The organism is Actinomycetota bacterium (genome assembly GCA_014360645.1).
In the GTDB taxonomy this organism is placed as follows: domain Bacteria; phylum Actinomycetota; class Geothermincolia; order Geothermincolales; family RBG-13-55-18; genus Solincola_B.
On the sequence record JACIXD010000007.1, the window covers coordinates 1 to 115,343 of the forward strand.

Genomic DNA, 115,343 nt, shown 5'->3' on the forward strand with positions numbered 1-115,343 from the left:
GCGTGCGCAGATGAACACGTGCCAGGCCTGGACCTCCCTGCGCTCGCCTCCGGCTCGCTCCGCCTCCGTCCAGGCACAGGCACCGTTGCGCCTCCCTTCGGTCGGCGCAATCGCTTTCGCGATGCATTCTTCCATGCCTATTCTTTTAATACGTGGGAGCTGAGGAGGTTGTCCAGGCTGCGGAAGATGCCGAGGCCGATGTAGCGCATCCAGTCGCTGGTCCTGGTGGCGCGGGGACGGCGGAAGACGTCGATGCGCCTCGCCTTGGCCTTCGGCCGCCACTCCGGTGCGTAGTCGATCTCCTCCCGGGCTCTGTCCGCCCACTCCATGCGCAGGGCGTCCCCCAGCCACACCGGCACGTACTGCTCGCGGCAGGGATTTCCCGGCGTCATGTAGATGGTGCAGCGCGCGGGGTCCATGAGGAAGTTGTTGAGGGTCCTGGCCACGTTGAACTCCACCAGCGCCTCCACCAGCTCCAGCCGCCGCAGGTGGCGGAAGAAGTTCCAGGGGTGGCAGCATATGGTGGCGTCGTCCACGCGCTCGTCGTAGAGGCTGCGCTCCATCCCGAACTCCGCCAAGGTGGAGTAGTTGAGGCCGTGGTCCCGGGTGATCATCCTCGCCGTGAGGTGGTCGATATCGCCCCGGAAAAGGTCCAGCAGCTCCCACATGCGCGCCAGGCGGGCGAAGGAGCCGGCGATGAGGGGCTCGATGGAGGGGTCCGCTCCTCCGGAGAGGGAGCGGTCCAGGAACTGGTGGTGGTTGGCCGAGGCCAGCACGCCTCCGTGGTCAGAAGCCCTCTCCACCGCCATGTGGTGGTGGGAATGCTCGATGACCACCGCCTCCCCGTTCATGTCCGCGAAGATGTCGTTTGCGTTCATGATGATGGAGATCGCCAGGCCGGGCACCACCTCGCGGGGGTTGTCCCTCCAAACGCTCACCGCGCCGTCCACCGTGGACTGGGTCTCCATGGCCAGGTTGTTGAGCTCGAAGAAGGTCAGGCCTTCCCCCCCGTCCATGGATCCCACGGAATTCACGCAGGAGCAGAGCCCGTCCCCGTTCATCACCCCGATCCCGAAGAGGACGGGGAGCCCCATGCATACGTAAGGCTTGTAGCCCGCGATGTCCCGCACGTAGAGGGGCATCCTGCCCACGATCAGCCGTATCCAGGGCGGCAGGTCGAAGTTCCAGGACACGTAGACCCTGCCGTCGGAGGTCGCCGGGGGCACGGCGGCGAAGTTGGTGCAGCCCGTGGCCGCGGTGGAGGCCAGGGCCAGCCCCCCCGCCATGACCTCGCGCGGCTCCTCGCCCAGGGCGCGCGCCAGCCCGCTCACCCGCTCCAGATAAGCGGGGTAACGCTCCGCGAGCAGGGCCATGTGCCTCCGCGCGCGCGCCGCCTCGGCCGCCGCATCCGCTCCCCGTCTTCTCAAGGCCGACATGGCATACCGCAGCACCCCGCGGTACAGGCGCTCTCTCTTCTTCCCCGCCGCGTACCCGTAGGCGAAATCGTCCTCGGCCATGATCACCTCGAGCATTTCCCCTCCTTTGATGTTTCTGCTCACGCGGAAAAGCCTCCCGTGTTCCCGCCTTATGATCGGCTGCCTTCAGTCATACGGGTCAGGCCTGTCGCCACAGATCCGGCAACCATCGTCATCCACAGCAACCCGGTCGGTTCGTCCGTTCAGGCGCCGCCGACGGCTCAAGAAAGCCTTATTCTTTCTTTATGAAAGGGAGCGGCTTGAGCCTGCCCTCCGGTTCCAGTTTCTTCCATCCCTCGGGGAGCAGCTCCATGACCCGATCGCGGATATACTCGTTGTCCTCCTCCTCGGCGAGGCGGAAAAAGAGATCGAAGGAGACGTCCTGTCGCTCCACGAAATCGGTGACTATCTTCACCATCCTGGCGATGAGCTTCATGCCCTTCCTATCCCGCGGCACGGTGTCCGCCCACTGCCGCAGCGTCTCCACCTGCTGGATGAAGCGGCCCTCCGCCTTCTCCTCCAGGTCCCCCAGCACCTCGTACATCCTCTTCTTGGGCGGGAGGGTGAAAAGCTTCCCGATGTTCACCTGGATGCCCCCGTCCTCGCGCCTGTAGGTGGCCACGGGGAGGATAGGAGCCGGCGCGGCGCGGGCAAGGTTGGCCACCCCGAACTGGAAGGGCTTGACTTCTCCCGGCTTGCTCCTGGTCCCCTCGGGGAACACGAAGACCAGCTCTCCCCGCCGCAGGTATTTCAGGCTGAGCCTGATGGCCTCGGTGTTGTCCTTCTTTTCACGGTCGATGGGGATGACCCCGAAGATCTTCCAGAGGGCCCAACCCATGGGGCCTTCTTTGCCCCGCGCGATCTCCGTCTTCGCCCACGGCCACATGTGACGGTGGACGAGCGCCGGCTTTAAGGCCAGGGCCACGGCCACGATATCCAGGCTGCTCTGGTGATTCGAGACCACGATGAAGGGACCGTAGCGGGGCACGTTCTCCACCCCGGATACCCGGAGATCGTATTTAGGAGAGCGCGCGGCCAGCGCGAAGAAGGGCCTTATGAGCACGTACCTCCACCACATGCCTGGCCACCTTTCCCTCGTCCCGTAGCCGCCGAATCTCTACCTCGGCCCGCCTGCCCCCGATATCTACCACAAATAGATTAAGTCAAGCGCCGCCATCCGTCCACGGCGCGCGTGGGGGTCGCGGAGAAAGGGTGTCCGCGCACGCCGGGCGAAAACCAACTCGTGTCACTGTCCATGCGCGCATGGGGGTCGCGGAGAAAGGGTGTCCGCGCTTCAGCATCACGAATCCGTCCATGGCGCGCGTGGGACTCGCGATAGGCGCGGTCATGCGGGCACCATCTCCGGGTTGTGGGTCGCGTACAACAGCCTGCCCTCCTTGAACACGGCGGCGGGGAAGAGCACGTTCTCCATGTTCTCCAGGGGATTGCCGTGCAGCAGCACCAGGTCGGCCAACTTCCCTTTCGCCACCGTCCCCAGGTCATCCTCCATGCCCAGGATGCGCGCGTTGTTGATGGTCGCCGCCTGCAGGACATGCAGCGGCGTCATGTCCGTGGCGAACTCCATGAGCACCATCTCCACGCCCAAGCCTCCCGGGAACCCCTGGGGAGTGCCCCCGTCGTTCCCGCAGCCGATGAGGGCCCCGGCATGGTAGAGCCGGTTGAGATTCTCCTGTCCGTTGACCAGGGCCTCGGTGAAGATCTTGGGGTCCAGGGTGAACAAGAGGTGCTTTCTCTCGGTGTATCCGGGATCGCGGTAACGCTTCTCGAAGCGCAGGAGCTCGCGGTGGATGGCCGGCTCGCACATAGCGGGATACAGGGTCCTCACCACCTCCAGCCGGTGTGCCAGAGCCTGCCTCACCAGGGGATGGTCCAGATAGGGGTCGGCATGGCTCGCCCCGCAGAGCGCCCATCCCACCTGTACCGTGGGCACGATGAAGCGTTCTCCAGCCGTGAACTCCTCCACCTCGCGGGCCTCCAGGAGCTGGTCGGAGGGGAGATGCTCGAGTCCGTCAACCCCGAACTCAAGGGCGCGCTGGAACCCCCTGCGGAAGCGGTGGTGCACGGAGACCTTCATCCCCCGCGCGTGCGCCGCCTCCACCAGCGCGCGCAGGGAGGCGTCGTCCAGGATGTTCAGCGGCTTCTGGCCCACGAAGAGGGAACGGTCGTCGAAGGCGGTCTTGATAAAGGAGGCACCGAGCTCCGCGTTCCTCTCCACCGCCTCCACCGCCTCGGCGGGAGTCCTCACGGCGAACCCGAACTCCCCCACCTTCCGCGCCACCGGTCCCGGCAACGGGGGAAGGAAGTCCGGATAGCCGCCGGGAGCGTTGATGAACGAACCCGCGTGCACAACCCTCGGGCCCAGAAGCCTGCCCCCCTCCACCGCCTCCATGAACCTCCGCATCTGCAGTGGCAGGGTGCCCACGTCCCTGACCGTGGTCACGCCATGGGTGATGCATTCCTCGAAGTTGCGCTCGAACTGCCTCACCGCCGCCGAGACCACCTGGGGGCCGAAACGCAGCGTGGAGGTGAGGATCATGTGGCAGTGGGCGTTGATGAGGCCCGGGATGACGAAACGCCCGCCCGCGTCCAGAGAGGTCATGCCGCCGATCTCCGCGGCCTTTTTCTCGGTAAGGATATCCTCTATGCGGCCGTCCCTCACCAGGATCCCGCGCCTGTGGAGCACCGCGCCGGTGAGCACGTCCACGATCTCCGCGTTCCGGATGAGGTATCCTTCCCCCCGGGGCGGCGACCACACCTCCGCAGGGCGCCTGTCGCTGCGCATGCGGCGTTCCGCCAGAAACGGTTCGATGGCCGCCATGAGCGCCCCCGCGGCCGCGAGCTTCGCCATCCTTGCCGGTGAGAAACGCATATGTATCACCCCTTCTTTTCCTCTTGCTTTCCTTTATTCTATCACTGCGGCTCTCTCCGGCCTCCACCCTGGAGATGCGACCGCCGGCGAAGGGGCCGCGTTGCCCACCGCGGCAGCGGCCCCATGATGGACGCCGCGTCAAGGGGGGCGGCCACTCCAAGACCGCTCGGAACGGAGTTTAAGCACAGGCCTCACGGTCCATAATCATCCTGGGTGACGGTTCCCGAGGGCTTCCAGGCCGTGAGATCTCCGGATCTCCTGGCCCTTCGTTGCGGGTCAGGGAGAGAAAGCGAGGAGGGCGATTTGGGCGGCAGGCTCGACGCCGTGATCATAGGAGCGGGACTGGGAGGGCTTACCGCCGCCGCCCGCCTGTTACACGAGGGGCTTTCGGTACTGGTCCTGGAGGCGGAAGCACACCCCGGAGGCACCGCCTACCTCTACCGGCGCCGGGGATTCCTCTTCCCCATGGGTCCCCTGGGTTTCAGCTCTCCCCAACTGGTGAAGGACGCCCTGAACGACGCAGGTATCACGAGAGAGCTTGAGACACGGCGCGTCCACTACCAGCTCACGGCCTTCGGGATGCGCGTCCCCCTCTCCCTGCCCTACCGGGAGATGATAACCAGGCTGAGCGAACTCTTTCCAGACGAGGAAGCCGGGATAAGCAGGTTCTTCGGCCACATGCGCAATCTCTCCCGCCTCCAGGAACGCCTGGCCGGGGAGGGGGCGTCCCGCACCAGGCGGGGCGAAGCGGTTGATGCCGCCGCCTATCTTTCCGGCCTCATCAAGGACTGGAGACTGCGGCGCATACTTGGAGGTATGGGCAGCCGTGAGCCATACTCAGACCTGGCTCTCCTCTCCTCCATGTGGTCTCTATTGTGCGAGAGAGGTATCCACTACCCTCTCATGGGCATGCACGGTCTGTGCGACCTCCTTGCCGGGCGCCTGGGTTGGAACCCTAGCCAGGCGCACGCGGAGGGAAGCGGCGGGCGCTGCGATCCCCTTCCCATCCGCACCGCGGAAAAACCGGCGACTTTCGCATCGGGAGGATCGCCGGCAGGCCGCTTGTCGCTCAACACCCGCGTCGCCGGGATCACGGTGGACAGAGGAAAGGCCAGCGGCGTCCTGCTGGAGGACGGGACGAGGATCGAGGCGGGGGCGGTGATCAGCAACGCCGACTTCAAGACCACCTTCCTCCATCTCCTCCCCCGCGAGGCGGTGCCGGAAGGACTGCGCCGCGACGTCTTCTCCGCGCGCTTGACTCCCTCAAATCTCCAGGTCTGCCTGGGGCTGGACGAGTCACGCGTAGACCTGTCCGCCTACGGCGAGGCGAGCCGCATCATCCACCGCCGCCAGGAGGGAGAGGGACCTCCCGCGGGCGGTCCGGACTGGGGGGCCCCAGAGATCGACCCCCGTTCCCTTGCGGGCGAGGAGATGGAGATCGCCCTGCTCTCCCGGGACGACCCCTCCCTCGCCCCGCCCGGCCACTCCGTCATGGTCATCAGGACGTCCGCGCCCCACCGGCACTTCGCAAGGCTCCGGCCGAGGCGCGGAAGGCGCTCGCGGGGCTACTTCGCCTACAAGACGGCTCTGGCCGGTGTCCTCATCGAGGAGGCGTCAAACATCGCTCCCGGGCTGGCGGACGCCGTGGTGTACATGGACGTGGCCACCCCCCTCACCTTCGAGGAAAGGGGAGGGCGCAGCGAGGGCGCGGTGGCCGGCTGGTCCTGGGAGAGGAAGGCGGGTAAGGGACGGGAGGAGAAGGAGCTGGTGCGCACCCCCATCGCGGGGCTCTACATGGCTGGGCACCAGGCCTTCTCCCTGCTCGCCCTGGGCGGCGTCCCCTCCGCCATGCTCTCCGGGCTCAAGGCCGCCGCGTATCTCCTCGCCGGCGCCGGCCCCGTTGACGAGATGCGCATCCCGGTGTAGAACCGGTCTCTTGTTCGATTGCGTGGGTTCTGATCCTAATGTGGTAATATATCCCATTCACGTCACGCCGTCCGAGCGGCACGGGAAGACCTCTGTGCCATCCCGGTCAGACACCATCCTAAACAACGCTTCGTGGAAATCATCGTGAGCACGCCTCGTAAAGACTATTAAAGACTATAATTACATTATGGATCCGATCGTTCATGAGGAACGGTCGTGTTTGCGGGCAACGGTGGGATCAGCGCCGCGTCGCGGCTCGCGGCAGCTGGAGGATGTCGGGCAGGGTGATGGAAGAGGAGGGTGCAGGTTGTCTTTGAGGAGAAAGACCGCCCTTATCCTGCTGGGGATATTCCTGGTCCTTCTAGCCGTGCTGTGTTTCTCCTCCTGGCTGTTCATCATGGGGAGCTTCGGACGCCTGGAGCATGACGACGCCGTCGACGAGGTGCTCCGCGCCAGGAACGTCTTCGAAGACGACCTCCGGAACATCGACACCGTGCTCCGCGACTGGGCCGTGTGGGACGACGCCTATGCCTTCATGGCCGACCGCAACCAGTACTTCATATCCTCCAACCTCACCCCTGGGGTATTCGAGAACCTGCGCCTCGACGTCATCGCTTTTTTGGACACGCGGGGCGAGCTGGTCTTCGGCAAACGCTACGACGCCGCAAGCCGCGGCCTCCTGCCCCTCTACCCGGACCTCCTCCCCGCCCTCGAGCCCGTGCTGGGCGCGACGCAGGACACGGGGGAGGGCAGGCGGGCGGCGGGAGTGCTTTCGCTCTCGGAAGGGCCACTGCTCCTCGCGGCGGAGCCCATCCTCACCAGCGCCGGAGAGGGTCCGCCCAGGGGCACCCTGGTCATGGGACGCCTGCTGGACGAGGAGGAGGTGCTGCGTCTGGCCGAGATAAGCCACCAGGACCTGGACATCGTGCCCGTGGCGGGCGAGGGGATGCCGCTGGATCTCGAACGTGCGCGGGCGAGGCTGCTGGAGGGGGAGGATACCGTGACCCTCTCCCCCGCCGCCGGGCGCATCGCCGGCTACATGCTGATAGAGGACCTGCGTGGGGAACCAGCGCTGGTGATCAAGGCCGAGCTCCCGCGCAACATCCACCGGCAGGGGATCAACACCCTCCTCTGGTACGCACTCTTCCTCCTCGCCTCCTTCCTCCTCTTCGGCGCGGCGATGTTCCTGGTCATGGAGAGGATGGTGCTCTCGCGGCTTGCCCTTCTCAACTCGGAGGTGGCCGCGATAGGAAGATCGGCGGACGCCGGCGCGCGCGTGGGAGCGGAGGGAAAGGACGAGATCTCCCATCTCGCCTCATCCATCAACGCCATGCTCGACCGCCTGGAGCGCAGCGAGGAGCGTTTCCAGTCCCTGATCGAGAACGCGCTGGACATAGTGGTCATCATCGACCGCGAGGGCACCGTCACCTACGAGAGCCCCGCGGTGCAGAGGATCCTCGGCTACGAGCGCGGCTATTTCCTCGCGCGTAACGCCTTCGAGCTGGTGCATCCCGATGACCTGGAGAAGGTGATGCAGACTTTCGCTCGCCTGCTGCTGACACCGGCTGGGATAGAGCGCGTCGCTTTCCGTTACCGCGACAGCGCCGGAAGATGGCGGCACTTCGAGGTGCTCGCCTACAACATGCTTGAAGACCCCGGGGTCGAGGGCATAGTCATCAACGCCCGGGACGTGAGCGACCAGGCCAGGGCACGGGAGAGGGTCTCCCGCCTCAACCGCCTCTTTATGGGTCAGGTGGCGGACAGCAACCGGAACATGAAGAACGTCGTGCTCGCGGCAAGGGAGCTGCTGGAGGTGGACCTGGCGGGATACATGCGCGCCGGGCGCGGCGGCTATCTCCTCTTCACCAGCGAGGATGCCTCCGCCACCCCGCGTCCCGTCGAGGACGCGGACCGCTACCTCGCCTTCGACATCATCGCCAAGGGCCTCCGGGGGCCCGTGGTGATAGGGGATATCGCCTCCGAGGGGTTCGTGGACACCTCGCCTCTGGCGGTGAGGCACCGGCCCAGGTTCTTCGCCGGCCATCCCGTAACCGCAGGAGGCAGGAGCAGGGGCTGCCTGTTCCTCATGGATAAAGCAAGGGGGGCCCTGGACGAGGATGACCTCTCTCTCCTGGGGACCCTCGCGCACGTCCTCTCCGTCGAGGAGGAGCGCCTGGCTTATGAGCAGGGGATCAAGGACTTCCTGGACGTGGCCAGCCACGAGCTGAGACACCCCATAACCCTCATGAAGGGTTACGCCCTGACCCTGAGAGACTACGGAGACCGCCTTGAGGAGGGACAGCGCCGCGAGTTCCTGGACATCGTCAACCAGGGCGCGGACCGCATGGATGCGTTGATCAAGGAGCTCCTGGACGTCTCGCGCATCGAGAGGGGCCGGTTGGAGCTGAAAAAGCACCTCGTGGCGCCCGCGGAGGTGGTGGCCGCGGCGGTGGGCGAGATGCGGGAGAAATGGCCCGCCTACCGCTTCGAGCTGAGGGTGGAGGACTCTCCGGCGCCGCGCGATCTGGACCCCGAGAAGATCGACCGCTTAATGGTCATACTCATGGACAACGCCTGCGAGCATTCTCCGCCTGGCTCCACCATCGACGTGACGGTGGAGGAACGGGACGAGGGCTTGCTGGTCTCGGTTATGGACCACGGGGTGGGTGTCCCGGAGGGCGAGCGCGAGCTCATCTTCGAGCGCTTCCACCAGGTGGAGGACACCCTGCGCCGCTCATCCCAGGGCATGGGGCTGGGCCTGTACATCGCCCGCGAGATCGTGCAGGGGCACGGAGGCCGCATCTGGCACGAGCACCGCGAGGGCGGGGGGTCCATCTTCCGCTTCACCATCCCCTGAGCCGATGGGAAGCCCAGGCCGCCTGCGGCGCCCCTGCGCGCGCTGGGTGACCGCTATGTTCACCACCGCCGGGCTCACCCTCTCGGCCGCCCCGGACACCGCGCGCAAATAGGCGTCCAGGGGGTCAGGCCCGGATTTTGGATCATGGACCGCCCTCAGTCAGGATAGCTGTTTGTCAGAGGGGTCAGTCGTTCATGTCTTGCGGACGAGACGCCACCGAGAATGAGAACAGCTCTTCGCCACCAAGACACCACATATCGCTTATCTAAGGTTTTTTCGGAGCGGCCCCTAATTATCAACTTCTTGTGCTTGATTCCTTCGATCAATGGGTCTCGATCCAAATTCCGGGCCTGACCCCTTGGGTTTGACCCCTTGGATTTTGCCCTTCACCGGTCGATCTCGAACACGCACGCCTCGGCGCCCGCGGCCGCGCAGGCCACCTCCCTGGCCTCCAGCCTCTCGCCGGTGATGGCGCTGACATGGCCGGCCACCAGCCCCGCGAAGATGTGGCACACCGGCTCGCCCGAGGGCGGCAGCCACGCCGCCTCCTGGGAGTTGAGCAGGGTCACCCGGATGGGGCGGGAGCGGTAGTCGAATTCCGCGATGCGGCCCCATCCTCCCTCGTTGAGGATCAGCCGCGCCACCATGGTCTCCACGTGATCCAGGAAGCGGGCCATCCTGGGGTCGGAGCGCACCCTGTCGATGAGCCCGGCGCTGGTGACCAGGGGGACCAGGATCTTCGGGGCCCAGCGTCCCTGCTCCAGGGCGTAGGTCGCCTCCTTGAAGCCGGCCTGGTAGCCGATCTCGTAGAGGTAGCGCTCCTTCTCCGCTCCCGCCGCCTCCCCCAACACGTGGTGGAGGATCTCGACGATCTCCGAACCGAAGAGCACCTCGTCCACGCCGCCGATACCGATGCGTCCCTTCTCCGCGTCCACGTCGTGGATCTCGAAGGCGGTAGACCCCATATAGGCGCGGGGCAGGACCGGGAGCAGCCCAGAGAGCAGCGGCGCGTTGGCCACGGGTCGCAGGAAATACCTGACAAACCGCGGATGTCTGTCCGCGAACTCCAGCGCGGCCAAGGCCATGCGCAGCTTGATCCCCACGAACATCCTTCTCCTCCTCCCTCGCCCGGCGGCGGATCTGCTCCCGCTGGGATCGTTCCCTCACTCGTATTCCACGCTCACCGCGTCCAAGCGCACCGCCTGGTTTCCGTCGCCGACCAGGAAGACCCTGACGTGCAGGGTGCCGCTCCCGGCCTGGGCCGCGAAATCGCCGATGTGGCTCTCCACCTCCGAAGCGAGGTTGGCCTCCCTGCTGGTCGCGGCCTCGCTCCAGCGCTCCCCGTCGTGGTAATACCAGGTCTCGCCATCCGGTGAGAGCTGGTAGAGCACCGCGCCCTCGCTGCCCTCGCCCAGGGTCTCAGCGAACCCGGTGAGCCTCGTATAGGCGACGCCCTCCCGGGTGACCAGGGAGGGTCCGGCGGCGGCGTAGGCGCCGGGCGGATACTTGACGATGAAGGTGGTGTGCCCGACATCCTCGTTGCCCGCCAGGTAGGAGAAACCCAGGGTATAGATGTTGCCCTCCCCGTCGACAAGGCAGGAACGCGTGCCCACCAGGTAGCCTTCCCTGGCCACCGTCCTGGGGAAGCCGCCGGCGAGGGAACCGTCCTGCCCGTAACGCAAGGTCAGGACCACGGGGGGCGCGGCGGCGGCGATGAAGGCGGCGGCGATGGCGCCCGCGCCGTCCACGCCCCCACGCCAGGCGTCGGGAGGGCTGCAGTTGCGCACGCCGTCCTGCCCGTAGATCTGCGGCCAGCCCGGCAGGAGCTGCCCGTCCGCGCCGTACTTGGCGACCATCAACTGGCCGGTGATCGGCCTCTGCGGCATGTCGGTGTTGGAGCCGACGACCACCAGGTTGCCCGCGGGGTCGAAAGCCCCCTGGTGGTACTCGGGCGCCTGCTCCGGAAGGGGGTGCTCGTAAGTGGCGGTCCAGAAGGCGTCGTCGGGCAGCCTTTTCAGCTCGGCCAGGGAATCGCCGCCGTCGTTCACGCTGATCAGGCCGGCGTCGAACGCGAAGGCGGAGGGGTCGTCAAACTCCCAGACCTGCCGCTTCACCTCTTGCCCGCCCCCACATCCGGCCAGCAGCCCCGCGAGCACGAGCGCCGCCGCGCAGAACCGGAAAGCTCTCATGGCCATCCCCCCTCTTCACGCACCGCCGCCAAGATGCCGCGTATATATTACTACGACGGGGGGGACAGAGCTCTCCGGCCCGGCACGGTGCCCGCGTCAGCCGCATGCTCTAGACGCCGGCCGCGAAACCCGGGACGGGCGTGTATCGGGGGCTTATCGGGCTTGTCGCATCCCGTAAAGGCAGCGCTCGATGTGGCGGCGGCAGGCCAGCAGGACCTGGTCGGAGAGGGCGTTCCCCTTGAGCGCCCGGGCCAGGGTGAGGCCTCCGACCATGGTCGAGAGCACGGCCAGCGCCTCGTCCCGCGGGTTATCCGCTCCCGCCTCGCGCAGGCGCGAAGCCATCTCCTCCACGCTCTCCCCGATCTCCTCCGCCAGCGCCTCCCGCAACTCGGCATCCTCCCGCGCCACCTCGCCCAGTGTGGCGGGCAGGGGGCATCCCAGGTGCGGGTTGTCACGGTGCTGCCGCGACAGGTAGCTCCTGGCCACGGCGTTGACCCACTCGCTCCCCTTCCTCTCCCCGGCGCTCGCCGCGAGGAGGGCGCGGGACCTGCGGAAGGCATCCCGCAGGGCCTCCGCCATCAGGGACCGCTTGGAGGCGAAGTGGGCGTAGAAGCCGCCCACGGTCATGCCGGCGCCCTCCATCACCTCCGCTACGCTGGCGCCGGAGATGCCTTTCTCCCGCATGAGGGTTCCCGCCGACGTGAGTATCCTCTCCCGGCTTCTCTCCTTCCTCTCCGCCTTCGCGTTGCTCAAGGCGAACCTCCTCTTTCGCACCGGCTCCCCGTCCGGGACTCAACCCTTCATACGCGCGGCCAGGAAGGACTGCAGGTCCGGGGGCGGGCTGGCCTCCTCGCGCGGCCTGAGCCTGATGGCCTCGTCGCCCTCGCAGGTCGGCGCGCATACGCCGCAGCCGATGCACAGCTCCGCGTCCACCACCGCGACGTCGTCGACCAGGGATACGGCCCTGACCGGGCACCTGTCCACGCAGGTGCCGCAGCCGACACAGTCGTCGCTCTCCACGCACGCCACGTAATTGGAGCGCGCGTAGGTCAGGAGTCCCCGCTCCGACCGCACGCGGAAGAACCCGCAGCAGCAGGGGCAGCAGTTGCAGATGGTGCGCAGGCTGCCCTCAAGGTTGTCGCAGACGTGGACCAGGCCTTCCTCGGTGGCGGCCCTGAGCATGGCCAGCGCCTCGTCCGCGGTCAGCTCGCGCGCCTTGCCCATCTCCACCATGTAGCGACCCAGGCTGCCGAAGTGCATGCAGCGCTCGGTGGGCCGGTCGCATCCCTCGCCGGTGTATTTGCCGATCTGGCGGCAGGGGCAGTGGCCCACGGCGATGAAGGAGGCTTCCCTCACCTTCTCGGCCAGGGCGTCATATGGAAGGACCTGGGAGGCGTCCTCGAGGGTCTCCGCGATGGGCACCACCCGGATGAGGGGGATGCCCCGGGCCATCTCCTCGCCGAAGCCCTCGTCTATGTATTCCTTCCACAGGCGCGAGAGCTCGCGTTTGACGGGCGTGTCCAGCCCGTCCAGGAAGGGCACCTCCACGAAGCCGACGATGCTGGGGAGCAGGCGGTAGATTCTCTCCTTTCCCGGCTTCTGCTCCGTGAACACGGTGCCGCGGTGGGCCATGGCGTCCAGGATCTCCTCCAGCCTTCCGGCCTTTTCCGGCAGCGCCGCCTCCACGTCGGCCAGGGTGCGGTTCTCGTAGATGGCCAGCTTCAGGGCCACCTCCGCCTCCTCACCGGGATAGAGTATCTTGAGTATCTCCAGTAGCGTGGGGGACATGGGCACGCCCGCCACCGCCTTGTCCAGGTGACGCGCCAGTTCCTCGTAGACCTGTCCGCTCATCTCTTCCTCCCTTTCCGCGGGCCTTTCCGGCCCTCACTAATATTATGTTTATAATATTATACTAATAATATTAGTCACCTGCGAGAGGGCAATGTACGGCGGCGGACATGCTTGGGCTCACGATTCCATAGGCCACATGTCGCTTGTGCCGTAAGGCCGCGCTTGCACGCTTAAGAACGGAGGGCTCCGGGGAACTGGGGCTCCCCTCTTTTGACGCCTCCGGCAGCCAGGAAGGGGATGCGTCACCCGCCTTCTTCCGCGCGGCGCTTGTGGGCGCGGTTCATGGCCTCGAAAGGTTTCCTCGATGAGCGCAACATCGCTTTGCCGAGCAGGGGAGCCGCCAAGCCGAAGGCGGAGGCGCCGTGCCTCAGACGGGTCTTTCCGTCGGGCGTCTCCTCCATGGTCCAGTAATGGTCGAAGCCGAAAAGCCCCGGCAGGCGCGGCCATCCCAGCCAGCGCAGCTCCCGTCCCGGGTCCACCACCGTGAGCCTGGACCGGAAATTGTAGCCCCGGCTTCCCTCCGGCTCGAAGCACACCTTGAGCATGGACCCCACGCGCAACTCGCCTGAGGCCCGCCTGATCATGGGGTTCCACTGCGGATATGAAGCGAGGTCGGTAAGCACTTCCCAGACGCGTTCCGCCGCCGCGTCGATCTCGATCTCCGTTTCCATATTTTCCTTATTAAACATGGCGCCTTCCTTTCCCTCTCCCGCCTCAATCGAGAGGCCTGCCGAACAGGGCGCGGTATTCGAACTGGTCGTGGGAGGCGACGGCGCGCACCTCCTCGCCGTGCTCCCGCAGGAGCCGCCGGATGCGCCCGACGGTCTCCATGGCCCGGGCATGGTCGCGGTGGGCGACGCGCCTGAAAGCCCTCACGCCGATGGGGGCCTTGCCCACCTCCCGCAGCTCCTCCTTGACGTAGTAGGCGTCCCCGCAGTGCAGGATCCAGCCCTCCCCCGTGTCCACCGCCACCCCGCAATGGCCGCGCGTGTGCCCGGGAAACGGCACCAGCAGGATCTCGCGCGGCAGCCCGGGCAGTTCCCGCACGCACTCCAGACCGAACCAGTCCTGCGCGGAGACGGTGTCGTAGGTCACCCACTCCGGACCGTGGGCGAAGTGGCACTCGCGGTAGCGGTCCCTCTCCATGGCGCCCGCGGGGTTCCGCGCCGCTTCAAGCTCCGCCGCCAGCACGTGCACCCGCGCACGGGGGAGATCGGGAAGCCCCCCGGCGTGGTCCCGGTCCAGGTGGGTGCAGATGACGTCGGTGACCCGCGCGGGATCGAGTCCCAGGCGCGCGATCTGCTCTACCGCCGGCAGCGAGGGATCGGTACGGACGTTGAGGAGCAGGTTGGCGCGGGACCCCAGGCGGCCGGGATCCCGCATATCGGCGGTCCCGAAGCCCGTGTCCACCAGCACCAGGCCGTTCCCCGTCTCGATGAGCATGCATATGCAGCAGCTGCGGTCCTGCATGGCCGAGAGCAGCGGCGCGATGCGCGGGTACATGGTCCCGCAGTTGAGAAAGCGCACCTTCATCAAGCCTTCCTCCTGTTTATCCCTTCGCCGCGGGGCGAAAGTTCCGGCATTAGCGTGAGAACTGCGCCTGCAGCCACGCGAAGGTGAGGTCCAGCCACTCGCGGTAATGACCCATGGCGCAGTGGTCGTCGTCCTCGTAGAGCTTGAGCAGGCCGTGCGGCGCCCGGGTGGCGAGCAGGATGGAGTCCTTCGTCCCCAGCAGGGTGTCGCGGTCCCCGTTGATGACCAGGAGGGGGATCTCGATACGCCGCCAGAGGCCGTTCCTCTCGAAAGAGAGCTCGTCCAGCCGCGCGGCCATCTCCCTGAGACTCGCGGCTCCGGTGACCTTCTTGAGCGCCGAGACGATGATCTCCGGGGTGCCCAGGGAATTGCCCGGCCCGAAGGCGTGGTGCAGGGGAGCCCCGCAGGCCACGGCGCAGCACAACCTGCCGCTCACCGCCGCCATGCGCGCCGACCAGTATCCCCCGAAGCTCGTGCCCACCATGGCCACGCGCTCGGAGTCGACCCTGGGGTGGGAGGAGAAGTGATCGATGACCCGGTGGTAGATCTCCTCCGATTCCCCGGACATGGGCTGCCGGTAAGCGTAGGTCCCGGGCATCTCCATGAGGAAGACGCCGATCTCGGCGTCACGGTAGACGAGCAACGGCAGGGCGAGCTCCTGCACCGTGCCCTCGAGACCGTTGGTGACGATGACCATGGGGACCTTTCCCTCCCCTTCCGGGAAGCGCGCGTATCCCTCCACCGTCTCCCCCGCCGCCTCGATCACCACCTTCTCCATGCGGTCGTCCAACATGGGGGTGCCGCGCTCGAACAGCTCCCTGGCCTTGCGGTAGGCCTGCATCCTCAGGGGCGTGTCGCCGGGGAAGGCGCTCACGGTGTAATAGGTCATCGCCTGGATCAGAAGCCTGATAGCCTCCTGCCCGCCTTCCTCGCCTCCCCGCGACAGCAGCTTCTCCGCTTTCTCTTCACACTCCGCCGCGATGGCGTTCCAGTAACCGCACCAGGCTGTCTCCTCGAAGGACCTCAGGCCGTCGAGCTGCCCGGCGAAAAGGTCGGGGTCGATGCCCCCCATGTTGGCGTAGCGCAGGCGGAAGAGCTGCGGCAGGAAGAAGCGCACCCCCAGCCGCTGCGCCGCCCGCTCCGTCTGCCCGGAGACGAGGCAGAGGGTGGTGAAGAGGTCCTTCGCGACCGACGCCGGATGCACCTCTCATCCCTCCATCATCTTCGCGAGCCAGGCCGCTATGGGCGGGACGATCTCGTCCACGTAGTCCGTCATCACCAGGTGTGGCTTGTCCTCCAGGTAGAGGAACTCCTTCTCGCAGGTCAGACGGTCGTACACCCGGCGCACGTAGTCCTCGGGGAAGATGTTGTCTCGCCCGGCGTGTACCACCATCACCGGGACGGCGATGTCCTCCACCCTGCGGGCCATGGGGGTGGTGGGGAGGGAATGGAGGGCGCGCAGGCTCACCGCGGTCAACGCCAGCGGGTCTTCCTTGAGGAAGCGCAAGACGTCCGGGATGATGCGGCTGGGCTCGGCCTTGAGGTCGAGGTAGAGGGTCACCGGGATCATCAGCTCCCCCAGCGGCGAGTCCATCAGCGGCTTGAAGGCGGGCAGGAGGGGCATCAGGGGCTTGAACATCCCGGGCCGGCGGGTCATCCTCTCGTTGTCCGGCTCGTCGGGGGCGATGACGTTGTGGCAGACGGCGGCCTTGAGGCGGGGTTCCGCCGCCGCGCAGTAGAAGGCGACCATGCCTCCCTGGCTGGAGCCGGAGACCGCCACCCGGTCCCCGTAGGTCCCGATGGCGTGGTCGATGACCGCCAGGGCGTCCTCGGCCAGCTGGCCCAGGGTGTACACCCCCCGCTTGCCGCTGCTCATGCCGTGGCCGCGGGGGTCGAAGCCCACCACGTTGAAGCCCTGCCGGCTCAGCTTGTGCATGAACTCGGTGTAGAGCAGGGCGTAAACGCTGGTCCCGGGCACGAAGACCATCGCCGGGTCCCCCGGCTGGCTGCGGAAGTGATAGAGGGCCAGCCTGCGGTCCCCCAGCTCGAGCCATTCCTCCTCCCAGGTGCCGTAGAGGTCTCCCATGCCCACCCTGATGAGGAGGGACGCGGCATAGGCCCTAGCCTCCTCTTCCGAGGGCACCTTCCTGTTCATCATGGCGTAGCTGTAGGCCGCCCATCCCGCGAGTCCCGCCGCCGCCGCGCCCGCGGCCTTCTTCACCTTGCTCACCTCGACCTCCCTTCGCCAATCCCGGTCCTGGACTCGAGTCGCCGCGTGCATGCCGATCTCGTCTCTTCTTCCGTTCAGGCTTCCCTTCGCCGTTCTCACGCTCGAGCAGCACAGGCGGTTCCGATCATGCCGACCTCATCCCCCTCTTCGTCTCGACCCGTCTTTGCGAGGGCGGTTTCCTCCCCGCGACGGACGGGGGCGAGACATCCCGTGGGGTAAGGTCGGAGCGAGTCATCGTCCCACGCGTTTAAGGCCCTGTTTATGAGTGATGACTCATTCACTTCCAGCAGGCTATGATTATCACACCACCCCGGCCGTGTCAAGGCGGCTTAAAGCCAGGATGAACCTGGTTCACTTGGGAGAATACTGCGTTATGGGGGAAGTTGTCGACCTGCGCCTATGCGCGATGGCTCTTTCTTCTATTATTCTATGAACTATAATATTATGATTTCATAGAATAGAATCTTGCGGGAGGTGGAGGAATGGAGAAGGAAGAGCGTCCCATGAAGATCGGCGAGCTGGAAAGGCTTTCGGGCGTGCCTCGCCACACCATCCACCTCTACCTGCGCCATGGCCTCCTGCCTCCACCCGTCAGGACGGGCCGGACCATGGCCTACTACCATCGGTCACACCTCGACCGCCTGGCCGAGATCGCGCGCGTCAAGGGCTCCGCGCGCGTCCCCCTCGCCTTCCTCAAGAGGATGCTGGGGGAGATCGAGAGCGCGGAGAAAGGGGAGGGGAAAGGCGAGGACGCCGGGGCCGAAAAGGCGCCGGGGGAGGAGCGCAGGCGGCAGATACGGGAAGCGGCCGTCGGGGTCTTCCTGGAAAAAGGCTACCAGCGGGCTAGGATCCAGGACATCACCGCCGCGGCCGGGATATCCACCGGCACCTTCTACCTCTATTACCGCGACAAGCGTGACCTCTTCATGGACGCCATCGACGAGCTCATCCGGGGCACGGTGGCTGGCCTCGAGGAGGTCGCGGCGAGGGAAGGCGATCCGGTCAGGGCGGCGGCGGCGATCGCCGGCTTCTATATCGACAGCTACGGCTACTTCTCGGGCATCATCAACCAGCTGCGCGGGCTGATGGCCTCCGCGGAGCCCTCCGCCCGGGAAAAGTTCGTCTCCCTCCACAACCGCATGGCCGATCCCATCGTGCGCGAGCTCCGCGCCGCCATGGCGAGGGGGGAGATACGCGAAGTCGACCCCGAGCTGCTCGCTCGAGCCCTCATGGGCATGGTGGAGTTCCTGGCCATCCGCCTTTCCTTCGATGGCCGCTACACCACGGACCAGGCGGTCTCGTTCCTGGTGGACCTGCTCATGAAGGGCGTGGGCAGGGGTTGAGCGGCGCGGCGGCCACGGTCCCTTCGCCTAAAGCTCCCAGGCGGCGTCGAACCCGTCCCTCACCGCGTTGTGGATGCGCCCGGGCTGGCGGGCGTCGCCCACCACGCGCACGCGCGCAAAGCGGGGCTCAAGCTCCCGCGCCAGGCGGTCGTCGCTCTCCACCCCTTCCTCCAGCTCGATGCCCTTGCCGGGCGGTTCCATGTACTGGCAGAACTCGTCCACGGTGAGCCTGAAATAGGCGGCGATCTGTTCCGAGGGGGTGCCGTCGAAATTGGCCATCCCCACCCCCATGGGGGCCATCACCACGCGGTTCCTGATGGCGAGCTTTCCTATCCTTCCCTCGCTGAAGAGATACGGGTACTGCATCTGCCGCCTCCTCTTCCGGGCCTCACGTCGCCGGACCGATGATCACGATATTATGCCCTCGCCGAACAGTCCACCCTCACGCCGCCGGCGGTGCCGGGCACGAGACGGGTTTGGTTAGAGAGGACCTGCCGTGGGTAGAATATCGACAGCTAAGAGGGTCCATCGCATTGGGGAAGGTGGAGCGGTCCAGGCCGTGGAGGAGATCCTTAAAGAAGCGAAGGGAGAGGGCGCGAAGTTCTCGCGGAGGATCCTGCGCCTCCTCTACCAGCCCTACAAGTGGCTTGTGTTCCTGCCCCTCTTCGTCCTTTCCACCTGCTTCTTCGTGGGGCTGGGGGTGGTCTTCATCTTCCTCTTCGACGACAGGGTCGCCAACCGCACCACCGGAGTATGGTGGGCGCGCTTCAACGCCTTCATAACCCCCATGCGGGTCAAGGTCATCGGGAAGGAGAACGTCCAGAAAGGACAGTCCTATATCGTCTGCTCCAACCACCAGAGCTCCTACGACATCTTCGTCCTCTTCGGGTGGCTGGGCATCGACCTCAAATGGGTGATCAAGAAGGAGCTGCGCGCCTACCCCGTCTTCGGCTACGCGGTGGAAAAGGGCGGGAACATCGTCATCGACCGCTCCAACCCCAGGGAGGCCTACAAGTCGCTGGAGAAAGCGCGCCAGAAGATCGCCGGCGGAACGTCCATCATCATGCTCCCGGAGGGGACGCGCAGCCGCACCGGCGAGCTGGGGGAGTTCAAGAAGGGGGCCTTCGTGCTGGCGCGCGACCTCGACCTTCCCATCCTGCCGGTGAGCATCATCGGCACCAGGAAGATCCTTCCTCCCAAGACCCTGGACCTCTTCCCGGGGCGGGCTATCATGAAGATCCATCCCCCGGTAGACGTAAACCTCTACGCGAACGAGCCCCTGGAAAAACTGATCCACGACGTGAGGGAGATAATACGCGCCGGAATGGAGGAGGGGTGAGCCGTACCCGCGCGCGAGAGGCCAGGCGCACCGCCCTCCCGCGGCAGGAAGGTCGACGGGTGGGAAGACAAACGCGATGTATATGGAAGGTGATGGCAGATGGGAACAGGACAGCCTGTAAACACGACGTCTCAGCCCGGCGCTGAAACACGCACGAAGGGGGAGAGGGGATGAACATCCCGCAGACCCTGCTCATCGCGGCGATCACCGCCTTTGCCTACTTCACCATCCTCTTCTTCGTAGCCCTTCTCCTCAAGGACAACAGCATCCTGGACATCGCCTGGGGCCCCAGTTTCATCGTCACCACCTGGGTTGCCCTGGCCGTGAACATGGCCCGTAGCCCGGAAGGCCTCATCCTCGGAGCGCGCCAGTACCTGGTGGCGGGGCTGGTGACGGTATGGGGCCTGCGCCTGGGCATACGCATCTACCGCCGCAACCGCGGGCGGGGCGAGGACCCGCGCTACGTCAGGTTCCGCGAGGAGTGGGGCAGGTATTTCCTCCTGCGCAGCTATTTCCAGCTCTTCCTCTTCCAGGGCGTGATCCTCATGCTCAACATCACGCCGGTGCTGCTGATCTTGGCTGGGATCAGAGGCGGCCCGGCCTGGTCGGACTTCCTGGGCGCGGCCGTCTGGGTGACGGGCTTTCTCTTCGAGGCCATAGGCGACTACCAGCTTGACGCCTTCCTCAAGGTGCCGGAGAACCGAGGCACCATCATCGACCGCGGGCTGTGGAGGTACACTCGCCATCCCAACTACTTCGGCGAGGCCACCATGTGGTGGGGCATCTTCATCATCGCCCTCAACCAGCCCTGGGGATGGGCCGGCGTCATCGGTCCCCTCACCATAACCGGTATGCTCCTCTTCGTATCCGGCGTCCCCATGACCGAGCGGATGATGGAGAAGACCCCGGGGTGGGAGGAATATAAGCGCACCACGAGCATGTTCATCCCCTGGTTCAAGAGGCGGGCCGGGCAGTGAGATTCCGCAGGATGGGCATGACACACATGGCCCGGTACCTTCGAGTCCCGGGATTTAGAGCCAGAGGTAAGGAGGTTGGTTGATGAAAGAGTACGTCATCGGTTATTTCGCCTTTCTCGTCCCCATGCTGGCCATCGACTCGGTGTGGCTCTTCACCATGTCCCGGCGCTTCTACTCCACGCACATCGGGTCCCTGCTCGCCGACAAGCCCAGGCTGCTTCCGGCGGCCGCCTTCTACCTCCTCTACGCCTTCGGGGCGGCGGTGCTGGTGGTGGTGCGAGCGGTGAGCAACGAGACGGGCTACCTCAAGACCTTCTTCCTCGGGGCTATCCTGGGCCTCATGGCCTACGCCACCTACGACCTCACCAACCAAGCCACCCTCAAGGAATGGCCGGTGCTGGTTACCGCCGTGGACCTGGCGTGGGGGGCCCTGCTCACGGGCGGCGTGAGCATCATCGCCGTATCCATAACCCGCGCCCTCATCTGACGCGGCGGCCCGAGGCCCCGCAGCCGTGGGGTCCATGGCCTCCCGGGGCGGGTCGCTCTCCCTTGACGGCCGGGGCCGAGCCGTCTCCGCTCAAAGGCCTCTTCCGGCGCTTTCGCCCGCGGAGTCACCCGGCATGCGGCACAAGCCAAGGGCCGGTTCATACCGTTCCGTGAACGACGGCATATGGCTCCCTGCCGGGTCCGGGATCTCCCGCACGGCGGCCCGTGCCCGCCACGCGCGGAAACACGCGCCAGGGGGCCGGGTGCCGCTCCGCTCCCTCACGCAAAGCGGGTGAGGTCGATGACCGCGGTGGCGGCACTGCCCCGGGCGCGGTCAAGGGCTACCGCCAGCTCCGCCGGTCCCGCGGCCTCGTATCCCGCCAGGCCGAAGCCCTCTGCCACCCCCTTCCAGTCGAACGGCTCGCCGACCACGCACACCGTCACCGCTATGCGCTCGCGCCGGGCCGTTTCCAACTCCTGGATGTGCTGCAGGAGGGAGGCGGTGTCGCAGAGCGCCAGCACATGCTCACGCGGACGCGCCAACTTGATCCCCAACGCCATGGGAAGTCCGTATCCCGTGCCCCTCATGCCGTGGGCATGAAAACGCGTGTCGGCAGATCCGGCGGGGCAGAGCAGCGACCCCCAGAAATACGCCTCCCGGCCGTCCAGCACCAGCAGGTCCGACCTCTCCAGCGCCTCCCCGAGGGCACTCGCCGCCGCCCCCGCTCCTCCGCCGCGCGCATCGCCCTTCAGGCTCTCCAGGGCGTACTCGAATCCTTTCCTGCACTCCCCCCGCCAGCGATCCCTCTCCGTGGACTCGCCCTCCATGCCCTTCGAAAGCGCCCGGCAGATGGAGGCCGAATCGCCCGCCAGGGCCGCGTCCACCGGACCCAGCGATCCCAATATCTCAGGCTCCGGGGAGGTCTGGATGACGCGCGCGCGCGAGCGGTCAAGCATCTCCAGCGCCTCCTCCTGTTCGCTCAGGACCATTCCCGCCATGAGCACGAGGTCCGCCTCACCCATGACCCGGGGAAGGTCCGCCAAAGCCGGGTGTCCCAGCACGCCGATGTACCCCGGGTCGTCCGCGGCCACCGCCGAGAGGGCGGACGGGGTCAGCGCCAAGGGTGCCTGCAGGCGCACGGCCAGGGAAACGACGCCCTCCCAGGCTCCTTCCCGGAGCACGCTCAAGCCCGCCAGCACCAGCGGCCTTCGCGATCCTTCCAGCAGACCCAGCGCCTCCCTGACCGCCTCCGCGTCAGGCAGGAACGGGCCCGAGAAACGGGTGATGCCCGGAGGGGGGATGAGTTTCCGCAGCCTCTTTTCGCTGACCGCATGGTACTCGAAGAAGACGTCCACGGGGACGTCCATGTGCACCGGACCCCTCTCGCCGGAGAGGGCCTCCCGCAGCGCCCTCTGAACCAGTCGCGGCAGGCGTTTCCAGTTGTAGCCCGTGCAGTTGAAGCGCGTGACCCCGGAGAGCATGTCCGCCTGGTAGCATCCCTGCAGGGATTCCTGCGCCGGGTACATCTTCCAGCTCTGCACCTGCGGCGAGATGGAGAATATGGGTACGTGGTCGCCCCAGGCGTAGGCGGTCCCGGCCGCGGAATACACGGCGCCCGCCCCCACGGTGGAGATGACCACCGCCGGCTTTCCCGCGGCGCGCGCGTACCCGTCGGCCATCATGGCCCCCGCCGCCTCGTTGCGCGGCACCACCAACCGGAGCCGTGGGTCTCTGCCTATGGCGTCGAAGAGGGGGGTGATCTGCCCGCCGAGGATGCCGATGAAGTGGTCCACGCCCTCCCGGGCGAGGGTCTCGGCCACCAGGTCTCCTCCGGTCATGAAGCGCATCCCGGTCACCCCCTATCTCAGGTCCCGGTCAAGCAGGATGTTGACGCCGTATTTGGCCCGGCTCAACAGCCTGCGGTCGACCTTTATCCTCGGCACCCCAAGGGCCCGCAGGGGGTTGAAGCGCACCCCCTCGAACTCCCCCAGGGCGAAGCTCAGCAGGGGCTCCGGGAAGGTGTCGGGGTCCACCAGCACGTCCAGGACGGCGGGGAGGCCCGATTCCCTCGCCTCCCTGAAGGCGGGCTCTATCTCCGCCGCCTTCTCCACCCGCCGGCCGTAGCACCCGAAGCCGCGCGCGATGGCGGCGTAGTCGATGTCGCCCAGGATGGCCCCCACGTAGCGGGCCCCGAAAAAGAGGTCCTGGCATCCCTTGATCATGTTCCAGCAGCCGTCGTTGAAGACCACCACCACGAAGTCCATGCCCAGGCGGCGTGCGGTGTCCAGTTCCTGCACGTTGTAGAGGAAGGAGCCGTCTCCCTGGATGAGCACCAGGGGACGGCCGGGGTCGGCCGCCTTGATGCCCATGGAGAAGGGTATGCCGCACCCCAGGGTGCCCATGCCCGCGGGAAAGAAGGCGCTCTGCGGAAGGTGGGGCATGCAGAACATCCCCGCCCACAGCGCCGTGTTCCCGCCGTCGATGGCCACGAAGGTCTCCGGTTCCGCGAGTCTCCTTATGGTGCGGGCCAGGTATCCGGGATGGATGACCGGCCATGAGGCGTGGGCCTCGCCCTCCACCCTCTCCCGCCACCGGCGCCTCACCTCCTGCAGGTGCTCCAGCCAGCCGCGGTGGGCGGGGTTTGGCTTTACCGTCCCGGAGCGCGCTATTTCCAGCATCTGCCTGAGCACCACGCCGGCGTCCCCCAGCACGGAGAGGTGGGCTGGTATGTTCAGGCACATGTTCACGGGGTCGATGTCCACCTGGATGAAGCGGATGTCCGCGCCCCAGAAGGGCGGCTGGCCGAAGCCCTCCAGGCCTCCCATGGCGCTTCCCACCACCAGCACGCAGTCGGCCCGCCGGATGGCGCGGTGGAAAGCCTCGCCGCCCACGTAGCTGGGCCCCCCGATGTAATAGGGGTTGTCGCCTCTGACGGTGCCCTCCCCCGCCATGGAGGTGGTGGCGGGGACCTCCAGCTCGCGCACCAGGGCGTCCATCTCTTCCCAGGCCGCGGCGTGCACCACGCCGCCACCGGAGAAGATGAGCGGCCTCTCGGCGGCCAGCAGGGTACGGAGGGCTTTTTCCACCAGTTCAGGGTCGCCGGCTATGGCGGGCCCGGGGCGAAGGTCGATCTCCCGCCGGAGCATGCCTTCCAGCTCCTCCTCCGGCATCTCCCACTCCTCCGCCAGCAGAGGGGAGTGGATGTCGATGTGCACCGGGCCGTGGCACCCGCTCATGGCCTCGCGCACCGCCTGTCCGACCACCCGCGGTATCTCCACGGCATGCCGGACGACGGCTCCCCACTTGCAGAAGGGCGCGAAGAACTCCCGCTGGGTGCGTCCGGGCGACTTTGCCGCCACCCCATCCCCGGGACGGGCCGATATCACCATCACCGGGATCTTATCTCCCCATGCCGTTCCCACACCGGTCAGGGCGTTCACGGCGTCCGCGGGCGACGAGGCCAGCACCAGCGCCGGGAAACGCCGGTAATAGGTGTGCGCGGAGGCCATGAAGGCGCCGGCGATGTCGCCGCGCGGGGTGATCGCCGTCACCCCCTTCGTTTTCCCGAGATCCGCGAACACGGGTCCCAGAGCTCCCTCATCCTTCCCCGCGACGAAGGAGATGCCGGCGCGGGCCAGGCAGCGGGAGAGCAGATCACAACCGGAGATCCTCATCTCCTTCCACCTCCTCGCATGCGCATCCGAAAGCCGTTCCGAGCAGGCCGTAAGACCGCGTGGCGGTCATGTTACCCGCATGTAAATCACGCAAGGCGATTATACTATCCCCGGACGAAGCGAGCGGACGCCGGGGCGAGGATGTTCATGAATGCCGGTACGGCGTATATCGCGCCCGTGAAAGCGAGCTTGTTCTTCATGCTCTTCATGCCCAGCATGGCGTTGATGGCCGCAAACCAGTGGAAATAGCCCAGGATGAAAATGAGCCGCACACCACCGAAGGAGCGGTACCACCAAGGATATTCCTCAAGCCCGTTGGTCCTAGAGGCCGTATTCCTGACGGACGAAATCCACCCAGGGTTTGAAGGCTTCGATCTCTTCTGGATCCATCTCGTCGAGGTAGATGGTGGGGGTGGCGGCCACCAGGTCCACCAGGCGTATCGCGGCCTTGTTGTAACGCACGATGGTGGGCAGGTGCCCCTTGAGTTTTATCTTGCCCTGCATAAGCCCTTTCACCACGTCGAGTTCCTTGGTCATCACCTGCTTCCAGCGCTCGTAACTGGCGGTGAGGACGTAGTCGCCCGCCTCCCCCACCTCGGCGGGCACCAGCCGCACCGCCCGGCAATCACCGTGCCACAGGTCGATGAGCAGGTACATGTCCTGCTCCAGCCCCACCGCGGGCTCCGCGGTGATGTGGATGACCACCGTTCCCTCCCAACCCTGCGCCAGCTTGCGGTATTCCTCATCGTTGCGGACCATGGACTCGTAGGTGGCTATCCAAGATGGGGTCCCCATGATATAGGGTTCCCGCTCCACCTCCAGGAGGTCCGCCATCAAGGCGGTGAAGGATTCCTCCCACTCCTTGGTGCCGTAGGTGTAAGCCAATGTCCACCTCCCTCTGACCGGGGGCGCGTCAGCGCCCTTCCTTCACGCAGCATCTTCCCGATCGAGGAATGATAGCACCCCTGAAGAGACCTTGATGACATTCCCGCTCCCGGTAACTGACGGCGGCGCATCACGCTCAGGTGACGACACAGGATAATATGGCAGATCCTGCTGGTCGCTCAGGTGAAAGCAAAGTCATACGCGCTCCCTGTTCATCCCGCGAGTGGTTATATCCATACTATGGTATTTAATACCATTGATTTTCAACTGACAGCTTCGCTCTCCCAAACTGACAGCAGCGGTTCCACACCTCAACGTCGAACGCCAGTATGCATGTCAGCCCGCTCCCCTCCGGGTGAAAACGCCTGGGAGGCCATGGAAGCCCGGCGGGATATCGCCCCGCGGGCGGCACGGCGGAGATCGCCGCTTTCGTCTGCCGGCCGAAGTATGCTCGCGTCGAGGTTCGCTCCCTCTTAAGGTATGCAGCCGGGGAGGTTTCCTTTACCCCCTGTCAGGGGCTCCTTCTCCCGCACCCGTTTTTGCAGCGATGCGGCACGCGAGCCGGTCCCCTGACGCCTCACAGGGGCCGGAAAGCGCCCATCTCCTCCAGGTGGTCCAGCATCTCCAGGTAGAGGCGGTCGCGCCTGGCGAGGATCTCCGCCTCGGAACGACCGCCGTAGTCGTAGATGCCCCGGGAGGTCTTGGCCCCCAGATGACCGGCCTCCACCTTCTCCGCGATGAAGGGGTTGGAGAACCCGTAGCTCCTCATCACGTCCAGCACCAGGTCCAGACCGGTGAGGTCCATGGTCTGCACCACGCCCACCACCGGGAGGCGTATGCCCAGGCTGTTCTTCACCGCGCGGTCGATATCCTCCGGGGTCACCAGCCCGCTGCCCAGGAGCTCGAAGACCGCCAGGGACATCATGTTCTGGATCTTGTTGACGATGAAGGCGCGGGTGAAGCCCTTGAGTGCCACCGGCTCCTTGCCCAGACGCGCGAGCAGGGACACCGTGGCGGCGACCGCTTCCGGAGCGGTGTTCGCCCCGGGTACCACCTCCACGAGAGGGATGATGTGGGGAGGGAGGAACCAGTGGGCGATGAGGAGACGCTGTGGCCATGCGACCTCCGCAAACTCGAAGATGTCCAGCCCGGAGGTATTACTGGCGATGATCACCTCCTCGGGACACACCGCGTCCAGGCGGGAGAAGACCTCCTTCTTGACCTCCGGCACCTCGAGGACCGCCTCCACCACGAAATCCGCGTCACTTGCCCCCGCCTCCAGGTCGGTGGTGGTTTGGATTCGCGCGGTGATCTCGGGGATCTTATCCCGCGCCAGCTTCCCGCAGTCGGCGAGTACCTCCAGGCTGGACGCTATGAGAGCACCGGCTCTATGCAGGGCGTCCTCCCGCACGTCGATGAGCCGAACCTGCATGCCCGCGCGGGCGAAGACGAGGGCGATGCCATGCCCCATCTGCCCCGCTCCCACCACCGCCGCGGTCCTCACGTCCCTTTCGTACATGCCGGGTCACCTCCAAGATCATCGTGCCTTTTATCGAGGTCGGTCATGAAAGAGAACCCCCACCACCGGATGATGCAGCCACAGATCATTTGCTGCCGCGCTAAAGCCAGTTGGACGGCGCGGACCTCCCGGGTAACCTTACGTGTGTAACCTTACGTGTGTATTGTACATAAGGGAAAACCCGGTGAAAAAGGAGGTCGCAGCTACACAGACACCCAAACACCGCGGTCGAGCCCGGCGGGATCCGGCCATGATCACGGTCGCTCCGCCCAGTGATCGAGGAAGCCGCGCATCACCGACCAGTACCAATCCTCGTCGAAGCCCATGAAGGCGCAGTGTGAGCCGGTGGGCAGCACCCAGATGTCCACGTTGGGATTGCCGCGCTTAGCCCGGTTCAATTCCTCCATCTCCTCCACCGGGCAGACGGGGTCGTCCTCGGCGTGCACCAGCAACACCGGATGCTCGATGCGGTCCACGAAGTTGCAAGGGCTCGAGAGGGCGTAGATGGCCTCCTCGCTCTTCCCGTAATGGGGCGCCACCACCTCGCGCACATACCGCCTGAAGTCCGGTGAAAGGGGCCTGTCGCCAAGGGAGCCGATGACATCTTCGCCTTTTCTCTGACGGCGCATCTCCAGGCGTCGTATCTCGGTCAGGAGGATAAAGGCGGTATAGTAGGGGAAGAAGGGATCGCCGACGGGAGGGCGCCTGCTGAAGCGGGACATTATCTTCTCCATGGAGGCGAAGCCGCTCCAGGCCATGACCCCACCGGTGAGATAGGGATATACGTCGCTCTGGTGCGCGGCGTTCAATACCGCGCTGGCGCCGAGACTGTAGCCCACCGCCCCTACCGTGGTAACTCCTTCCATCCCTCCCAGGAAGCGGCAGGCGCCAAGGATGTCCTGGCCCTCCTTCCATCCTCCCGTGGAGGGCGCGTGCGACAGGTCCCGGCTCTCTCCGAAGTCGCGGAGGTCGAGGGCCAGGACGTTGTAGTCCCATTCCGAGAAGGCTTTCAGGGCCGCCTCCATGATGTAGTTCTTGTTCTTGGAGCCGTGGAACCCGTGACAGAACACCACCCCGGGACGTTTCCCGCCGTCCCGGTGCAACCCCATGACTCCCACCAGCGGGGTGTCGTCAAGACTGGGGAATACCACTTTCTCGAAAGTGTCCGGGTAGGGGGAAGGGCCCTCGGGCCTGGCACCCAGTATATCCATGCTTATACGGGAGAGATCGGGAGTGTACGCGTCCGCGAGGGCTAGAAGGTAAGGCCTGCGCGGCGAGAAGGGTATCTCCCGCAACCTCTCCTTCAACTCCCGGAACCCTGCTTCCGCCTCCATCTCGCTCCGTCCCGCGAACCGCCTTCCGTTCAACGTCCCCTGTCCCTCTCAAGCTGATGCATGGGCCTACCTTTCAGCCGCCGTGCCAGGGTTCGGCTATTGTGCATACATCCCCTGGCTCTTCCCGGGGACACCGACCACGACTTCGTGGCTCGATGGACCACATGCTATCCCGGCCTTTTGGGCAGCGCCCATCCTTTCACTCTCTCCCTTCGTCGCCATCGCATACGGCCTCCGGCATGCTCCCGGCCGCCACCTCAAGGACTACGTCTCTCCGATGCCCTCGCTCAGCTTCCCCAGGGCTCCCAGCAAGGCGGCGGCCTCCGATTCGGTAAGCCTGCCCATGATCCTCTCCCCCAGGCTGGTTATTTCCGGCAGCACCTTCTCCTTGAGCTCCTGGGCCAACTCCTTTCCCCTGTCGGTGAGCATCACATACACCTGACGCCGGTCCTCGCGGCTCCGCTTGCGCTTAACCAAGCCCTTGGCCTCCAGCCTGTCCACCAGCCCGGTGACCGTGCAGCGCGCGCGGGAAAGACCCTCGCTCAACTGGCCGAGGGTTTGCGAACCCCCTTTGCTCAAAAGGAGTATCGCCTTGAACTGGGCAAAGGTGATCTGGTTCTCCCGCAGCCACCTGCCTGTCCGCTCGTTCCAGGCCTCGGCTATACCCATGGCCGCGTCCAGCACCCTGTCGAACCCGTTCCGGGGGCCTTCCGCATTTCCCGCCACGCTCTCCTCCTTATCTCTCTGCATCAATATTATTTATATATAAACTATTTACATCAAAATCGCATCTTCCTGCCCGGATGTCAAGGCGGGGAACTTGCCGCGCGGACCTCGCATAGCGCTCATCACGGGATAACGTCTTCATGGATTCCAATATGCCCGGCGAATCGGGCTAGGTTTCCCCACATAGCGCTCATCACGGGGTACGCCTTCGTGTATTCTGCCTAACCGGGCCAGTGGCCTGCCCGCCTGCCTGCGGCGAAACGGCGCTCTGAGGACAGGGCACCCCTCATATCGACCCGCCACGCGGTTGGTGGGGAAGGCTCCGGGGCCATCTTCTTTTCCCGGCCTGTTCCTCTGTGGATCCCCCCTGTAAGGGATGCCCTTGCTCCGCCTCGCAGACTCTCGCGCATGGCGGTCAGGGCTAGCGGCGACAACCGGCCCGGGCCCGTCCTTTTCCCGCGCCCTCGCGCGGCGGAGGGGGCCCGCCCTGGGCGGCAGGGACGGCGTGACGACGGGCCAATGGTTTACCCCACCCATGGTCGCATGTAAGATGGAATCGACCTATTAAACCAGGAACGGAGTCCACACCCAAGGGCGGCGAAAGCCGAAGAGAATGGCGGCTGGAGGCCATGACCAGAAAGATTAACATACCCGATCCCCAGGAACTGCTCCGCCACATTGCGGGGATGTACCAGAGCGCCCTGCGCGTGATCATGGAATACATAGACAACTCCCTGGACGACGCCGAGTACTTCTACGAGGAAAAGGGTTGCTATCCCCGGATAATCGAGATAACCACGACCATCGATCCCCTCAAGCGCGAGGTCACCATCACCGACAACTGCCGGGGCATGACACGGGAAAAACTGGTGCGCATCGTGGAATCCGTGGGGAGCTCGGACAAGAAGGCACAGCCCTGGACCAACGGACAGTTCGGTTTCGGGGTACACGCCTTTCGCGCCTGCTGCAAGAGGCTGGAGGTCATCTCCAAAGACGAAAGCGACGTCCCCTGGAGGATGGTCATCGACCGCGACAGCAACGAAATTCCCGACGAGGAGGAACTGCCCTCTACCGCCTTCCCCTTCCCCTCCGGAACCATCGTCAAGCTGAGCAGGTTCGAGACCTCGTGGTGGAAGGAGATCAGCGCCCAGGAGCTGGTGAACGAGGTCGAGCTCCACTTCAGCCACCTCCTGCGCCGGGAACGCCTGTACATCCAGGTGGTGGAGGGGGAGCGTACCATTATCTGCAAGCCTTTCGACATCGGTATCTTCGAGGGCGAGGAATTCGCCCGCTACATCGCCAAGGTGAAGGATGACCGCCAGGGGATGGAGATCACCCTCCCCCACCCCATCGAGGTGTGCCTCAAGGTCTGCAATAGTCCTCTGCCGGACAAGCCTCCACTCTTCCTCAACCTGGGCAGGCGCATCGAGGAAGTGGCGAGGACGAAATCCTATTATAACCTCTCGCCCTACAAGGGCAGGGTCTGGGCCCATCCCCACCTCATCGGCTACATCGAGATGAACGGAAACCTCGAGCCCACCCTGGACCGGGCCGACTTCAAGCAATCGCGCAAGCGCAGGTGTATCTACGAGGAGATCGCCAAGGTGGAGGAGGAAGTGCACGCCTCGCTGTCAAGGATCGTGCAGTCAACCAACGTGAAGAGCCTGGGTCGCCTGGGAAGCCTGCTCACCCGCCTCCTGGAACAGATCGCCCGGGAGGACCGCATGAGCCTGCGGGAAGTCTTCGCCGCGGGCGGCGATGTCTCCCTGGCCGAGGTTCCCCTCTCGGACGCCGACCTCCTGAGCCCCGGCGAGGGAAACGGTCAGGCGGGAGAGGAGGGAGCGGAGCCTGGCGGCGAGAAGGCCTCCGTCGCCGAGGGCGAGGGCGGGCTCTCCGGGAGGCGACGCCGCGGCAGCGGCTTCGTGGTGCGCTTCGACGACACCGCCCTGGATGCGCTCATACAGGAGGACGGCACCATCCCCAGGTCCAGCCTGGTGGAGGATACCATCAACATCTACGTCAACCACCCTGATTTCAACGACCGCGCGCAGCGGGCGAGGCACGGCAGGCTCAAGCTCTCCGACCGCCTCGCCTCCTACGTCGCCGCCATCATCGCCTCCTATTACAAAGACGCCTACTACAGCAAGTACAAGCTGCAGCCGGAGATCAAGCGCGTGGTGGGAAGCCGCACCGCGATGTTCGACGACTTCCTGGCCTTCACCTGCCGCCTGGAACACATGCTCCAGGAATACGTGGGCACGGACCTGGAAGAGATGGTGGAGGTCTAGTCCTCATGTCCGGGGCCTTCTCCGAGGAGCGTATCCAGGACCTCATTGACGATCTGGCGCCCCACAACAACCTCTACCGGCAGTCGGTGCGGGAACGGCGCCCCGTCCACGAGGCCCTTGGCCACCTCTGGGACATGGGGGAGGTGCTGCGGGAAGGGGGCGTGGAGAACATATCCGCTGTGGCTGCCGCCATCCATGAGCGAAGCTACATCACCTACGACCTGGTGAGCCTGGCCTTCCGCATCAGGAGATACTTCCCGGACCGCCGCACCATCAAGCGCCGCTTCGGGAAGGTGACCTCCTACGGGGCCTTCCGCGAGGCCTTTCCTCTGCTCGAGAACGAACGCTACCGCCTGCCCCGTGCCCGGGAGCGGGAGCTGGTCAGGCTGCTCAACTCAGGGAGGCGGGGTTGCGAGCTGAGGCCCCTGATCAAGGCCATGAAGCGGGAGCCGTCTCCCACCAAGGCCAGGGGCGGTGAGAGCCGGGCGGAGGTGGAGGCTTTCGCCGATCTTTTCCAGATGCTCTTCAAGGAGGTCGAAACCCTGCTGTGGGAGGGATCCAAGAAGGAGATCATTCGCTACGCCAGCCGCCTCGGACCCGAGGTGCTGCTCCACCTCAACCGGCAGTTCCTCTCCCTGGCCGACGAATCCTTCGCCCCGCCGCGGCATGCGCCTCCGCTGGACGACGTGGACCCCCGCTGGAGATCCCTTGTCGAGTCCCTGCTCGCCGTGAACGCCGGGGGAAAGGCCTTTCGCAACCGGATCCGCCGCGCCGTCAACCCAATGCTCTTCGTGTCCATGGGCAACCATATGGACACCTTTCGGGACGAGGCCAAGATCGACGATCACCTGGCGAAACGCGCCGCGCGAACCTGATCCTAGGGTCCGCCAACAAGCCCGATCGGGGTCGTAGCTTCGATCTCCGATGCGAGTCCATATAAGGCATGCAATCCAGGTGTACACGTGTCAAACAGGCCACCTGCCAAGGGGGTCAAATGTCAGAGGGGTTACGTCAAAGAGGCCTTACCTCAAGTTTTGACAAAGCAAATCTCTTACAAACGGGCCAGGACAAAGATAAGTTACCGGGATCGAAGATCGAAGCTACGACCCCGTTATTCCTCGCGCCTATTCCTCGCCGAAGCGGAAGATGGCGAGACCCAGGGCGGCCACCGCCACCAGCCACACCAGCATGATGGCCAGGCGCGGCATCTGCGCGGATACGGGATCCCCCTCCAGGCACACCGAGCGCATGGCCTGGATCATTGGAGCCAGTGGCAGAAAACGGAATACCTGGTAAATAGGTCCTGGCAATATCTCCAAGGGGAAGAACACTCCCCCCAGGAACATGAGGGGGATGGCGATGCCGTTGGCCATGCCCGCGGCCGCGTTGGCGGTCCTGGCGAAGGCGGCCACAAAGAATCCCAGGGACAGGAAAAGGAGCGCCCCTAGGAAGACCAGTAGTACCAGGAACCACCATCCCGCGTAGATCCTGGCGCCGAACATCCCCACGCCCACCGCCAGCATCACCCCAAGCTGGGCGAAAGCGAGCACCATGAAGGCCAACAGCTCGCCCAGCATGAAACGGCGGATGGGCAGGGGGGTGGTGAGCAGGCGCTTGAGTATCTTCTGCTCGCGCAGGGTGGCCAGGTTGATGGCGAACCCGGTGACGGCGTAGTTCATGATCCCCATGCACACCAGGCCTACGAAGACCATGTCGAAATAGGTCACCGGGTTCTTGCCTCCCTCCTGGTGCCTGACCGGCTGTCCCGCTTCCTCGAGCGATCGCTTCAGATCGGCGTAGAACTGCCTGGCTCGTGGGTCGATGTCCATCCCGAGGACGTAGTCTATGCTGGCGACCATGGCGGCGGAATAGAACTGCTGCTTGAGGTGGTCGAAGAAGCTGATGGCGGCGGCGTTTATGTTCTGGTTCTTGACGTCGGTGAACAGGGTCATATCCGGGAACGCCGCCTGACCATCCCCGGCGTCCTGGGGTCTCTCCACCACCAGGACGAAGTTTATCTTGTTGTTGCGCATGGCCCCCTTGGCTTCCTCCGGTTCAGTGTAGTCAGTGGTCAGGGTAAAGACTTCCGACTCGGAGACCGCTTGCCTGAGCTGCTCCGAGATGGAGGTCCCGGCGCGGTCTATGTATGCCAGTTTTCCGAGGTTGTTGCCGGTCATGCCCATGCTGAAGAGACCGAAGAGGGCCACGAACATGAGGGGAAAGGCCAGAGCCCAGAAGAGGGCGATGCGGTCGCGGTAGATCATCTTCAGGCTGGCCACGAAGATCTTATTCAGCTTCATCGCACCGCCCTCCCCGACGGGACTTCCTCTTCCTCCTCTTTAATACGCCCGCCGGTGAGCCGCACGAATACGTCCTCCAGGTTGGCGGTGGACACCGCCATGCGCTCGAGCTCCAGCGGCTCCAGCACGCGCAGAGCGGCCTTGAGGGCCTCCATGTCCTTGAGGAAGAGGGTGAACTCGCCCGCCCTTCCCTGGGATTCGCACAGCACGCCCATGCCCGCAAGCCTTGTCCTGACCTCCTCCGCCAGGCCTCCGCGGGGCAGGAAATCCACGCGTACGGGGTTCTCCTGCTGTAGCATGAGGCTGGCCACGGTGTCCAAGGCCAGGATCTCCCCCTCCTTGATGATGGCCACCCTCTCGCACAGCGCCTCCACCTCTTCCAGATAATGGCTGGTGAGGACGACCGTCTTTCCCTGCTCCTTGATGCGACGCACCAGGTCCCAGAGGTTGCGGCGGGCCACGGGGTCCAGCCCGGTGGTGGGCTCGTCCAGGAAGACCACCTCCGGATCGTTGACCAGAGCGGCGACGATGGAGAAGCGCTGCCTCAGGCCACCGGAGAGCTGGCCCACCCGCATCCTGCCCCGGTCCTCCATCCCCACCATGGATAGCAGCTCGCGCGGATCCAGGCCCCTCGCGTAGAAGCTGCGGAAGAGGTCCAGGATCTCCATGAGAGTGAGCTGCTCGAAGTACGCGGAGGCCTGGAGCTGCACCCCGATACGCTCCTTGATGCGCAGGAGGTCCTGGCGGCTGTCCATACCCAGGACACGGGCGGTGCCGGAGGTGGCCTTGCGGAGCCCCTCGATTATCTCCAGGGTGGTGGTCTTGCCGGCTCCGTTCTCCCCCAGCAGTCCGAAGACCTCGTTGCGGTACACGTCAAAGCTGATGCCCTTGAGGACGCGCCGGTCTCCGTAGACCTTCACGAGGCCTATGGCCTCGATGACCTTTTCCTTATCCACAATTCCTCCCTTTCCGCGAGGACCTCCGCTGCTCGAAGCGCCGACGACCCGTTTATGCAGGGACACCGCTTGTTTCCCGGGAGCTTCCTGCCTTATCCGTCGCTCCTCTCCGCCAACCTCATATTCGGCCTGCGACCTGGTTTCTTTAAACCCCGAACATGCCTTGTATTCAGCCTCCATGCCCGGCTACACCCGCGGCAGACCCCTCGCCATCCGCCACTCATGTCACGCAGCGCGGCGCGAGGGATCAGGGTGACCGGAGCAGGCACGAGACGCGCTGTCCTCGGGGAGGGTCTCGACAGGGCGAGCGATGATCATGAACCCATGACCATGCCTAGAGGAAGCGCCCGGTCACGGCCTCCGGTGCGCGTCTTCATGCCCGGCATATCCGAGCAGGTCGGGAGGGCAGTAGGAGAGGGAGTGGCCGGCGCGGGGCACCAGCCTGACGGCACCGTTGGGACAGTATGCCTGGCACTGCGCGCACCCGTGGCACCTGTCTTCATCGGCCTCCAGCCGCGAAACCATGTTCACCACCTCGTCCGGATTGAGCACCTCGCCGTGGATCAGGGGGAGTACCGCGCGGTTGGCCAGCGTGTCGACCAGGCTCCTGGTGATGCGGTGGCGGTATATCCAGTCCATGTCGGTGAGCTTTCCCAGGACTTTCATGAGCACGTACTCGTACTTGCTCCCCACGATGTTGAACGGGAAAGGTATGCGTGCATGCAGCCTCGTGCCGTGATCCAGGTGCGCTATCATCGACCTCTCCCTCCCTGCGCGTTGAAGCCGAGCCTGCTGGACTCTCTGACCGGTCACCTATTATATCAATCCGGCGTCTTTCGCGGATCCCGATGCCGGCCTCGCTCCAGCCCGGCGGCGCACCCCTTACCTGGAGCCCGATACGGGGAGTCTCTCCCGCATCCTGCGCAGGGCGCCGACAAGCCTGGTGGTCTTCAGCAACGCCTTGAAGAGGGGGCTGTCGTCGCGGGGAAGGATGCCGGCGCACTGCGTGGCCTCGAAGATGTCGTAGGCGGTGTCTCCTTTGTACATCAGGCCCTCCCGATTGAAATAATAGCGGTCGACGCCGTGACACTGGATGAAGGCGCCGGTGCCGTAGATGGTGGGGGCCTTCTCGTCGTAGGGATAGAGCCGCAGGGGGCCGTCCCAGTGCCCGCTGCCAAGGTAGCGGACAACGATGCGCACCTCCCCTTCCGGGGTTAGGTCGACGTATATCTCTCCGGGGAGGGGGTCGTAGCGCCAGTCGGGAATGGCGTCGAAGAAGGCGAAATTGTACCTCACGAACTCGTCCAGGCCGACGATGGTGCGGCCGAAGGAGGAGACGTCCGTGTACTGCAGGTCCGGCGTGTAGAGCTCGTCGTTCAGGGACATATCGCGCATCAGCCAGCTCCACCAGTACTTCTTGGCCCACTCCAGGGTCCAGCCGATGTCGATGCCGTGCTCCTCGTAGTACTGTATCTTCCTCTCGTAGTCCACGAACCACTGCCTGGTCATGGCGTTGAGCTCAGGCTCGGTGAGGACGCGGACCTTGCCGCCGCCGCGGTTGCCGGGCAGGTACTCCGGCAGCGGCTGCCGCAACCTCGGCGTGGCCAGTGCCTTCTCGAACTCGGCTTCATCGAACATGGAAACTCCTCCCTCCCTGCTCTCGGTGGTGGATGGTCGCCGCCCCTACATTATTGACCATATCCAGATCGAGGAAACCTGAAAGCCCAGGGTCGCACGCTTATGCGTCCAGCCCGAATCCCATGATCTGACCGCGGCTTTGGCGGCGACATCCTCGATCATGAACCCGACGAGCGGGCCGGAACGTATGGTCGAGAGAAAGGAGAGAGATGTGCGGACCCTCAATTTGCCTGGCTTCCCCGTTTCTGATAGTTTCTTGGAGGCTTGATTCCGGTAAACATTGACGGAAGCCGATAAGGATAAGGGGATGGTGCCGAACCGGAGAAGCACCGTTCGCTCATGCGACCTTTCCCCGGGACGCGATGAATACTGGACCATCCGGACGTAGAGGACAGATCGGAGGGGTTGCAGGCATGAAAAGGGAGGGATTTTGATGAGCCCCGCTTTCCCGCGCATGCTCAGGTTCGGCGTTACCACGCTATTTGTGGCCGTCATGATACTGCCGCTGTCCTCCTGCGGCAGCCCGTCCATGCCGGCGGACCTGAAGGTCAGGCTCGAGCAAGCCGTCGATGATGCCATGTCGGAGTACGGGATACCCGGCGCCATCGTAGGGGTGTGGAGCCCCAAGAGCGGCGACGTGGTCATATTGAAGGGGAAAGCCGACATCGAGGCCGGAGCGGACATGGACAGTGCCGACAGGGTGCGCATCTGCAGCATAACCAAGACTTTCACGGTAACCGTCGTGCTCGAGCTGGTCGACGAGGGGAAGCTTCGCCTGGACGACCGGCTGGCCGAGTTCTTCCCGCATATCCCCAATGCCGACCGCATCACTATCCGGCAGCTCTGCGATATGACCGCCGGGGTATTCAATTACTCCGACGACGAGACGTTCTTTAAGACATACATCGAGGACCCGGACAAGGTGTGGGATCCCGAGGAGCTGGTGGCCCTCGCCACCGCCCATCCACCCGACTTCCCGCCGGGTGAAGGCTGGAAGTACTCCAACACCAACGCGATAATCCTGGCCATGATCGTCGAGAAGATAACGGGCGAGGATATCGCCTCGGAGATCCAATCGAGGCTGGTTGACGGCTTGCATCTGGCCGACACCTACTACCCGCGGGGAACCGCCATCGAGGGCGCCCACGCGCATGGATACGTCGCGGGAGACGGGGGGGAGCTTATCGATGCCACCTACCTCTTCAACCCCTCGGGGATGGGCGCTTCCGGAGCGATGATATCCAGTCTCTATGATTTGAAGACCTGGGTGACCGCGCTCGCCGGCGGCGACCTCCTCAGCCGGGACACGCAGGCACAGCGGACCGCCTTCGTCCCGGGTGATTACGATTACTTCGGTATTCCGGTCAAGTATGGCCTCGGGATACTGTCCTGCGAAGGGTTCCTCGGACACCCCGGTGACGGATTCGGCTATACCAACGCGGCCTTCCACTCACCCGAGACCGGCACGACCATCATCGTGCTTTTGAACAGGTCCCCCAACGAGGACGGGTTCATGGCGCTTACCCTCTTCACCCGGCTCGCGAGGATAATGAACGCCGAGGACTCCAGATAAAAGAGCAGGTCGGGCAGGACGAGGTCCACAGCGCCAGGATGCGAGCCGGGAAATCCCTTCGCTGCCCCGGCTTTTCCCGGTCGGGGAGATGGCGGGATAGGCATTATCATCACCGTTAGCCATAGCCTTCCTCCTTGTTTGGTTGCTTTCCCTACAAGAGGAAGGCCATCTATTGCTCCTCTAGCAACCCAGACATAAGATTTTTATATGCTATCCAGGGAAAAAATTGTCGCTGATCAAAGTACTTCAATTGGGCCGCGGATAATCATCCGCGGAAACGTTTCTGGCGGAAGCCCTCCGATTGAGCAATTACTGGCTTCAATTGGGCCGCGGATAATCATCCGCGGAAACCTCCTCCCCCGCTTCCTCGATCTCGGCGCGGTTAAGGTGCTTCAATTGGGCCGCGGATAATCATCCGCGGAAACCTGATAATAACCGGGTGACGCTGTATAAGAGCTCTGCGCTTCAATTGGGCCGCGGATAATCATCCGCGGAAACCTCCTCCCCCGCTTCCTCGATCTCGGCGCGGTTAAGGTGCTTCAATTGGGCCGCGGATAATCATCCGCGGAAACATACAGCAAAATGGTCGGGGCATTGTAGGCTTCATTAGGCTTCAATTGGGCCGCGGATAATCATCCGCGGAAACGAGTCCAATATCCGTCGAACTTATCCCGAATCGTGTGCTTCAATTGGGCCGCGGATAATCATCCGCGGAAACGGACGATAGAGAGTGATGATTTTTGGACAGGGTATAGCTTCAATTGGGCCGCGGATAATCATCCGCGGAAACGAGTCCAATATCCGTCGAACTTATCCCGAATCGTGTGCTTCAATTGGGCCGCGGATAATCATCCGCGGAAACGGACGATAGAGAGTGATGATTTTTGGACAGGGTATAGCTTCAATTGGGCCGCGGATAATCATCCGCGGAAACGTGGTCCACAATCTCGCAGGCGAGATTGTAGGCTCCGCTTCAATTGGGCCGCGGATAATCATCCGCGGAAACTTATGGACGAACTCGGCGTGTTTAATTCGTCGCCCAAGCTTCAATTGGGCCGCGGATAATCATCCGCGGAAACTTGCGCTCACTCATTCTTCCCACCTCCATAAATCCTCGCTTCAATTGGGCCGCGGATAATCATCCGCGGAAACCCATACAAAAATTTTCCGGAATCTGGTCGAGCGTGTGGCTTCAATTGGGCCGCGGATAATCATCCGCGGAAACACCTCAACATCCTGCTGTATGGAGACAGCGGGGTCGGGCTTCAATTGGGCCGCGGATAATCATCCGCGGAAACAAGTAGGAGTAGGAGTACCTACTACGATATACCAAGGAGAGCTTCAATTGGGCCGCGGATAATCATCCGCGGAAACATATATATCGGAACGTCACCCCGGTGACGATACCAGGGCTTCAATTGGGCCGCGGATAATCATCCGCGGAAACACAAAATCGCGAAAAAGCTTGAGAAATTCAACCGGGGGGCTTCAATTGGGCCGCGGATAATCATCCGCGGAAACCTCCCTCTCGAGGATTTCATTGGCCCGCACCCACTCCGCTTCAATTGGGCCGCGGATAATCATCCGCGGAAACAGGCCAGATGGGCTCCGTCCCCCGTTACGGCGGACAGCTTCAATTGGGCCGCGGATAATCATCCGCGGAAACTATTAAAAGAATATGAAAAGAAGTGTATTGATTTTGCGCTTCAATTGGGCCGCGGATAATCATCCGCGGAAACAGGGCAGGGATGAACCCCGCCCTCCTACAAAATCTCGGCTTCAATTGGGCCGCGGATAATCATCCGCGGAAACTATTAAAAGAATATGAAAAGAAGTGTATTGATTTTGCGCTTCAATTGGGCCGCGGATAATCATCCGCGGAAACAGGGCAGGGATGAACCCCGCCCTCCTACAAAATCTCGGCTTCAATTGGGCCGCGGATAATCATCCGCGGAAACTGCCAGGGGGGCGGCATGAGTGCATTGGCGGTCCTTCGGCTTCAATTGGGCCGCGGATAATCATCCGCGGAAACCTCAAAATAGCCTGTGTGCCTACCACCAAATCGCCGTCAGCTTCAATTGGGCCGCGGATAATCATCCGCGGAAACTTGGTCCCCACGGCGAACCTTCCTGCCTGGGAGAAGGCTTCAATTGGGCCGCGGATAATCATCCGCGGAAACTCTCTTCTTCGTCCCCGATATAAATGGCCGTATCCCCAAGCTTCAATTGGGCCGCGGATAATCATCCGCGGAAACCAGTTATACTGCCTTGCTTGTTGGGCCGCGGAAGAAGCTTCAATTGGGCCGCGGATAATCATCCGCGGAAACGTTACCCCCCGGGGCTGGCCGGAACCGGTGCCGACAAAACTTCAATTGGGCCGCGGATAATCATCCGCGGAAACACAGGAGCAGGGCGCCGTCGTGGCGGATGGTGACGCGGCTTCAATTGGGCCGCGGATAATCATCCGCGGAAACCCGTCGATCTCATCCTTAAGGTCCTGTGCCAGGGCGGTGGCTTCAATTGGGCCGCGGATAATCATCCGCGGAAACTATAGCGTGTCTCCTGCTGCACCCACTCGTTCAGGTGGCTTCAATTGGGCCGCGGATAATCATCCGCGGAAACATTCGACCTCTTGTGGGCACCGCCCCAGCGGCAACCGCTTCAATTGGGCCGCGGATAATCATCCGCGGAAACTCCCGAGCTGGCAGCGTGGTATTTCCGGAACCGGCTGCTTCAATTGGGCCGCGGATAATCATCCGCGGAAACTCAGGCGCGAAGTGCGGGACATACGCCGGGCGGCAGAGCTTCAATTGGGCCGCGGATAATCATCCGCGGAAACCAACCTTGTATTATAATAATTGGTTGTAAAATACATGCTTCAATTGGGCCGCGGATAATCATCCGCGGAAACGTAAGGGTGGCCACCCATACCTCTTCGTCGTCAGGGTCGCTTCAATTGGGCCGCGGATAATCATCCGCGGAAACGGGGAATGAACAGCATGGAGCTAATGGTGGCTATTAGGCTTCAATTGGGCCGCGGATAATCATCCGCGGAAACAACTTCGCCCTGGGGACCCTCAAGGCCTTGCGCAACGGCGCTTCAATTGGGCCGCGGATAATCATCCGCGGAAACTTCAGTTGGGTGTCCAGTTGGGGGTTCAGTTGGGGGTGCTTCAATTGGGCCGCGGATAATCATCCGCGGAAACTGCAGGTAGTCGACGGCCGCCCCTGGGGTGGTGCGGATGCTTCAATTGGGCCGCGGATAATCATCCGCGGAAACGCTCGTTATGCGCGTGGCGTTACTGGCCAGAGCAGAAGCTTCAATTGGGCCGCGGATAATCATCCGCGGAAACTGGCCCGATTTACCGGCGCACCGCCTTCGCGGTAAGGGCTTCAATTGGGCCGCGGATAATCATCCGCGGAAACCTGGTTACCCTAACTCCATTGTCGGCTATCTCGCGCGCTTCAATTGGGCCGCGGATAATCATCCGCGGAAACTAAGGACCTGCATCAATGTTTTCCCGTATCTGATTGGCTTCAATTGGGCCGCGGATAATCATCCGCGGAAACAACTCGACCTCCTGCGGACATCGTCCCAATGGCAACCGCTTCAATTGGGCCGCGGATAATCATCCGCGGAAACCGCTCGGCCTATGTCGAGGTGCCACGAAAGAATGGCAGCTTCAATTGGGCCGCGGATAATCATCCGCGGAAACTTATCTCTATGCCATCAAGCCCGTCCACCAATCCATCCGCTTCAATTGGGCCGCGGATAATCATCCGCGGAAACTTGTTTTGGCAAATGCACCCGGTCGGATTTTCTCCCTGCTTCAATTGGGCCGCGGATAATCATCCGCGGAAACTCCTACGTCGGCACCCAGCCCGCCATGTCCGGGTTGGCTTCAATTGGGCCGCGGATAATCATCCGCGGAAACAGTCCCTATATTCTTGCAGCATAAACGCTATTTATTTCGCTATTTGCGAGAGGTTGTCCCCACGCATTGTTTTCAAGGTACAGGGAGTTCTTTTCAAATGTATCGCAGGCCCCTGACCTGCGGATACTCGCATAATGATAATCACAATCAGGCGTCATCACCGAACCTCTCGAAATCAAAGAACAAAACACTCCTCATCCCTCAGCTTCTCCTGTATTCCAAAATACTCGATCGCTGCCCTGGTGCGCTTTGAATCGGGCCCTATGTCAACAACCAGCACTCTGTCCTCTCTGCTGTTTATCTCATCATTCAGCTTAGACAACATAACAACCTTTTCCACTTTTGAAAGAAAGCATATAAACACCGAGTACTGCAGAGGATCCCCAAACCCCCTCATGAGCTTATGGGTCCTCCTCAAGCGTTTTGCATCAGAGACATCGTAGCAAACAAGATAGTATTTTCTCATCTCTACCTCGTACAGAATGCCGGGTATTCACTGATCTCCCCCATCAAGAACCTGCTAAATAAACGAGCCTGCACTTCCAGCACTCTTCGGTAGCTTATCGTGTATCCGAACTTCGGATGCTTTATAAGTGTACTCATTCTCCTTTCATAAGCCCTTATTGCCCTTTTTCTCAATCCATCGCTCATGTGCACGCTTCCCATCCCCTTGATGAAATCCTTACCCGCAGCCTCTCCGTTGTTGATCATGGTAAGTACCACCGAATCTACGATGATGGGCCTCATCTCTTCCATTAAGTCAAGGGCAAGGGCCGGCTTCCCGTGTCGAGGTCTATGCATCAAGCCGAGATAGGGATCGAGACCGACCGCATATGCAGTCACGGTGATTTCCTTTACCAGAATCGCATACAGGAATGAGAGCATGGCATTGACCGGGTCCAGGGGTGGCCTTCGGTTTCTTCCCTCGAAGTTGAATTCGAGCTCGTCTGTACCCCTGGGCTTTATAAGCCGAGGTAATACCGCAAAATAGATATGCGCAGCGTTTCCCTCAATTCCGAGGAGTTCCTCCATGGAGTTAGCCCTCACAGCATACTTTCCGCATGCCGCAAGCGCCTTCAGCGTCGTGGTCTCGTCCTCTGTCGAATTTCTCCTTATGATGGTTCGGCAGTTCTTGATCTTTCCCTGTATTATCTTCCGTGCGAACTCCAGCGATCTCTCCCCGTCTCTGAAAGCATCATATTGAGCTATTCGCAAATGGACGTTCTTGCTGGTATGACCATGGGTTATGCCGTAAAACCAGCCTCCCGTGGAAAAGTAACTCACGGGTATGGATCTTTCACAGAACTCTCTCAAGGCTTGCGTCGTAATTTGGACATTACCATATACGTTCAATTGAGAGACATCGATCAGCCTTATGGTCTCCCGCTCTTGTTCGGGAGGTGGGCTGGTCACGGTTATGCAATCGCCGTCCAGGCGCACATAGGAGCCTTGTCCTATGATATAGACGGGAACCGCGTCGTCCCGCGCCGGCACCAACCTCCTGTAACGGTCCTCTTCGTCTTTCTCCACGGCTTCTGACAGCAGGCGCACCTCATCGGGCATGCAGATTTTTGCGAGTGAGCAGCCAATGCATTTCACGCTGTTGTTGAGCGGGGCAGGAATCTCTCCTTTGTTTACCAATTCCCTGAACGATTCGAGAAGTGAAAGGGTCCTTGAAACAAGGGCCTCATCTATATCGACCTCGATCCTGGTCTTAGAATCTATGAAATAGATGATACCCCTATCGCAGGAATAACCGCTTTCGCGCAGCAGCAATGCCTGGGCGCAGACCTGCACCAACTCCGGCTCATAAGCTCTCTCCGGCGTATCGGGCACCTTACCGCGCTTATATTCTACGGGAGTAGCCCTCTCGCCCTCGTGCTCCACCAGGTCTATCCTGCCGGTGAGCCCTAGCTTTTTGGATGAAAGATATACCGATCGGCGGTGCGCCTTATCCCCCTCACCCTCCTCAGTCACCTTATCGGATTGTGCATCCACCCTCTTATGCTTGAACCTGCCATCGAGGGTGTAGTAATTGTCGACGAACTCCGATTCCACCCATTCGAGATAACCCAGTCGCGGGCAGTAAGCATACTCATTGAGGTAGCGAACGGGTATCAGGTCTGAGTCGTTCATTGCTCATCCGACCCACCAAATTATTCATGATATTGTACATTACTTATGCGCAATATCCTAAGTTGATTTGCTTAATAATCGAACCAAAGTGGTATGCCGAAAGTCATGTTTTTATATTTCCCTTCTGCAACTTTTCTCGACTGGATAACTGAAAAAATCCCCATCTCGACAAGGCGGCCTCTTTCAGTCAAATCGCCCTCCTTCCATATTGCAGGCAAGCAGAGAATCGATTTCACCACCTCGACTCCAATGGGATAACGCCACAGAGGCCAGCGTACTGATCTTAATTCATCATCCCACCCTACAGCCCCAAGGCTTCCCTCTCTTTTTTCTGCGCTATCAGCAGAGTAAGTTGGAAACAAGCGCAATGCCTCAAAAGCAAGGCGATTGGCGCCCCATAGAGTTTTAACCCTTCTCTTGCTATCACTAGGGTCTCCGTCCATTAAGGCATACCTGCGGTCCTCTGCAGGCTCAAGCCTCAATGAGTATTTCTCCCTATCTCCTTCCCATGGGCCGAACAAAGCCCTGTGGTAATCATCTTCTTCACAACATAGCATCAAGTCGTTTACCGTCTTTAAAAATTCCTGATGTCCCGATCCACTCAAAAGGGCCCAAGGCGTCGGTGCCATTTTCCCCTCTTTTTTAGGCCCCATTATCCCAAAAGAGGAGATGAGATCCAGCAATCGCCTTTCAGGAAATCGGCACTCATCAAAAGACATTTCTGCGAAATCCAGAAACTCTTTATTGCTGAAAGTCAAATTCTTTTTCTTAAGATCATTCAGGCTGGAATCCTCGGCAACATCAGTCCCTCTTTTCTTTGCTCTTTTCAGTCTGCTATGAATAATCCTTACTAATTCTCTTTCTCTTCCCTCATGGCTTTTTTCAGCCATATCAGGCATATCCACCCTCAAGATTGGGGTTAGTCCTTTCCACGATAACTTCGATTCAATTCCTTCATCCTTTAATGTAACCATTACGCCAAGGGTGGCGAGGAATCCAAGAGGATTGTCGCCTCTCGGGCCAGTAAGAGTGAACCTACACCACATCCTCATCCCCCGTCCTCTCCCGCTCCGAGCTCCTGTGGTCTGCCAAACGGAGCACCGCTTCAAGATACGCAAGTCCCCACCAACCATACCTGCGAACCAGCTTCCAGTACCTTTCAGCAATACCCCGATTAAGAGAAAAAAGCCGATGGTCGCTACTTCCCCAAAAAACCTTGCCGTTGAACTCGAATTTGAGAACTGCCGGTTCGGACTCACTAAACACGGGCAAGAACGGCCTTGAGTAACCGTGATGACTTGCGATGAGATGGAGGGCTAAGTCTCCGTCTTGAAGCCCCTTGAGGATATCCTTTCTTGCCTCCAGCAGCGCCACTGATTGCGCCTCGTGCCTTGCGCCTTTCGGATATCCCGAGCGCATTTCGGCAAACCTATCCGCTTTCGCGTCTCTAGCTGAGGTGGTAGACTTTGCCAGGAGCTTTCCCGATGTAACAGCAGCAATCTCATTTCCTCTATGGAGCTTTATCTGAAAGCGCGGATCTGCTTTGCCAATATCATGATACAATGCCGCTAAACACATGGCCTCCCTGATGTCCGCGGGAAGGCCGTCGCTAAACCTCTCGACGATACTCCGTACACCGCAACTGTGTTCTTCCAGCCCCACCTCTAGATCAGCATAATCCTCATTCCAGGTAGTGCTTGAATCTTCTCCGCGACCCCTAGATCCCACCAGAGCACAAACCGGTCCATCGGCTATGAGCCTCACACGTTTGTCATCCAACAGACGGCCTGCTGTTTTTCTAATCCAGCTCATGAAAGCCGTATCTTCTCCAGATGAGCTCACATCAATGATCCGTTTCAAGCACTCTTCAAGCTGGGGAGCATCTTCTTCTCCATATGCAAGCATCCTAAGGCCCTTCAATGCTTCCAGCATTTCCTCCAGCACATGTTGATCTTCCGGCCTCTTTAATTTCTCCTTTACCAATTCCTCTACAGCATACAAACGAAGAACAGGTTTTCTGTACTCTGCAGCTACCATATCTCCTATATCAGTAACCGGAACCTTTGAAAGTGGGTTCCAACCGAATTCATCGCATCCTCCATAAAAGGATGGAACAACCACCATGTCACCCGGCTTCACTTCTCTCGCCTTCGCAATAGTCGAATCTTTCAGGCCTCTCCAGCAGAGAACCGGCCTATCCGGCATCCCCACATCTTCGGTAGGCGCAATGCCTTCGATGTCCCCTGCATCAAGATTATGTCCTTCTGATGTCAAGCCTGCCATCCATCTCTTGAACTCCCATATGGGCACCTGACATCCTTCACCGAGAGCCGGAGGCTGCACGGCGACTATGTCTACCCAGTGGTCCTTGTTCTCTTCTTTCAAATCGTATCTCCAAACAACTGTTATGTCTGGAGAGGCAGCAGCGTCTCCATGCAGGAAAGCGGATATGTTCGGGCCACGCACCGGCGGAGGGCTCGTCTGAGCAAGCAAGTCGAGATGAGAAGGAAAGAGCGGCTGAGCGTGATCTGATTCCTTCCAAAGCTCGGAAACTTCCGTATCGCCAATTTCTTTCTCAAAAGAACTAAAACCAAAATCAACATATTCGTTTTCGCCATTCTTCTTTGCCAATTCTTTGAGCTTTGACCAGGTTCTGAAGATGGCTTCTCCGTAAATCGGGTCTGGTTTTGCAGCCTTACCGCTATTCTCTCCGACCTGGTTTCTCCTCAGCTCCTTCGACTGCGTTTTCTCTTCGTTTGTTTGCCGCCTCATCTTTTTTTCTTTGACCTGATCTTCTGAAGCTATGATATAAGCCGAAGAATTTTTCATTATTCCAAGGCGATTGAGCCTTCCAAATCTCTGCTGCAGGGAATCCAGTGGGGCAATCTCTGTTACAAGCGCGTCGAAATCTATATTCGCTCCCACCTCAATACATTGAGTAGAAACCACCACTCTTGGAGGTGAGGGCTTTTCTCTCGAACCAGCGCGAATGAGAGGCATCCAGCTTTCAAGCAGTCTATCACGTTCCCAGCTGCGCGCCCGCCCCGTAAGAAGGATCTTCCGCTCATGAGACAAAGAAAGCCTTTCAAACGCCGAGCGCGCGTCAGCAACACGATTCAACACAACACCGACTATGCCTTCTTCGAGTTCAGAAGCAAGCCATTCGGCTCTCTCTACGACCTCTTGCACGATCTTCTTGCGATAATCATCGCCATCTGAGGTGATTAATACTAACTCTGCTTTTTTTGACGCATTGAGCCTTCTTGCCATCTCCTCGTCTTCAAGATCACGTTCATCTAACTTGAAAGCCGCCCCCGATCTTCCTGGAAGCGTAGCAGACATATTTATCACCGTTATGGGTTTTCCTACCTCAAACTCGGAAAAGCCCTGCAATTTTTCTATCGCTCTAAGCGTTTCACAAAACGGTTCGGAGCAATGAGCTTCGTCGACAATAAAGAGCGAATCCCTTCCCAGCAATCCCGCGTATATTGGCCAGGCTTTCGGGTTGTTTTTCGCGTAAGACCTGAACAGCAAGCTTGAGCCCACCTGATCGACCGTAGAAAGGATCACCAGTGGCTGGAGTGGCGAATGAGCCCATTCTTCGTCAATCGCAATCCCTCCCCGCAGTGTCGCTGTCAGAAGTGGCTTACTTCCCCCCAAAGACATCAGCGAATCCGCAACCTCTTTGAGAGGATGAGAGCCTTCATTCAAGGCTTCCGCAAGGAGCTTCTCCAGCCTTAATGCGCGTTCCCGGGCCTCATCTACCACCACACGGCGATCTACAACAAAAACAGTCCTTCGGCGTGCGCATTCGGCACCTGCCGCTAGAGCGAACACCGAGAGCTCGATGAGAGAGGTCTTGCCGCTCGCAGTGGGAAGAGAAATGTTCTCAGGCCACCTTGAGCTCTCGGCCCCATCAGCGCAAAGCCTTTCTCTGAAAAGCCTTTCCTGCCAGGGAAAGGGATCGTGATTATTTAACGCTCTAAACCAACAGGCGAATTTATCAGGATTAAGTCTCATGGCTTTCCTCCGGCAACTGGCGAAAAATCCCATAACCCCGATGCCTGCCCGCTCCCACAAGAACCGGTCCAGATACTGGCTCAGCAAAAGCCAGCCTCACATGAGCAAAGCAACGTCGTGCTCTCCCCTTTTTTGTCGGAAGCGGAGGGAAACGAAAAGAAGGGGGCGACCCCAGAATCCAACTGATTGGAGCAGTGGCAACCTCAACAGGCTCGGGAAGTCCCGCTAACAAGCATGCTTCCCTTACCATCTGAACCGCTTCCTCACCCCATAGATCTTTAGGATATCTTCCGAACACAAAGGGCGTTACGCTGGCCCAAACCTTAGCCTGCTTTCGCCATGTATCTTCATGCAGTGCCACGGCTTTCTCAGTTACATCACAGGGAATTAGCGACCATTTGCCCAGGCGGCCCATATTCAATTCCCTCACCCTTCCCAGTGCTATCAAGCATTCCTCGCGTTGTTCCCGTGAAATTCCCTCCGGAAGAGCAGCCGCCAATCCCATGATATGTGACCTCGCATACCTGTGCCCCACATCAGGAAGGGGAAACAAGGCCATGAATGGGCCTTTCATGGGCTTCGGGTCATTGAAATCGCTGTCTGGAGCGTGACCCGTTATGACGCAATTCGGGGGCTGGTCTGCCTCAGCCACAAGCGCACTACGCCATCGCTCAATCAACGCCGCAGTGCATTCGAGAGGCAAGGGGGGGCGCTCACCTATAAGGCGAAATACATAGACCTTGTCGTGCTGGCCTCGAAAAGACCTCTTTTCCATAGCAGGCCTGCCATATGTAGCCCAAAGTTTGCTCTGCGGCGGACGACGCCTGGGATCAGACCTGTATGCTTTACATAACTCTTCTAACCTTCCTTTATAAGGCACGCGCAACGCCACCGTACCCGAGGGGTGTTTAACCCAGGATGGCTCGAGAGCCAAATCTTCATCGATGACTTCGATAAACACGAGAGAGGACGAATGGCCCAGGCTGGCCACAGCTCCCACAAGTCTTTCCATCACCCCACGGAAAGCTTTCGGGATTACTACATCAGGCCACCAGAAGAACACTTCGTCTTGCTCGAGAGGCGCACTTGGTATGTGTCGCTTTTGCCTTACTCTAAGGAGAGCGGTTCCTTGAATAGGCACCGCTTTTATTTTTGATTTACTAACGTCATTCGCTGATTCCTCGCCCCCATTCTTTTCCGTTTTCTTTTTATTTTCCCTTTTTTCCCCTAGTCCAATCGTGTCATTCACCGGTACATATAGACGAAGAACGCTTGGGCACAAAATTTCACCGCAAGTCACATTGGGGGGCTGCAACTCCTCAAGCCAACGCAGTGCTTTTTCTCCATCCTCCGGCTCTCCAAGGTCTCCCCATGCCTGCACCAAAGCACAGAACAACCTGTCCGGATGAGGCGGCCATTCTACTTCTTCCTTCCCCTGCCCCCCTCTGACATCCGCAGCAGTGACGGAACCGCGAAGATATACGACTCTCAGACCGAACATTCTCTTAGGCTTCCTCCCCCTTCTGCTCGGATGCCAGCTCTCGGCTGCGAGCAACCACTTTGACTAGATTTTCATTTGGCTTGAGTGTGAGGATGCCTTTGTTCCAAGGCTCATCGTCATCTCCTGTGGGCCAGGGTAGCCCTTTTTCCTTAGCATCCCTAACCGCCTGTCGCAAGATTTCATCAGCTCTCCCAAAAGTAAGATGAAAATCCTCTTCTCCACCGGGATATATCAACGTCAGCTTCGGCTCCTCCTTAGGCACAAGGTCACAGCGAGAACGAAGGCTGAATCCGTCCTCCCATTGCTTGGAAAGGGCGGCTAGAGCAAGCGCCGCAAGGGTGGTTCTCGCCGCAACCTCTGCCCCATCAGTTGAGGTGGGAAACCTTAATCTTCTGAGCGCAGGTAACGAAAGGACCGCGATCTGCCTTGCGAATCTTATGGAAACCCCTCCGTGATTATACGCCCCTGTATCCTTATCAATCAGAGAAGGAGTCACATTCCCCAATCCCACTTTGGACAATTTTTGCGAATTGCGTCCGGTTGTACCTTCAGCCAGTGCCCACGTCTTATCCTCATTGATATTTATAGGCAGGCTCTCTCCGGCAACCCTTATTAAAGGGTCAATACGACTAGTCGGTCTCTTATTGTCATCGGTAGCGCTTACGCCGATTATCTCGGATGTCAAAACCCGCTGGAACTTTTCTCCTAATCCACCCCGGGCTCCGTGGGAATCCCACATGCCGAAGATGAGGGCGGTAGGGCAAAGCCCAAAAAGACCGGTCGCGTCGGCCAAGCTAGCCTCATCCACCAGCCTGCCGATCTTGCTGCTCTTTTTCTTGTCTCTGGGATGCCTGAATGGCACTCTTTTCCCATCCTCTTCAATCTCAGATGCGAAAAAAATGGCGTCGGCGATTCGATGTGGGGCTTCCAGTACCGTAAAAACGCCCACTTCGTCTACCTCTGTTCCAGTGAAATCGATCTGCACCAAGGGGAAGGGACGCTCTCCACTGGTGACACTGCGATGCCAATCAAGAAGAGCCAGTTCCAGGCGATTGGCCTGCGACTGAACCGAATCGAGCAAGACGCAATTTACCTCTTCCCCGTCTACAATCCTCTTCTCTCGGGCATAAACGCTCCCCTGATATGTCGGAGGAAACACCTTATCCCCGCTTCCACCCGCCGGCAAAAGATCTACCACGGCCCTGAAGGCATAGGCCTTGCCCTCCATTGCCTTTCTCAACCCTTCATAAGTCAGTTCCTGTACGCCCATGACTTACCTCCTCGATTCATCTCTTCCTATCGCCTATTTTGTCGTTCTGCTTAGCATTTTATCCCCACCAAGTGACAGTAATCCCATCCCCTCACACTTGGGAATCCGCGGGGGCTGTCATCGTGCCGGGAGCGCCCGAACGCACCGCGCCGTTTACCATCACCCCCTGCGGGGCCCTTTCGGGCCCCGCGCCGCCGCCGTCCGCTCCCACTATGCCCATGCTTCCTCCCGCGCTCTCCAAAAAAGCCAGCCCGTTTCCGTCACTCCTGAAGTACGCCGCCGCTCCCCTCGGCTGCATATGCCAGGTGCCTCTGATACGCGTAGGTGTTGCGCTCCCTCACCATGGACGGTATGCGGAAGAGGTCGGCTAACCACATGATTCCTGCATATCCCAGCGTAATGACGTACAACAACGATATCTTCCCCAAGTACCAGCGATGCCCGATAAAGGTGGGCCACAGCAAATACGCAAGCCAGACCTTCCTCTCTCCCTTGATGCTCATCGCTCCTCTCCCTTTCCATATGCACTAGAGCGCATAATTCACATTATGTAATCGGTTGAAGCGACCCGCCTTCCGAAGACCCCTAAGAACGAAAGTGATAAGGGCCGCTATGGCGTGACGGTCATACCTTAATGGTTATATTGGTACCGCTGGCCTGACAGCTGTACGGCAGTTTTTATCGGGTTATTCGCGGAATTCCAAGGATATGCTGCCAACAGTATGGCAGTCTTTGACGGTATTTTGGATTTATCCGCCTGGAATTCAGGAGGTGAGGCCGTAGCGCCCCAACACGCCGCGGGCGCGCTCTATGACCATGTCGCGGAGTTCGGGAGGAGCCAACACCTCGACCTCGCCCCCGAAGGCCACTACCCAGGAGCAGATCTCGGAAAGGCCTCCCACCCTGAAGGAGAACACCGCGCTGCCGTCGGGCCGGTCCTCGCAGCGCTGGGAGGGATGCCACAGGCATTCCTTTACGAAAGGAGCCGCCTGCGGGCTGAAGAGTACCCGCACCTCCCGGGGCTCGCCCCGCATCACCTGCCAGGCCCCGCCCATGTAATCGCTGATGCTGAAGTCCTCGGGGGGCGTAAAGGTCTCCTCAAGAAGGCGCGCCTCCCTGATGCGGTCCACCTTGAATATCTTCACCTCGCCCCGCAGGCGGCAGAAACCCACCAGATACCAGGCGTTGGAGCGGAAGAGGAAGCCGTATGGGTCGACCCGCCTGTGGGTTACCTCGTCGCGCGACAGCGCATAGTAGGTCATCTCCACTGAGCGGTTTCCCTCCACCGCCTCCTCCAAAACCTCCAGGATGGGCTGATGGTCCGCGTAATCGACGGTGGGCTCCCAGGCCGGGCTGAAATGCGCAGCCTCGCTGGATGCGGCATCGCGTATCGCCTCGGGCAGAGCGGCGAATATCTTCTCCATGGCGCTCTGCGCGCCCCGCTGAAAGGGGGTGCCCTTCTGGCGCGCGAGGATTTCGGCGCCCATGGCCAGGGACAGCGTCTCGTTGAGGTCGAACTGCATGGGCGGGAGGAAGAAGCCCTCGCTCAGCCGGTATCCCCTTTCGGTGTAGAGGGGAATGCCCGCCATCTTCATCAGGGCGATGTCGCGGTAGATGGTGCGTAGGGAGACCTCGCAGCGCTCGGCCAGCTCCGCGGCCCCTATGCCCGGCTTCCCCTCGATGAGGGTCAGCATCTTGATCACCCGCCAGAGGCGGCTCACCTTCTCCATTTACCCTCCTCGCGCCTTGCCGCAGGAACATGATATATGGGGTCGCTCACTACCCACCTTCCAGGAGGGAGGGTCGGCCCCAATGCAACATTTGCGTTTCCGACCGCCTTGCCGTCAGCACCATAGAGCGTGTAGAGGCTGAGCCCATAAACTTGTGTAAATAGGATACGGCATTTGTTCTTTGACAACAAAAGCCATCACTCTCCAAGATAAGGGAAATTTCCCAAAAACCTTTATCTAAAAGAAGAACGTCCTCATACAAGCAAAGTGCACCCGATTTCCTTGGGCACCGAATGGAGAACGAGCTGCTGCGCAAGAGCTGCGAGGCCAAGGAGTCCTTACGGCAAAGGAGGCCGCGGAGATGAGCGTCCGTACGTCCCCCTCGACCGAAAAGCCGTACGGCATTCTGCGCACCTGCATCGCCTGAGGTATACCGCGTTCCACCTTCTACGCCCGCACATGCCCCAGCCCGTGTTCCTCGAGGGTGATTCCACGCCGGAGAGGAGAAAGCCCGGCCCCAAGACGGAGCTATCCGACGCCGAGCCTCTCTCCCGCATCCATGACGACCTGGCCTTCTCTCTTTTTTGTGGCGAGGGCCACCGCAAGGTGTGGGCAAGCCTGCGCTACGTGAGCGGCTTGAAGGGGTAGAGCTTGGAGGATCTCTCCCTTTCCCTGGGCCGGGGCAGCTCCTCTGCCTCACAGAGCTTCTTTGCCGTTCGCCAGACCATACCCAGGGCAAAGCCGATGTCCTTGTAGCTCATATCCTGTTTCCGTAAGGCCCTTGCGTTCACTCGCCACTCCTTTCGGTACATAGAATCCATCCTTTATCCTTTATGGTCGAGTATGAAATCAATGGATTCGCGGCTATTTATTGCAACAAAAGAGAGCTCATAAACCAGCCCGGCGATCATGTGTAATATATACAGCGCTGTTTCGAGATTCGAGTTTTCCTCGGTTTACCTCGCTTGCGCCACAGCGTTATTGAATATTTGTTGATGGAGATCGGCATATTATGGTCGCAGCGTCACCGTGGACTCCGAGGGCACGCGGAGCGCCCTATATCGGCCATCGCGATTGTGCGCGGTACGACGTGGACTCCTGGGGCACGCGGGGTGCCCCGGCGCACCCGGGGATTACCTGTGATCCGGGCATTTATCGAAGAACGACCTGTCCTTGCCCGTCCTGCTCACGATCCAGTCCACCTGGGCCTGCGGGATGTAGGGGGTGCCGCAGACGCTGCACCTCACCATCTGGAAGTCCCGGTGCCATATGCGCCGTACCCCGTCCTTCTCCTTCATGGTGATGGCCCCGGTGGGGCAGGCATAGGCGCAGGCGCCGCAGCCGATGCATACCTCCGACGGTTTGTCATAGGGGGTTGCAGGCTTCTTGTCCGCTCCGCGCTCGGTCATGGCTATGGCGTGAACGCCCACCACCTCGGCGCAGACGTTGGTGCACAGCGCGCAGGCGATGCACTTGTAGCGCTCGTTCTCTCCCTCGTCCTTGCGGAAGCGCACCTCGGCGATCCCTTCCGAGGCGGCCATCTCCCGGATCACCTCCGAATCCGGCACGCGAGCGAGCAGCAACTCCAGGACTCCCCGGCGGATCCTGTGCACCAGGGGGGTATCCGTCTTCACCTCCAGGCCCTTGCGCACCGGGTAGTTGCAGGCGGTGACCAGCCTCATCCTGCCGCCCTGGTGGGCCTCCACCAGGCAGACGCGGCAGGAGCCTCCGCTCGACGGCACCTCGCTGTTGTAGCACAGGGAAGGTATGTAGATGCCGTTTTCGTGCGCCACCTCCAGCACACATCGGTCCTTTACGGCCTCGAAGGTCCTTCCGTCGATGACTACGCTTACCTTTTCCATGCTAGGAGATCCTCACCGCGTCGAAGGTGCACACGTCCTTGCAGACGCCGCACTTGATACACTTGTCCGCGTCTATGGTATGGGGCTCCTTGCGCTTCCCCGTGATGCACTCCTGCGGGCAGTTCTTTGCGCACAGGCGGCACCCGGTACACGCTTCCGGGTCTATATGATAGGTGATGAGCGCCTTGCACACCCCGGCCGGACACCTCTTGTCCCGGATGTGGGCCTCGTATTCGTCGCGGAAGTACTTGATGGTGGAGAGCACCGGGTTGGCGGCCGAGGTCCCCAGGCCGCACAGCGCCCCCCAGGTCAGGAGGTCGCACAGCCCCTCAAGCATCGCCAGGTGCTCCTCTCCGCCGCAGCCCTCGGTGATCTCGGTGAGCAGATCGAGCATGCGCGGCAGGCCGTCCCGGCAGGGGGTGCACTTCCCGCAGGATTCCTCCACCAGGAAGCCGGTGAAGTACCTGGCCACGTCCACCATGCAGGTGTCCTCGTCCATGACGATGATGCCGCCCGACCCCATCATGGACCCTGCTTCCGTAAGGCTGTCGAAATCGATGGGCAGGTCGGCCAGGCGCTCCGGTATGCACCCGCCGGAGGGGCCGCCGGTCTGGACCGCCTTGAACTCCTTGCCGCCCAGGATCCCGCCTCCTATGTTCTCCACCAGCTCGCGGATGGAGATGCCCATGGGCACCTCCACCAGGCCGGTGTTGTTGACCTTGCCCACCAGGGAGAAGACCTTGGTGCCTTTGGAGCCCTCGGTCCCGATGCTCGCATACCAGTCGGCGCCCTTGAGGATGATCTCGGGCACGTTGGCCCAGGTCTCGACGTTGTTGAGGACCGTGGGCTTATCGTAGAGTCCCCTCTCCACCGAGCGGATGTACTTGGCGCGCGGCTCTCCCACCTCGCCCGCCACGGAACGCATCAAGGCCGACGATTCGCCGCACACGAAGGCCCCGCCCCCACGGCTGATCTTGATGTCGAAGGAGAAGCCGCTCCCCAGGATGTCCTCGCCCAGCAGCCCTTTCTCCCGCGCCGCCTCCAGGGCGGCGGTCAGGTTCCGTATGGCCAGGGGATACTCGTCGCGGACGTAGATGTAACCCTGGTGCGAGCCCAGGGCGTAGGCGCCTATGATCATGCCCTCGATGACCGAGTGGGGGTCGCCCTCCATGATGGAGCGGTCCATGAAGGCACCCGGGTCGCCCTCGTCGCCGTTGCACAGCACGTAGCGCACGTCGCTCTCCACGGCTACACAGGAACGCCACTTGGTCCCGGCCGGGAAGCCGCCGCCGCCGCGGCCGCGCAGGCCCGAGCGTTCCACCTCGGAGATGATGTCGTCGGGCTTCATGGCCAGCGCCTTGGTCAGCCCGGCATAGCCCCCCGCCAGGATGTAGTCGTCGATGCTGGCCGGGTCTATGGTGCCGATGTGCCTCAGGGCGATGCGCTGCTGGTGCCTGTAGAAGGGGATCTCGCTGTAACGCGCCACGGCCTCTCCGGTGGCCTTGTCCCGGTACACCAGCCGCTCCACCACGCGGCCGCCCTTGACGGTCTCCTCCACTATCTCCGGCACGTCCTCCGGTTTCACCTTGAGGTAGAGGATGTCCTGCGGCCTGAGAGCCACCAGCGGACCGTTCTCGCAGTACCCGTGGCAGCCCGTGGTCTTGATGCCGACATTCACGTCGATCTCGAGCCCCTGCTCCTTGATGACGTCCATGAAAGCCTCCGCCACCGGCCTGGCCCCGTTGGCCTGGCAGCCGGTGCCGAAGCACACCAGGACCGTGGGAAGTTCGGGTCTGGCGGCGGCCGCCAGCTCCCGCCGGTATGCTTCGAGCTGCTCCACTGACTTGATGGCGCCCATGTCCCTAGCTCCCAACCTGCTTCTTGACCACGTCCATGATCTTGGAGGGGCGGGTCTGACCGTGGTACACATCGTCCACCAGGGTCACCGGAGCCATGGCGCAGGCCCCCACGCAGTTGACGCATTCCAGCGTGAACTCCCCGTCCTCCGTGGTGCCGTTGCGCTTCACCTTGAGCTCCCGCTCCAGGGCCTCCAGGATCTGCGGTGCGCCCTTGAGGTGGCAGGCGGTGCCCGTGCAGACCTTGATGGTGTGCCTGCCGCGAGGGGTGAGGGAAAGGGCTTTGTAGAAGGTGCCCATGGCGTAGATCTTGCTCGCCGGGACCCCTATGACCTCGCTCAGGCGGCGAATGCCCTCCTCGGGGACGTAGTGGAACTCGCGCTGGAAATCCTGGAGGATGGCCAGCAGCGACTCCTCCGTTTTCTCGTAACGGTCTATGATGCGATCGAATTGTGCCAGGTCGCGTGTCACTTCCGTCATGCGATCAACCCTCTTCGCTGAGCTTCACCAGCTTCTCGTACTCCGCCGTGGTGTGTTCCTGGATGGCCTCGATGTCCTCGTCGGTGAGGTGCCGGAAGCGCCCCTGCCCCGCGATATATTCCCGCACGGGGAGGATGGGCTCCGGCCGGTAGGTGAGGCGGTACTTCCCGTACTCGCATTCGTAGAGCGGGAACACGCAGGTGTTCACGGCCAGGCGCCCGTACCTGATGGCCTCCTCGGAGGGGATGCGCCAGCCCGTGGGACATACCGAGAGGATGTGCAGATACGCAGGCCCCTTGATGGAGGCGGCCTTCTCCACCTTCTCCATGAGGTCGAAGGGAAAGCTGGGACAGGCGGTGGCCACGTAGGGGATGTTGTGGGCGATGGCGATCTTCGGCAGGTCCTTTTTCTGGGTATGCTGGCCCTTGGAGAGCTTGCCCGCCGGGCTGGTGGTGGTGCTTGCTCCCCAGGGGGTGGCGCTGGAGCGCTGGATGCCGGTGTTCATGTAGGCCTCGTTGTCGTAGCACACGTAGATGAAGTCGTGGCCGCGCTCCAGGGCCCCGGAGAGCTGGCCCATGCCGATATCGGCGGTGGCGCCGTCGCCGCCCATGGCCACGAAGTTGATCTTCTTGGGAGGGAGCTTCCCCTTGCGCATCATGGCCTTCATGCCGGACTCGCAGCCGGTGATGACCGCGGAGGCGTTCTCGAAGGCCACGTGGATCCAGGGCACCTCCCAGGCGGTGGTGGGCAGCGGCGAGGAGACGATCTCCATGCAGCCCGTGGCCATGGCCACGATGGTGTTGCGCCCCAGGGCCTTCATGACCAGACGCACCGCCAGCGCCTCGGCGCAGCCCTGGCAGGCGCGATGCCCGGAGGCGAAGAATTCGCCCTTCTCGACCAGTCTCGCCGCATATACCGAGTACTTGTCCATACCTCGCTCCTCACCCGCGCAGGCCGTAAAGCGTGAAACCGGCGATATCTCCCCGCTCGGCCTTTTCCTTTCCCTCGAGGATGATGGCCTTGAAATCCTCCACCGTAACGTCCCTTGAAGCCAGCCCCGCCACGTAATCCACGATCGCCGGCGCCTGCGGCCTACGGTACATGGCGCTCCTCAGCTCCAGGGCCACCGGGCCGCCCGGGCCGCCGAAGCTGATAGCGCGGTCCAGCACGATGAGGGCCTTTTTCCCCTCCGTCACCCGGTACAGTTCGTCGAAGGGGAACGGCCGCCACAGGCGGAGCTTGATGACCCCCGCCTTCTCTCCCTGCTCCCTCAGCTCGTCCACGGCCGCCATGGCCGTCTCGCCGAGCGATCCCATGGTGACTATGCAATATTCGGCGTCGTCGGCCCGGTAGGTCTCCACGGGGTGATAGCGCCGTCCGGTAAGGCCTTCCCACTCCTCCCACGCTTTGATGCAGGTGGCATAGGATCCCACCAGAGCTTTCTCGCGGGCCATCTGCGCCTCGGTGTAGATCTCGGGCATGGCGAAGCAGCCCATGGAGACCGGGCTGTCGGGGTGGAGCGCTTCCTCCATCCTGAACTCCGGGATGTAGCGCCGGACCAGCTCGTCGTCCTCGAATTCGATGGGCTCGATCATGTGGGTCATGATGAAACCGTCGATGTTGATGGCCACCGGCAGCCGCACCGCGGGGTCCTCGGCCACCCGGAAGGCCCAGAACACGTGGTCGTAGGCCTCCTGGCCGTTCTCGACGAAGACGTGTATCCAGCCGCCGTCGCGCACCATCATGGTGTCGGTGTGGTCGTTCCAGATGGAGAGCGGCGCGGACAGGGAGCGGTTGGCAAGGGCCATGACCACCGGCAGCCGCATGGCCGAGGCGATGAAGAAGATCTCCGCCATCAGCGCCAGGCCCTGCGCGCTGGTGGAGGTGAAGGTGCGCGCCCCCACCGCCGCCGCGCCGCAGCATACGCTCATGGCCGAATGCTCGCTCTCCACGGGCACGAACTCCGCGTCCAGGTGCCCGTCGGCCACCATCTCGGAGAGGTGCTCCACGATGTGGGTCTGGGGGGTGATGGGGTAGGCCGCTATCAAGTCGCAGTCCGCCTGCCCCACCGCCTCCGCTATGGCGAGCGATACCTCGATGCCCCTGCGTTCCCTGGCCATGTCAGCCTTCCTCGATCTCCATGGTTATACAGCCCACCGGACACTCCCTGGCACAGATGCCGCATCCCTTGCAGTACTCCAGGTCGGCCCGGAAGTGGTCGTCCTCCGTCCTGTGGATGGCCGCGTCCGGGCAGTACAGCCAGCACAGGCCGCAGCGGATGCACTGCTCCTCGTCCACCACCGGCCGCAGCGAACGCCAGCTCCCGGTCTTGTACTCCCGGGAGCAACCGGGCTCGCTGACCGCGGCACCTATCTCCAGATCCTGCCACTTTATCTCGTCAATAGGTCTGGCCACGTCCGCTTACTCCTTCAATACCAGTTCGTCGTAAGCCCGTTCCAAGGCCCTCATGTTCTTCTCCCCCAGCTTGGGCCCGAAGCGGTCCAGCATGGGCCCGCGCATGTCCTCCACCTCCAGCAACCCGGTGGCCTTGATCACCGCCCCCAGCATGGTGGTGTTCACGATCACCCGCCCCAGCTCCTCCCGGGCGATCTGGTCGGCGTTGACGGTGCCGACGCGGCAGGAGAAACGGCACTCGTTCATTATCTCCTCGTATGATTTCTTGGTATTGATTATCAATATGCCGTCGGGCTTCAGGCCCTCCACCGGATCGATGAGGGTCAGAAGCCCCGAGTCGAGGATGACCACCACGTCGGGCTCGTAGACCTTGGCACGGACGCGGATCCTCTTGTCGTCCACCCGGCAAAAGGCCACCACCGGGGCGCCCCTGCGCTCGGGACCGAAACTGGGGAAGGCCTGGGCGTACATGCCCTTGTTTATGGCCGCCACCGCGATCAGCTCCGCCGAGGTGACCGCTCCCTGCCCGCCTCTGCCGTGAAACCTTATCTCCAGCATGTAAGCTCCCGTTAGGCCTAGTTACATTATGTCTTTTCGGTCTCGTCTCCTTCGCAGATTTAAACTATTATATCCGAATCTCCCACCGGTTCAAGCGCACGGGGTCAGATCTTCGATCTTCGACGCTAGATAGCGGGGTCGTATCTTCGATCTTCGACGCGGGTTTACTTGGATCTGCAAAGATGATGGACAACAGCGGTTTCTCAGAACCGTAAGTTACCGACATCGAAGATCGAAGATACGACCCCGCTCGGGGGAATAATATCTTCGGCGGCACGGGCCATAAGCCCTGACGGCTAAAGGAGGAGGGTATAACATGAACGGAGAGAGCAAGTGCCCGGTGACGGGCAGGGGCAACCCGCAGGCATCGGGCAGGGGCATGACCTACCGCGACTGGTGGCCGGATCAGCTGAACCTGAGGATCCTGCACCAGCATTCCGGCAAGAGCAATCCCATGGGAGAGGACTTCGACTACGCCGAGGAGTTCAAGAAGCTCGACCTGCAGGCGGTGAAGAACGACCTCTACGCCTTGATGACCGACTCGCAGGAGTGGTGGCCGGCAGACTACGGCCACTACGGGGGGCTCTTCATCCGCATGGCCTGGCACAGCGCTGGCACCTACCGCATCGGCGACGGCCGCGGGGGCGCGGGCACCGGCAACCAGCGCCTGGCACCCGTCAACAGCTGGCCAGACAACGCCAACCTGGACAAGGCCCGCCGGCTGCTCTGGCCCATCAAGAAGAAATACGGCCGCAGGATCTCCTGGGCCGACCTCATGATCCTCGCCGGCAACTGCGCCCTGGAGTCCATGGGGTTCAAGACCTTCGGCTTCGGCGGGGGGCGCGTGGACGTCTGGGAACCCGAGGAGGACATTTACTGGGGCTCCGAATCCGAGTGGCTCGGGGACCAGCGCCACGGCGAAGGGGAGGAGCTGGAGAATCCCCTCGCCGCCGTGCAGATGGGCCTCATCTACGTGAACCCGGAGGGTCCGGGCGGCAAGCCCGACCCGGTGGCCTCGGGCCGCGACGTGCGCGAGACCTTCGCGCGCATGGGTATGAACGACGAGGAGACGGTGGCGCTCAAAGCCGGTGGCCATACCTTCGGCAAGTGCCACGGCGCCGGCCCCGCCTCCCATGTCGGCCCCGAGCCCGAGGCCGCCCCCGTCGAGGAGCAGGGCCTGGGCTGGAAGAGTACCTACGGCAGCGGAAAAGGCGGAGACACCATCACCAGCGGCATCGAGGGCGCCTGGACGCCCAACCCCACCCGCTGGGACATGGGTTACTTCAACGTCCTCTTCAAATACGAATGGGAGCTGGTGAAGAGCCCCGCGGGCGCCTGGCAGTGGGTGGCAAAGGACGTCGACGAGGAGGATATGGTGCCGGACGCGCACGACCCTTCGAAAAAGCATGCCCCCATCATGACCACCGCGGACCTCTCGCTGCGCTTCGACCCCGTCTACGAGCCCATCGCGCGCCGCTACCAGCAGAACCCGGAGGAGTTCGCGGACGCCTTCGCCCGCGCCTGGTTCAAGCTCACCCACCGTGACATGGGGCCCCGCTCCCGCTACCTCGGACCGGAGGTCCCGGAGGAGGAGCTGATCTGGCAGGACCCGGTGCCCGCGGTGGACCACGAGCTCATCGACGAGGGCGACATCGCGGAGCTCAAGGCGCGGATCCTCGCCTCGGGCCTCTCCATCTCGGACCTGGTCTACGTGGCCTGGTCCGCTGCCTCCACCTTCCGGGGCTCTGACAAGCGGGGCGGCGCCAACGGAGCGCGCATCCGCCTCGCGCCCCAGAAGGACTGGGAGGTCAACCAGCCGGAGCGGCTGGCCGGGGTGTTGAGCGCGCTGGAGGGCATCCAGGCTGAGTTCAACGCCGCGCAGGCGGGCGGCAAGCGGGTCTCCCTCGCCGACCTCATCGTCCTGGGCGGCTGCGCCGCCGTGGAGCAGGCGGCGAAGAACGCCGGCTTCGAGGTCGCCGTCCCCTTCGCTCCGGGACGCACGGACGCCTCCCAGGAGCAGACCGACGTGCAGTCCTTCGCCGTCCTCGAGCCCTGCGCGGACGGATTCCGCAACTACCAGAAGAAGAAGTACGCGGTGAAGCCGGAGCACCTGCTGGTGGACCGCGCGCAACTGCTTACGCTCACCGCCCCCGAGATGACGGTGCTGGTGGGGGGCATGCGCGTCCTGGGCGCCAACTACGGCGGGTCCGGGCACGGGGTCTTCACCGCGCGGCCCGGAACGCTCACCAACGACTTCTTCGTGAACCTCCTGGACATGGGCACGGTCTGGACGCCCACCGCGGAGGACGAGGACATCTTCGAGGGACGTGACCGCGCCACGGGCGAGCTAAAGTGGACCGCCACCCGCGTGGACCTAATCTTCGGCTCCAACTCCCAGCTGCGCGCCATCGCCGAGGTCTACGCCTGCGACGACGCCGGGGAAAAGTTCGTGCGCGACTTCATCTCGGCATGGAACAAGGTGATGAACGCGGACCGCTTCGACCTCGCCTGACACCTAGCGGTCCATGACCTGATTGCGTTGAGGGGCGCCCGTCCTGCCGGGCGCCTCTTTCTTCTGCGCATGATCCCCATCAACTGCTGGAAACCGATTGACCATACGCCTCCGCTCGGATCCGGATTCGAGGGAGATCGTCCGCAGCAGGAACGCATCCTCGAGATAGCCCAGGTAAGCGTGCAGGGTGTCTTTCGCGACCGGTATTCCCTGCGTCTTCAGATCATTATCGAACTTGTTGATGCTGAATGAACCGGCAGGATTACCCAGAAGCTGTCTGACAAAATAGCGCAGCGCCAGGGTGTTTGAACCGCCTTCATAGCCCTCTCCTTTCATCCGCCGCGTTCGCAATACACGGTCGGTTTATCCATCAAGGCCTCAACCATGAGACGAGGCTCCATGCCTGTTCCTGTTCACGTCATTGCGAGAGGGCGCCTCTTTTAACGTCATTGCGAAGCGGCCTCTTCGCCGCCGAAGCGATCTGGTGGCGCCCGGCCCTCTCTATAAATCCTGTCGTCGAAGCCGCCTCAAGCACGGGGCAAGGCTTGATCCCAATGCCTGGGGTTATTCCTCGGGGTTGACGGCATAACCCAACACGTCGTGGCCTCCGGTCCAGCCGGAAGGGCCGTAGGAGAAGTACATGGGCCTCTCCACGATCACCGGCTGGGTGGAGGAGACCCTGGCCGAGGTGGGGATGCCGGGCCCGGCGTGGTCGTTCACCATCACGGTGGAGCGGGAGTTGGCCTTCACTGTGAAGGGCTCCCTGGTGATGGCGCCCCCTCCCTCCGGGTAGTAGGTGATGGTCACCACCGCGTCCGTCTCCCAGGGGTTCTGGATGCACAGCCACTCCTCGAAGCCGTACCCGGTATAGCCCTCGGCGAAGAACCAGTCGAGCGCCGGGTAGGGGGTGCCGATGACGCAGTGCCCCCGGTCCAGCCCCATCCCGCCGTGCCGGGGTAGGCAAAGTACATGGGCCGCTCGGCGAGAAAGGGCGCGCCTGAACTGAGGCGCACCGAGACGTCCTGCTCGGGCCCCACCCCCACTACGGCGTCGTTCACCAGCACCGTCTCGCGCTTTCCCGCGGGCACGGGATAGTCCCTCTCCACGGTCTCGCCCGTCCCCAGCATGTAGGTGGCGTGCACGTTGATATCTGCCGTCCCGGGGTTCTGCAGGGTGAGCCACTCCTCGAAGCCCCTCCGCGTCGTGCCCTCGGCGAAGAAATAGCCGTTCCTCAGCGAGGTGGCCCCCATCACGCAGTGCCCCCCGGTCCAGCCCCACAAAGCGGTCCCCTGGTAGTTGAAGTACATCGGCCTCTCCGCCACCACCGGCAGGGAGGAGGTCAGCTTGAGGGAGGTCTGGTACGACCCGCCGCCGAGGAGCTGGTTGACCAGGATGCTCGAGCGGCCGTGGGCGGGCACCGAGAGGCCGCCCACCACCTTCTCCCCCTCCTCCTGGGTCTGGAAGCGGAAGGTGAGCTCGGCCGGGGATTCCCAGGGGTTCATGACGCAGACCCACTCCTCGAAGCCGGGGCCGGTGTAGCCCTCGGCGAAGTACCAGGTGGTCGAGGGAGCCTCCGCCCCAACCGCGTCGTGGCCCCCCGTCCAGGCACCGCGGTAGTCGAAGTACATGGGCCTCTCGGCGATGAAGGGGGCTTCAGCCTCGCAGACGAGCGAGACCGCCCTGTCCGCCCCCGCCAGGGCGTTGACGTCCCTGGTCACCCGGCTGCGGCCGGGCACGTTGTGGATTTCTGTCCTGGGCGGACCGTCCCCGAAGAGGTAGGTCACCCTGACATCTACGGGGACGTTCGAGGGGTTGCCCAGGCACAGGTACTCCTGAAAACCCGCCCCGGTGTAACCCTCGGCGAAGAAGAAGCGGTAGGGGGCGGCCAGCTCCTTGCGGAATACCTGCTCCGTCGTGGTGGGCGTGGGGATGAGGTTGGTGGCACTTGAATGAAAGGCGACGTACCTGCCGTCGCCGGAGATGACCGGGTACTCGGAGTGGTCGTCGCCCTGCACCCCCGCCGCGCTCGCGGAGACCAGCTCCATCTTCCAGGTCACCAGGTCCTTGCGGAAGATGTCCAGCTTGCCGTTGGCGTCCCCGTCAACCAGGTTGGTGGCGTTGGACTGCAGGGCCACATATCGACCGTCTTCCGAGATGGAGGAATACTGGGAGCCGAGGTCTGCCGGGTTCCCCACGGCATCCGAGGAGACGAGCACGATGGCCCCACTCACCATGTCCTTGCGATAGACCTGACCGGCGGGCACGCCCGGGATGAGGTTGTCGGCGTTGGAGGTGAAGGACACGAACCTGCCGTCGCCAGAGCAGGAGGGAAATCCGTTGCTCATATTGGACTCCGCCCCCGCCGCGTTCGCGGAGACCAGCGCGACCTCCCCCGTCTCCATGTCCTTGCGGAAGATCTCCCGCCCGGAGGTGGCCGGCGCGACCAGGTCGGTGGAGTCGGAGGTGAAGCACACGAACCTGCCGTCGAGGGAGATATCCGGCTCGAAAGGATGGACGACACCGTTCCCCTGCGCCCCCGCCGCATTCGCCGAGACCAGCCTCACCTCCCCCGTCTCCGTGTCCTTGCGGAACACCTGCAGCCCCGAGGTGGCCGGAGTCACCAGGTTGGTGGCACGGGAATTGAAGGCCACGTAGCGCCCATCCGCCGAGATGGAGGATAAGCTGGAGGGGTGGTTCCCCTGCGTCCCCGCCGCGTTCGCCGAGACCAGCCTCACCTCCCCCGTCACCATGTCCTTGCGGAACACCTGCTGCTCCGAAGTGCCCGGCGTCACCAGGTTGGTGGAGTCGGAATAGAAGGCGACGTAGCGCCCGTCCGCAGAGATGGCGGTGGTGGTGGAGAAGCCGTTTCCCTGCTCGCCCGCCGCGTTCGCCGAGACCAGCCTCACCTCCCCCGTCTCCGTGTCCTTGCGGAACACCTGCAGCCCCGAGGTGGCCGGAGTCACCAGGTTGGTGGCCCTGGACCTGAAGGCGACGTACCTTCCGTCCGAGGATATGACGGGGCAGCTGCTCGCCGAATTCCCCAATGTGCCCGCGGCTTCCGAGGATACCACCGCGATGTCCCCCGGCGCGGCCTGTGCGCTCCCCGCCGGCAGCGCCAGGAGCAGAAGCGCCAGCAGCAGAGGCATCGTCGACTCGAGCAAGGCCGCATAACGCCTTTTACGGGGCGGGCCGCTGCTCACCCGGCCCCGCTTACAGCCGACTTTCCCACGCGTGCTCATCTCCCGAACCTCCTCGAAGAAACGAAATAAATATCCGTCTGGCGGCGTTGGGATATCCCTGGTGAAGCGGGCGCATAGCGTGGCCTGTTGTTCATAGGGTTCCGCGGATACCGCGGATAATATCCCCGCACATCCCTGTTTCATGCCTGATCGTTTTTACCCCTAAACGGGTTCTCGTAAACCGCCGCGCGCCGGCCTTTGTCTGACCGCTCCCAGGCACGAGGCGAGGCTTGGAATGATGAAGATCTGACGCCTCCGAAATAAAGCGCACCCGATTTCCTTGGACATCAAGTCATCCATATTCCGTGTCCGAGTAAATCGAGTGCGCTATAACATCATGATCTTGGCATCATGCAGCGACTTCGGCACTTGACTCTGATCCCTAAGGAGAACAAGCGCCACAGCGCTTGATCGATACGCCTTTGCACATCATCGATCCGCTGCGTCGAACTCTGCCCTGGTTAGCCATGCGTCGAATAATGTCGGGTTAGCGCGTCGGGTTTCGCTAGCAATAGAGACGGCGGTTGTACGGCATCCAGCGTTCCTGCCCGCGCTCAGGAGCCCAGCCACCACCATGGGACCGCGACGACCTTGCGGTGGAGCCTGCGGATGGCGCTCCCAGCATGTACCAGCACGCCCCGTATCGCCCTGGGGTGTTCTTCAAGGAAAGCGAGGAGGTTCTTGATGTCGTTGTATGAAGGCCGGGTGGTCAACTTGACCTCGACCGCCACCAGGTCCCTGCCCTGCTCCAGGACGAAATCCACCTCCCTGCCTCCGGTGGTCCGCCAGAAATAGATCCCCGTGCGCGGGACCTGCAGCTCCGCGTCCGCGCGCAGTTGCAGATAAACCAGGCATTCGAAGAGGCCGCCCAGCTCGCGCCCTTCACGCAGGGAATCGAGGTCGTGATAACCGGCAAGAAAGGCGTTCAGCCCCGGATCGACAATATATCCATATCGCTATCTTGTCAGATACAGTCTTTAGCATCCGGCAAAGCCTCCGTGAAACCCTTTGTAGCGCCGCTTTGGCATAAAAAGGATTCTATGTCATCATGACCGGCTCTTGAGACGGGATTTCTGGTTGTCGCCGAGGGAAAATCTAGTCGACGTCAAACAACCTGGGAGTTCATCGACCTTCTCGAGTACCAGGAGGATGTTTTAGGGCTGAACGTCGACCAGGCAACGCCCGATGCGCTGAGGCCGCAATCCAAAGAAAGGACCCTGAGAGAGGTAGCCTATATATATATATATATGAGACTGACCTTACCTGCTTTTCCTTGAATGCATACTGAGCTCCACCCAGAAGATAGAGGATTATGTCGGCGGCATGTCGTTCGAGGATTTCCCGGGCGACAACAGGACGGTGGACGCCGTGCTCAGAAACCTGGAGATAATCGGCGAAGCTTCGAAGAATATCCCGCCCGAGATCCGAGAAGGACATCCCGATAACCCTGGGGGAGAATGACGGCCTCAGGAATATCGTATCCTACGAGTATTTCGGCATCGACCTCTCCATAATATGGCGGATCATCACCGTCAACCTACTGCCGTATCCAACTGTCTTGACTATTTGTTGATCAGCAGCATTCGCAGGCTTTCATATTGATTTGGCCATTTGTCTGGAAATCCCCCGTTCTTCTTGCTTCTCGGTTGCTCTTGGTCTTGCTCGCTTGAGCACAGCTATATCGACTATCTGTTGACCGAAGCCGCGCTATTGCGGGTCCAGTTCCTCGATGAATTCCTTGAATATCTCGAATGCATACCGGCGGAACTGCCGATCATCCCATCCCGGAAAAGCGTTTGGTGGTCTCTGGCGGAATACCATCCAGATCCCCTTGGCATTGGGATTCCCGAAATAATCGGCCATATTCGTCAGGAAAGACTTGAACCACTTTGCATGGGTGGCGCTCGAACGCCTGAGAGTACTGAGTTCCTCCAATATCTCTGGCTTTAATTCGGGACATCGCGCCAGTATATCGAAGATGTAGTAGAGATCTTTTTCCTTCTTGGCCGCTACCTGGCGCCTGGGGAACGTCAGTCCCTTGTTGAAGATGAAGGCCCCCGGTGAAGGTACCAGTAGTGCGGCTGGTGCAGTTACACTGTGAAGCGGATGGTCGTCTATCACGACTTCCATGGCGTTGGAAACGATGATGTCGGCATATCTTAATGGGAGAGCAAGCAGGTTATCCTGAACCTCGATGGCCCTATCCCCTCCCCTTCCGGTCTTGGAGGTGAAGAACTCCAACTCGAGGTGGTTGCCCTCGATCTCTCCCGAGTAGATGTATGCCGGTCGTGGCGAGGAGTCGCGTGGCTCGGGGTGCAATCCCGCATCCAAGAGTAGCTCGTTGAGGTTCTTGCCTTTGTTTGCGATCCGCCTTGCAACCATCAAATCGAATTCCTTGGTCAGTAACGGGGTCCTGGCCTTATCTCCCAAAAGATAGTGATAGTAGATAAGAGGCGCCCAACCACCCGCGAAGACGACCTCGGAGAGATACTCGCCAAGGATTTCAACGACTTTGAACAGGCTGTGCTTGAAGGTCTCCTCCACCGTGTATCATCCCTCGATGAGTCTTTTCAACCGGTGCTTGTAAAGATATTCAGCCTGTTCCAGTCCCCGCAAAGGATACTTATAGAGGTCGAGATATAGTTGTAGATCCGATACGACCCAGAGACCGTCTACCTGATGCATCCCATGGAAGGCTGAGTGCTTGTAGTACGGGTAGCATAAAATGACGTTTGCCCCTCTTTCTACTTCTCTCAACTTAAGCCGTTGCTCAAGGGATTTCCGTCCGCTCTCATCCCTCAGATATATATGCACCTCGTTATAGATGGAATGAGGAGCCACCAGGTTGGCTCCGGCCTGGAAGGACAGGGCGTATGATATGCCTTTATACCTCCCCACATCGCGCAATCTGTCGAGTATCTCCCCGGGATTCCCAGCCAGGCAGAAATAGCCGTGTTCCTCGTTCTTGCGGTAGTCATATACGCTCGCCCAGTCCTCGAGAAGGCTTTTCGCATCCAACAACTTGTACTTGTTGCCCTCTTTTCCAAAATAGCCCCTCATCTCAAGCTCCCTCATAATGCGGGAGACAAATCCCGGGTCTAGATCAGCTGCTTGGGCCACCTCTCTGACGCCCCATGGCCTGCCCCTCTCTTCAAGAGCCGCCCTGAGTATCAGTGATGCTTTATCGGAGAAAGGCCCGCGCCCCAGCCTTCTTTCCGGATACCTGTCAGGAAAGCCCTCACGTTCTATATATATTCCTTCGTGCACGATATAGGCGTTCCCTGAAAGGTCGATGAAAGAGATCCCGGCGTCCTTGCACTCCTCCCTCTTCTCCTTGCTGAGGTAATCCGACAGGATCAGCGGGACAAAGCCACCATCCCGATGGGCATAGGACACAAGTCTTGCCAGTTTGCCCCGCAATATCGCCGAACTCCTTGATGGAAGCACATCAATGGCTGCCCTGAATCCCTTGCCGTTTATTGATATCGAAGCGACATAATCGGGTGACAGGGCTTCTCTTTTCCTGGCAGGGGATATCCCGAACTTCAACCCAGGAACGGGAAGGATCTCCCCGATGCCATTCTTTAATCCGTCGACGATTTCCGCCTCTTTCATTGTTGCTCCTATATATAATGTTGTCCTTATGGGCATCATAATATATTATGGCAACATTCGCGTCAAGGCTTGGGCGTTCCCCCGAGCAGTCCATCAGTTGGAGTGTCGGGTTAGGTCGTGAAGGGCAGAGATTCCTTCCCATAATGAATGACAGTTTCCTGAAAAAACGACCAGGTCAGAGGAATATCCCTCTGACCTGCGCTTTTATCCCTGGTGGGGGAGGATGGATTCGAACCATCGAAGGCTGCGCCAACGGATTTACAGTCCGTCCCCTTTGGCCACTCGGGTACTCCCCCGCATAAGCTCTTCTTGACTATCCGCCCCGTCTCGGACGCGCTTCCTCTCGTAGTTGCGTATTGATATTAATAGATCTTGTTCCCGGATCCTCTAACGCTCGACCGAGGTCCTCTCGCCTCAATCCTCGAGGCACCGTTGCAAATTATCGTAAATGGGAAAGACTTTGTCCAGACCGGTTACCGTGAACACTTTGCGGATATTCCGCTTGCTGCATATCAGCTTTATGCTCCCGCCCTCCATGCTCGTCTTTTTCAACGCCGCGACCACCACCCCCAACCCGGTGGAATCCATGAACTCCAGGCCGTTCAGGTCGATGACGATGTCCTTCCGCCCGGACTCGATGACCTCGTACACCACCTCTTTGAACCTGGTGGAGGTGGAGAGGTCTATCTCACCCTCCAGAGTGATCACGGGAACGCCGTTCAGCTCCTCGACCTGAGTGCGCAGGAAAACTCCCCCTGGCTCGTTCAATTCATCTCCTTCCCTGTGGTATCCCTGAACCTCGGTGCTACTTTACAAGTTTATCATGCCCGGGCAATCATCCTACAGGCTGCCGTCGGTCCTGCCGTGTTGCCCGCTATCCCCACTGCAAGAAATGCGGAGTCCCCCGGAAGGTTACCCGCCCCGATACGGCGCCTCACCGGCGGAACCCCGCTCGCCCGAGCTGCTCTACCCCTTTTCCCTCAGGCACGCAAGGCCCTCCTCCCCGACGCCCCTCAATCGCCATATCCCGTCCAGATATCCCGTCCGAACCACCGCCCGATGGGGCGGCACGCCGCTAAGAGACCGTCTTCTCCGCACCCTCTTTCGCTCTCCCCCGCTGCCGGCTACCGGCGATCAGGCAGGAAAGCCCTCTCCTCGGCGCAAGCCCGCCTTATCTATTGCTGCGAAAAAATGCTCCCCGCCTCCGCGGCTGGGACCGGGGAAGCGCAGCTCAGTCCAAGGTAATCGTTCGAGACAGGTTGCGTTATCAATGCCGTTGTCGATGATCAATGTCCCTGTTTCGGCGGTTTCAGAAGCCTCCGAGAAGGGAAAATAGATTGTGTTCCGGCAGGTGAGAACACGGAGGCAGGCAAGCGCGGCGCCGTGACCCGTATCTCTCAGGCCTCCGCTCCGCCACCGGGCTGCATCTCGAGAGATAGGCGGGCGGGTCCGGCGGTAGACGGCGTGATGGGAGAAGGCGGGACCGAGGGCGGCCATTAAAAAAGGGCCGCCAGGGGGAGAGTGAGGTGCTTTGGGTGACAACGGGGAAGTTATCCGTCTGAGGGTGCCCGCGGAGCAGTTCTCGCGGCAGCTCATCAGGCTGGCTGTCTACCTCGTGGCCAGCCGCATGGATTTCAACCTCGCGCAGCTCGAGGACCTGCGCATCGCCATCGACGAGGCCAGCAATTACGCTCTGGTGCATTCCGCCGAACGGTCCAACCTCGAAGTTGAAATACAACCGGGCAAGGAGTACCTTGAAATCGTGGTGACTTCGCGGTTGTCCGAGAACGGCGAAGCGCGCGCGGTGGTGCCGGAGTCCTTCAGCCGAATGATCATGGAGTCCGTAGTGGACGCCGTGGACCTGGAACGGGGGGAATCAGTCTGCCGCATCTCCCTGCGTAAGAAACGGGAGCAGTAGCCGGGCTTGCCGCAGCGCGACGCCGCCGGGAGGAGTTGCGTCCTTGCGGGAAGACGAGGATAAACGCCAGGAAAGACGACGCCGGGTAAGGGAGCTCTTCGAGGCCTTGAGGAGAACCGGCGACCCTTCCATCCGCGACGAGCTCATCTCCCTCAACATACACCTCGTGGAATACCTGGCACGCAAGTTCGCCAACCGGGGCGAGCCACTTGAAGACCTCCTTCAGGTGGGGTACATCGGCCTCATCAAGGCCATAGACCGCTATGACCTGGACCGCGGCGTGGAGTTCAGCACCTACGCCACCCCCACCATCGTGGGCGAGCTGAAAAGGTACTTCCGGGACAAGGGTTGGGCCATCCGCATCCCACGCCGCCTGCAGATGCGCGACCAGGAGCTGAACCAAGCCATAGACGCCCTGACGCAGGAGCTGCGGCGCTCCCCCACCTTAAAGGAGATCGCGGATTACCTGGAGACCAGCCTCGAGGAGGTGGTGGAGATACTGGAAAGCGCACACGCCACTAACTACCTCAGCCTGGACAGCATATACGGCGAGGGCTCCGAGGACCGCGGCTTCTGTCTCCTGGATTACCTGGGCGGAGACGACGACGAGTTCTCCCTTGCCGAGGACCGCGATACCCTGGAAAAGCTCATCGCCTGCCTTTCGGAAAGAGAGCAAAGGGTCGTCTATATGCGTTTCTTCCGCGGCATGACCCAGATCGAGATCGCCAGGGAACTCAACATCTCCCAGATGCACGTCTCCCGCCTCCTGCGCAAGATACTGGATAAGCTGCGCGGCGAGCTCTCGCTGGATAGGGAGGAGCTCAGGTAAGGGGGCCTATCCAACTTTTGAGTTGGACTTACTCCGCTACGGCTCGCTGGTGAGGGAGGAGCTCCAGTAAAGGGAACCCGCAACCTGGAAAAGGGAAGGCATGCGGCGCTTTGCTCGCTTTGGGGGTTGGGAGCTCGAGGGACGGGCTTCCGCATGTGGATTCTCGGTCATGCCGGTGGGTGGACGTGAGGCGCTTTGCTCGCTTTGGGGGTTGGGAGTTCGAGGGACGGGCTTCCGCATGAGGATTCTCGGTCATGCCGGCGGGTGGACGTGAGGCGCTTTGCTCGCTTTGGGAGGGGGTTCCTATATAAGATTTCGGGAACGCCAACTGGTCATCGTGCAGCGCGTTGCTTGCCCTGCGGTGAGGGCCTCCAAGAGCAACGCCCGCTGCATGGGTCTATTCATCCTCGAAGAGCGGCGCCTGGACGTCTCCCCCGCCCAGGGGTGACACCCGCTCCGAGGGCAGCATGCCCGCGAGCATCACCGCGTTGCGGGGCGCCTTACCTCGGTAATGGTTGTTGAAGATGGCGTAGGTCCTCTCGGCCCCGTCATCCAGCTCCAGAAGGCCCGGCACCCACTCCGCCAGCTCCTCCTCGCTGTAGAGATAATCGTACCTCTCCCATGACTCCCGTTTGCGGTCCCACCAGGTCTCGTAGTTGCGCCCGTGGAAGCGCACGTACCCTATATCCCCGGTGAGGATGACGTGGGGCTTCACCAGCCCCTTCAGGCGGGGTTCGTCCACGCAGCAGAAGCCCAGGCGGAGTTCCCTCAGCAGCTCCAAGGTCTGGTCGGTGACCCACCCCTCGTTGCGGAACTCCACCACCACCTCCTGCGCGGGAAGGCGCTCGCGCAGGAGGCGCAGGTATTCCCGGTTGGCCTCGTTGTTCTTGAATCCCCAGGGGAACTGCGCCAGTACGCAGGCCAGCTTGCCGTTGTCCTCCAGAGGCCTGAGGACCTCGCGGAAACGCTCGAAGTCCCCGGCGTTGTCCTCGTAGGCATGGGTCAAGCCCTTGTAGGCCTTGACGATGAAGCGGAAATGTGGGGAGGTGCGCCTGGCCATGGAGAGCATGCTCTTCGGGGACGGGAGGGCGTGCCAGGTGCTGTTGATCTCCACCACGGGAAAGCGAGCGGAATAGTACTCCAGCATGTACTTCCTGTCCATACCCTCGGGATAGAACGCCCCTTTCCAGTCCTGGTAGCTGAACCCCGCCGTACCGATAAAGATCATCCCGCCTCGCCCCCTGCCTCGCCGTCCTGCACCGACCGGCCTCTCTCCGGTATCGCGCCCTCTGAGAGGCACCCCCGGAGCCGCCGTGCAGGCTCCCGCCGCACGTCACCCTAACGGTTTTGCGCCCTTTCCCGCAGTATAATCGAAATCCCCGCCACCGGTGAGGCGGCGGGGATGGTCGGATGTCCCGGGGCTACTAGTTCTCAAGGATCTTGACGTCGTCTATGGCGACGTCCACGTAGCTGTAGGCGACCCTCTCGTCCACGTTGCGGCGGTTCTTGAAACGGAAGAGAAAGACGGTGGGGTAGACGCCCTCGACGATGCCCTCCTTCTCCTCCCAGTGGGTTTTGGGCTTGGACTCCTTAACGGAGATGCGCACTACCTTTCCCACCAGGCCCTTCATGGTCTCCATGATGTCCGTGATGTTGGTGGTCTCGATTCCCGTCGGCTTCATCCTGTCTATCACCTCTGCTCTTCCCGGATATACAGAAAAAACATTTTACCACCGTTTTTCCTGTACCGCCAGCATTTATCATATTATATGGACGGAAAATACGGCGATTATGTTCCGCCAATTTTCCTCAACCCGGACAATTCTTCGCCGGGCTGAGCCCGGTTTCCTCTATTTTCCCCGCGTGCCCGCGAAAAACCGACGCGGTCGGAAAAACAGGTTACTTATTAAGTTTAGCATCTTTTCCTGAAAACCGCATCATACGGCGGTGAAGGCCCTTCCCGCGTGCCCGCGAAAAACCGACGCGGTCGGAAAAACAGGGTTCTTATTAAGTATAGCATTTTCCTGAAAACCTGAAAACCGCATCATAAGGCGGTCTCTCAAACTTTTTCAACCCAAAGCGCCTACTGAAGTTACAGCATCATAAGGCGGTGAAGACTCCCATCAGGGGCGCTGGTGCGCTACCGACCGCCCCATCCGGAGGGCTGCACCGCGAGGTCCCCGGGCGCAGGCACTTGACGAGCAAAGAATACGGCCTCCAGCTCTCGGCCCGGCCTGGGTCGAGCGCACGGGAGTACAGGTGCGCGACGGGGTAGAGTATGCGGCTCCGTTCGACTCCCCAAGTGCGGCCTTACCGTGAGGCCAGGGAGCGCAGGTATTCGACCGCCTCCCTCAGGGTGGATACCCCGTGGAGCTCCATGTCCGTGGATATCCCGGCCAGATCATCCTGGTTTCCCAGGGGGTATATGAAGACCTCCGCTCCTTCGCTTTCCGCGGCGCGGATCTTCATGGGCAGGCCACCGATGGGCCCCACCCCGCCGTCCAGGGTTATCTCCCCCGTTCCGGCCACCTTTTTGCCCGCCGTGAGATCCAGGGGAGTGAGGGCATTGACCAGGGAGAGGGTCATCATCAACCCCGCGGAGGGGCCCCTGACCGTTTCCAGGTCCCAGTTCACCCTGACTCCGGTAGAGTAGGTGAAATAGTCCCTGATGGAGACGCCGATCACCCTGCGCTCCAGCGCAGGTTCGTATACCGGCACCATCTCCACCACCCGCTCCTCCTCCTGCAGGAGCGAAGCCAGGTCGGGCCTCTTCTCGCTGCCGTCGGTGGGCGCCTGCGCCGCCTCCTTTACCCTCTGCCCGTCAAGGGCCCTAAGGGTGAGGGCGACATTTTCCCCCTCCGGTGCCGCGTTGATGAGGGAATTGAGGCTTCCTCCGTCCGTGACCGGCTCGCCGTTCACAGCCACGATCACCTCTCCCGCCCGCACCAAGCCCTGGGCGGGATAGCCTCCGGCCACCGCCACCACCAGCGCCCCCATCCCCCACACCTCCACAGGGACGCCTACTTCCCGCAGGCCTGCCACGGTGGCGGTGTCCTGGCTCACGAAGGTGATGGCGGTATCCACGATATCCTGTACCTCGGTGTCCAGCTCATCCCCCAGGTAATCCCGCACCCTGATGACGTCCAGCCCGCCGTCAAAGAGGGAGAGCGCGCAGTCGATGAGGTTTGATTCCTGGATGGACACCGAGGTGAGCAGCAGCTCCCCCTCCGGCTTGAAGGTCTCGGCGCCCTCCACCTCCAGGTCCGCCTGGAGGTCGAAGGCCGGCCCGGGACTCTCCAGCAAAAACCCGGAGGGGACCACCATGACCATGAATGCCAGCGGCAGGAGCAGGGGCAGCGCCAGCCTGACCAGGGCAATGGGGTCACATCTTCGATCTTCGATCACAGATCCAAATAGTTCCTTGCTTTGATCTTCCCATGCGCTTCATCTCTTGCCGGGCCCCCAAGCAGCCTCGGCCCTCGACCACGATTCGCAAATCGCCAGAGATCCAAACGGACCCGGTCTCCGGTTACGACACATCCATCATATTAAAAAACGATTATACGTCATCCGCCTTCTCTCACCCCGCGGCAAGGCCGGCACTCGAAACCCGGCCTCATCCAATGGGCCCGACAACCTGATTCATGGACCCATCGGCAAGAAGCCCTTCCTCGAGCCCATACACCGAAGATCGAAGATCCGACCCCATTCACATCAGAACATCCGCTTGCCTGCCGCACTTGCCGCACCTGCCCTCCTCTATCCCTACCACGACGGCGCGGTAGCCGCGCCGGCTCACCAGGAGGTTGCCGCAGGAGGGACAGAGGGTGTCGGACCCATCCCTGTCGACCACGTTCCCGAGATAGACGTAGTAGAGCTTTTCCCGCGCGATCTCCCTCGCCCGCAGCAGGGACTCCAGGGGCGTGGGCTCTACGGTCATCTTGTAGGATGGGAAATAGGCCGAGAAGTGCAGCGGGGTCTCCGGCCCCAGGGAGGCCACGAAATCCACCAGCTCGAGAAAGAGCTCGTCGGAGTCGTTGAGGGTGGGGATGACCAGGTTGGTCACCTCCACGTGTATGCCCGCCGCCTTCGCCGCCCGGCAGGTGGCTAGCACCGGCTCCAGCTTGGACTTGCAGATCCTACGGTAGAAGTCCGGGTCCATGGACTTCACGTCGATGTTCATGGCATCCACGTGGGGAGAGAGCTCCGCGAAGGGCGCGGGGTTGATGGAGCCGTTGGTGACCAGCACATTGACCAGTCCCTTTTCCCTCGCCAGTCGCGCGCACTCCAGCACGAACTCGTACCAGATGGTGGGCTCGTTGTAGGTGTACGCGATGCCTACGGACCCGTGGGCCAGGGCCTCCTCCACCGCCTGTTCCGAGGAGATCTCGGCGGTACGGGCATCGGGCTGGAGCATGTGCCAGTTCTGGCAGAAGTCGCAGTGCTGGTTGCATCCCCGCGTGCCCAGGGAATAGATGGGCGAGCCGGGATAGAAATGGTAGAGGGGTTTTTTCTCTATGGGGTCCATGCTGCGGGCCATGGCGCGGTTGTAGACCTCCGAGTAGAGCACGCCGTCCACGTTCACCCGCACCTTGCAGAACCCCCTCCGGCCTTCCGCGATCACGCAATCCTGGGGACAGAGCAGGCAGTGCACCCTGCCCTCCTCCGCCTTCTCGTAATAAAGCGCCTCTTTCATCGCCCCTCCTTTCACCCTCTCTATTCTACCCCGGGCCGGGACCCGGCTTTCAGAACAGGGCTATCACCAGGTGGGCGAGGCCCCCCAGCAGAAGGGCCAGAAGGACGGTGGAGCCGGTGATGGCCAGGGTGCTCCTTGCTCCCAACTCCTTCCAGAGGACCGCGAAGGTGGCCACGCAGGGGATATACACCGCGCACACCAGGGCGAAGACAAATATCTGCCCCCTGCTCATGAAATCCAGCAGGGAGGAGCTCTCGCTGATGCCCGGGATGGCCTGGCCGGCCAGCACCAGCAGCAGGGCCAAGGCCAGCTCCTTGCGCAGGAAGGCGAAGATGAGCGCCAGCAGGGCTACGGCGGGGATGCCCAGCCACCATTCCGCCACCGGCCGCAATGGGGTGGTCAGCCTGATGATCCACCCGCTCTCGTAGAGCAGTCCGAGCAGAAAGCTGCCCGCCACGATGAAGGGAGCCGCTATAAAGAGGAAATCCTTGAGACGCATCCAGGTCTTTTTCAACACGTTGATCAGCGAGGGGCGCCGGAAAGGGAACATCTCCATCACCAGTCCCGTGGATTCCCCCGGCATGACCCGGTTGAGGAAAAGGCCGGCCGCCAGCACCAGCCCGAAGAGCAGCGCCAATAGTACCAAGGCCGGAAGCACCCCTGCATAGCGCGACACCCCGCCCATGATCACCGCCACCCGCGCGCTGCAGGGTACTAGCACGACGAGGGAACAGGCGATGATGCGCTCGCGCCGCGTCGAGAGCACCCTCGTACCCATCACCGCCGGGACGTTGCAGCCCACGGCGGAGATGAGGGGGATGATGGCCCGGCCGTGCAGGCCCAGGCGGTGCATGACCCTGTCGGCGAGGAAGGCTATGGAGTTGAGGTAGCCGCTGTCCTCCAGCACCCCCAGGATGAGGTAGAAGACCAGCAGGTAGGGAAGGGCTATCTCCAGCACCGCCCCCAGTCCGTCCACGGCCCAGATGAGCGACCGCGCCCAAGCCCCCGTTCCGAGAAGGGATTCTATGCCCCTCGCGGCCGGCCCTCCCACCGCGCTCTCCCAGAAGCGGGAGAAGAGAGAGGCGAGCTCGCCTCCTCCCCAGAACAGGGCCAGGAAGACCAGGCCCATTACCGCCGCGGCGATGGGCAGGCCGCTCTTGAAGGAGGTGGTATATCCCCACAACCTCTCCCCCGGCCGCAACCGCTCCTGCTCCCCGCGCTCCTGGACGGCCGCCGCTATACTACCGGCAATGCCGTGGCGCTCCCGGGCGAGGATGAGGGCCGCCTTCTCCCCGTGCTCCTTCTCTATCTCCCTGGCGACGCTGCGGGCGTAGGCGGCGATCTCCGCCCCCTCTTTCTCCTCGCCCAGCGCCCCCAGAAACTCCTCGTCCTCCTCCAGCAGCAGGATGGCCAGGGCGCGGGGCGAGAGCTCCTGCGGCAGGCCCCCCATCCTCCTCTCGATGCGCCTCGCCAGCCTGCGGATACGGGACTCGAGGTCCGCGGCGTAGGAGAAGGGGATGATGGGATAGTCCTCGCTCCCCTCGGCGACGGCGAGCGCCTGGTGCATGAGCTCGTCCAGGCCGTCCCCCCTCAAGCCCACGGTGGGGACCACCGGCACCCCCAGAAGCTCCGAGAGGAGCTCGATGTCGGTGTGGATCCCTGCGCGCTCGGCTTGGTCCACAAGGTTGAGGGCGGCCACCACGGGACATCCGAGGTCCAGGAACTGCAGCAGCAGGTAAAGGTTGCGGGCGAGGTTGTTGGCGTCCAGGATGACGATGACCACGTCGGGTTTGCCCTGCAGCACCCCGCGGCGGGCCACCAGCTGGTCCTCGGAAACCGCTCCCAGGGCATAGGTACCGGGCAGGTCCATGATGCCGATGCGCCGCCCGTCCATCTCCGTCACCGCGAGGTTGAGTTCCACGGTCATGCCGGGATAGTTTGCGGTCATCACCCCCATGCCGGTGATGCGGTTGAAGATGGTCGATTTGCCCACGTTGGGGTTGCCCGCCAGGGCGAAGACGTATTCTACCTTCTCGCGGATCCTCTCCAGCTGCTCCAGGGGTCTTTCCTTCATCGCTCCCGCTTTCCGCCCTTCCATCCCCTGCCGCGCCGCGCTCCTTGAGACCCCTTCCGCGTCCAGATCTTGGATGCCACCTCCCGGCCCAGGGCATACTGGGTATCTCCCACCCTCACCAGCAGGGGTCCTCCGAAGGGAGCGATGTCGATGACCTCGATATCGGTGTCGGGCAGCAACCCCAGGGAGGCCAGGTACTGCAGGAGCTGCGGCTCCTCCTCCTCCACCCGCGCGATGCAGCCCTTCTCGTCCACGCGAAAATCGCACAGGGGCTTTATCTCCACTTCCTTGATGTGCCCGTTCTCATCCGGTATGGGGTAGCCGTGGGGACAGGTCTCGGGGTTGCCGAGCATCTCCGCCAGCTTCTCCTCCACCTCCGGGGAGAGTACGTGCTCCAGCCTGCAGGCCTCGCGGTGCGCCGACTCCCAGTCCAGCCCCAACACGTCGGTGAGGAAGCGCTCCGAGAGGCGGTGGCGCCGTACCAGGGTGCGCGCGGCGCGCTGTCCCTTGGGAGTGAGGCTTATCTCGCGGCGGGCCCGGCCCTGTCCCTTCGCCGGGCCTCCGCCGGGTCCCTTACCGTGGCCCTTCGCCCCTCCCTTCCCCAGTCCCCTACCTGGCGTTCCGGCTGCGTCGGCATAGCGCACGTATCCCTCCGTCTCTAGGCGCCGCAGCATGTCCAGCACCGTAGGGGTGGTCACCCCCAGGTATTCCGCCAGACGGGTGGGGGTCAGGGCACTCTCTTCGCAGCTCAGCTTGAACAGCGCCTCCAGGTATTCCTCCATCTTCTCGGTGATCATCCTTCTCACTCCCCGTATTACGGCCATAACCGATTACTTAGACTAATCTAATATTATCACATCGCTGATTCAATGGTTTCATGATTTACAGGATTACTCTTAATGGTTATATGAGGCCAGATAATGGAATGAACCCCGGTATGTCGGACATCGCAGGAAACCCTTATCCGGAAACGTCCCTCGCGCAGCAGTCAGCTCCGCACATGGATCTAAAGGGTCGATCCCTTCTTGGAGAGCACCGCCGATAGAGTCCTGGCGATGATCTTGAGGTCGAGCAGCAGCGACTGGTTCTGGATATAAAGGAGGTCGAACTTGAGCTTGTTTTCCGTGGTGGTGGCATAACTGCCGTAGACCTGGGCCAGGCCGGTCAGTCCCGGGCGCACGGCAAAGCGCTCATCGTAACCGGCTATCTCCTGCGAATAACGGTTTACCAGCTCTGGCCTCTCAGGGCGGGGCCCGACGAAGCTCATGTGTCCCGCCAGGATGTTCAACAGCTGCGGGATCTCGTCCAGGCGGAAGCGCCTCAGGAAGCGACCCAGCGGGGTCACCCTCTCGTCATCGGGGGAAGAGAGCACGGGGCCGGTTTCCGCCTCCGCTCCCTCGTACATGGTACGGAACTTGAGCATGGTGTATTCCCTGCCGTCCTTTCCCACCCTGGCCTGGCGGTAGAAGATGGGCCCGGGCGAGTTGGTTTTCACCGCCAGCGCGAGAAGCGCCCAGAGCGGGAAGAACACCGCCAGGAGCAGGAGGGCCATGACCACATCCAGCACCGTCTTCATGGTGCGGCGGTAACCCGGCGGCGGCTGCTTCACCAGGCTGACCAGCGGCACGTCCCCGATCCCGACCTCGTCGATGCGCCCGACCATGATCTCGTACAGGTCCGGCACCACGTCCACGCGCACGCGAGCCCTTCGCACTCTGATGAGGTCCTCTATCAACTGCCGCTCCCGCACGGGGATGGTGATGATGATGTATTTCACCTGATAGGTGGCGGCAAGGTAGGGCACCTCATCTATTTTTCCGATGACCCTGACGCCCTCGACCTCTTCCACGTCACGTTCGTCATCCCGCTTGACCGCCCCCACGATACGATATCCCAGCCTACCCTGCTTCTCGATCTCCCTCACCAGATGACGAGCTGTCTCTCCCGTCCCCACGATCAAGACCGGTACATCCCCGAAGTTGGGGGGCGCCACCTTGAGTTGCAGCAGGCGCCAGGCCAGGAGCAGCGAGACCTGCATGAACCACGTGATGACGAAGACCAAACGGGGAAAGGAGAACGATCTCAGGACGAAGGTCAGGGCCACCACCGCGAGCAGTCCGAAGGTAACGGCCTGCAACAAGGCGCCGAGGATGTTCCATCCATCCGCCATGCGCTGCTGGTCGTACCCCCCGAAGGCATAGATGAAGAGCAACTGGATGAGCGTGATCCACACGGCCATGCGGAGATAGGGATCGAAGTTGAAACGCGGGAGCGTTCCTCCGTATCGCAGCAGGAAGGAGAGGACGATCCCCGCGTTTATGAGCAGGGCGTCGAAGACGACCGTCAAGGCCACCCGGCTTCTCTTTTTCAACGCCATCACCGTTCCCACACCACCCCGCACGCAGCCCCGCGGGCAGGACTGCCGGTAATTACCCTATGGGTCAACCGTTCAACGGCGGCCTTCCTCTCCCCTGACCGACATCTTTCCGGTAGAACCTGCTTTTGAAAGACGCCGTCTGGCAGGCGGGTCATCCGCGGGTGACCTCATGGTCGAGGCCGGAATGCCGCCGCTACCTCACCTACCGTATATGATTTCGTTATAGATGTCCGCAACCCTGTCCGCCATCTGTTCGAGGTTGAACTCGGCCAGAACGCGTTCACGCGCACGTCGCCCCATCTCCTCCCGCAGAGCCCTGTCCCTGACAAGCCGCTTGATGGCGGCGGCAAGGGCTCCGGCATCCCCGGGAGGAACCACGAAACCCGTTACCCCGTCCAGGTTAGCATAGGAGGTGCCTGTGCCCAGCTCCGTGCTCACTGTAGGCTTGCCGCAGGCCTGCGCTTCCAGGAGAACCAGCCCGAAGGCCTCGCTCCTCGCCGTGGAAGGGAGGACCAGCATGTCGCAGGCGTGGTAGTAAGCTGGCATCTCTTCGTCCCTTACCCAACTCACGAGATGAAGCCTGCCGGAAACGCCCTTCTCTTCTGCCAGTCTGCGCAGTCTCTTCTCCAGGGGCCCCTTCCCGATAACCATGATATGCGCGTCCACCGAGCACATGGCCTCTATGAGGCATTCGAGTCCCTTGTAATAGACCAGGCGACCCACGAAAAGGACCAGCGGGGCATCGGAGGCAGACTCTTCCCTTATCTCGCCAGCCCTTTTCTGGATGGACGCGTTCAGCTCGAAGCGGCGAGTATCGATCCCGAAATGGACCACCCGGCATGACGACCAGAATTCCCTGAGCACCGGTGAGGTCGCGACAAGATTCGGGGACGAAACGAGGATGGCCCTGTTCCTGGCGAGGAACTCGCTCATCAGCCGCCGGTACGCGCGCAGGAAAAAACGCTGTCTGACGACGTCGCTGTGGTACCAGGTGACCATGGGAGCGCGCTTGCTCATCTTCAAGGCTGCTATCTCTCCCAGGGGAAAGGGAGAATGAAAATGGTAGATATCGGCCATGGACCGCAGCAACCGCAGCGGGAAAGTGGGGGCCAGGGGCTCGGACCATACCCTTCCCAGGCTCGCCACCCGCGTGACCTCAACCCCGTCCACCATATCCGACCGCGTGCTAAGGCCTTCGTTGCAGACGAGGGCGGAGGCTACGACGTCATCCCTGCGGTTCAGCCCCTCGCAGAGGAGCTTCACCACCTGCTCAACTCCTCCCACGTGGGGGTGATAGAGTTTGTTTACCTGTAATACCCTTATGGCGGACAGGTCTTATCCTCCTCCCCCGGGGCTTCCCCCTCGCTCCAGCGCATCCAACCTCTCCCGCGCCTCCGCGCTTTCGGGATTCATTTCCAGTTCACGCAGGTACTCTTCCCTGGCTCGCGCGAGATCGCCGGTTCTTTCGTAGACCTTCCCTTTCATGAGATGCACTCCCGTGCAACCCGGCAGCAACTCCTCCACCCTGTCCAGCTCATCCAGGGCCCTATCCACCTCTCCCAACTGGACCAGCACGTAAGCCCGGTAGTAATGGAGGGTGGGGTTGTCGGGCAGGCAGAACAGGGTGTCGTCAACCACCCGTAAAGCCTCCTCACCCCGGCCCTGGAAGAGAAATATCTCCATGCTCCTCCGCACCGCGTCGAGAAGATAGCGGAACTCCGGGCGGCCCCTGAAGGGGACGATATTCACATCTGCATAGTACGGAGTGAGGCGGAGGGTCCTCGCATAGGACTCCAGCGCTGCCTCATACTCGCCCTGCGCAAAGAACGATTCGCCCTCGAAGAAGGTAGGTGCGGGGTTGTTTGGGTACAGTCTCTCCGCTTCCCTCAGCGCTGCTCTTCCATCCTCGTGCCAACCGAGGTTGAGCAACAGAGTGCCCTTCCAGAGGTGGCTGTAAGCGTTTTGGGACTCCAGGGCGATGGCGCGGTCAAGATGGTAAAGGGACCCCTCCGCGTATTCATCCTCCCTGCCTTCCTCCCCCCATCCGTACACCAACATGCCCTGCAGCACGTAACCCATTTGCTGGTGAGTGCCGGGATCTGCTTCCCAGAAACGCAACGCCCTCTCGTACTCCTCCACCGCCAGTTGCTCCTCCCCCATGAAATCGGCCTCATCCGCCCGGTCCCTGGCGCTCAGTGAAAGAAAGAACCTGGCGTTGAAATAACCCGCTACCGCTACCAGGGTGAAGGCCAGAAGGCTCGCCGAGAGGAAAACCGCGCGCCGCAGCCCCATCTCCCCGACACCGCTCGGCCCACTCCCGCGCATCCCTCTTTCCGCCGTACCGCCATCCTGCTCACCGAGGCGGCGCTCTTCTGCTTGGGAGATCATCGGGCCCCCGCACCCCTCTTCCCCACAGGCCATACCGCTGGCGACCCGCTCCCCGCTCCCATCTTCCTGTCCCTCTCGCGTCACCCCGCTCACGCCCCTCTTCCCACATACGCCCTCAACTCTCGCGGGCACCTCGCCTTCGACGCTCGAGAACAGCGCTCCGGCGCTCGTCCAGAAGACCGCGGCGCACAAGGGACTGAACCATGAGATGTCCACGAGATTGTGGACCAGGAAACCCGAGCACAGCGCCCAGAGGACGACCGCGAAAACGCCCTCGGGTCCAGACCTCCTCGTGGCCAAGACGCCTCGGATGCGAGATAACAAAAGCGCCGTCACGAGTAGCAGTATCGCCAGTCCCGCTATCCCCAGTTCGGCCGCCGTCTCCAGGAGGTAGTTATGGGCATGAACGGAAAAGAACGCGCGGTGTTGATATCGCTGCATGGCGACCCCGAAGCCGCCCAAGCCCACCCCGCCCAGGATATTGTCGCCGAACATATCCAGTCCGCCCCGCCATATCCCTGTCCTTCCGCGCATGCTGCCGGCCGCAGCGGTGATGTCGAGTCCGGAATATTGCGATCCCGAGGCGGATCCGTTCACGTCGGCGTATTCCTCTCCTCCCAAGGGCGAGTGAAAAGAAAGCACGAGACATGCCACGGACACCACAGCCAGCACGGCGACGATCACCGCCAGCCTGCCTCTCCAGACTCCCCTGGGCACGAGCAACACTATCGTCGCCGCCACCATGACGGATACCGCCCACCCTCCCCTGGACTGAGTCAGGTAGAGGGAGACCATCTCCAGGGCCAGGGCAGCACCCCAGATCCACTTCGAAACCCTCCTGCCGGTCGTCAACAGCAGAGCCAGGCTCATCGGCCAGGCAAGGTTCAGGAAAGATGCAAAGACATTGGGGGTGATGAAACGCGAGTTCACCCGGTCCGTGATGGCATAATCCAGTCCGTGTTGCCGCAGGAACAGCACCAGGTTCTCGAAGAAAAACAGGTATTGCGCGATGCCGTAGAAACACAGGGAGGCTGCGGTGGCGGTCACCATGGCCATGAAGATACGCATGGCCCGGGCCTCTCGCAGCAAGGCGCGACCGAGAAAAAAGGAGAGGAGAAAAACGCCGAGGCGCTGGAGCGCATCTACGCCCCCGAAAGCGCTCTCACTCCAGAAAAGCGAAACCGCGCCGAGGGCCACAAGGATCGCCAGCGCCGCCAAGAAGGCCGAAGAGGGCCTTCTTAAGACAAGGTGAAAACGACCGCGAAACCAGCGGAGCAGGGCGATCGAAGCAATCAGGTAGATCATGGTATAGAGCAGGTAGCGCCAGCGAAAATCCCCCGCACCGTCGGTGCTTGCCACAAAAAAAACGGTGGTGCCAAGGAACAGAACCACGGCGTCGGAAACGCTCGGTCTTATCCCTTCTATCGCCTCTAGAGTCTTCACGCTCTCATCTTTCAGGACCGCTAACGCTCATTCCTTCCAGCTCTATATAAATCGACCGCGAATGATATCCCTTGATCATCAGTTCCGGGGCCAGCGGGCATGCCCAGAACCGGCTGCCTGCACAACATGACGCGTAAGGCCCGGCACAGAAGCCCGGTCACCATACGGATACGCGTGGGCGGTACCGGGATCGCGACCCGAAACCAGCCTGACGATTCCATATGGCCGATTCCGAAAGGCAGGTTTATGAGGATGGTCAGGAGGGACGATAATAAGGTGTCGGAAAAACGGCAGGCCAAGAGGCCCGCGATCGGGGAAGCGCGTATGAAGAGCGTGTTGATGGTGGCAGGCACTTCCTCCTTGGCCGGAGGAGAACGGAACATGCTCGACCTGGCGGAGGCGGCTCGCGAAGCGGGCTGGCGGGTGGAGGTGTCCATGCCCGGGGAGGGAAGACTGGCGGAAAAGACGCGTGCGATGGGTCTGCCGCAATGGTTTGTGCCCATGCCCAGGATACCGCATCCGCTATCCGTGCTGACTTTGCGGAGGATAATCAAACAGGGCGGCTTCCCCATCATCCACGCCCACGGCCATTTCGCGGGGCTGCACGCACGCCTCGCCGCCATGGGGCTGGAGGGGGTGAAGACCGTTTATACCTTGAACGGGATACATTACCCCCACTACCGCAGCCGTTTGAAGAAGAACCTCTTCATCCAGGGGGAAAAAGCGTTGAAACGGTTCACGGATCTCTTCATCTGCGTCTGCGATCATGACGTGGACATGGGTACGCGCCTGGGCATAATCGACCCCGCGAGGACGGCGATGATCTATAACGGCGTCGAGGTCGAGGTGGAGGTGGATGAGTCCCGGGTAGCTCAACTGCGCCGCCGCTACGACAGGGGCGGCGGCATAGTCCTGCACGTGGGACGCTTCATGTACCAGAAGGACCACCACACCCTCATCGAGGCCGTGCCCTCCGTACTCCGCGAACACCCCGACGCTACCTTCCTCCTGGCCGGGGGCGGCGAGCTCATGGAGCGCGAGAGGAGGCACGCGGAGAGCCTGTGTATACCGGGAGAAGCCCTGGTCTTCCTGGGCGAGAGCGACGAGGTGGACGAGCTCATGGCCGCATGCGATTTCCTCGTCCTTCCCTCGCTCTGGGAGGGTCTGCCATACGTAGCCCTGGAGGCCATGCGGGCGGGGAAGGCGGTCATCGCCACCCCCACCGGGGGTACGCCGGAGGCGGTGGCTCATGGGGAGAACGGCCTGATCATAGAGGCGCGCGACCCTGGAGCCCTCGCCTCCGCGGTCAACCGCCTCCTCGACCACCCGGATGAGGCCGCGGCCATGGGGCGCCGCGGTCGCGAGCTGGTCGAGCGCTTTGACCTGCACGAGATCACGGCGCGCACGTTGGCCCACTACGAGGAACTTCTGGAGGCTGGGTAGGAGGGGCGCCTTCGGTGGACCGGCCTCCGGTCCGTTATCGAGTCATTGCGCCTATCGGCGGGTGAGGCCGTCCAGGACAGCCGCCAGTTCGCCTGCCTGCCTGGCGCGGTTGAACTCCTCCAGGCGGCTGCTATCTACCCACAGCTCGTCCCCCGCGCGGAAGCGGCGGATGAAGTCCAGTATGGCCTCGCCGATGCCCTCCACGTCGCCGGGATCAACGGCAACGCCCGCTCCCAACTCCTCGATGAGCTCCTTGGTGACGCCCTCGCCCACCAGGGCTAGGATGGGTCGGCGCGCGCCGAAGTACTCGAACATCTTGCCGGTGTAGATCTTGCGGCTCATATCCCCCTCGGCCAGCTGCAGGAGCAGGAGGTGAGACGAGCGCATGAGCTTGAGGCACTCGTCATGGTCGACGTATCCGGAGACCTCGATCAGGGAGCCGAGCTTCTCCTGCGCGAAAGCCCGGTGGCTGTCGACGTCGAGCGGTCCGATATAGCGCAGTCGGATCTCGTCCTCCCCGACTCTGCCCTTCTCGATCAGGTCTTCCAGGGCCCGGAGCAGCGCCGCCGGGTAACGGTCCCGATACAGCTTGCCGGTGAAGGTGATGGTGAACCTCTCCTCCAATGCGACCTCTCCCTCGAAATCGTCGGGATCGAACCCGTAGGTGATGAGGCGGCATTTCCCCGCCGCAGCCGGCCCCAGGCTCTCCTCAAACCAGCGCATCTGCCAGGGCATGGCGCATATAACCGCGCCGGCCCTGCGCAGCATCATCCTCTCGAGGAACATCAGGAGCCGCCGGTTTATGTCGCCTTGCGGCATCTCCTGGGGATTGTCGATCCAGATATCCTGAAACTCGCATGCCCACGGCAGGCCTGTTAATGCCGAGCACGCCATACCCACCAGGTTGGTGGTGTACGGGGGGGTGGTGGTGAATATGGCGAGTGGATCGTGCTTCCGGACCGCCTTCAGGGCGGCGGCCAGCGCGAAGGGGAACCACCCCACCTTCTCGTCCGGTACGAAGAGCGCCTTCAGCTTCGCGAGCAGGGGGAGCGGGAGGCCGGTATAGGAGTAGATGATCCTCCCGCCTTGGCCATCGGCCTTGCTCCTCGATAAGGCTGACTTCAGGCGCCTCGCCAACCGGATCAGGCGCGTGGGCTCAAGTGAGAAGGTCCGGTAGACTGCGACGTCGCGCGGGATGTCCCTCTCCAGGCTGCGGTCGGGTATGCTGGTGGGCGCATCCCTCACCGTGACCACTACCGGCTCCCAGCCGTGCGCGCGAAGGTACTTGACGTGCTTGGTAGCCCAGACGGAGGTGATCCCGCCCATGGGGGGGAATTCGTAGGCGATGAACAGGACTTTGTCGCGCTTGCCCGCTTCAGGCATAACGCACCTCGCCGATATCCCCGTCAGGCAGCGAGCGGTAACGATATTGAGGAGCGGGAGCAGGGCATTCGGTGTCTTTGATTCCGAGGTGTCCCATACGAGCATCCTCCGATCGGCCGGATTCAGTCGCCCAATGCGGCGGTGACACAGAGGTGCCAACCGAATCTGCGCTCCATCCAGCGGAAAAGCGGCTCGGGCAGATAGCGGAAATACCATTCTTTTACATAGCGGTACTCCACATAATCAGCAATGCGATAGGGAAATATGTGATCGACCCAGATCTCGGTGACCGTTAGGTTATTCCTTTCCAGCAGTTCCTTGATCTCTCTGCGAGTATACGTATAGGTTATGGGGCAACCCGTCTGCGCCTCTGAATTTCTTGCCACCAGCTCGTCAAGCCTCCAGAATCTGCCATGCCCTTCCACAAGTAGAATCCATAATACTTTCCAGGCATGACGGTGATACACCATGATCTTGACCGTTCCGCCAGGTCTTAAGTACCGCCGCATCTGCTCGACAACGCGCTCGGGATGGGGAGTGTGGTGGATGACCCCAAAGGAATATATCAGGTCAAACTTATCAACGGGAACGAAGTCCGACAGCCTCTCGGCGTCTCCACAGTAGAATTGGATCGCATCCTCCAAACCGAAAACCTCTGCACGGCGGCAAGCGATCTTCAAGGATTCATCAGAGATGTCAACTGCCGTAACACGAGCCCCGTTCCTGGCGAAACTGATGGTATCGGTCCCGATTCCGCAGCCTATCTCTAGGACTTTCTTATCCTTCCAATCGGCGAAGTGCGCGAACCTCGGGATGTGCGGTTCGACGAAATATTTTCTCTCTTCCACTCCCTGGAAATATTCCCTCGTGCCGATGGGTTCAGGGGAATGCCTGATATTGCACGGCCTGCTGTCCCAGAAGTCCCGCACAGCCTCTATGGGGGTGTTCTCGAAGATGGCTTTTTTTTTCGTTCTCCTCACCACCTTCCTTAGATCACCGCCAACGAGCCAACGTCGCGAAAAGCGTCTCCACCCACGGTCCCGTCATCTCTCCGTCAGCGCCGTCTCCAGTCTGGCCGCCACCTCGTCCCGGTCCTTGTTGGCGAAGTACCAGTCGATGGTGCGGTGCAGGCCATCCATGAACTTCATCCTGGGCTCCCAGCCCAGGAGCTCCTTGGCCAGGGAGTTGTCCGCCACGCGGTTCAAGGGACCGGTGGGCATCTCGGGATGGAGCTCGATCTTTGCCCGGTGCCCGGTGTAGCGCATGACCTCCTCCACGGCGTCGAGGACGCGCGTGCGCTCCATGGTGCCCAGGTTGACCGCGGTGCCGTCGTCGATCTTCTCCGCCGCCAGGATGGTGCCCTCCACGATGTCGCCCACGTAGGTCCAGTTGCGGATCTGCTCCCCGTTCCCCCACACCACGAAGGGGTCCTGGCGCACGAAGGCGCGGGCAATCATGGCGATGACCGCGTGGTCCTCCTTGCCGCGCTCGCCGTAGACGGTGAAGTAGCGGCAGGAGGCGGTGTTCATCCCCCACTCGTCGTGGTAGGCCTTCAGGGTGAACTCGGCCATGAGCTTGGCCCATCCGTACATGTTGTCGGCGTCGTAAGGGGGGCCCACCTTGTCCTCGGTGAGGTAGAGGATCTCCCCGGGGTCGGTCTGCAGGAAGTTGGGATAGACGCAGCCCGAGGAGGCGTAGACCACCTTCTCCACCCCGGCGCGGCGGCAGGCGTCGAAGAGCATGCCGTCCATGGCCAGGTTGGTGGCGCAGGCGGCCTGGTGCAGGTCCACGTATCCCCTCCCCCCGTGGGCGGCGGCGAGGTGGAAGACCACCTGCATGTTGCGCACCGAGAACTCGCACACCTCCTGGCGCAGGAGGTCGCCCCGTATGAACTCCACCTTGCCCGCGTCGATGTGCCCCTGGATGTTCTCCAGCCTGCCGCTGGAGAGGTCGTCCACCACCCTGACCTTGGCACCCCTCTCCACCAGGGCGTCCACCAGGTGGGAGCCGATGAAGGAAGCTCCACCGGTCACCAGCGCTCTCTTGCCCTCCCAGTTCAACGATCAACCTCCGTCTATTGTTTCCTCTTTCTCTCCGTATCCGACCCCCAGGGCACGGTAGGTCGCGTGACGCCGTACCTCGGAGGGATCGAGAATGCGCCAGCAGTCTATGACCACCCGGCTCTTCCCTCCCTCGCCAAAGAGGGCCAGGTCCATTTTACGGTACTCTTCCCACGGAGTGGTAATGATGACGACGTCCGACGACTTTATGCATTCCTCAAGCGGCATAAGGGCCTCGAAGCCGGCGAACTCGCGCGCAATATCCTCGATACGGGCGGCGGGGTCGTGGCATGAGAAGCGGATACCTTCCTCCTCGAGACGGTTGGCCAGAAGCATGCCCTGACTCTTTTCCACCACGTTGGTTTCGGGCTTGTAGGTAAGGCCGAGTATACCCACGGTTCCCCCCGGGGGCAGGTGCTCCTTCAACACCTTCGCCAGATTCTCCACCTGGGCGCGGTTGACGGCGTCGGTGGCGTCAGCGAGGGTGGCGGAGACGCCCACCTCGCGGGCGACGTAGGAGAGAGCCTGGTTGTCGCGGGGAAAGCAGGGCCCGCCGTAACCGAGCGCTCCCTTGAGATATCTGTGCCCTATGCGCTTGTCCTTCCCCAGCGCCTCGGTGACCACGTCGACGTCGGCGCCGGGCAGGCGCTCGCAGATGCGCGCCAGCATGTTGGCGAAGGAGATCTTGGTGGTGACGAAGGTGTTCACCGCGAGCTTGGTGATCTCGGCGTTGATGATGTTCATGCGGGCGATGGGGGGATCGTTCTCGCACAGGCGCTCGTAGACTCCCTGGAGCATCTCTCCCGCCCGCGCATCGGACTCCCCGATGAGCACGAAATCGGGGTTCAGGGTGTTGCGGATGACGCTGCCCAAGGCGATGAACTCCGGATTGTAGCACAGGCCGAAATCTTTCCCGCACGCTTTCCCGGAATTTTGCTCCAGAACATCCTTTATGGGGCCTCCGGTAGACCCCGGCAGCACAGTGGACGTGATCACCACTAGGTGATAGCCGCTTTTGGAACGTAGGGCTTTGCCGATGTTCTCGCATGCAGCCAGCATATAGGATAAGGAAAACCTCCCCCCAGATTCGGAGGGGGTGGGGACGATGACGAAGGTTGTATCGGTCCATGAAACCGCCGCTTCGAAATCCGAGGTGGCGGTGATGCGCTTCTTGTTCTCCGCGATGAGCTCAGGCAGACCGGGCTCGAATACAGGAGCCAGCCCCGCCGACATCGCCTCTATCACCCTGGGGTTTGAATCCACCCCTACGACCTCGAACCCACGTGATGCAAGACAGGCCGCCAGGGGTGAGCCCAATTTTCCCAGACCTACGACGGAAATCTTGTTGGTTTTCAGCATTTCACTTTCCGTTCTCCTTGATTAAACCGACTCTTCGGCCGGATCGGACGACTGCGGTGGCCAGAGAGGGGCAGTGCCGCACCACGAACCTCCTCAACCTCACTGAAGTCCTCCGAGGTTTCAGGCCTTCCCGTGTGAGGAGCAGGCCGGCATCAGAGCTGCTGCTGTTGACCGCCTGCCGGCCGGCCAGCCTCTTGTTTACCCGAACTTCCGGCCCCTTCCAGTGCTCACCTTTTTCGCAGGAAACCGAAGACAGATTATATTCATGGTCCTGGTGCACCGCCATGACCACCTCCGTGGCGTCCACGACCGGCACCTTCCTCCTGCAGGCATCGAAGATGAGCCAACCGTCCCATGCGGTGCGACCGATAGCAAACGGGGGTATGCCGTCTTTCCAGAGTTGCCGGTTGAAGACGAAATAGTCGATGGCCTGCGCGGAATGTAGCCTGCCCTTCTCGGCGACGACCGAGCGCAACTCCTCCTCCCATCGCGCCTCCGAGAAGTCGATGGGCTCGGTGACCGACACGTCCCACCTCCTCCCCACCATGAGGAAAGTGCCGAGGTCCTTTACCGCCTCGACCGCCACTATAAAGTCCTTCATAAGGATAATATCGGCGTTAACGTAAGCGAGGATCGAATGGCTCGCAAGGCGCGATGCCTCCATGAAGAGCGCGCTCACGAGAGGCGTACCGTGCTCGTTACAGACGATGTCGTGATAATGTCTCAATCCCAGTTCCGCGGTTAGTTGCTCCGTCCCCTCCTCATCTCCGAAAATGATTATCTCACATGAGGGATAGAGGAGGCTCCAACTCATGACAGCATTTTTCTGGATGGTCGCGAATTGCCCCCGGCAAGGCTTAAGGGTGGTGAATATGGTTATCACGGCCTCTCCTCATTCCGCTCCATACGGTATCCTGCCGAAAATCTTGAGGGCCTGGCGTCCCACCCAGCGGCGAACAGGCCTCGGAAGTAGCAGCAACATGTACCTTCTCAGCACCCATGCCTGGTATTTGCCCGGCATTACCAGGTAACCTTTGAGGGCATACTGAAAAGCTTTCCACCTGTAGCCGATGGATAGCAGGGTATCCGCGGTCCAGCTGGCGACTCCCGCGTAGGCGCGCTTCCTCAATTTTCGGATCTCGAGCGGCGTCTCGGGATCGTCGAAGACGCGGTCCATCACCATCCGCTTGGTCTGGTACATCTTCGGTATCTCCTCTATCTGGCGCCCTCCCGACCCGGGGTGTAAACGGTAGCGGGCGAGGAAACCGGGGATGTGTTTCATGGGAAAGCGCATGCCGATCCTGATCCACATCTCGTAGTCGGGACACGTTACCAGACTTTTATCAGCATACAACCCCACCTGCTCGAAATGAGTTCTGCGGATGAAGGCCGCCTGGGCAGGGGGTACCTGTTCGACGCACAGCACTTTCTTGAAATCATAGGGATCCGGCCCTAGAAACATGCCAAGATCCTCCCCGTTCTCCCCCATGAAGAGGAGATCCCCGTATACCACCGCAGCATCCGGATAGCAGGCCATGTTTTCGACCGCCCAGGAAACGGCGCCTGGGAGCAGCTCGTCGTCAGCGTTAAGGACCAGGATGATCTCGCCCTTCGAGCGCTGCAGGGCGCGGTTCAGCCCGTCTGCCTGGCCTTCGTCCGGCTCTGAGATCCAGTCTATGCGGCCGTCATACTGGCGCAGGATTTCTATGGTGCCGTCGGTGGAGCCGCCGTCCTGCACGATATGCTCTATACGGGGATAATCCTGCGCCAACACACTTTCGATGCATCCCTGAATATAACGGGCGCTGTTGTAGCAGGGCGTGACGATCGACACCAGTGGCTCTTTGTTATCCATGGTACTCATACTTTGATGGCTCCAATATTAACCCGATAACTCTTGTTCCTGTTCATCCATTCACCGACCCAGTATCAATGGTGCACCCAGCCCTGTTCTCGCGGCATCAACCTCGTGCATCTCGCTTCTTTAACGCGACCTGGAAGTCGCACGGCACGTTCAGGATACCCGTCCAGTGGTCGAGCCGGTGCGTGAGGGGTTCGCTGGCTACGATCAACTCAGGAGGACAGTGCCATTGATCGAGGAGCTCCCCCTCGTCGTATAGGCTGACGTGCCATGAATATGTGCCCGGTTTCAGCGGAAGAGTCGGAAGACGATAGATGAACTCGTTAATACCCGGCTGCAACTTGAGGTTATCGATGGCCCAGGACCACATTAGTTGATTATCCATACTGAAAAGGGCGATCCCGTGGTGCCCGTGCTCTACAGGCTTGGTGACCCGCACGTTCATCCTGATGACCACGGGCCCCAGGGTGGCGATCATGTTCTTCTGGGGCATGCGCGGTTCTATTACCTCCCAATCGAGAAAGCGGGTTGCGGGGGAGGCCTGCCCATCGGCCGATTCCCTTTCGCACAAGGTCAATGTGGACGCTGACCCCTCGTAAGCGCTGACCACTTCCACCGTAGGCCCGTCGAGTTCCAAGCATCCATTGTGGATCCAGAAACAGCGCTCGCAAAGCCTGCGAATCTGGTTCATCTGGTGGCTGACGAACAGTACAGTGCGACCGCCCCGGGAAATCTCGCTCATCTTCCCCAGGCACTTTTTCTGGAACTCGATATCGCCTACAGCCAGCACCTCATCTATGAGCAATATCTCGGGTTCCAGGTGAGCCGCTATCGCGAATGCTAGACGTACCTGCATGCCGCTCGAATAATGTTTCATCGGCGTGTCGATGAACCTTTCGATCTCCGCAAACTCCACGATTTCGTTATATTTCCTCTCGATCTCCGTCCTCCTCATGCCGAGGATGGCCCCATTAAGCCAGATGTTTTCCCTCCCCGTCAGCTCGGGGTGAAATCCAACCCCTACCTCAAGCAGGGAACCGACGCGACCCCACACATCGGCATAACCTTCGGTGGGTTCGGTGATCCGCGAAAGGATCTTGAGCAGCGTTGTCTTCCCGGCTCCGTTGCGTCCGATAATGCCGACAACCTCACCCTGCCTGATCTCAAACTCTATGTCCTTTAAAGCCCAGATGCTCTCACCGAGATCGGCTCCCGCATATGCCTCGCCCTTCAGCATTCCAGTCAAACGGCGAACGGGCGCCGTGATGGCTCTGGTCATGCTATCACGCAAGGTGCGATAACCTGCCCGCGCTTCTCCGATACGGTACTTTTTACTCAGCTTCTCAACACGGATCGCCAGCTCGCTCACATCTGTATGTCCTTCTCATCGGTACCCATCAACCCTGCCTAGACAACATCGGCGAAGATCCTCTCGGTGCGCCGGAAAAAATATGCGCCACCTACAAGTATGAGGACAGCCATCCCACTCGAGACTGCGATCATCGGCCCGATGCGGGCCTCCATGCCCAATAGCACCCAGCGGAAACCTTCCACCACCCCGGCCATAGGATTGATGCCGTAGATCATTTTCCAGACACTGGAAGAAATAATGCCGCTCGGGTACGCGATCGGGGTGGCGAAAAGCCATGCCTGCATAAGAAAGGGAACAGCGTACTTCACGTCCCGATACATAACGTTCAGCGCTGATAACCACAATGCCACGCCCACGGTGGAAACCAGCGCAAGCAACAGGAAAAGCGGAAGGAACAGCACCGCCAGGGTCGGTCCTCTACCGTAATAGATCATCATGCCCACCAGGACAATGAAAGCGAGCAAGAAATCAAGCATTCCTGAGAGGATCGATGACAAGGGTAGAACCATTCTCGGAAAATAGACTTTCTTTATCATGTTCGCTTCCGCCACAAGGCTTGTAGATGCCATACCCACTCCGTTGGCGAAGAAGGTCCATACGATCATCGCAGAATAGACGAAAAGGGGGTATGGGATACCCTCGGAGGGAACGCCCAGCAATCTCCCGAAAAAGACGCTGAATATGACCATGGTGATGAAGGGCTGCAGGATGGCCCAGGCGCCGCCTATGATGGTCTGCTTGTACCTGACCTTGATGTCCCGCCAGGTGAGGAAATAGAGGAGCTCGCGGTACTGCCAGATGTCCCCGAGACGCAGCGATGCCCAACCTTTGGTGGGCATTATGCGGGTAAGAGCAGGCTTCTCCGCCAACTTAACGCAATCCCCGATCGTGCCCCCGCTTCGCTGCATACTCTCGATACCTTCCTGTTCAGCCATCATCCGGCAACCTCTCAAAGCTCTAGCCTAACGCATAAGATTACACTCTTACGGGTCGTTACACCTCAATGATATTATCCATCTATCTGTTCATTGAATCGACCTTATCCTTTATCTTCAGAAGGCATCCACTCTTGCGCCCAGATGTAGATTCGGTGTGGGCCTGCAGGAACTGAAGTTAATACCTGATCCTGGATTTCTGGTAGGTGGCTTTACGACCCGCTTGATAGGTGAAAAAATGCTCCTGTGACATCCTGCCGTTGCGGCTTGGCTGAAGGAGATGGCCATGAGAGAGAACCCTTTCGACCTCACCGGCAAGGTGGCGGCGGTAAGCGGGGCGGGCCGCGGCATCGGCAAGGCCATCGCCCTAGCCCTGGCCCGGGCGGGCGCCGACGTGGCGGTCTTCTCGCGTACCGAGGCCCAGTTCTCCGCCACCGCGGCGGAGATCGAGGAGCTGGGCTGCGGGGCGCTGGGGATTTGCGCCGACGTGAGCAGGGCGGAGGACGTCGACGCCATGCTCTCCGCGGTCCTGGGCAGGTTCGGCCGCCTGGACATCATGGTCAACAACGCCGGCCTCAACCCCAGTTACGCACGCGTGGAAAAGGTCAGGGAAGAGGACTACGACCTCATCATGGACGTCAACGTCAAGGGGGTCTTTCTCTGCTCCCAGCGGGTCATCCCGGTGATGAAGGAGCAGGGGGGCGGCTGCATCATCAACGTCGCCTCCGCCGCCGGCCTGGTGGCGCTGTACAAGTGCAGCGCATACGCCGCCAGCAAGGGGGCGGTCATCCAGCTCACCCGCACCATGGCCCTGGAGCTCGCCCCTTTCAACATCCGGGTCAACGCCCTCTGCCCTGGGTTCGTGACCACCGAGATGACCGAGGGCCTGCTGGAGCACCCCCGCGAGGGAGAGCGCGTGCTGTCGCTCATCCCCATGGGCCGCACCGGGGAGCTGTCCGAGATCGCCCCCGCGGCGGTCTTCCTCGCCTCCGAGGCCGCCTCCTACATCACCGGGGCGGTGCTCGCCGTGGACGGAGGCTGGACCTGCTGGTAGGCAGTGCCCGCGGGCGGGCCTGTCCCAAGCCGTTCACCCAGCCCTAGATCCCTCCGTCCCTCAGTCTATGGACACCAGCTCGTATTTCCTGCTGCCCAGCCCCATCTCCTCTGCATAGGCAAGCTGGTCCTGCCATTTCACCTGGGGGAACATCTCCCCGAAGAGGTCGCGTCCCGCCCGCTCGTTGACCAGGTCCATGCTCGCCTGGTCCACGGCCACGATATCGCGGCCCGCCAGGATGCCGATGTCCTCCACCACAGGAGCGTCGCTGAAATCCCAGCAGTCACAAGCGGGGGTGATGCGCATGAGGAAGTTGAAGAAGACGCTCTTCTCCTCCTTGCCCTTGAGCGCGCCCATGGCGTATTCCACGATCTTGCGCTGAGCCACGCCCAGGTCGGTGACCAGACGGGCGGCGATGGCGCCCTCGAAACACATCACCGTGCATTCCCCGCACCCCATGCACAGCTCGTGGTCGATGACCGCCTTCCTCTCCCCGCCCTTGCCGGCAAGGGATATGGCCCCCGCGGGGCACCAGCGGATGCACTGCCCGCAGGCGGTACATCTCTCGCGGTTCACCTCCGGCTTGATGTCGGAGTGCATCTGCTGCTTGCCGCCCCGGCTGCCCAGCCCCATGCCCACGTTCTTGATGGCGCACCCGAAGCCGGTGAGCTCGTGTCCGGTGAGGTGGGAGACCGCCACCAGGGCGTCCGCGTGCACGGCGGCGGAGGCGATCTTCACGCGCTGCAGGAGCATCCCCTCCACCTCCACCTCCTCGAAGTCGTGCCCCTTAAGCCCGTCGGCGATGATCACGGGGGCGCCCAGAGACTCCTGGGTGAACCCGTGGGCCGCCGCGGTCAGGAGATGGTTGACGGCGTTGGACCTGCTGCCCACGTAGAGGGTCCCCGCGTCGGTCACGAAGGGCTTGCCGCCCGCCTCCTTCACCGCCTCCACCAATCTGCGCAGGTACACCACGGGCACGAAGGCGGTGCTGCCCGCCTCGCCGAAATGGGTCTTTATGGCAACCAGGTCCCTGCGCTTCACCGCCTCGCCGAGGCCGGCCCGGGAGGCCAGCTCCGCCAGCTTGGCCACCATGCCGCGGTGCGGCCTGCAGCGCATGTTCGCGAAAAAGACCTCGGACAAACCCGTCCCTCCTTTCGCTCCTCAAGCGGAAAAGCATCGCTCCTCGACCGGCAGCGTCTAATCGCTCTACCGGAAAGAGATCATCCCTCGTCCGGGAACGCCCTGAGCCCGGCCGGGCATCAACATAATCTTCCACGGAGGGGATGAAAATGGCAAACCGGGACCTCGACCCGGGGCTCAATCCGCGTATCCTCGCTTGCGCATCTCCGCGAGCGCCTTGCGCGCCTCGTTACGCACGATGGGGTCGTCGTCTTCCAGGTGAGCCTTGAGGAGACCCGCCACCTCCGCCCCCCCGATCTGTCCCAGGGCGAAGCAGGCCGCCGCCTTCACGCGGGGGTGCACCGTCCTCCGACGCAGCGCGAAGGTCTTCCTGCGCAGCAGTTCCGACAGGGGCCCCAAGGCCTTTTCCGGTCCCAGGCGGGCGAGGGCCAGGCATGCAGCCTCCTCAACCCGCGGGTGCTCCTCTCCCCCCGCGGGAGACTTTCCCTGCACGATGGAGAGCAGGACCTCCACGGAGCGGGGATCGTCCACCGTCCCCAGCCCGCGCACCGCCTCTCTTCGCACCTCGGGGTCCTCGTCCTCCAGGCTCGAGAGTAAATGGGGCAGCAGGGTGGGGTCGCCGGGGGATATCCTGGCCATGGCGCGCAGCGCCTGCGCCCTTACTCCCGGTATGGGGTTGTTGAGCACGGACCTGGCCAGGGAGAGCGCGGTGTTGCCGCCCATAAGCTCCAGCAGGCGCAGGACCCTCTGGTACACCTCCTCCCTGGCGTTGCTCTCCAGCAGCCCGGCCAGGTCCCGGTATATCTCCTCTCCCAGGTGCCGGCAGGCCTCCGCCAGCTGGGGGGTGATGGCGATGTCCTCCTCGTCCCTGACCTTCTCCACGATCTCCTGCGCGGACAGCGTGGGCTCCATGTAGCGCAGGACCCGCGACGCCAGGACGGCCAGCCCCTCGTCACGCCCGAAGAGGGCGTCCACCAGGGGACGGCCCACGTCCCAGGGATTGAGGCCCGCCAGGGCCCGGGAAGCGGCCGCCCTGGTCTCGCCGCCCGCTGCCTCGTCCTCCGCCGCGGCCATGAGCCACTCGCACACCCGCGCGAACTCCTCATGCCTCCCCTCGAGAAAGAGGTCGTTGGCAAGTATTCCCAGGAGAGACATCAACCCCGCCTTCACCCCTGGATCGCTCTCCCCTGCCGCCAGAGCCCTTATCCTCTCCGCCTGGGCGAGGATCTCAGCGCGGTGCCCGCGCTCCCGGAGATAGAGATGCAGCTGCTGCAGGAAGCCGCAGGCCCGGGCGCGGAAATCGCCCCTCTCGCTCTCCAGGTTGCGGGAGGTGACCGCGATGATCCTGCGGGTCAGCTCGCCCTCGCCCAGTTCCAGCAGCTTCCCGGCCACCCCGATCACCTCTTCGTCGGACAGCCCCTCCAGGGCGCGCAGCGAGCCCGAGGACCTGATGTCGCTGACCACGGCATAGATGCGCATCTCCTTACCCGCCACGGGATGGCTGCGCGTCAGCTCGGCGACAAGCCCCGACTCCTGCAGCCGCCTGGTTATCTCCGGGTGGTAGGCGGGGTCCGACTCGGCGTAGAGGTCGCCGATGATGGCGTTGAGGACCGCGGCTATGTCCTCGTAGTCCTGGGGCGGCATGCTCTCCCGCTCCGCCAGCAGCCGGCGGTACTTCTCCACCACCTGGTCCGTCAGCTTGAGCACGTTCTCCCCCTCCACGGAGGAGACGATCTCCCTGCGCACCGCGGGGTCCTTGACCAGCTGCGGGGTGGCTTCCGCCAGTACCTCCACCAGGGTCTCGGCCTCCAGAGCCGCGAGGATGTTCACCATCTCCTCGCTCAGGATCTCCTTGAGCTTTTCGTCCGCCAGCCTTTCCACCAGGCCGTACATGCGGTCCACGGTATCCCGGATGAGGCGCGCCTTCTCGGGCCCCACCGTGCCCCCCGAGCTCTCGAAGCCCATCATGATGGAGGCGAAGGCGGCGTTGATGCGCTCCGGATCGGACATGAGCCGGGAGACCTCCTCCGGGGGGACCTCCACCTCGGGCGCCTTCCCCACCAGGAAACTGACGAACACCTCGTCTCTCAGGAGGTCGAGAGCCTCGTCGCCTCGCCTGCCGGGCTTCCCGGGAGCGAGCTCCTGGTCCTTGCTGAGCGAGACGTAGATCTTCTCGTCCACCCTGACGTGCTCCACGCCTCTTTCCGCGAGCATCGCGCCCAGGCTTCCCTCCAACGTGCGGTCGGCGCGCTTGCTGCTGAAGACCTCCAGGAAGCGGCGCAGCTCATCCTCCTCCAAGCCCCGTTCGAAGGTGATGCTGCGCGCCTCCCAGAGAGCAAGGTCCTTGAGGAAAGCCACGGTGTTGGGCCGCGTCTGGTCCCTTTCGTCCAGCGGGTTCTCGTTGATGAGCAGCTTGCCCTCCAGCTCGCAGAAGGTGATGCCCCCCCAGGCCCCCAGGGCCGCCCGCAGGTCGTCCAGCGCCCTGGCCACGGACTCATGCACGATCTCGGAGGTGGGTGGATAGAGATGGAAGTTGACCATTGCGGCGTGCAGCGATCCCAGGATGGACATGGACTGGGCAGCCAGCTCCTCGCCGCCCGCTCTGCTCGCCGATCCCGCTGTGTCTTCGGGCATGGCCTCTCTCCCGCTTCCCGGTGGCTCTTCCCAGATTTCTACACTGTCTATCGGTATCCCTTGCACGGCGACTTAACCCGTCCCCGGGAACCGTGATGTGAGCGCGGTCCTCAGGCGGCATCCCGAGAAGGCGTGCAGCCCTGGCGACGTGGACGGCGGCATGGAGACACCGGGAAAGCGGGAGGCCGACCCTGCGGATACTCGCGGCACATACGAGGCGCAGCCCGGTCGGGCCGGCGTGCCCCGCGCGCGCCGCACCGGGCCTTTTCGCGGCACCGGGATCCGGCGCACTCCCCGCTGCCCGTTCCCGCGGGCGGCGCGATGCGGCGGCGTGATACAGTATGGTCATCCAGGATGCCGCGGGCATCGCCGCAAAGAGGGGTTTTCCGAACAGTGAAGCCCGAAAAGGAGAAGGTCCCCGCGGGGGAAGGGAGACCCGTACCGAGGGCCATCGGGCGCCGGTGAAGGCGAAGATCGCGAGGAGAAAAGAGGCGCGGTTGGGAAGCGTAAAGGTCCGGGGAGCCAGGATAGCTTATGAGGAACGGGGGAAAGGAGACCCCGTGATCCTCCTCCACGGCTGGAACGCCACCGGCAAGCAGTGGCTCCATAACCTGAAGGCGCTGGGCCAGCGCCACCGCGCCATAGCCCCCGACCTTCCCGGCCACGGCGATTCCGAGATGGGGGATTTCGCCTTCCACCTGGACGGCATGGCGGATTTCCTGGAATCCTTCAGGAAAGCCCTGCGCCTTCCGCCCTTTCACCTCGTCGGCCACTCCCTGGGAGGATGCATCGCGCTGCGCTACGCGGCGACCCGGCCTGAAATGGTGAGAAAGCTGGTGCTCGTATCCACCCCCACACGCAGGGCCGGCATCGGACTCAAGGCTTACCTCCCCGGTCTGCCCCGGCTGGTCTCCCTCACCTACCGTTTCCGCAACGAAAGCGTGCTCAAGTGGATGTTCTACCGCGGGCTTCATAAGCCCGAGTACCAGGACCTCGAGTTCGTGCGCGCCAACGTCAGGGCGGCCTTGAAGAACACCTGCGGCGCCCTCGCCGCCGCGGCGGGGATGATAAGGAAGCTGGACCTCACGGAGGACCTGCGGGCGGTGGCGAACCCCACCCTCATCGTCTTCGGCGACAAGGACAGGAGCGTGAATCCCGGGGAAGCCCTGCGGCAGAAGCAGGAGCTCCCACGTCCCTACCTGGCCATGATCACCGCGAGCGGGCACTGCCCACACTGCGAACGTCCCGATCTCTTCAATGCCGTGGTGAGGGAATTCCTGGAAGCCGAGGAGCCGTGATCCGGAAAAGGCCTCGCGGGGCGCTCGATCGTGGGGCTTCCGTGACGCGCAGGGTTCGGTCGACACATCCGTCCGGGGCCGATGCGCTCGCGCCCTACCTGCCTCACGGGCCGTTTTCATTCCTGAGCACCGGTCGCTTCCGCCGAGGCGAAGGGAGCGAGGAAATCGGTGAACACCGACTCGCAGGGATGGCCGTAGGTCACCAGCATGCGCCTGCTTCCCGGCAGCATGATGATGGAGCAGGTAGTGGTGAAATATGGCCCGTGCCGGCATATGGTGTTGTCGTCGCCCCGACCGCTCTCGCCGTGGTCACAGAAGACGTCGAGGAGTTCCCGCATGCTCACCGTCTCCAGCGCGCCCAGCAGCATCTCCGCCCTTTCGTAGCGGAGCTCGCTCGACTCGTGTACGCGCACCCCCCGCATAGCCCGCACGTTCTTGCCGGTGTAATAGGCGTTGCGCGGGATGTCGTAGGAGGTCATGTCGCGGCACAGGTAGTGATTGGCGTTGATGAGCAACCCGTCTTGCGGCTCCCTCACGCCGCTGAAGTTAGAGGACAGCTCCACCGTGGCCATGTCTCCCGAGGCATCGGCCACCAGCAGGATGGCCCCTCCGCAGCGCTTGCCCTCGCCGAGGAAAGAGACCGCCTCCCGGGTGGTGGAACATCTTTCCAACGCCTCCTGCACCAGTATGGAGACGGGGACGTTCACCTTGGGAAGGTCCGTGCCGTGTCCGTAGTTGTAGCTGATGCACAGCCCGTGTTCGTTCATCCCGTCGTGGCATCCCGCCATGGAGGCGATGGTGACGCTGAGGGTAGAGGCCACGGAGGGAGAGGAGCACAGGCGGGTCACGTAATAGGGCCGGAAGGACTCCGGGTAATCGAAGTTCTTGATCAGCATGGGCTCTCCCAGGGCGCTCCTCTCCGCGCCCACTCCCGCGGCGGTACAGGCGCCGAGGCGGTAGTTTATCCGCGTCATGGCCAGCTCGGTCGAGAGCGCCAGGAAGAGGTGGGAGATGTCCACGTCTGCGCCCCTGGCGATACCTTCCAAGCGGTTCTTCTGGTCGGGGTAGTGCTCCGCGAGGTCGTCGAGCATCTCGCCCACCGCCCTCCTGGCCGCCAGGTTGAGATAGGCCTTGAGCGGCAGCAAGGGGGGTTTGTCCACCTGCAGGGCCTCGATCTCCGGCAGGCTCGCGACCAGGTGCCTTATCGCCTCCCCCATTTGCAGACCCTGCTGGTAACCGAGCTCGTAATGGTCGCCCTGCAGGTCGAAGAGACGTACCTGCCTCCTGCCCGGATTGGGGTCGTCCCCTATGGTGGTGCCGAGTTCAAGCGGTCCAAGCATCAAGGACCTCCTCTTTCCGTCATGCCGCAAACCCTCGAATATATTAACCTAATATCGAGGCGACAGCGAGAGCCGGGGAGGGTACGAGATGTCGGAGAAAAGAGGTCCGTCGTTGGAGAGGTTCCAGGGATGCCTGCTGGGCCTGGCGGTGGGCGACGCCCTGGGCATGCCCCTGGAGGGCATGCGCGCCTCGGAGATAAGGAAACGCTTCGGGCGGGTGAGGGATTTCCTCGCCGCCCCTTGGAGGATGCTGGATGCGGGTCAGTGGACGGATGACACCAAGATGATGCTCTGCCAGGCGCGCAGCATCGCGGCCAGGGGCGGCTTCGACCTCGAGGACACGGCGCAGGCGTTCCTGGCCTGGTACGAATCCGGGGATTGGAGGGGCATCGGCGGAGCCACCTACGATGCCATGCGGCGGCTGCAGGCAGGCGCCCCGGCGCGGGAGAGCGGCATGCGGGGCGAGATGGCGGCGGGCAACGGAGCCGCCATGCGCATCGCTCCCCTGGGTCTCCTGCACTGCCTCGACCTCGCGAGGTTGCGCGCCGACGTCGAGGCATCCGCGCGCATCACCCACGACAACCCGGAGGCGGTGGCGGGCGGCCTGGCCGTCGCCTACGCGGTGGCCCGGGCGGCGCGCGGCGACCTCGAGCCATCGAGCCTCATCGGCGACACCACGGCCTTCATCGGGGACTCAAGGGTGGCGGAGAGGCTGGAGCTGGCGCAGCGCTTCCTGCGGCAGGGCATGGAGAGCGAGGAGGCGCTGGCGCGCTTGGGCACCGGAGGCTACGTGGTTGAGACCGTCGCCAGCGCCTTCTTCTCTTTCCTGCGCTCGCCGGAGGACTTCGAGGAGACCCTCTCCCGCGCCGTGGGCGGCGGCCTGGATACGGACACCACCGGAGCGGTGGCGGGAGCCATCAGCGGCGCCTTCAACGGCCTTTCCTCCATACCCGAGAGGTGGAGGCGGGGAGTGGAGGCGGCGGAGGAGATCCTGGACCTCGCGGCGCGCATCCACGCTCTGATCGGGCCCTGAGCCCGGGGGTGCCCGGGGCGGTTTGAGCGGCACGCGGCGGGGATAAAATGACCGTAGAAGGGGCGTTCGGTCAAAAGGGGGGATGGTCATGGAGACGCCCGAGATCGAGTTCATGCTCTATCTGCTCACGCGCTACATCAAGACCAACGGCATCGATCCGGCAAAGGTGACGGTGGCGGAGCTGATGGAGAACATCAACGTGAACCTCACGCCCATCGGCGGGGGCTGATGGTCCGGGAGGAGCGATCGGTCCGCTGACCCGGGAAGGCCTTACGCGTCCCCCAGGAAGTAGCGGCGGGGGTCGAAGATCCTCACGTCGTAGAGCTCGTCGAGGGTGGGCTCATCCACCTTGCGCAGCCCGCGAGCCACGGAGAGCTCCCACCCGCAAGCGGCGCGTATGGCCTCCACCGCCTCGCGCTCCGAGGGCGCCAGCGCGGGGAAATAGGCCGTGAGCACGAATCCGTCGCCGTCCGTGGGTTTCTCGAAGACCCCCATGGTGGTCACCAGGGTGCGCACCCTTTCCCCGGGGGCGGTGATATAGGAGACGCGCTCCGGGGTGCGCAGCCCGTCCTGGCTCACCGTCACCAGCACCTCCCGCGCCCCCAGGGCCACGTCGCAGGCGCCCCCCGAGCCCACCAGAAAGAGGCCGTACTCCGGCAGTCTGGTGGAATTGATGTTGCCGGCTCGGTCCACCTGCCCCGCGCCCAGGGCCCCGATGGCGCGGCTGCTGCGGGCGCCCACCATGGACCCGAGCACGGTCACGATGTCGGTGAGCATGGTGCAGGTGGGGATGTTGCGGAAGTTGAAGATGAAGGGGTCCCCGGGGCGCGGGGCGTATCCGAAGAAGCCCACCTCCGCCATGAGGTCCACGTCGATCCCGTCGCGGCGCAGGTCGTACCACGCCTTCCAGGCGGCCAGGTTGGAGGCCCCGATGCCGGCCAGGATGGCCCGGTACCCCTCCTTCCTCACCTTCTCCGCGAGCAGGCGCGACGCCTCCACCACCATGAGCTCTCCGGCGCTGTATGCCGGGGAGGCGTCGATCCCCGGGGCGCGTGAAGCCAGTTCGGACTTCCAGGAATCCGAGGCCGCCCTGCCCTTGAGGTGCCATATCCTCTCGTAGCCGAGCTTCTCGATATAAGCGTCGTGGTCCTCCACGTCCAGGACCCACTCCCTCACCCATTCCTCCATCTTCTCCTCGCTGCGGCACGCCTCCCTGAGCTCGAGCATGAAATCCTCGTCCTCGGCATAGGCGTCGAACTCCTTTAACCCCTGGTTGGAGGCCCCCGAGGGGTGCACCCCGAGGGGAGCCGGGCACACCGCCCTCACCAAGTATCCCGGTATCTTCACGAAATGGGAGTAGCGGCGCAGGAAGGAGGTGGGGACGACCTCCTCCACGGTGACCAGCACTCCCTCCCGGGCCGCGAAAGCCGCGTGCACGCCCTCGGCGTAGGGCGGCGTGAGTAGGACGTTGCCGGCCGCGTCCGCCGCCCAGGCATGCAGCAGGGTGAGGTCGGGGCGCAGGGCCCGCACCATCCCCACCTCACCCCCCGGCAGGTCCAGGAGGTGGAAATCCTCCGCGTTCTCCTCCTGCATGGAGCTGCCCCGCAGGGAATGGGTGGGCATCCACTCCACCCCCAGCGCCCCCGCCATGAGGCGCTGCGGCAGGGTGAGCACCGTCCAGTTCTCGATCTCCACCCGCCCCGCGCGGAAGGCCTCCTGGTAGATGCGGTTGGGCCCGGGGAAGGGGTAGGAATCGCCGCAGAAGGTGGTGATGAGCCTGCGCGCCAGTCCTCCCCGCACGAAGAGCACCATGTTGGCGATGAACCCCAGGGAGGATACGGTAAAACCCGGGTCGCTGCCCCAGAAACGGCGGCAGATCTCGTAGACCGCGGCGTTGGGGCGCATGTAGGCGTGGCCGATATGCAGATGCATGGCGGGCCTGATAAGGGTGGAGACGGCCTCCTTCAGGTCCGCGACCTTGCTCCCGGAGGGCTCCTTCTCCGCCAGCTCGACCTTGTCCGCCACCCGCTCCTCGAAAACGCCGAACATGGGTAACCACCTCGAATTTCGCCCGTGCCGCGGGCGTCGGGATTTCTGCTATACTATATCACACTGCGCGTCCCGCACCTGCCGGGAGGCGCCGGCACGGCGGCTCCGGGAGCGCTCTTCCGGCGTCCGGACTGGAGGCCCGCTGCCGGAAAGCCGGAGAGCGGAGATCCTTGCCGGCATCTTATCCAGGAAATCCCTGGCAGCCCGAGAGGAGCCGCCGTGGAGCTCGACATGGCGAGTTGCCCCGCCCGCGGATCGGCATGGGGAGAGGACGCCTGCACCTCCCCCGCCTAGACCCGGAGCGCCCACGGGCAATGCGCCGGGGAGGCGGAAAACGAGGCAAGGCCGCCGCGTGGATGGAAAAAGGGAGGGGGCCTGACGGTGCGCCAGGCCGGACGGGCGCAAGAGCGCCGGGTATAGCGATAAAGGAGATGAGGTCGTTGCTGAAGAAACTGCTCACGCCGCTCAAGGTCCACAACCTGGAACTCCGGAACCGCATGGTGATGACCGCCATGCACCTGAACTTCACCCCCGACGGGAGGGTGAACGACCGCATCGTGGCCTTCTACGAGGAGCGGGCACGGGGCGGCACCGGGCTCATCATCGTGGGAGGGAGCATCATCGACGATTACGCCGGAGCCTACTGGCTGCTGGACATGCGCGACGACTCCTGCATCGAGGGACATTCCATCCTCGCCGAGGCCATCAAGCGCCACGGGGCTGCGGCGGCCTGCCAGCTCTACCACGCCGGGCGCTACTCCCACTCCATGACCATGGAGGGGAGACAGGCGGTGGCCCCCTCGCCGGTGCGCTCCCGTTTCACCAACGAGGAACCGCGCGAGATGACGATCGAGGACATCGAGCGCACCATCCAGGCCTACGCGGAAGCGGCGCTGCGGGTGAAGAAGGCCGGGTACGACATGGTGGAGGTGCTGGCTTGCACGGGCTACCTCATCTGCCAGTTCCTCTCGCCGGTCACCAACCTGCGGACGGACGAGTACGGCGGCTCCTGGGAGAACCGCATGCGCTTCGGGCTGGAGGTGGCGGACGCGGTGCGCGCGGCGGTAGGCACCGACTTCACGGTGGGCTTCCGCATCGCGGGCCACGACTACATCGAGGGCGGCAACACCAACCGGGAGTGGGCCCTCTTCGCCGCCGAGCTGGAGAAGCACGGGGTGGACCTCATCAACGTCACCGGCGGCTGGCATGAGACCAGGGTGCCGCAGCTCCCCATGTCCGTGCCCCGCGCCGGGCTGGCCTACCTCGCGGCGGGGGTCAAGCAGAAGGTGAACATCCCGGTCATCGCCTCCAACCGCATCAACGACGTCTTCGTGGCCGACGAGATACTGCGCATGGGCATGGCCGACCTGGTGGCCATGGCGCGCGGCCTCATCGCCGATCCCGAGATCGCCCTCAAGGCGGCCGAGGGGAGGTACGAGGAGATAACCCACTGCATAGGGTGCAACCAGGGCTGCTTCGACCATGTCTTCTACCTGCAGCCGGTAACCTGTATGCTCAACCCCCGCGCCGGGCGCGAACTCGAATACAAGCCGGAGCGGGCGAAGGCCCCGAAGCGCGTGGCGGTGGTGGGCGGGGGTCCCGCGGGCATGAAGGCCGCCCTGACCGCGGCCCAGCGCGGCCACGAGGTGACCCTTTTCGAGAAGAGCGACGTCCTGGGCGGACAGCTCAACCTCGCCGCCGTGCCGCCGGGGCGCGAGGAGTTCTGGACGGCTGTGGAGGACCTCGACGTCCAGCTGGACGGCGCGGGGGTGGAGCTCCGCCTGGAGACGGAGGCCACGGCGGAGATGCTCAAGCGCGAGGGATTCGACGCCGTGGTGGTGGCCACGGGGGCGCGCCAGGCCGTCCCCCCCATCCCGGGAATCGATGGGCCCAACGTGGTCATGGCCTGGGACGTCCTGGAGGGCAGGGAGGACCCCGAGGGCAGCAACATCGTCATCATCGGGGGAGGCGCCGTGGGCTCGGAGACCGCCATGTACGTGGCCAGCATCGGCACCATCTCCGGGGATACCCTTCTTTACCTCTTCATGAACAACGGCGAGGACGTGGAGACCCTGCGCGAGCTGTGCAGCCGCGGCATCAAAAAGGTCACGGTCATCGAGATGCTGGACAAGGTATGCCGCGACGTCGGCATCTCCACCCGCTGGACCATCCTGCAGGACATGCGCAACCTCGGTATAGAGATACGCAGGAACGCGGTGGCGAAGCGCATCGAGAAGGACAGGGTGGTCATCGACGTGGACGGCCGCGAGGAGGAGATCCCCGCCGACACGGTGATCATCGCCGCCGGCTCGTGCCCCGCCGGTGAGCTTTACGAGGAGCTCAAGGATTCCGGCATGGATGTCTACGTGGTAGGCGACGCCAAGGCGGCTCGCAAGGCCATAGAGGCCATCCAGGAGGGTTACGAGGTCGGCCTCCGGATATAGGGGTCATCCCCTGGATACGGAATGGATGTCCATGTCATGGGTTCCAGGGGCACAGCGCCTTCATCCACGGCAAGAGAGAACGGGGCCGCCCACGTCATGACGGCTTTACGAGCCTGAACCCTTGTGTCGGTCGAGGGTAGTGCGGGCGCGGCGCACGAGGTCGGAGATGATGGCGTCCATCTTGAAGCCGTGCTCCACCACCGTATCCATCATCGCCTTCTGCTGCTCGTTCAGTGGACCGGCCTTCTCCTTGCCCACCGTGCCGGCGTAGGAGATGATCACCGTGAGCGGGGTGCGCAGGTCGTGGGACATCACGGAGCGGATCTCCTCCAGGGTCCGCAGGGCCTCCTCCAGGGCATCTTCACCGGAAGCGGTGACGGCCCTTTCGGGTCCCGCGGCTTTCCGGCCCTCTTCCCCCGCGCATCCTCCGGCCTCTTCCAGCCTGCCGGAAGCGATGAACTCCCGCACCTGCATGGGAAAGGCCTCGGGATCCACCGGCTTCTTGATGAAGCCGTCGAAGCGGGCCAGGACATCCTTCCTCTCCTCCTCCCTGATGGTGGCGCTCAGGGCCACCACGGGCACGTCCCGCAGCCCCGGCACGTCGCGCAATCCCTCGGCCAGCGAGCCGCCGCTTCTTCCCGGCATGTGCAGGTCGAGCAGGACGAGGTCCGGGCGGCGCCGTTCGGCGAAGCGCAGCGCCGCGTCCGCGTTCCCCGTGGCCATGACCTCGAACCCCACGGCCTCGAGTAGGCCGCGCACGATCTCGCGCTCCACACCGCTGTCGTCTATGTACAGGACCAGCTCTTTTCGCGTGTTCCTCATCTCCTGCATGATATCACCGTAGTTAACATCGGACGTCGCGTCATCGGGCATTAGCAAGCGCGGTACACCGCGTAAACCGGCATACAAAGACGCTCTCCCCTTCCTCCCGCCTCCCGCCGCCTTAGCGTCCTTTCCCATCCAATGACCGGTGCCGCCCGTGCAGAGGCGGGGCCGTGACTTTGACCGCCTTCCTTTCGCCTCCCGGCCGCGTTGCTCTATAATTCACCCCGTGACAGGTCCCGTTCATATACCGACAGCGACCTTGAAGGAGAGGTGCCTGGATTGGATATCGTGACCTTCTGCGATTACGGGTTCGGGAGCAACACCTACCTGGTGGTGAACGAGGAGCGCCGGGAAGCGGTGCTGGTGGACGCGGGCGTCGCGGCCTCCCAGGTCCTCGACCACCTGGAGAAGGAGGGGCTGGAGCTGAAAGCCATCCTGCTCACCCACGGCCACCCCGACCACCTTTTGAGCCTTAAGGAGATCGCCGACGCCACCGAGGCTCCGTGCTACATGCACCAGGAGGACGCCCGCCTGCTCGCGCACATCCCCCCCATGCTCCTGCGTATGCTGGGGCTGGAAAAGCTGGAGCTTCCCGAGGAGTTCCTGCCCCTGGAGGACGGGCAGGAGCTGGACCTTGCGGGCATGCGGTTCAAGGTGCTCCTCACCCCCGGCCATTCCGGCGGGAGCGTGTGTTTCCTGACCGACGGGGTGCTCTTCGCCGGCGACCTCATCTTCCGCGGCTCCATCGGGCGGACGGATTTTCCAGGCGGGTCCATGCAGACGCTGCTGCGCTCGGTGAAGGAGAAGGTCTTCACCCTCCCCAGCGACACTCGCATCCTCCCCGGGCACATGGACGCCACCGTGGTGGGCTGGGAGAAGCGGACCAACCCCTTTCTCATGGGCATATGAAGTCCGGGTCTGAAGGAAAATCCCTCCCCGCCGTGTAAGTTATCTCTGTAACGACACGTTGCGCGTCCCACAGGGACGCGGGCTTGAAAAGCGAGGGCGGGAATTGCGCGTAGCAGAAATGAGCCAGCAGAGGCGGATCATCGTATCCCTAGCGATCATCACCGCGCTGGTGGTCTTCGCGCCTTTCGGGTACATGCTCATCGAGGACATGAGCTACTCTGAGGCTCTGTACATGACGGTGATCACCGTTTCCACCGTCGGCTTCAAGGAGGTGAGGCCCCTGTCCACGGCGGGGATGTATTTCACCATCCTGGTCATCGTCATCGGCGTCTTCGACCTCTTCTTCATCATCTCCAGCCTGATCACCTATACCTTCAAGGAGGCCTTCAGAGATACCCTGGGGAGGAGAAGGATGGACCTGAGAATAAGGAAGCTGGAAGGCCACCACATCGTCTGCGGCTACGGCCGCGTGGGAGAGGTGGTGTGCGAGACCCTGGCAAGACACGGCGCCGATTTCGTGGTCATCGAGAAGGACCCCGAGCGCCTCTCCGAGGCCGAAGAGAGGGGATACCTGTTTCTGGAAGGCGACGCCACGGAGACGGAGACCCTGCTGCAGGCGGGGATAAGTAGAGCGAGGGGGATCGTCTGCGCCCTGGAGAGCGACGCCGACAACCTTTTCACCACCCTCACGGCGCGCTCCCTGAACCAGGAGGTGATGATCGTGACCCGCTGCGTGAGCGCCGACTCCGTGGAGAAGCTGCAGTACGCGGGCGCGGACCGGGTGATCTCGCCCTACGCCATCAGCGGCAGGCGCATGGCGAGCTACCTGCTCCGGCCGGGGGTCTTCGACTACTTGGACCTGGTCTCGCACGGGGTCTCCCTCGATTACCGCCTGGAGGAACTCCAGGTGCAGCCCGGAGCGCGCCTCGCCGGCAGGACCATCGGAGAGATGGACATCAAGGCTCGCACCGGGGCCATGATCATCGCCGTGCGCAAGGAGAAGGGGGACAGCTTCAACACCAGCCCCGATAAGGACACCCGCCTGGATGCCGGCGACTTGCTCATAGCCCTGGGGACAGAAAAAGACCTCTCCGTGCTGGAGGAGCTGGCCATCTCCTGAAGGCGGGCCTGGGGTGCCCGGCAGACCACCGTATGTATTATCATGTATTACGAGCTTACAGCGTGCAGGAGGTGGGCCGTTGAGCGACATCGATCTTCTCGCCAGGCTTGCGGGCAAGGCCGCTTCCAGGATAATCCTTCTGGTCATGGACGGCCTCGGGGGGTTGCCCCACCCCGACACCGGCCTCACGGAACTGGAGACGGCGTGCACCCCGAACCTCGACGCGCTGGCGGCTGAATCGGCGTGCGGCCTCATCCACGCCATCGGGCCGGGCATAACGCCCGGAAGCGGGCCCGCGCACATGGCCCTCTTCGGATACGATCCCGTGAGGTTCGAGGTGGGCAGGGGGGTGCTCTCCGCCCTGGGGGTGGGGATGGACCTGGGTCCCGACGACCTGGCGGCGCGGGTGAACTTCTGCACCGTGGAGGGAGGGGTGATCACCGACCGGCGCGCGGGAAGGATCCCCACCGAGACCAACGCCCGCCTTTGCGAGAGACTTTCCGCCATCGCTCTCCCGGGGGTCAAGGTGGTCATCAGGCCGGAGAAGGAGCACCGCGCGGCCCTGGTCTTCACCGCGCCGGGGCTCTCCGACCGCGTCACCGACACCGACCCCCAGAGGACCGGCCTTGCGCCCCTGCCGTGCGAGCCGCTTCCCGACGGGGGAGAGGAGGCCGAGCGCACCGCCTCCATCGTAAACTCCTACCTGGATCAGGCGAGGGAGGTGCTGGCGGACGAACACCCCGCCAACATGATCGTGACGCGCGGCTTCGCCAAGCTCCCCCATATCCCCAGGATGACCGAACTCTACGGCCTGCGCGCGGCGGCCGTCGCCACCTACCCCATGTACCGTGCCGTGGCCAGGCTGGTGGGCATGGAGGTGCTGGACACCGGTCCCTCCTTCGCGGACCAGGTGGGGGCCCTGCGGGAGGCATGGGACGGCTACGACTATTTCTTCGTCCATTACAAGTACACCGACAGCCGGGGGGAGGACGGTGACTTCGATGCCAAGGTGGCGTGCATCGAGGAAGTGGATGCCGAGCTTCCGCGCCTGATGGAGCTGGATCCGGAGGTGCTGGTGGTGACCGGCGACCACTCCACCCCCGCCCTGCTCAAGGGGCACAGCTGGCACCCCTCCCCCCTGCTGCTGCGCTCGCGCCGGGAGAGAAGCGACGGTGTTGAGAGCTTTGGAGAGACGGCGTGCCTGCGCGGATGCCTGGGCGTCTTTTCCGCCGTGGAGCTGCTGCCCCTCATGCTCGCCAACGCTGGGCGCCTGGAGAAGTTCGGCGCCTGATATATCAACGCGACCCCTGAGCCTCGCGACCTCTTCTTTCCGGCCTCGGACTTCACTGCCCGCCGCGCTCCACTGCCCCATCTACTCGCCTATGAGCGAATCGCCGGGTGACAGGAAATCTTTCCTTATCCAGATATCGTTGCTGCCGACATATCTATAATGGATATAATTGGCATCAATATATTCCATGATCACGGGCAGCCTTTCGTGATTGTCCATGTCCGAAGCGCGGTTTGCCCAGTTGTCGTTGGAGTAGAGTATGAATTTGACGGGTTTGTTCTGCAGATCCTCGACCACCTCTTCCTGGTAGAAGTACGGCGCGGCAAGGGCGATCGCCAAAAAGCGTATCGGGCAGGGAACATCCAGCAGATAGTACCAAGACGCCTCGGAGGTGAGGGTCAGGAAACGCTCTCCTTCCTCCAGGTTTTGCTTTATGAATGCCGCGGCTTCCTGATAATCCTCGGGAACGATCACATCGTCATGTACATGCAACGGGAAGTTGGCCTCGATGACCTCACGGTGATAGAGAACCGCCATGGATGAGTTGATGACGAATATGGCCGCGATGAAGGCGGCCGTGAAGCTTCGCAATGGCCCTCCCTCGCCTTGCGCGTAGGAGATCTCTTGCAGGTAACCGGCGAAAAAATATTTCGTAAGCATACAGAACAGGAAGAGATATGAGAATAACGCCGTATAGGACAGATGATTGATGTCCGGACGATGCAGGATGCTTCTCAGGTAAACCACCGAGACAAGCCACATGCCGAGCTCGTCCAGGTGCACGCGCAGAAAAGCGCGGAGTCTCGTGCTGATCCTATCTCCTGCCCCGCGCAAACCCTTGATGGTCATGAGAACGAACCAGAAAGTGCCCAGCGCCGTGGGTAGCAGGAACTTCGCGTGACTCTTCGTAAGGATCCGACCGTCGAGCAGCGCATAATACCTGGGAAGCGTAAGAAACGCAAATCTGACAAACTCGACGAAGCCGTCCCTGATCACCATGCCGATCAAGGCAAGACCGAGAAAAACACCCAACCCGGAGCAGAACAGCATCTTTCGGCCGTATGCGGTGTTTCGAAAGAACAAGAAGTAGAGGGAGGGAAAGAGCAGGGCATATATGATTGTGAGGTAGGCCCCCCGGTCAACCGAATAGACGAGCGAGGCGAAAGGGACGAAAGAGAACAAGAATGCCGCCAGCCAGAGCCTGGTTGGACGGACAAGGCGACCCATGACATGACCGTGCAACGCCGTCAGTGAAAGAAGCCACGTAAACGTGGTTATGTCCCGCGGCAGGACGTTCAAAGAACGGGTAAACGTGTCGATTTCGAGCTTCGAGAGCGCAAAGAGGTAGATGGCCAGAAAGGCGGCGGGGAGGATGAACCCATAAGCCCGGCGCCGTAAGGAATGACAGAAGAAGAAGAGCGAGAACCCGAGAAGGACCACCTTGGAGGCAATACCTAGAGCCGTTTCGCCGGTGATCGGGAAAAGGGGCCGCAGGGTGGCGAAGAGAAGGGCGAAGGTCAACAGCGACAGGACGAGGTTGTTTCTTTGCATACGCAGAACAAGCAGGCCCATCAGGGCATAGGTCACGATCTTGAGGATCGATTCCAGGGTGCGGGACGCGCCTATGGACCGGCCGAACATCTTGAACGCCAATACCGACCTCAGGGGGTCCTGCACCATCCCGTGCACCATGACGAATCCCTTGTATGGAACCTGTCCATGCATATACGAGACGGCCGTGCCGAGCGTTTCGCCATCGTGGACGGGATCGAAAGCCCCCAGATAGAAAGGAGTGCGTATCGACAAAGCCGCGAGTATGAAAATACCGATCAACAGGCATGCCCAGAAAAAGCCCCAGATCGAATCGCAAACACCGGACTCCTCGACTCTCGCCTCCGCCGTCTTACCGGCGAAGAGAAATCCGTTTATCCTCCGGTTTCTCAACAAGAAGAGCAGTAACAGCAGCGCTGACGGCAGGAAGACCATGGTGGCAAGCCTGAGCGTATTGCTGCTCGGGTTATACCGTTGTCTTGGAAGCGCCCCGTTTACCGACCAGGGATTGCTGAAAGGAAGGCGTATCTTATCCCAAAAGATCAGGCTTATGATCACACCTGCCGCGAATACCGCCGCCAGCGCCAGGTGCCTGAGGGAAGAAGTCTTCGCGATCGCCCTCAGGAAACCGCTATTCCCCTTCGTAGAGCAAGGCCTCATCGATCTGCCCTTCCATCAGAGCAAATACGCCGGCACCAACGCTCCCTTAAGATCGACCGCCTTTTTCAATGGGTTCGCCCGAGGACGACCTAAACCTCCATGTTTTTCCCTGGAACCCCAACCCAATATAAGGAGAGAAAAGAGGCCGGTGTCAAACAGCAGGACCTCATCTCGGCCTTGCTTATCAGTCCATGGCTTCTGTCAGTTCAAGCAGCAAAAGAGAGTTGCCGGAAAAGAGTGTCAGCTAGCCGATCTCGGATCCTCAGCCATTCTGCAGATCGATCCGAAGATCATGGTATTCAATTCAAGGCCGAGGACCTGGCCCCGTTATCCTTGCCGCGCAGACCTTGAGCTCGGGGATCTTGGCCACCGGGTCCAGGGCGGCGTTGGTGAGCAGGTTGGCCGCCGCCTCCGCGAAGTGGAAGGGCATGAAGATGATCCCCTTGCCCACCCTCTCCGTCACCCTGGCGTCCACCTCCACGCTGCCCCGCCGCGAGGAGACGGTTACTAGGTCCCCGTCGCGGATGCCCAGCTCCGCCGCGTCGGCGGGGTTCACCTCCACGAAGGCGCGGTCTATCTCCCGCACCAGGGAGGGCGAGCGTCTGGTCATGGTGCCGGTATGGTAATGGAAGATGAGGCGACCGGTGGTGAGCACCAGGGGGTATTCCGCGTCGGGCATCTCCGCCGGCTCGCGGAACTCGCAGGGGGTGAATCTTCCCTTCCCGATGGGAAACGAGTC

General features: G+C 62.2%; 92 protein-coding genes, 1 tRNA gene, 1 pseudogene and 1 CRISPR repeat array (1 of these 95 running past the window's edge). Of the genes and pseudogenes, 24 read left to right on the top strand and 70 right to left on the bottom strand.

Features of this window, described 5'->3' with window-relative positions; translation table 11 throughout:
• Nucleotides 1–137: 137 nt before the first annotated feature.
• The 3 genes from H5T74_07615 to H5T74_07625 form a co-directional block, all read right to left on the bottom strand.
• Entirely contained in the window at nucleotides 138–1,532 is a 1,395-nt protein-coding gene (locus H5T74_07615) for a hypothetical protein (GenBank protein ID MBC7230240.1), read from the bottom strand.
• Between the two features lie 175 nt (nucleotides 1,533–1,707).
• Nucleotides 1,708–2,553 carry a 1-acyl-sn-glycerol-3-phosphate acyltransferase gene (locus H5T74_07620; GenBank protein ID MBC7230241.1) on the bottom strand — a complete coding sequence of 282 codons (846 nt, stop codon included), beginning with the start codon at nucleotides 2,551–2,553 and terminating at the stop codon, nucleotides 1,708–1,710.
• A 267-nt stretch (nucleotides 2,554–2,820) separates the two neighbouring features.
• The gene (locus H5T74_07625; GenBank protein MBC7230242.1) at nucleotides 2,821–4,365 is read right to left on the bottom strand and encodes an amidohydrolase family protein; all 1,545 of its coding nucleotides are present in this window, start codon (nucleotides 4,363–4,365) and stop codon (nucleotides 2,821–2,823) included.
• Nucleotides 4,366–4,668: 303 nt separating this feature from the next.
• Between H5T74_07625 and H5T74_07630 the strand changes: the two genes are divergently transcribed.
• Nucleotides 4,669–6,291 (top strand): NAD(P)/FAD-dependent oxidoreductase, encoded by a 1,623-nt coding sequence (locus tag H5T74_07630; GenBank protein MBC7230243.1) that lies wholly within the window; start codon nucleotides 4,669–4,671, stop codon nucleotides 6,289–6,291.
• 307 nt (nucleotides 6,292–6,598) lie between these two features.
• Complete coding sequence (locus H5T74_07635) at nucleotides 6,599–9,148, top strand: PAS domain S-box protein (GenBank protein ID MBC7230244.1); 2,550 nt, start codon at nucleotides 6,599–6,601, stop codon at nucleotides 9,146–9,148.
• A 386-nt stretch (nucleotides 9,149–9,534) separates the two neighbouring features.
• On the opposite strand, the gene H5T74_07640 is transcribed toward H5T74_07635, so the two are convergent.
• From H5T74_07640 to H5T74_07675, 8 genes are all read right to left on the bottom strand, one after another.
• Entirely contained in the window at nucleotides 9,535–10,257 is a 723-nt protein-coding gene (locus tag H5T74_07640; GenBank protein MBC7230245.1) for a 4-vinyl reductase, read from the bottom strand.
• Nucleotides 10,258–10,311: 54 nt separating this feature from the next.
• Nucleotides 10,312–11,337, bottom strand: a complete 1,026-nt coding sequence (locus H5T74_07645) for a hypothetical protein (GenBank protein ID MBC7230246.1) — start codon at nucleotides 11,335–11,337, stop codon at nucleotides 10,312–10,314.
• 153 nt (nucleotides 11,338–11,490) lie between these two features.
• A complete protein-coding gene (locus H5T74_07650) occupies nucleotides 11,491–12,090 on the bottom strand; it encodes a TetR/AcrR family transcriptional regulator (protein MBC7230247.1) in 600 nt (199 codons plus the stop codon).
• Nucleotides 12,091–12,129: 39 nt separating this feature from the next.
• Entirely contained in the window at nucleotides 12,130–13,188 is a 1,059-nt protein-coding gene (locus H5T74_07655; protein ID MBC7230248.1) for a 4Fe-4S binding protein, read from the bottom strand.
• Nucleotides 13,189–13,430: 242 nt separating this feature from the next.
• The gene (locus tag H5T74_07660; protein MBC7230249.1) at nucleotides 13,431–13,877 is read right to left on the bottom strand and encodes an SRPBCC domain-containing protein; all 447 of its coding nucleotides are present in this window, start codon (nucleotides 13,875–13,877) and stop codon (nucleotides 13,431–13,433) included.
• Nucleotides 13,878–13,902: 25 nt separating this feature from the next.
• The gene (locus H5T74_07665) at nucleotides 13,903–14,721 is read right to left on the bottom strand and encodes an MBL fold metallo-hydrolase (GenBank protein MBC7230250.1); all 819 of its coding nucleotides are present in this window, start codon (nucleotides 14,719–14,721) and stop codon (nucleotides 13,903–13,905) included.
• A 49-nt stretch (nucleotides 14,722–14,770) separates the two neighbouring features.
• Nucleotides 14,771–15,925: an alpha/beta hydrolase gene (locus tag H5T74_07670; protein MBC7230251.1), complete on the bottom strand. Its 1,155-nt coding sequence runs from the start codon at nucleotides 15,923–15,925 to the stop codon at nucleotides 14,771–14,773.
• Between the two features lie 3 nt (nucleotides 15,926–15,928).
• Nucleotides 15,929–16,951, bottom strand: coding sequence for an alpha/beta fold hydrolase (locus H5T74_07675; GenBank protein ID MBC7230252.1), 1,023 nt, complete (start codon nucleotides 16,949–16,951; stop codon nucleotides 15,929–15,931).
• A gap of 482 nt (nucleotides 16,952–17,433) precedes the next feature.
• Here H5T74_07675 and H5T74_07680 point away from each other — a divergent pair, with 482 nt between their 5' ends.
• Nucleotides 17,434–18,294 carry a MerR family transcriptional regulator gene (locus H5T74_07680; protein MBC7230253.1) on the top strand — a complete coding sequence of 287 codons (861 nt, stop codon included), beginning with the start codon at nucleotides 17,434–17,436 and terminating at the stop codon, nucleotides 18,292–18,294.
• Nucleotides 18,295–18,321: 27 nt separating this feature from the next.
• Here the strand turns inward: H5T74_07680 and H5T74_07685 are convergent, their stop codons facing one another.
• Entirely contained in the window at nucleotides 18,322–18,660 is a 339-nt protein-coding gene (locus tag H5T74_07685) for a hypothetical protein (GenBank protein MBC7230254.1), read from the bottom strand.
• A gap of 247 nt (nucleotides 18,661–18,907) precedes the next feature.
• Between H5T74_07685 and H5T74_07690 the strand changes: the two genes are divergently transcribed.
• The 3 genes from H5T74_07690 to H5T74_07700 all read left to right on the top strand — a co-directional run bounded on the left by H5T74_07690 (nucleotide 18,908) and on the right by H5T74_07700 (nucleotide 21,097).
• Nucleotides 18,908–19,633 (top strand): 1-acyl-sn-glycerol-3-phosphate acyltransferase, encoded by a 726-nt coding sequence (locus tag H5T74_07690; protein MBC7230255.1) that lies wholly within the window; start codon nucleotides 18,908–18,910, stop codon nucleotides 19,631–19,633.
• Between the two features lie 170 nt (nucleotides 19,634–19,803).
• Entirely contained in the window at nucleotides 19,804–20,610 is an 807-nt protein-coding gene (locus tag H5T74_07695) for a DUF1295 domain-containing protein (protein MBC7230256.1), read from the top strand.
• A gap of 82 nt (nucleotides 20,611–20,692) precedes the next feature.
• The gene (locus H5T74_07700) at nucleotides 20,693–21,097 is read left to right on the top strand and encodes a DUF2177 family protein (GenBank protein MBC7230257.1); all 405 of its coding nucleotides are present in this window, start codon (nucleotides 20,693–20,695) and stop codon (nucleotides 21,095–21,097) included.
• 278 nt (nucleotides 21,098–21,375) lie between these two features.
• On the opposite strand, the gene H5T74_07705 is transcribed toward H5T74_07700, so the two are convergent.
• The 7 genes from H5T74_07705 to H5T74_07735 form a co-directional block, all read right to left on the bottom strand.
• Nucleotides 21,376–22,944 (bottom strand): thiamine pyrophosphate-binding protein, encoded by a 1,569-nt coding sequence (locus tag H5T74_07705; protein MBC7230258.1) that lies wholly within the window; start codon nucleotides 22,942–22,944, stop codon nucleotides 21,376–21,378.
• Between the two features lie 12 nt (nucleotides 22,945–22,956).
• On the bottom strand, nucleotides 22,957–24,771 hold the full coding sequence (locus H5T74_07710) for a thiamine pyrophosphate-binding protein (GenBank protein ID MBC7230259.1): 1,815 nt from the start codon (nucleotides 24,769–24,771) through the stop codon (nucleotides 22,957–22,959).
• A 104-nt stretch (nucleotides 24,772–24,875) separates the two neighbouring features.
• On the bottom strand, nucleotides 24,876–25,043 hold the full coding sequence (locus H5T74_07715; GenBank protein ID MBC7230260.1) for a hypothetical protein: 168 nt from the start codon (nucleotides 25,041–25,043) through the stop codon (nucleotides 24,876–24,878).
• A 49-nt stretch (nucleotides 25,044–25,092) separates the two neighbouring features.
• The gene (locus tag H5T74_07720) at nucleotides 25,093–25,656 is read right to left on the bottom strand and encodes an SCP2 sterol-binding domain-containing protein (protein ID MBC7230261.1); all 564 of its coding nucleotides are present in this window, start codon (nucleotides 25,654–25,656) and stop codon (nucleotides 25,093–25,095) included.
• A gap of 577 nt (nucleotides 25,657–26,233) precedes the next feature.
• Nucleotides 26,234–27,175, bottom strand: a complete 942-nt coding sequence (locus H5T74_07725; protein MBC7230262.1) for a 3-hydroxyacyl-CoA dehydrogenase family protein — start codon at nucleotides 27,173–27,175, stop codon at nucleotides 26,234–26,236.
• A 254-nt stretch (nucleotides 27,176–27,429) separates the two neighbouring features.
• On the bottom strand, nucleotides 27,430–28,542 hold the full coding sequence (locus H5T74_07730; GenBank protein MBC7230263.1) for an alpha/beta fold hydrolase: 1,113 nt from the start codon (nucleotides 28,540–28,542) through the stop codon (nucleotides 27,430–27,432).
• A gap of 231 nt (nucleotides 28,543–28,773) precedes the next feature.
• A complete protein-coding gene (locus tag H5T74_07735; GenBank protein MBC7230264.1) occupies nucleotides 28,774–29,235 on the bottom strand; it encodes a MarR family transcriptional regulator in 462 nt (153 codons plus the stop codon).
• A gap of 629 nt (nucleotides 29,236–29,864) precedes the next feature.
• Here H5T74_07735 and H5T74_07740 point away from each other — a divergent pair.
• Both H5T74_07740 and H5T74_07745 read left to right on the top strand, forming a co-directional pair.
• Nucleotides 29,865–31,523 (top strand): ATP-binding protein, encoded by a 1,659-nt coding sequence (locus H5T74_07740; protein MBC7230265.1) that lies wholly within the window; start codon nucleotides 29,865–29,867, stop codon nucleotides 31,521–31,523.
• A gap of 5 nt (nucleotides 31,524–31,528) precedes the next feature.
• The gene (locus tag H5T74_07745; protein ID MBC7230266.1) at nucleotides 31,529–32,398 is read left to right on the top strand and encodes a hypothetical protein; all 870 of its coding nucleotides are present in this window, start codon (nucleotides 31,529–31,531) and stop codon (nucleotides 32,396–32,398) included.
• A 249-nt stretch (nucleotides 32,399–32,647) separates the two neighbouring features.
• Here the strand turns inward: H5T74_07745 and H5T74_07750 are convergent, their stop codons facing one another.
• The 4 genes from H5T74_07750 to H5T74_07765 all read right to left on the bottom strand — a co-directional run bounded on the left by H5T74_07750 (nucleotide 32,648) and on the right by H5T74_07765 (nucleotide 36,417).
• Entirely contained in the window at nucleotides 32,648–33,823 is a 1,176-nt protein-coding gene (locus H5T74_07750; protein MBC7230267.1) for an ABC transporter permease, read from the bottom strand.
• Nucleotides 33,820–34,959: an ABC transporter ATP-binding protein gene (locus H5T74_07755; protein MBC7230268.1), complete on the bottom strand. Its 1,140-nt coding sequence runs from the start codon at nucleotides 34,957–34,959 to the stop codon at nucleotides 33,820–33,822. The genes H5T74_07750 and H5T74_07755 overlap by 4 nt, the downstream gene beginning before the upstream one ends.
• 171 nt (nucleotides 34,960–35,130) lie before the next feature.
• Nucleotides 35,131–35,535: a 4Fe-4S binding protein gene (locus tag H5T74_07760; GenBank protein ID MBC7230269.1), complete on the bottom strand. Its 405-nt coding sequence runs from the start codon at nucleotides 35,533–35,535 to the stop codon at nucleotides 35,131–35,133.
• Between the two features lie 126 nt (nucleotides 35,536–35,661).
• A complete protein-coding gene (locus H5T74_07765; protein MBC7230270.1) occupies nucleotides 35,662–36,417 on the bottom strand; it encodes a nuclear transport factor 2 family protein in 756 nt (251 codons plus the stop codon).
• Between the two features lie 433 nt (nucleotides 36,418–36,850).
• Here H5T74_07765 and H5T74_07770 point away from each other — a divergent pair, with 433 nt between their 5' ends.
• On the top strand, nucleotides 36,851–37,990 hold the full coding sequence (locus H5T74_07770) for a beta-lactamase family protein (protein MBC7230271.1): 1,140 nt from the start codon (nucleotides 36,851–36,853) through the stop codon (nucleotides 37,988–37,990).
• A 243-nt stretch (nucleotides 37,991–38,233) separates the two neighbouring features.
• A CRISPR array of direct repeats spans nucleotides 38,234–41,924; the repeat unit is 36 nt; unit sequence GCTTCAATTGGGCCGCGGATAATCATCCGCGGAAAC.
• Between the two features lie 175 nt (nucleotides 41,925–42,099).
• Here H5T74_07770 and cas2 read toward each other — a convergent pair.
• The 8 genes from cas2 to H5T74_07810 form a co-directional block, all read right to left on the bottom strand.
• Nucleotides 42,100–42,390 (bottom strand): CRISPR-associated endonuclease Cas2, encoded by a 291-nt coding sequence (cas2, locus tag H5T74_07775; GenBank protein ID MBC7230272.1) that lies wholly within the window; start codon nucleotides 42,388–42,390, stop codon nucleotides 42,100–42,102.
• Between the two features lie 2 nt (nucleotides 42,391–42,392).
• The gene (cas1, locus tag H5T74_07780; GenBank protein MBC7230273.1) at nucleotides 42,393–44,060 is read right to left on the bottom strand and encodes a CRISPR-associated endonuclease Cas1; all 1,668 of its coding nucleotides are present in this window, start codon (nucleotides 44,058–44,060) and stop codon (nucleotides 42,393–42,395) included.
• Nucleotides 44,061–44,131: 71 nt separating this feature from the next.
• Entirely contained in the window at nucleotides 44,132–45,112 is a 981-nt protein-coding gene (locus tag H5T74_07785; GenBank protein ID MBC7230274.1) for a hypothetical protein, read from the bottom strand.
• Nucleotides 45,096–48,080 (bottom strand): type I-U CRISPR-associated helicase/endonuclease Cas3, encoded by a 2,985-nt coding sequence (cas3u, locus tag H5T74_07790; GenBank protein ID MBC7230275.1) that lies wholly within the window; start codon nucleotides 48,078–48,080, stop codon nucleotides 45,096–45,098. Before cas3u ends, H5T74_07785 begins: the two co-directional genes overlap by 17 nt.
• Entirely contained in the window at nucleotides 48,070–49,581 is a 1,512-nt protein-coding gene (gene cas5u6u, locus H5T74_07795; GenBank protein MBC7230276.1) for a type I-U CRISPR-associated protein Cas5/Cas6, read from the bottom strand. Before cas5u6u ends, cas3u begins: the two co-directional genes overlap by 11 nt.
• 4 nt (nucleotides 49,582–49,585) lie before the next feature.
• Nucleotides 49,586–50,851, bottom strand: a complete 1,266-nt coding sequence (gene cas7u / locus H5T74_07800) for a type I-U CRISPR-associated protein Cas7 (protein MBC7230277.1) — start codon at nucleotides 50,849–50,851, stop codon at nucleotides 49,586–49,588.
• A gap of 260 nt (nucleotides 50,852–51,111) precedes the next feature.
• Nucleotides 51,112–51,354, bottom strand: coding sequence for a TM2 domain-containing protein (locus H5T74_07805; protein ID MBC7230278.1), 243 nt, complete (start codon nucleotides 51,352–51,354; stop codon nucleotides 51,112–51,114).
• A 261-nt stretch (nucleotides 51,355–51,615) separates the two neighbouring features.
• Nucleotides 51,616–52,581: a YafY family transcriptional regulator gene (locus tag H5T74_07810; protein MBC7230279.1), complete on the bottom strand. Its 966-nt coding sequence runs from the start codon at nucleotides 52,579–52,581 to the stop codon at nucleotides 51,616–51,618.
• A gap of 471 nt (nucleotides 52,582–53,052) precedes the next feature.
• Between H5T74_07810 and H5T74_07815 the strand changes: the two genes are divergently transcribed.
• The gene (locus H5T74_07815; GenBank protein MBC7230280.1) at nucleotides 53,053–53,229 is read left to right on the top strand and encodes a hypothetical protein; all 177 of its coding nucleotides are present in this window, start codon (nucleotides 53,053–53,055) and stop codon (nucleotides 53,227–53,229) included.
• On the opposite strand, the gene H5T74_07820 is transcribed toward H5T74_07815, so the two are convergent.
• From H5T74_07820 to H5T74_07855, 8 genes are all read right to left on the bottom strand, one after another.
• A complete protein-coding gene (locus tag H5T74_07820; GenBank protein MBC7230281.1) occupies nucleotides 53,205–53,372 on the bottom strand; it encodes a hypothetical protein in 168 nt (55 codons plus the stop codon). The two genes, H5T74_07815 and H5T74_07820, sit on opposite strands and share 25 nt — an antisense overlap.
• A 342-nt stretch (nucleotides 53,373–53,714) precedes the next feature.
• Nucleotides 53,715–54,443 carry a (2Fe-2S)-binding protein gene (locus H5T74_07825; GenBank protein ID MBC7230282.1) on the bottom strand — a complete coding sequence of 243 codons (729 nt, stop codon included), beginning with the start codon at nucleotides 54,441–54,443 and terminating at the stop codon, nucleotides 53,715–53,717.
• 1 nt (nucleotide 54,444) lies between these two features.
• Nucleotides 54,445–56,301: a 4Fe-4S binding protein gene (locus H5T74_07830; protein MBC7230283.1), complete on the bottom strand. Its 1,857-nt coding sequence runs from the start codon at nucleotides 56,299–56,301 to the stop codon at nucleotides 54,445–54,447.
• A 4-nt stretch (nucleotides 56,302–56,305) separates the two neighbouring features.
• Entirely contained in the window at nucleotides 56,306–56,779 is a 474-nt protein-coding gene (locus H5T74_07835) for an NAD(P)H-dependent oxidoreductase subunit E (GenBank protein MBC7230284.1), read from the bottom strand.
• Between the two features lie 4 nt (nucleotides 56,780–56,783).
• Nucleotides 56,784–57,710: a pyruvate synthase subunit beta gene (locus H5T74_07840; protein MBC7230285.1), complete on the bottom strand. Its 927-nt coding sequence runs from the start codon at nucleotides 57,708–57,710 to the stop codon at nucleotides 56,784–56,786.
• A 10-nt stretch (nucleotides 57,711–57,720) separates the two neighbouring features.
• Nucleotides 57,721–58,899 (bottom strand): pyruvate ferredoxin oxidoreductase, encoded by a 1,179-nt coding sequence (gene porA, locus H5T74_07845; protein MBC7230286.1) that lies wholly within the window; start codon nucleotides 58,897–58,899, stop codon nucleotides 57,721–57,723.
• 1 nt (nucleotide 58,900) lies between these two features.
• Nucleotides 58,901–59,194 carry a 4Fe-4S binding protein gene (locus H5T74_07850; GenBank protein MBC7230287.1) on the bottom strand — a complete coding sequence of 98 codons (294 nt, stop codon included), beginning with the start codon at nucleotides 59,192–59,194 and terminating at the stop codon, nucleotides 58,901–58,903.
• Nucleotides 59,195–59,200: 6 nt separating this feature from the next.
• Nucleotides 59,201–59,752 carry a 2-oxoacid:acceptor oxidoreductase family protein gene (locus H5T74_07855; protein MBC7230288.1) on the bottom strand — a complete coding sequence of 184 codons (552 nt, stop codon included), beginning with the start codon at nucleotides 59,750–59,752 and terminating at the stop codon, nucleotides 59,201–59,203.
• A 316-nt stretch (nucleotides 59,753–60,068) separates the two neighbouring features.
• Between H5T74_07855 and katG the strand changes: the two genes are divergently transcribed.
• Nucleotides 60,069–62,264 (top strand): catalase/peroxidase HPI, encoded by a 2,196-nt coding sequence (katG, locus tag H5T74_07860; protein ID MBC7230289.1) that lies wholly within the window; start codon nucleotides 60,069–60,071, stop codon nucleotides 62,262–62,264.
• 3 nt (nucleotides 62,265–62,267) lie between these two features.
• On the opposite strand, the gene H5T74_07865 is transcribed toward katG, so the two are convergent.
• From H5T74_07865 to H5T74_07875, 3 genes are all read right to left on the bottom strand, one after another.
• Nucleotides 62,268–62,600: a hypothetical protein gene (locus tag H5T74_07865; GenBank protein MBC7230290.1), complete on the bottom strand. Its 333-nt coding sequence runs from the start codon at nucleotides 62,598–62,600 to the stop codon at nucleotides 62,268–62,270.
• Nucleotides 62,601–63,067: 467 nt separating this feature from the next.
• A complete protein-coding gene (locus H5T74_07870; GenBank protein MBC7230291.1) occupies nucleotides 63,068–65,425 on the bottom strand; it encodes a PD40 domain-containing protein in 2,358 nt (785 codons plus the stop codon).
• A gap of 632 nt (nucleotides 65,426–66,057) precedes the next feature.
• Nucleotides 66,058–66,447 carry a DUF4143 domain-containing protein gene (locus tag H5T74_07875; protein MBC7230292.1) on the bottom strand — a complete coding sequence of 130 codons (390 nt, stop codon included), beginning with the start codon at nucleotides 66,445–66,447 and terminating at the stop codon, nucleotides 66,058–66,060.
• A gap of 379 nt (nucleotides 66,448–66,826) precedes the next feature.
• On the opposite strand from H5T74_07875, the pseudogene H5T74_07880 reads away from it, so the two are divergent.
• Nucleotides 66,827–67,076, top strand: a pseudogene (locus H5T74_07880) (DUF86 domain-containing protein).
• Nucleotides 67,077–67,210: 134 nt separating this feature from the next.
• On the opposite strand, the gene H5T74_07885 reads toward H5T74_07880, so the two are convergent.
• The 4 genes from H5T74_07885 to H5T74_07900 form a co-directional block, all read right to left on the bottom strand.
• Nucleotides 67,211–68,047 (bottom strand): hypothetical protein, encoded by an 837-nt coding sequence (locus tag H5T74_07885; protein MBC7230293.1) that lies wholly within the window; start codon nucleotides 68,045–68,047, stop codon nucleotides 67,211–67,213.
• Between the two features lie 6 nt (nucleotides 68,048–68,053).
• Nucleotides 68,054–69,118 carry a hypothetical protein gene (locus tag H5T74_07890; GenBank protein ID MBC7230294.1) on the bottom strand — a complete coding sequence of 355 codons (1,065 nt, stop codon included), beginning with the start codon at nucleotides 69,116–69,118 and terminating at the stop codon, nucleotides 68,054–68,056.
• 211 nt (nucleotides 69,119–69,329) lie between these two features.
• Nucleotides 69,330–69,414: transfer RNA gene (locus tag H5T74_07895), tRNA-Tyr, on the bottom strand.
• A gap of 118 nt (nucleotides 69,415–69,532) precedes the next feature.
• Complete coding sequence (locus tag H5T74_07900; GenBank protein ID MBC7230295.1) at nucleotides 69,533–69,862, bottom strand: STAS domain-containing protein; 330 nt, start codon at nucleotides 69,860–69,862, stop codon at nucleotides 69,533–69,535.
• Nucleotides 69,863–70,649: 787 nt separating this feature from the next.
• Between H5T74_07900 and H5T74_07905 the strand changes: the two genes are divergently transcribed.
• Together H5T74_07905 and H5T74_07910 are read left to right on the top strand one after the other, a co-directional pair.
• Entirely contained in the window at nucleotides 70,650–71,036 is a 387-nt protein-coding gene (locus tag H5T74_07905; GenBank protein ID MBC7230296.1) for a hypothetical protein, read from the top strand.
• 43 nt (nucleotides 71,037–71,079) lie between these two features.
• Entirely contained in the window at nucleotides 71,080–71,865 is a 786-nt protein-coding gene (locus H5T74_07910; GenBank protein ID MBC7230297.1) for a SigB/SigF/SigG family RNA polymerase sigma factor, read from the top strand.
• A gap of 397 nt (nucleotides 71,866–72,262) precedes the next feature.
• On the opposite strand, the gene H5T74_07915 is transcribed toward H5T74_07910, so the two are convergent.
• The 9 genes from H5T74_07915 to H5T74_07955 form a co-directional block, all read right to left on the bottom strand.
• On the bottom strand, nucleotides 72,263–73,093 hold the full coding sequence (locus tag H5T74_07915) for a DUF72 domain-containing protein (protein ID MBC7230298.1): 831 nt from the start codon (nucleotides 73,091–73,093) through the stop codon (nucleotides 72,263–72,265).
• A 196-nt stretch (nucleotides 73,094–73,289) separates the two neighbouring features.
• Nucleotides 73,290–73,547: a Veg family protein gene (locus H5T74_07920; GenBank protein MBC7230299.1), complete on the bottom strand. Its 258-nt coding sequence runs from the start codon at nucleotides 73,545–73,547 to the stop codon at nucleotides 73,290–73,292.
• A gap of 628 nt (nucleotides 73,548–74,175) precedes the next feature.
• A complete protein-coding gene (locus tag H5T74_07925) occupies nucleotides 74,176–75,270 on the bottom strand; it encodes a PDZ domain-containing protein (protein MBC7230300.1) in 1,095 nt (364 codons plus the stop codon).
• 304 nt (nucleotides 75,271–75,574) lie between these two features.
• Nucleotides 75,575–76,561: an AmmeMemoRadiSam system radical SAM enzyme gene (gene amrS, locus H5T74_07930; protein ID MBC7230301.1), complete on the bottom strand. Its 987-nt coding sequence runs from the start codon at nucleotides 76,559–76,561 to the stop codon at nucleotides 75,575–75,577.
• Nucleotides 76,562–76,610: 49 nt separating this feature from the next.
• Nucleotides 76,611–78,635 carry a ferrous iron transport protein B gene (gene feoB, locus H5T74_07935; protein MBC7230302.1) on the bottom strand — a complete coding sequence of 675 codons (2,025 nt, stop codon included), beginning with the start codon at nucleotides 78,633–78,635 and terminating at the stop codon, nucleotides 76,611–76,613.
• A complete protein-coding gene (locus H5T74_07940) occupies nucleotides 78,632–79,432 on the bottom strand; it encodes a metal-dependent transcriptional regulator (GenBank protein MBC7230303.1) in 801 nt (266 codons plus the stop codon). Before H5T74_07940 ends, feoB begins: the two co-directional genes overlap by 4 nt.
• 209 nt (nucleotides 79,433–79,641) lie before the next feature.
• Complete coding sequence (locus tag H5T74_07945) at nucleotides 79,642–81,006, bottom strand: sugar transferase (GenBank protein ID MBC7230304.1); 1,365 nt, start codon at nucleotides 81,004–81,006, stop codon at nucleotides 79,642–79,644.
• A gap of 204 nt (nucleotides 81,007–81,210) precedes the next feature.
• Nucleotides 81,211–82,278 (bottom strand): glycosyltransferase, encoded by a 1,068-nt coding sequence (locus tag H5T74_07950; protein ID MBC7230305.1) that lies wholly within the window; start codon nucleotides 82,276–82,278, stop codon nucleotides 81,211–81,213.
• Between the two features lie 69 nt (nucleotides 82,279–82,347).
• On the bottom strand, nucleotides 82,348–84,456 hold the full coding sequence (locus H5T74_07955) for an O-antigen ligase family protein (GenBank protein ID MBC7230306.1): 2,109 nt from the start codon (nucleotides 84,454–84,456) through the stop codon (nucleotides 82,348–82,350).
• Here H5T74_07955 and H5T74_07960 point away from each other — a divergent pair.
• Together H5T74_07960 and H5T74_07965 are read left to right on the top strand one after the other, a co-directional pair.
• Nucleotides 84,437–84,652 (top strand): hypothetical protein, encoded by a 216-nt coding sequence (locus H5T74_07960; GenBank protein ID MBC7230307.1) that lies wholly within the window; start codon nucleotides 84,437–84,439, stop codon nucleotides 84,650–84,652. The genes H5T74_07955 and H5T74_07960 overlap by 20 nt on opposite strands.
• A gap of 572 nt (nucleotides 84,653–85,224) precedes the next feature.
• Nucleotides 85,225–86,286, top strand: a complete 1,062-nt coding sequence (locus tag H5T74_07965) for a glycosyltransferase (protein ID MBC7230308.1) — start codon at nucleotides 85,225–85,227, stop codon at nucleotides 86,284–86,286.
• 51 nt (nucleotides 86,287–86,337) lie between these two features.
• Here H5T74_07965 and H5T74_07970 read toward each other — a convergent pair whose 3' ends face one another.
• The 8 genes from H5T74_07970 to H5T74_08005 all read right to left on the bottom strand — a co-directional run bounded on the left by H5T74_07970 (nucleotide 86,338) and on the right by H5T74_08005 (nucleotide 95,229).
• A complete protein-coding gene (locus tag H5T74_07970; GenBank protein ID MBC7230309.1) occupies nucleotides 86,338–87,669 on the bottom strand; it encodes a hypothetical protein in 1,332 nt (443 codons plus the stop codon).
• 122 nt (nucleotides 87,670–87,791) lie between these two features.
• Nucleotides 87,792–88,625 (bottom strand): class I SAM-dependent methyltransferase, encoded by an 834-nt coding sequence (locus H5T74_07975; protein ID MBC7230310.1) that lies wholly within the window; start codon nucleotides 88,623–88,625, stop codon nucleotides 87,792–87,794.
• An 87-nt stretch (nucleotides 88,626–88,712) separates the two neighbouring features.
• Nucleotides 88,713–89,729 carry an NAD-dependent epimerase/dehydratase family protein gene (locus H5T74_07980; GenBank protein ID MBC7230311.1) on the bottom strand — a complete coding sequence of 339 codons (1,017 nt, stop codon included), beginning with the start codon at nucleotides 89,727–89,729 and terminating at the stop codon, nucleotides 88,713–88,715.
• Nucleotides 89,730–89,732: 3 nt separating this feature from the next.
• On the bottom strand, nucleotides 89,733–91,088 hold the full coding sequence (locus tag H5T74_07985) for a nucleotide sugar dehydrogenase (protein MBC7230312.1): 1,356 nt from the start codon (nucleotides 91,086–91,088) through the stop codon (nucleotides 89,733–89,735).
• Nucleotide 91,089: 1 nt separating this feature from the next.
• Nucleotides 91,090–91,971: a hypothetical protein gene (locus tag H5T74_07990; protein ID MBC7230313.1), complete on the bottom strand. Its 882-nt coding sequence runs from the start codon at nucleotides 91,969–91,971 to the stop codon at nucleotides 91,090–91,092.
• Between the two features lie 9 nt (nucleotides 91,972–91,980).
• On the bottom strand, nucleotides 91,981–92,922 hold the full coding sequence (locus H5T74_07995) for a glycosyltransferase (GenBank protein ID MBC7230314.1): 942 nt from the start codon (nucleotides 92,920–92,922) through the stop codon (nucleotides 91,981–91,983).
• A gap of 127 nt (nucleotides 92,923–93,049) precedes the next feature.
• On the bottom strand, nucleotides 93,050–94,318 hold the full coding sequence (locus tag H5T74_08000; GenBank protein MBC7230315.1) for an ABC transporter ATP-binding protein: 1,269 nt from the start codon (nucleotides 94,316–94,318) through the stop codon (nucleotides 93,050–93,052).
• A 38-nt stretch (nucleotides 94,319–94,356) separates the two neighbouring features.
• Nucleotides 94,357–95,229, bottom strand: a complete 873-nt coding sequence (locus tag H5T74_08005; protein MBC7230316.1) for an ABC transporter permease — start codon at nucleotides 95,227–95,229, stop codon at nucleotides 94,357–94,359.
• A 307-nt stretch (nucleotides 95,230–95,536) separates the two neighbouring features.
• On the opposite strand from H5T74_08005, the gene H5T74_08010 reads away from it, so the two are divergent.
• The gene (locus H5T74_08010; protein ID MBC7230317.1) at nucleotides 95,537–96,310 is read left to right on the top strand and encodes an SDR family oxidoreductase; all 774 of its coding nucleotides are present in this window, start codon (nucleotides 95,537–95,539) and stop codon (nucleotides 96,308–96,310) included.
• Nucleotides 96,311–96,370: 60 nt separating this feature from the next.
• On the opposite strand, the gene H5T74_08015 is transcribed toward H5T74_08010, so the two are convergent.
• Nucleotides 96,371–97,426: a DUF362 domain-containing protein gene (locus H5T74_08015; GenBank protein MBC7230318.1), complete on the bottom strand. Its 1,056-nt coding sequence runs from the start codon at nucleotides 97,424–97,426 to the stop codon at nucleotides 96,371–96,373.
• Nucleotides 97,427–97,627: 201 nt separating this feature from the next.
• Nucleotides 97,628–100,084 (bottom strand): HEAT repeat domain-containing protein, encoded by a 2,457-nt coding sequence (locus H5T74_08020; protein MBC7230319.1) that lies wholly within the window; start codon nucleotides 100,082–100,084, stop codon nucleotides 97,628–97,630.
• A 497-nt stretch (nucleotides 100,085–100,581) separates the two neighbouring features.
• Here H5T74_08020 and H5T74_08025 point away from each other — a divergent pair, with 497 nt between their 5' ends.
• Entirely contained in the window at nucleotides 100,582–101,382 is an 801-nt protein-coding gene (locus tag H5T74_08025) for an alpha/beta hydrolase (GenBank protein ID MBC7230320.1), read from the top strand.
• Between the two features lie 116 nt (nucleotides 101,383–101,498).
• Here the strand turns inward: H5T74_08025 and H5T74_08030 are convergent, their stop codons facing one another.
• Complete coding sequence (locus H5T74_08030) at nucleotides 101,499–102,722, bottom strand: hypothetical protein (protein MBC7230321.1); 1,224 nt, start codon at nucleotides 102,720–102,722, stop codon at nucleotides 101,499–101,501.
• Nucleotides 102,723–102,810: 88 nt separating this feature from the next.
• On the opposite strand from H5T74_08030, the gene H5T74_08035 reads away from it, so the two are divergent.
• Together H5T74_08035 and H5T74_08040 are read left to right on the top strand one after the other, a co-directional pair.
• Nucleotides 102,811–103,755, top strand: coding sequence for an ADP-ribosylglycohydrolase family protein (locus H5T74_08035; protein ID MBC7230322.1), 945 nt, complete (start codon nucleotides 102,811–102,813; stop codon nucleotides 103,753–103,755).
• 88 nt (nucleotides 103,756–103,843) lie between these two features.
• Nucleotides 103,844–103,984 (top strand): hypothetical protein, encoded by a 141-nt coding sequence (locus H5T74_08040; protein ID MBC7230323.1) that lies wholly within the window; start codon nucleotides 103,844–103,846, stop codon nucleotides 103,982–103,984.
• Nucleotides 103,985–104,025: 41 nt separating this feature from the next.
• Here H5T74_08040 and H5T74_08045 read toward each other — a convergent pair whose 3' ends face one another.
• Nucleotides 104,026–105,804, bottom strand: coding sequence for a glutaconate CoA-transferase (locus H5T74_08045; GenBank protein ID MBC7230324.1), 1,779 nt, complete (start codon nucleotides 105,802–105,804; stop codon nucleotides 104,026–104,028).
• Nucleotides 105,805–106,235: 431 nt separating this feature from the next.
• Here H5T74_08045 and H5T74_08050 point away from each other — a divergent pair, with 431 nt between their 5' ends.
• Nucleotides 106,236–108,248, top strand: coding sequence for an FAD-dependent oxidoreductase (locus tag H5T74_08050; protein MBC7230325.1), 2,013 nt, complete (start codon nucleotides 106,236–106,238; stop codon nucleotides 108,246–108,248).
• A 105-nt stretch (nucleotides 108,249–108,353) separates the two neighbouring features.
• Here H5T74_08050 and H5T74_08055 read toward each other — a convergent pair whose 3' ends face one another.
• On the bottom strand, nucleotides 108,354–109,070 hold the full coding sequence (locus H5T74_08055) for a response regulator (GenBank protein ID MBC7230326.1): 717 nt from the start codon (nucleotides 109,068–109,070) through the stop codon (nucleotides 108,354–108,356).
• A gap of 273 nt (nucleotides 109,071–109,343) precedes the next feature.
• Here H5T74_08055 and H5T74_08060 point away from each other — a divergent pair, with 273 nt between their 5' ends.
• The 3 genes from H5T74_08060 (at nucleotide 109,344) to H5T74_08070 (ending at nucleotide 112,393) form a co-directional block, all read left to right on the top strand.
• Nucleotides 109,344–109,982 carry an MBL fold metallo-hydrolase gene (locus H5T74_08060; protein ID MBC7230327.1) on the top strand — a complete coding sequence of 213 codons (639 nt, stop codon included), beginning with the start codon at nucleotides 109,344–109,346 and terminating at the stop codon, nucleotides 109,980–109,982.
• A gap of 103 nt (nucleotides 109,983–110,085) precedes the next feature.
• A complete protein-coding gene (locus tag H5T74_08065) occupies nucleotides 110,086–111,102 on the top strand; it encodes a potassium channel protein (GenBank protein ID MBC7230328.1) in 1,017 nt (338 codons plus the stop codon).
• Nucleotides 111,103–111,181: 79 nt separating this feature from the next.
• On the top strand, nucleotides 111,182–112,393 hold the full coding sequence (locus H5T74_08070) for a 2,3-bisphosphoglycerate-independent phosphoglycerate mutase (protein MBC7230329.1): 1,212 nt from the start codon (nucleotides 111,182–111,184) through the stop codon (nucleotides 112,391–112,393).
• A gap of 81 nt (nucleotides 112,394–112,474) precedes the next feature.
• Here the strand turns inward: H5T74_08070 and H5T74_08075 are convergent, their stop codons facing one another.
• On the bottom strand, nucleotides 112,475–114,604 hold the full coding sequence (locus tag H5T74_08075; protein MBC7230330.1) for a hypothetical protein: 2,130 nt from the start codon (nucleotides 114,602–114,604) through the stop codon (nucleotides 112,475–112,477).
• A gap of 304 nt (nucleotides 114,605–114,908) precedes the next feature.
• A protein-coding gene (gene fdhF, locus H5T74_08080) for a formate dehydrogenase subunit alpha (GenBank protein ID MBC7230331.1) crosses the window boundary here: on the bottom strand, nucleotides 114,909–115,343 show its end. It continues 1,638 nt past the right edge of the window; 435 of the gene's 2,073 nt are visible here — the last part of the coding sequence; the start codon falls outside the window, past its right edge; the stop codon is at nucleotides 114,909–114,911.

What these genes read in the sequence shown, in the direction of transcription:
- H5T74_07615 (MBC7230240.1), bottom strand. Translation starts at nt 1,532, where the DNA reads ATGCTCGAGGTGATCATGGCCGAGGACGATTTCGCCTACGGGTACGCG.
- H5T74_07620 (MBC7230241.1), bottom strand. Translation starts at nt 2,553, where the DNA reads ATGTGGTGGAGGTACGTGCTCATAAGGCCCTTCTTCGCGCTGGCCGCG.
- H5T74_07625 (MBC7230242.1), bottom strand. Translation starts at nt 4,365, where the DNA reads ATGCGTTTCTCACCGGCAAGGATGGCGAAGCTCGCGGCCGCGGGGGCG.
- H5T74_07640 (MBC7230245.1), bottom strand. Translation starts at nt 10,257, where the DNA reads ATGTTCGTGGGGATCAAGCTGCGCATGGCCTTGGCCGCGCTGGAGTTC.
- H5T74_07645 (MBC7230246.1), bottom strand. Translation starts at nt 11,337, where the DNA reads ATGAGAGCTTTCCGGTTCTGCGCGGCGGCGCTCGTGCTCGCGGGGCTG.
- H5T74_07655 (MBC7230248.1), bottom strand. Translation starts at nt 13,188, where the DNA reads ATGAGCGGACAGGTCTACGAGGAACTGGCGCGTCACCTGGACAAGGCG.
- H5T74_07660 (MBC7230249.1), bottom strand. Translation starts at nt 13,877, where the DNA reads ATGTTTAATAAGGAAAATATGGAAACGGAGATCGAGATCGACGCGGCG.
- H5T74_07665 (MBC7230250.1), bottom strand. Translation starts at nt 14,721, where the DNA reads ATGAAGGTGCGCTTTCTCAACTGCGGGACCATGTACCCGCGCATCGCG.
- H5T74_07680 (MBC7230253.1), top strand. Translation starts at nt 17,434, where the DNA reads ATGGAGAAGGAAGAGCGTCCCATGAAGATCGGCGAGCTGGAAAGGCTT.
- H5T74_07685 (MBC7230254.1), bottom strand. Translation starts at nt 18,660, where the DNA reads ATGCAGTACCCGTATCTCTTCAGCGAGGGAAGGATAGGAAAGCTCGCC.
- H5T74_07695 (MBC7230256.1), top strand. Translation starts at nt 19,804, where the DNA reads ATGAACATCCCGCAGACCCTGCTCATCGCGGCGATCACCGCCTTTGCC.
- H5T74_07700 (MBC7230257.1), top strand. Translation starts at nt 20,693, where the DNA reads ATGAAAGAGTACGTCATCGGTTATTTCGCCTTTCTCGTCCCCATGCTG.
- H5T74_07705 (MBC7230258.1), bottom strand. Translation starts at nt 22,944, where the DNA reads ATGCGCTTCATGACCGGAGGAGACCTGGTGGCCGAGACCCTCGCCCGG.
- H5T74_07710 (MBC7230259.1), bottom strand. Translation starts at nt 24,771, where the DNA reads ATGAGGATCTCCGGTTGTGATCTGCTCTCCCGCTGCCTGGCCCGCGCC.
- H5T74_07725 (MBC7230262.1), bottom strand. Translation starts at nt 27,175, where the DNA reads ATGTACGAAAGGGACGTGAGGACCGCGGCGGTGGTGGGAGCGGGGCAG.
- H5T74_07740 (MBC7230265.1), top strand. Translation starts at nt 29,865, where the DNA reads ATGACCAGAAAGATTAACATACCCGATCCCCAGGAACTGCTCCGCCAC.
- H5T74_07745 (MBC7230266.1), top strand. Translation starts at nt 31,529, where the DNA reads ATGTCCGGGGCCTTCTCCGAGGAGCGTATCCAGGACCTCATTGACGAT.
- H5T74_07750 (MBC7230267.1), bottom strand. Translation starts at nt 33,823, where the DNA reads ATGAAGCTGAATAAGATCTTCGTGGCCAGCCTGAAGATGATCTACCGC.
- H5T74_07755 (MBC7230268.1), bottom strand. Translation starts at nt 34,959, where the DNA reads ATGGAGGCTGAATACAAGGCATGTTCGGGGTTTAAAGAAACCAGGTCG.
- H5T74_07760 (MBC7230269.1), bottom strand. Translation starts at nt 35,535, where the DNA reads ATGATAGCGCACCTGGATCACGGCACGAGGCTGCATGCACGCATACCT.
- H5T74_07765 (MBC7230270.1), bottom strand. Translation starts at nt 36,417, where the DNA reads ATGTTCGATGAAGCCGAGTTCGAGAAGGCACTGGCCACGCCGAGGTTG.
- H5T74_07770 (MBC7230271.1), top strand. Translation starts at nt 36,851, where the DNA reads ATGAGCCCCGCTTTCCCGCGCATGCTCAGGTTCGGCGTTACCACGCTA.
- cas2 (MBC7230272.1), bottom strand. Translation starts at nt 42,390, where the DNA reads ATGAGAAAATACTATCTTGTTTGCTACGATGTCTCTGATGCAAAACGC.
- cas1 (MBC7230273.1), bottom strand. Translation starts at nt 44,060, where the DNA reads ATGAACGACTCAGACCTGATACCCGTTCGCTACCTCAATGAGTATGCT.
- H5T74_07785 (MBC7230274.1), bottom strand. Translation starts at nt 45,112, where the DNA reads ATGAGGATGTGGTGTAGGTTCACTCTTACTGGCCCGAGAGGCGACAAT.
- cas3u (MBC7230275.1), bottom strand. Translation starts at nt 48,080, where the DNA reads ATGAGACTTAATCCTGATAAATTCGCCTGTTGGTTTAGAGCGTTAAAT.
- cas5u6u (MBC7230276.1), bottom strand. Translation starts at nt 49,581, where the DNA reads ATGTTCGGTCTGAGAGTCGTATATCTTCGCGGTTCCGTCACTGCTGCG.
- cas7u (MBC7230277.1), bottom strand. Translation starts at nt 50,851, where the DNA reads ATGGGCGTACAGGAACTGACTTATGAAGGGTTGAGAAAGGCAATGGAG.
- H5T74_07805 (MBC7230278.1), bottom strand. Translation starts at nt 51,354, where the DNA reads ATGAGCATCAAGGGAGAGAGGAAGGTCTGGCTTGCGTATTTGCTGTGG.
- H5T74_07810 (MBC7230279.1), bottom strand. Translation starts at nt 52,581, where the DNA reads ATGGAGAAGGTGAGCCGCCTCTGGCGGGTGATCAAGATGCTGACCCTC.
- H5T74_07825 (MBC7230282.1), bottom strand. Translation starts at nt 54,443, where the DNA reads ATGGAAAAGGTAAGCGTAGTCATCGACGGAAGGACCTTCGAGGCCGTA.
- H5T74_07830 (MBC7230283.1), bottom strand. Translation starts at nt 56,301, where the DNA reads ATGGGCGCCATCAAGTCAGTGGAGCAGCTCGAAGCATACCGGCGGGAG.
- H5T74_07835 (MBC7230284.1), bottom strand. Translation starts at nt 56,779, where the DNA reads ATGACGGAAGTGACACGCGACCTGGCACAATTCGATCGCATCATAGAC.
- H5T74_07840 (MBC7230285.1), bottom strand. Translation starts at nt 57,710, where the DNA reads ATGGACAAGTACTCGGTATATGCGGCGAGACTGGTCGAGAAGGGCGAA.
- porA (MBC7230286.1), bottom strand. Translation starts at nt 58,899, where the DNA reads ATGGCCAGGGAACGCAGGGGCATCGAGGTATCGCTCGCCATAGCGGAG.
- H5T74_07855 (MBC7230288.1), bottom strand. Translation starts at nt 59,752, where the DNA reads ATGCTGGAGATAAGGTTTCACGGCAGAGGCGGGCAGGGAGCGGTCACC.
- katG (MBC7230289.1), top strand. Translation starts at nt 60,069, where the DNA reads ATGAACGGAGAGAGCAAGTGCCCGGTGACGGGCAGGGGCAACCCGCAG.
- H5T74_07865 (MBC7230290.1), bottom strand. Translation starts at nt 62,600, where the DNA reads ATGAAAGGAGAGGGCTATGAAGGCGGTTCAAACACCCTGGCGCTGCGC.
- H5T74_07890 (MBC7230294.1), bottom strand. Translation starts at nt 69,118, where the DNA reads ATGAAAGAGGCGGAAATCGTCGACGGATTAAAGAATGGCATCGGGGAG.
- H5T74_07915 (MBC7230298.1), bottom strand. Translation starts at nt 73,093, where the DNA reads ATGATCTTTATCGGTACGGCGGGGTTCAGCTACCAGGACTGGAAAGGG.
- H5T74_07920 (MBC7230299.1), bottom strand. Translation starts at nt 73,547, where the DNA reads ATGAAGCCGACGGGAATCGAGACCACCAACATCACGGACATCATGGAG.
- amrS (MBC7230301.1), bottom strand. Translation starts at nt 76,561, where the DNA reads ATGAAAGAGGCGCTTTATTACGAGAAGGCGGAGGAGGGCAGGGTGCAC.
- feoB (MBC7230302.1), bottom strand. Translation starts at nt 78,635, where the DNA reads ATGAAGGAAAGACCCCTGGAGCAGCTGGAGAGGATCCGCGAGAAGGTA.
- H5T74_07940 (MBC7230303.1), bottom strand. Translation starts at nt 79,432, where the DNA reads ATGATCACCGAGAAGATGGAGGAATACCTGGAGGCGCTGTTCAAGCTG.
- H5T74_07955 (MBC7230306.1), bottom strand. Translation starts at nt 84,456, where the DNA reads ATGGCCATGGTGACCGCCACCGCAGCCTCCCTGTGTTTCTACGGCATC.
- H5T74_07965 (MBC7230308.1), top strand. Translation starts at nt 85,225, where the DNA reads ATGCTCGACCTGGCGGAGGCGGCTCGCGAAGCGGGCTGGCGGGTGGAG.
- H5T74_07970 (MBC7230309.1), bottom strand. Translation starts at nt 87,669, where the DNA reads ATGCCTGAAGCGGGCAAGCGCGACAAAGTCCTGTTCATCGCCTACGAA.
- H5T74_07985 (MBC7230312.1), bottom strand. Translation starts at nt 91,088, where the DNA reads ATGCTGAAAACCAACAAGATTTCCGTCGTAGGTCTGGGAAAATTGGGC.
- H5T74_08005 (MBC7230316.1), bottom strand. Translation starts at nt 95,229, where the DNA reads ATGCAGCGAAGCGGGGGCACGATCGGGGATTGCGTTAAGTTGGCGGAG.
- H5T74_08010 (MBC7230317.1), top strand. Translation starts at nt 95,537, where the DNA reads ATGGCCATGAGAGAGAACCCTTTCGACCTCACCGGCAAGGTGGCGGCG.
- H5T74_08015 (MBC7230318.1), bottom strand. Translation starts at nt 97,426, where the DNA reads ATGCGCTGCAGGCCGCACCGCGGCATGGTGGCCAAGCTGGCGGAGCTG.
- H5T74_08020 (MBC7230319.1), bottom strand. Translation starts at nt 100,084, where the DNA reads ATGCCCGAAGACACAGCGGGATCGGCGAGCAGAGCGGGCGGCGAGGAG.
- H5T74_08030 (MBC7230321.1), bottom strand. Translation starts at nt 102,722, where the DNA reads ATGCTTGGACCGCTTGAACTCGGCACCACCATAGGGGACGACCCCAAT.
- H5T74_08035 (MBC7230322.1), top strand. Translation starts at nt 102,811, where the DNA reads ATGTCGGAGAAAAGAGGTCCGTCGTTGGAGAGGTTCCAGGGATGCCTG.
- H5T74_08040 (MBC7230323.1), top strand. Translation starts at nt 103,844, where the DNA reads ATGGAGACGCCCGAGATCGAGTTCATGCTCTATCTGCTCACGCGCTAC.
- H5T74_08045 (MBC7230324.1), bottom strand. Translation starts at nt 105,804, where the DNA reads ATGTTCGGCGTTTTCGAGGAGCGGGTGGCGGACAAGGTCGAGCTGGCG.
- H5T74_08050 (MBC7230325.1), top strand. Translation starts at nt 106,236, where the DNA reads ATGAGGTCGTTGCTGAAGAAACTGCTCACGCCGCTCAAGGTCCACAAC.
- H5T74_08055 (MBC7230326.1), bottom strand. Translation starts at nt 109,070, where the DNA reads ATGAGGAACACGCGAAAAGAGCTGGTCCTGTACATAGACGACAGCGGT.
- H5T74_08075 (MBC7230330.1), bottom strand. Translation starts at nt 114,604, where the DNA reads ATGAGGCCTTGCTCTACGAAGGGGAATAGCGGTTTCCTGAGGGCGATC.